The organism is Nanhaiella sioensis (genome assembly GCF_046557775.1).
GTDB classification, from domain to species: domain Bacteria; phylum Bacillota; class Bacilli; order Bacillales; family SM2101; genus Nanhaiella; species Nanhaiella sioensis.
Genome location: NZ_JBKAEG010000001.1, coordinates 1730145 through 1845487, shown reverse-complemented (window position 1 = coordinate 1845487; position 115343 = coordinate 1730145). Strand labels below are relative to the sequence as shown.

The 115343-nt window shown below is 37.0% G+C and carries 99 protein-coding genes, 14 tRNA genes, 6 rRNA genes, 3 riboswitches and 1 other annotated feature (2 of these 123 cut by a window edge); of the genes, 97 read left to right on the top strand and 22 right to left on the bottom strand.

Annotated features, from left to right (window positions below):
• Both V1503_RS08530 and V1503_RS08525 read right to left on the bottom strand, forming a co-directional pair.
• A protein-coding gene (locus tag V1503_RS08530) for a DUF58 domain-containing protein (protein WP_410626262.1) crosses the window boundary here: on the bottom strand, positions 1–1137 show its 5' portion. It extends 81 nt beyond the left edge of the window; only the first 1137 of its 1218 coding nucleotides appear in the window; it begins with the start codon at positions 1135–1137; its stop codon lies off the left edge, out of view.
• On the bottom strand, positions 1137–2069 hold the full coding sequence (locus V1503_RS08525; RefSeq protein ID WP_410629415.1) for an AAA family ATPase: 933 nt from the start codon (positions 2067–2069) through the stop codon (positions 1137–1139). The genes V1503_RS08530 and V1503_RS08525 overlap by 1 nt, the downstream gene beginning before the upstream one ends.
• A gap of 660 nt (positions 2070–2729) precedes the next feature.
• Here V1503_RS08525 and V1503_RS08520 point away from each other — a divergent pair.
• The 6 genes from V1503_RS08520 (at position 2730) to V1503_RS08495 (ending at position 9836) form a co-directional block, all read left to right on the top strand.
• Positions 2730–3821, top strand: coding sequence for a D-alanine--D-alanine ligase (locus V1503_RS08520; protein WP_410626260.1), 1092 nt, complete (start codon positions 2730–2732; stop codon positions 3819–3821).
• A gap of 18 nt (positions 3822–3839) precedes the next feature.
• A complete protein-coding gene (locus tag V1503_RS08515) occupies positions 3840–5213 on the top strand; it encodes a UDP-N-acetylmuramoyl-tripeptide--D-alanyl-D-alanine ligase (protein ID WP_410626258.1) in 1374 nt (457 codons plus the stop codon).
• The gene (locus V1503_RS08510) at positions 5207–5893 is read left to right on the top strand and encodes an alpha/beta hydrolase (protein ID WP_410626256.1); all 687 of its coding nucleotides are present in this window, start codon (positions 5207–5209) and stop codon (positions 5891–5893) included. Before V1503_RS08515 ends, V1503_RS08510 begins: the two co-directional genes overlap by 7 nt.
• Before the next feature lie 218 nt (positions 5894–6111).
• Positions 6112–7563, top strand: coding sequence for a degradosome RNA helicase CshA (gene cshA / locus V1503_RS08505; protein WP_410629414.1), 1452 nt, complete (start codon positions 6112–6114; stop codon positions 7561–7563).
• A 312-nt stretch (positions 7564–7875) separates the two neighbouring features.
• Positions 7876–8349 carry a PH domain-containing protein gene (locus V1503_RS08500; RefSeq protein WP_410626254.1) on the top strand — a complete coding sequence of 158 codons (474 nt, stop codon included), beginning with the start codon at positions 7876–7878 and terminating at the stop codon, positions 8347–8349.
• Positions 8349–9836, top strand: a complete 1488-nt coding sequence (locus V1503_RS08495) for a PH domain-containing protein (protein WP_410626252.1) — start codon at positions 8349–8351, stop codon at positions 9834–9836. The genes V1503_RS08500 and V1503_RS08495 overlap by 1 nt, the downstream gene beginning before the upstream one ends.
• A gap of 223 nt (positions 9837–10059) precedes the next feature.
• Here the strand turns inward: V1503_RS08495 and V1503_RS08490 are convergent, their stop codons facing one another.
• Positions 10060–10770, bottom strand: a complete 711-nt coding sequence (locus tag V1503_RS08490) for a rhomboid family intramembrane serine protease (protein WP_410626250.1) — start codon at positions 10768–10770, stop codon at positions 10060–10062.
• 80 nt (positions 10771–10850) lie between these two features.
• Between V1503_RS08490 and acpS the strand changes: the two genes are divergently transcribed.
• The 6 genes from acpS to V1503_RS08460 all read left to right on the top strand — a co-directional run bounded on the left by acpS (position 10851) and on the right by V1503_RS08460 (position 16753).
• Positions 10851–11213, top strand: coding sequence for a holo-ACP synthase (gene acpS, locus V1503_RS08485; RefSeq protein WP_214484436.1), 363 nt, complete (start codon positions 10851–10853; stop codon positions 11211–11213).
• Between the two features lie 108 nt (positions 11214–11321).
• On the top strand, positions 11322–12335 hold the full coding sequence (locus tag V1503_RS08480) for a LolA family protein (RefSeq protein ID WP_410626247.1): 1014 nt from the start codon (positions 11322–11324) through the stop codon (positions 12333–12335).
• Between the two features lie 123 nt (positions 12336–12458).
• Entirely contained in the window at positions 12459–13607 is a 1149-nt protein-coding gene (gene alr, locus V1503_RS08475; protein WP_410626245.1) for an alanine racemase, read from the top strand.
• 179 nt (positions 13608–13786) lie between these two features.
• Entirely contained in the window at positions 13787–14068 is a 282-nt protein-coding gene (locus tag V1503_RS08470) for a CopG family ribbon-helix-helix protein (RefSeq protein WP_214484439.1), read from the top strand.
• Between the two features lie 4 nt (positions 14069–14072).
• Positions 14073–14423, top strand: a complete 351-nt coding sequence (gene ndoA, locus V1503_RS08465; RefSeq protein WP_214484440.1) for a type II toxin-antitoxin system endoribonuclease NdoA — start codon at positions 14073–14075, stop codon at positions 14421–14423.
• Positions 14424–14587: 164 nt separating this feature from the next.
• A complete protein-coding gene (locus V1503_RS08460) occupies positions 14588–16753 on the top strand; it encodes a Tex family protein (protein WP_410629413.1) in 2166 nt (721 codons plus the stop codon).
• A gap of 19 nt (positions 16754–16772) precedes the next feature.
• On the opposite strand, the gene cmpA is transcribed toward V1503_RS08460, so the two are convergent.
• Positions 16773–16886, bottom strand: a complete 114-nt coding sequence (cmpA, locus tag V1503_RS08455) for a cortex morphogenetic protein CmpA (protein ID WP_214484441.1) — start codon at positions 16884–16886, stop codon at positions 16773–16775.
• A 295-nt stretch (positions 16887–17181) separates the two neighbouring features.
• On the opposite strand from cmpA, the gene V1503_RS08450 reads away from it, so the two are divergent.
• The 23 genes from V1503_RS08450 (at position 17182) to tsaD (ending at position 28566) form a co-directional block, all read left to right on the top strand.
• Entirely contained in the window at positions 17182–17640 is a 459-nt protein-coding gene (locus V1503_RS08450; RefSeq protein ID WP_320259391.1) for a SprT family protein, read from the top strand.
• 111 nt (positions 17641–17751) lie between these two features.
• Positions 17752–17826, top strand: a tRNA-Asn gene (locus V1503_RS08445).
• Between the two features lie 2 nt (positions 17827–17828).
• Positions 17829–17919: transfer RNA gene (locus tag V1503_RS08440), tRNA-Ser, on the top strand.
• Between the two features lie 17 nt (positions 17920–17936).
• Positions 17937–18008 (top strand) — tRNA-Glu (locus V1503_RS08435).
• 102 nt (positions 18009–18110) lie between these two features.
• Positions 18111–18186 (top strand) — tRNA-Val (locus tag V1503_RS08430).
• Between the two features lie 16 nt (positions 18187–18202).
• Positions 18203–18278, top strand: a tRNA-Asp gene (locus V1503_RS08425).
• A 97-nt stretch (positions 18279–18375) separates the two neighbouring features.
• Positions 18376–18450: transfer RNA gene (locus tag V1503_RS08420), tRNA-Gln, on the top strand.
• A gap of 169 nt (positions 18451–18619) precedes the next feature.
• A tRNA-Lys gene (locus tag V1503_RS08415) sits at positions 18620–18695 on the top strand.
• A gap of 7 nt (positions 18696–18702) precedes the next feature.
• Positions 18703–18788: transfer RNA gene (locus tag V1503_RS08410), tRNA-Leu, on the top strand.
• A 17-nt stretch (positions 18789–18805) separates the two neighbouring features.
• Positions 18806–18891: transfer RNA gene (locus tag V1503_RS08405), tRNA-Leu, on the top strand.
• Positions 18892–18951: 60 nt separating this feature from the next.
• Positions 18952–19028 (top strand) — tRNA-Arg (locus V1503_RS08400).
• A gap of 38 nt (positions 19029–19066) precedes the next feature.
• Positions 19067–19143: transfer RNA gene (locus V1503_RS08395), tRNA-Pro, on the top strand.
• A gap of 18 nt (positions 19144–19161) precedes the next feature.
• Positions 19162–19235: transfer RNA gene (locus V1503_RS08390), tRNA-Gly, on the top strand.
• Between the two features lie 150 nt (positions 19236–19385).
• Positions 19386–20936, top strand: a 16S ribosomal RNA gene (locus tag V1503_RS08385).
• 355 nt (positions 20937–21291) lie between these two features.
• Positions 21292–24222, top strand: a 23S ribosomal RNA gene (locus V1503_RS08380).
• An 83-nt stretch (positions 24223–24305) separates the two neighbouring features.
• Positions 24306–24421, top strand: a 5S ribosomal RNA gene (rrf, locus tag V1503_RS08375).
• The 16S, 23S and 5S rRNA genes sit together here with 14 tRNA genes alongside, the layout of an rRNA operon.
• A gap of 19 nt (positions 24422–24440) precedes the next feature.
• Positions 24441–24517 (top strand) — tRNA-Met (locus V1503_RS08370).
• Positions 24518–24529: 12 nt separating this feature from the next.
• Positions 24530–24605, top strand: a tRNA-Asp gene (locus tag V1503_RS08365).
• Positions 24606–24928: 323 nt separating this feature from the next.
• Entirely contained in the window at positions 24929–25921 is a 993-nt protein-coding gene (gene thiL, locus V1503_RS08360) for a thiamine-phosphate kinase (protein WP_410626241.1), read from the top strand.
• A 12-nt stretch (positions 25922–25933) separates the two neighbouring features.
• Positions 25934–26392 (top strand): tRNA (adenosine(37)-N6)-threonylcarbamoyltransferase complex ATPase subunit type 1 TsaE, encoded by a 459-nt coding sequence (tsaE, locus tag V1503_RS08355; protein ID WP_410626239.1) that lies wholly within the window; start codon positions 25934–25936, stop codon positions 26390–26392.
• Positions 26389–27117, top strand: a complete 729-nt coding sequence (tsaB, locus tag V1503_RS08350) for a tRNA (adenosine(37)-N6)-threonylcarbamoyltransferase complex dimerization subunit type 1 TsaB (RefSeq protein ID WP_410626237.1) — start codon at positions 26389–26391, stop codon at positions 27115–27117. The genes tsaE and tsaB overlap by 4 nt, the downstream gene beginning before the upstream one ends.
• Positions 27095–27544, top strand: coding sequence for a ribosomal protein S18-alanine N-acetyltransferase (rimI, locus tag V1503_RS08345; RefSeq protein WP_410626235.1), 450 nt, complete (start codon positions 27095–27097; stop codon positions 27542–27544). The genes tsaB and rimI overlap by 23 nt, the downstream gene beginning before the upstream one ends.
• Positions 27544–28566: a tRNA (adenosine(37)-N6)-threonylcarbamoyltransferase complex transferase subunit TsaD gene (gene tsaD / locus V1503_RS08340; protein WP_410626233.1), complete on the top strand. Its 1023-nt coding sequence runs from the start codon at positions 27544–27546 to the stop codon at positions 28564–28566. The genes rimI and tsaD overlap by 1 nt, the downstream gene beginning before the upstream one ends.
• Positions 28567–29634: 1068 nt before the next feature.
• Here the strand turns inward: tsaD and V1503_RS08335 are convergent.
• Entirely contained in the window at positions 29635–31566 is a 1932-nt protein-coding gene (locus V1503_RS08335) for an ABC-F family ATP-binding cassette domain-containing protein (RefSeq protein ID WP_410626231.1), read from the bottom strand.
• Between the two features lie 586 nt (positions 31567–32152).
• On the opposite strand from V1503_RS08335, the gene moaC reads away from it, so the two are divergent.
• The 5 genes from moaC (at position 32153) to V1503_RS08310 (ending at position 35262) form a co-directional block, all read left to right on the top strand.
• On the top strand, positions 32153–32638 hold the full coding sequence (gene moaC, locus V1503_RS08330) for a cyclic pyranopterin monophosphate synthase MoaC (RefSeq protein ID WP_214484452.1): 486 nt from the start codon (positions 32153–32155) through the stop codon (positions 32636–32638).
• 32 nt (positions 32639–32670) lie between these two features.
• Complete coding sequence (locus V1503_RS08325) at positions 32671–33309, top strand: redox-sensing transcriptional repressor Rex (protein ID WP_214484453.1); 639 nt, start codon at positions 32671–32673, stop codon at positions 33307–33309.
• Positions 33310–33404: 95 nt separating this feature from the next.
• Positions 33405–33584 carry a twin-arginine translocase TatA/TatE family subunit gene (locus V1503_RS08320; protein WP_214484454.1) on the top strand — a complete coding sequence of 60 codons (180 nt, stop codon included), beginning with the start codon at positions 33405–33407 and terminating at the stop codon, positions 33582–33584.
• A 17-nt stretch (positions 33585–33601) separates the two neighbouring features.
• Complete coding sequence (tatC, locus tag V1503_RS08315; protein ID WP_410626229.1) at positions 33602–34354, top strand: twin-arginine translocase subunit TatC; 753 nt, start codon at positions 33602–33604, stop codon at positions 34352–34354.
• Between the two features lie 173 nt (positions 34355–34527).
• Positions 34528–35262: a DUF2161 domain-containing phosphodiesterase gene (locus V1503_RS08310; protein ID WP_410626227.1), complete on the top strand. Its 735-nt coding sequence runs from the start codon at positions 34528–34530 to the stop codon at positions 35260–35262.
• 156 nt (positions 35263–35418) lie between these two features.
• Here the strand turns inward: V1503_RS08310 and V1503_RS08305 are convergent, their stop codons facing one another.
• Both V1503_RS08305 and V1503_RS08300 read right to left on the bottom strand, forming a co-directional pair.
• A complete protein-coding gene (locus V1503_RS08305; protein ID WP_214484457.1) occupies positions 35419–35613 on the bottom strand; it encodes a YdiK family protein in 195 nt (64 codons plus the stop codon).
• A gap of 3 nt (positions 35614–35616) precedes the next feature.
• Positions 35617–36375: a CPBP family intramembrane glutamic endopeptidase gene (locus V1503_RS08300; protein ID WP_410626224.1), complete on the bottom strand. Its 759-nt coding sequence runs from the start codon at positions 36373–36375 to the stop codon at positions 35617–35619.
• An 808-nt stretch (positions 36376–37183) separates the two neighbouring features.
• Here V1503_RS08300 and groES point away from each other — a divergent pair.
• Positions 37184–37468 (top strand): co-chaperone GroES, encoded by a 285-nt coding sequence (gene groES, locus V1503_RS08295; RefSeq protein WP_320259720.1) that lies wholly within the window; start codon positions 37184–37186, stop codon positions 37466–37468.
• 99 nt (positions 37469–37567) lie between these two features.
• Positions 37568–39208, top strand: coding sequence for a chaperonin GroEL (groL, locus tag V1503_RS08290; RefSeq protein ID WP_410626221.1), 1641 nt, complete (start codon positions 37568–37570; stop codon positions 39206–39208).
• A gap of 394 nt (positions 39209–39602) precedes the next feature.
• Here groL and V1503_RS08285 read toward each other — a convergent pair whose 3' ends face one another.
• Together V1503_RS08285 and V1503_RS08280 are read right to left on the bottom strand one after the other, a co-directional pair.
• On the bottom strand, positions 39603–40274 hold the full coding sequence (locus tag V1503_RS08285; RefSeq protein ID WP_410626219.1) for a hypothetical protein: 672 nt from the start codon (positions 40272–40274) through the stop codon (positions 39603–39605).
• A 343-nt stretch (positions 40275–40617) separates the two neighbouring features.
• Entirely contained in the window at positions 40618–40869 is a 252-nt protein-coding gene (locus tag V1503_RS08280) for a YncE family protein (protein WP_410626217.1), read from the bottom strand.
• Positions 40870–41674: 805 nt separating this feature from the next.
• Between V1503_RS08280 and V1503_RS08275 the strand changes: the two genes are divergently transcribed.
• The 3 genes from V1503_RS08275 (at position 41675) to V1503_RS08265 (ending at position 44120) form a co-directional block, all read left to right on the top strand.
• The gene (locus V1503_RS08275; RefSeq protein ID WP_410626215.1) at positions 41675–42118 is read left to right on the top strand and encodes a hypothetical protein; all 444 of its coding nucleotides are present in this window, start codon (positions 41675–41677) and stop codon (positions 42116–42118) included.
• Between the two features lie 809 nt (positions 42119–42927).
• Positions 42928–43314, top strand: a complete 387-nt coding sequence (locus V1503_RS08270; protein ID WP_320259716.1) for a hypothetical protein — start codon at positions 42928–42930, stop codon at positions 43312–43314.
• A 59-nt stretch (positions 43315–43373) separates the two neighbouring features.
• The gene (locus V1503_RS08265) at positions 43374–44120 is read left to right on the top strand and encodes a DUF4405 domain-containing protein (RefSeq protein WP_410626213.1); all 747 of its coding nucleotides are present in this window, start codon (positions 43374–43376) and stop codon (positions 44118–44120) included.
• Positions 44121–44777: 657 nt separating this feature from the next.
• Here V1503_RS08265 and V1503_RS08260 read toward each other — a convergent pair.
• A complete protein-coding gene (locus tag V1503_RS08260) occupies positions 44778–45668 on the bottom strand; it encodes a manganese catalase family protein (protein ID WP_320259712.1) in 891 nt (296 codons plus the stop codon).
• A 14-nt stretch (positions 45669–45682) separates the two neighbouring features.
• Positions 45683–45901, bottom strand: coding sequence for a YuzF family protein (locus tag V1503_RS08255; protein WP_320211409.1), 219 nt, complete (start codon positions 45899–45901; stop codon positions 45683–45685).
• A 287-nt stretch (positions 45902–46188) separates the two neighbouring features.
• Between V1503_RS08255 and V1503_RS08250 the strand changes: the two genes are divergently transcribed.
• From V1503_RS08250 to rrf (V1503_RS08215), 8 genes are all read left to right on the top strand, one after another.
• On the top strand, positions 46189–47154 hold the full coding sequence (locus V1503_RS08250; RefSeq protein ID WP_214484471.1) for an AAA family ATPase: 966 nt from the start codon (positions 46189–46191) through the stop codon (positions 47152–47154).
• A 2-nt stretch (positions 47155–47156) separates the two neighbouring features.
• Positions 47157–48374, top strand: coding sequence for a DUF58 domain-containing protein (locus V1503_RS08245; protein WP_410626210.1), 1218 nt, complete (start codon positions 47157–47159; stop codon positions 48372–48374).
• A complete protein-coding gene (locus V1503_RS08240; protein WP_410626208.1) occupies positions 48371–50521 on the top strand; it encodes a transglutaminase TgpA family protein in 2151 nt (716 codons plus the stop codon). Before V1503_RS08245 ends, V1503_RS08240 begins: the two co-directional genes overlap by 4 nt.
• 100 nt (positions 50522–50621) lie before the next feature.
• Positions 50622–50723: riboswitch (purine riboswitch) on the top strand.
• Positions 50724–51138: 415 nt separating this feature from the next.
• Entirely contained in the window at positions 51139–52677 is a 1539-nt protein-coding gene (guaA, locus tag V1503_RS08235) for a glutamine-hydrolyzing GMP synthase (protein WP_410626206.1), read from the top strand.
• Between the two features lie 137 nt (positions 52678–52814).
• Positions 52815–52916: riboswitch (purine riboswitch) on the top strand.
• Positions 52917–53115: 199 nt separating this feature from the next.
• Positions 53116–54438, top strand: coding sequence for an NCS2 family permease (locus V1503_RS08230; protein WP_214484475.1), 1323 nt, complete (start codon positions 53116–53118; stop codon positions 54436–54438).
• Between the two features lie 533 nt (positions 54439–54971).
• Positions 54972–56522, top strand: a 16S ribosomal RNA gene (locus V1503_RS08225).
• 355 nt (positions 56523–56877) lie between these two features.
• Positions 56878–59808 (top strand): 23S ribosomal RNA (locus V1503_RS08220).
• An 83-nt stretch (positions 59809–59891) separates the two neighbouring features.
• A 5S ribosomal RNA gene (gene rrf, locus V1503_RS08215) occupies positions 59892–60007 on the top strand.
• Positions 60008–60641: 634 nt separating this feature from the next.
• On the opposite strand, the gene V1503_RS08210 is transcribed toward rrf (V1503_RS08215), so the two are convergent.
• Positions 60642–61091, bottom strand: coding sequence for an Hsp20/alpha crystallin family protein (locus V1503_RS08210; protein ID WP_320259395.1), 450 nt, complete (start codon positions 61089–61091; stop codon positions 60642–60644).
• A 94-nt stretch (positions 61092–61185) separates the two neighbouring features.
• Between V1503_RS08210 and V1503_RS08205 the strand changes: the two genes are divergently transcribed.
• The 13 genes from V1503_RS08205 (at position 61186) to purD (ending at position 74606) form a co-directional block, all read left to right on the top strand.
• On the top strand, positions 61186–61389 hold the full coding sequence (locus V1503_RS08205) for an NETI motif-containing protein (protein ID WP_214484594.1): 204 nt from the start codon (positions 61186–61188) through the stop codon (positions 61387–61389).
• Between the two features lie 83 nt (positions 61390–61472).
• Positions 61473–61574, top strand: a riboswitch (purine riboswitch).
• 132 nt (positions 61575–61706) lie between these two features.
• Positions 61707–62195, top strand: a complete 489-nt coding sequence (gene purE / locus V1503_RS08200; RefSeq protein WP_410626203.1) for a 5-(carboxyamino)imidazole ribonucleotide mutase — start codon at positions 61707–61709, stop codon at positions 62193–62195.
• The gene (purK, locus tag V1503_RS08195) at positions 62191–63327 is read left to right on the top strand and encodes a 5-(carboxyamino)imidazole ribonucleotide synthase (RefSeq protein ID WP_410629412.1); all 1137 of its coding nucleotides are present in this window, start codon (positions 62191–62193) and stop codon (positions 63325–63327) included. Before purE ends, purK begins: the two co-directional genes overlap by 5 nt.
• The gene (gene purB / locus V1503_RS08190) at positions 63324–64616 is read left to right on the top strand and encodes an adenylosuccinate lyase (RefSeq protein WP_320208805.1); all 1293 of its coding nucleotides are present in this window, start codon (positions 63324–63326) and stop codon (positions 64614–64616) included. Before purK ends, purB begins: the two co-directional genes overlap by 4 nt.
• 25 nt (positions 64617–64641) lie before the next feature.
• Positions 64642–65361, top strand: coding sequence for a phosphoribosylaminoimidazolesuccinocarboxamide synthase (gene purC, locus V1503_RS08185; RefSeq protein WP_214484591.1), 720 nt, complete (start codon positions 64642–64644; stop codon positions 65359–65361).
• Entirely contained in the window at positions 65354–65608 is a 255-nt protein-coding gene (gene purS / locus V1503_RS08180) for a phosphoribosylformylglycinamidine synthase subunit PurS (RefSeq protein ID WP_214484590.1), read from the top strand. Before purC ends, purS begins: the two co-directional genes overlap by 8 nt.
• A complete protein-coding gene (gene purQ / locus V1503_RS08175) occupies positions 65605–66291 on the top strand; it encodes a phosphoribosylformylglycinamidine synthase subunit PurQ (protein ID WP_410626200.1) in 687 nt (228 codons plus the stop codon). Before purS ends, purQ begins: the two co-directional genes overlap by 4 nt.
• Positions 66275–68494 carry a phosphoribosylformylglycinamidine synthase subunit PurL gene (purL, locus tag V1503_RS08170; protein WP_320259398.1) on the top strand — a complete coding sequence of 740 codons (2220 nt, stop codon included), beginning with the start codon at positions 66275–66277 and terminating at the stop codon, positions 68492–68494. Before purQ ends, purL begins: the two co-directional genes overlap by 17 nt.
• Complete coding sequence (purF, locus tag V1503_RS08165) at positions 68479–69897, top strand: amidophosphoribosyltransferase (protein WP_410626198.1); 1419 nt, start codon at positions 68479–68481, stop codon at positions 69895–69897. Before purL ends, purF begins: the two co-directional genes overlap by 16 nt.
• Before the next feature lie 34 nt (positions 69898–69931).
• Positions 69932–70972, top strand: coding sequence for a phosphoribosylformylglycinamidine cyclo-ligase (gene purM, locus V1503_RS08160; protein WP_410626196.1), 1041 nt, complete (start codon positions 69932–69934; stop codon positions 70970–70972).
• A complete protein-coding gene (gene purN, locus V1503_RS08155) occupies positions 70969–71553 on the top strand; it encodes a phosphoribosylglycinamide formyltransferase (RefSeq protein WP_410626194.1) in 585 nt (194 codons plus the stop codon). Before purM ends, purN begins: the two co-directional genes overlap by 4 nt.
• 12 nt (positions 71554–71565) lie before the next feature.
• Positions 71566–73098: a bifunctional phosphoribosylaminoimidazolecarboxamide formyltransferase/IMP cyclohydrolase gene (purH, locus tag V1503_RS08150; RefSeq protein ID WP_410626192.1), complete on the top strand. Its 1533-nt coding sequence runs from the start codon at positions 71566–71568 to the stop codon at positions 73096–73098.
• Positions 73099–73322: 224 nt separating this feature from the next.
• On the top strand, positions 73323–74606 hold the full coding sequence (gene purD / locus V1503_RS08145) for a phosphoribosylamine--glycine ligase (protein WP_410626190.1): 1284 nt from the start codon (positions 73323–73325) through the stop codon (positions 74604–74606).
• Here the strand turns inward: purD and V1503_RS08140 are convergent.
• Together V1503_RS08140 and V1503_RS08135 are read right to left on the bottom strand one after the other, a co-directional pair.
• Positions 74569–74649 carry an EYxxD motif small membrane protein gene (locus V1503_RS08140; RefSeq protein WP_352224052.1) on the bottom strand — a complete coding sequence of 27 codons (81 nt, stop codon included), beginning with the start codon at positions 74647–74649 and terminating at the stop codon, positions 74569–74571. The genes purD and V1503_RS08140 overlap by 38 nt on opposite strands.
• 276 nt (positions 74650–74925) lie before the next feature.
• On the bottom strand, positions 74926–75183 hold the full coding sequence (locus V1503_RS08135; RefSeq protein WP_214484582.1) for a YgaP family membrane protein: 258 nt from the start codon (positions 75181–75183) through the stop codon (positions 74926–74928).
• Positions 75184–75451: 268 nt separating this feature from the next.
• Here V1503_RS08135 and V1503_RS08130 point away from each other — a divergent pair, with 268 nt between their 5' ends.
• The 9 genes from V1503_RS08130 (at position 75452) to trpS (ending at position 89328) form a co-directional block, all read left to right on the top strand.
• Positions 75452–77194, top strand: a complete 1743-nt coding sequence (locus V1503_RS08130) for an adenine deaminase C-terminal domain-containing protein (RefSeq protein ID WP_410626188.1) — start codon at positions 75452–75454, stop codon at positions 77192–77194.
• Positions 77195–77248: 54 nt separating this feature from the next.
• Positions 77249–78331, top strand: a complete 1083-nt coding sequence (locus tag V1503_RS08125) for a DUF3048 domain-containing protein (protein WP_410626186.1) — start codon at positions 77249–77251, stop codon at positions 78329–78331.
• A 118-nt stretch (positions 78332–78449) separates the two neighbouring features.
• Positions 78450–78749 (top strand): YerC/YecD family TrpR-related protein, encoded by a 300-nt coding sequence (locus V1503_RS08120; protein ID WP_214484579.1) that lies wholly within the window; start codon positions 78450–78452, stop codon positions 78747–78749.
• Positions 78750–79026: 277 nt separating this feature from the next.
• Complete coding sequence (gene pcrB, locus V1503_RS08115) at positions 79027–79713, top strand: heptaprenylglyceryl phosphate synthase (RefSeq protein ID WP_214484578.1); 687 nt, start codon at positions 79027–79029, stop codon at positions 79711–79713.
• Between the two features lie 60 nt (positions 79714–79773).
• Positions 79774–81978 carry a DNA helicase PcrA gene (gene pcrA, locus V1503_RS08110; protein ID WP_410626183.1) on the top strand — a complete coding sequence of 735 codons (2205 nt, stop codon included), beginning with the start codon at positions 79774–79776 and terminating at the stop codon, positions 81976–81978.
• Between the two features lie 152 nt (positions 81979–82130).
• Positions 82131–84137, top strand: coding sequence for an NAD-dependent DNA ligase LigA (gene ligA / locus V1503_RS08105; RefSeq protein ID WP_410626181.1), 2007 nt, complete (start codon positions 82131–82133; stop codon positions 84135–84137).
• A gap of 13 nt (positions 84138–84150) precedes the next feature.
• Complete coding sequence (locus V1503_RS08100; protein WP_410626179.1) at positions 84151–85341, top strand: CamS family sex pheromone protein; 1191 nt, start codon at positions 84151–84153, stop codon at positions 85339–85341.
• A gap of 297 nt (positions 85342–85638) precedes the next feature.
• Positions 85639–87186: an L-glutamate gamma-semialdehyde dehydrogenase gene (gene pruA / locus V1503_RS08095; RefSeq protein WP_214484574.1), complete on the top strand. Its 1548-nt coding sequence runs from the start codon at positions 85639–85641 to the stop codon at positions 87184–87186.
• A 197-nt stretch (positions 87187–87383) separates the two neighbouring features.
• Positions 87384–87646: a binding site (T-box leader), on the top strand.
• Positions 87647–88338: 692 nt separating this feature from the next.
• Positions 88339–89328, top strand: a complete 990-nt coding sequence (gene trpS / locus V1503_RS08090) for a tryptophan--tRNA ligase (protein ID WP_410626176.1) — start codon at positions 88339–88341, stop codon at positions 89326–89328.
• A 386-nt stretch (positions 89329–89714) separates the two neighbouring features.
• On the opposite strand, the gene V1503_RS08085 is transcribed toward trpS, so the two are convergent.
• Positions 89715–90905, bottom strand: a complete 1191-nt coding sequence (locus V1503_RS08085) for a helix-turn-helix domain-containing protein (protein ID WP_410629411.1) — start codon at positions 90903–90905, stop codon at positions 89715–89717.
• A gap of 597 nt (positions 90906–91502) precedes the next feature.
• Between V1503_RS08085 and V1503_RS08080 the strand changes: the two genes are divergently transcribed.
• Positions 91503–91703 (top strand): GNAT family N-acetyltransferase, encoded by a 201-nt coding sequence (locus V1503_RS08080; protein ID WP_410626174.1) that lies wholly within the window; start codon positions 91503–91505, stop codon positions 91701–91703.
• 227 nt (positions 91704–91930) lie between these two features.
• On the opposite strand, the gene V1503_RS08075 is transcribed toward V1503_RS08080, so the two are convergent.
• Entirely contained in the window at positions 91931–92068 is a 138-nt protein-coding gene (locus V1503_RS08075) for a hypothetical protein (RefSeq protein ID WP_214484006.1), read from the bottom strand.
• 366 nt (positions 92069–92434) lie between these two features.
• Positions 92435–92890, bottom strand: coding sequence for a metal-dependent hydrolase (locus V1503_RS08070; protein ID WP_410626171.1), 456 nt, complete (start codon positions 92888–92890; stop codon positions 92435–92437).
• Between the two features lie 241 nt (positions 92891–93131).
• Here V1503_RS08070 and V1503_RS08065 point away from each other — a divergent pair, with 241 nt between their 5' ends.
• The 8 genes from V1503_RS08065 to V1503_RS08030 all read left to right on the top strand — a co-directional run bounded on the left by V1503_RS08065 (position 93132) and on the right by V1503_RS08030 (position 101740).
• Positions 93132–94052, top strand: coding sequence for a phosphotransferase (locus V1503_RS08065; protein WP_410626169.1), 921 nt, complete (start codon positions 93132–93134; stop codon positions 94050–94052).
• 36 nt (positions 94053–94088) lie between these two features.
• Positions 94089–94613, top strand: coding sequence for a cysteine hydrolase family protein (locus V1503_RS08060; protein WP_410626167.1), 525 nt, complete (start codon positions 94089–94091; stop codon positions 94611–94613).
• Positions 94614–94714: 101 nt separating this feature from the next.
• Entirely contained in the window at positions 94715–96247 is a 1533-nt protein-coding gene (locus tag V1503_RS08055; protein WP_410626165.1) for a M1 family metallopeptidase, read from the top strand.
• A 316-nt stretch (positions 96248–96563) separates the two neighbouring features.
• Positions 96564–96854 (top strand): Asp-tRNA(Asn)/Glu-tRNA(Gln) amidotransferase subunit GatC, encoded by a 291-nt coding sequence (gene gatC / locus V1503_RS08050; RefSeq protein ID WP_410626163.1) that lies wholly within the window; start codon positions 96564–96566, stop codon positions 96852–96854.
• A 13-nt stretch (positions 96855–96867) separates the two neighbouring features.
• Complete coding sequence (gene gatA, locus V1503_RS08045; protein WP_410626161.1) at positions 96868–98325, top strand: Asp-tRNA(Asn)/Glu-tRNA(Gln) amidotransferase subunit GatA; 1458 nt, start codon at positions 96868–96870, stop codon at positions 98323–98325.
• 14 nt (positions 98326–98339) lie between these two features.
• The gene (gene gatB, locus V1503_RS08040) at positions 98340–99770 is read left to right on the top strand and encodes an Asp-tRNA(Asn)/Glu-tRNA(Gln) amidotransferase subunit GatB (protein WP_410626159.1); all 1431 of its coding nucleotides are present in this window, start codon (positions 98340–98342) and stop codon (positions 99768–99770) included.
• Between the two features lie 117 nt (positions 99771–99887).
• Entirely contained in the window at positions 99888–100775 is an 888-nt protein-coding gene (locus tag V1503_RS08035) for an aminoglycoside phosphotransferase family protein (protein ID WP_410626157.1), read from the top strand.
• A gap of 467 nt (positions 100776–101242) precedes the next feature.
• Positions 101243–101740, top strand: coding sequence for a DinB family protein (locus V1503_RS08030; protein WP_410626155.1), 498 nt, complete (start codon positions 101243–101245; stop codon positions 101738–101740).
• A 261-nt stretch (positions 101741–102001) separates the two neighbouring features.
• Here V1503_RS08030 and cyoE read toward each other — a convergent pair whose 3' ends face one another.
• Positions 102002–102919, bottom strand: a complete 918-nt coding sequence (gene cyoE / locus V1503_RS08025) for a heme o synthase (RefSeq protein WP_410626153.1) — start codon at positions 102917–102919, stop codon at positions 102002–102004.
• 198 nt (positions 102920–103117) lie between these two features.
• Positions 103118–103450, bottom strand: a complete 333-nt coding sequence (locus V1503_RS08020) for a cupin domain-containing protein (RefSeq protein WP_214483959.1) — start codon at positions 103448–103450, stop codon at positions 103118–103120.
• Between the two features lie 486 nt (positions 103451–103936).
• Between V1503_RS08020 and V1503_RS08015 the strand changes: the two genes are divergently transcribed.
• Positions 103937–104275: a zinc ribbon domain-containing protein YjdM gene (locus V1503_RS08015; RefSeq protein WP_214483960.1), complete on the top strand. Its 339-nt coding sequence runs from the start codon at positions 103937–103939 to the stop codon at positions 104273–104275.
• A 118-nt stretch (positions 104276–104393) separates the two neighbouring features.
• On the opposite strand, the gene V1503_RS08010 is transcribed toward V1503_RS08015, so the two are convergent.
• Together V1503_RS08010 and V1503_RS08005 are read right to left on the bottom strand one after the other, a co-directional pair.
• Positions 104394–105179 (bottom strand): DUF817 domain-containing protein, encoded by a 786-nt coding sequence (locus tag V1503_RS08010; protein ID WP_410626150.1) that lies wholly within the window; start codon positions 105177–105179, stop codon positions 104394–104396.
• Between the two features lie 465 nt (positions 105180–105644).
• Positions 105645–106025 carry a DUF4440 domain-containing protein gene (locus V1503_RS08005; protein ID WP_410626148.1) on the bottom strand — a complete coding sequence of 127 codons (381 nt, stop codon included), beginning with the start codon at positions 106023–106025 and terminating at the stop codon, positions 105645–105647.
• Between the two features lie 334 nt (positions 106026–106359).
• Between V1503_RS08005 and V1503_RS08000 the strand changes: the two genes are divergently transcribed.
• Positions 106360–106827 carry a DinB family protein gene (locus V1503_RS08000; protein WP_410626146.1) on the top strand — a complete coding sequence of 156 codons (468 nt, stop codon included), beginning with the start codon at positions 106360–106362 and terminating at the stop codon, positions 106825–106827.
• 75 nt (positions 106828–106902) lie between these two features.
• Here the strand turns inward: V1503_RS08000 and V1503_RS07995 are convergent, their stop codons facing one another.
• Complete coding sequence (locus V1503_RS07995) at positions 106903–107469, bottom strand: GNAT family N-acetyltransferase (protein WP_410626144.1); 567 nt, start codon at positions 107467–107469, stop codon at positions 106903–106905.
• A 109-nt stretch (positions 107470–107578) separates the two neighbouring features.
• Between V1503_RS07995 and pdxR the strand changes: the two genes are divergently transcribed.
• From pdxR to V1503_RS07940, 11 genes are all read left to right on the top strand, one after another.
• The gene (gene pdxR / locus V1503_RS07990; protein ID WP_410626142.1) at positions 107579–108991 is read left to right on the top strand and encodes a MocR-like pyridoxine biosynthesis transcription factor PdxR; all 1413 of its coding nucleotides are present in this window, start codon (positions 107579–107581) and stop codon (positions 108989–108991) included.
• Between the two features lie 988 nt (positions 108992–109979).
• Positions 109980–110069 (top strand): putative holin-like toxin, encoded by a 90-nt coding sequence (locus V1503_RS07985; protein WP_250886775.1) that lies wholly within the window; start codon positions 109980–109982, stop codon positions 110067–110069.
• A 287-nt stretch (positions 110070–110356) separates the two neighbouring features.
• On the top strand, positions 110357–110875 hold the full coding sequence (locus V1503_RS07980) for a C1q-like domain-containing protein (RefSeq protein WP_410626140.1): 519 nt from the start codon (positions 110357–110359) through the stop codon (positions 110873–110875).
• Positions 110876–111099: 224 nt separating this feature from the next.
• Positions 111100–111648 (top strand): hypothetical protein, encoded by a 549-nt coding sequence (locus V1503_RS07975; RefSeq protein WP_214483967.1) that lies wholly within the window; start codon positions 111100–111102, stop codon positions 111646–111648.
• 345 nt (positions 111649–111993) lie between these two features.
• On the top strand, positions 111994–112215 hold the full coding sequence (locus tag V1503_RS07970; protein ID WP_410626138.1) for a hypothetical protein: 222 nt from the start codon (positions 111994–111996) through the stop codon (positions 112213–112215).
• A complete protein-coding gene (locus V1503_RS07965; protein ID WP_410626136.1) occupies positions 112212–112418 on the top strand; it encodes a hypothetical protein in 207 nt (68 codons plus the stop codon). Before V1503_RS07970 ends, V1503_RS07965 begins: the two co-directional genes overlap by 4 nt.
• Before the next feature lie 292 nt (positions 112419–112710).
• Positions 112711–113139: a hypothetical protein gene (locus V1503_RS07960; protein WP_320259422.1), complete on the top strand. Its 429-nt coding sequence runs from the start codon at positions 112711–112713 to the stop codon at positions 113137–113139.
• A gap of 77 nt (positions 113140–113216) precedes the next feature.
• Positions 113217–113420 (top strand): tautomerase family protein, encoded by a 204-nt coding sequence (locus V1503_RS07955; protein ID WP_214483971.1) that lies wholly within the window; start codon positions 113217–113219, stop codon positions 113418–113420.
• A gap of 459 nt (positions 113421–113879) precedes the next feature.
• A complete protein-coding gene (locus V1503_RS07950) occupies positions 113880–114221 on the top strand; it encodes a PadR family transcriptional regulator (RefSeq protein WP_410626133.1) in 342 nt (113 codons plus the stop codon).
• Positions 114218–114730, top strand: coding sequence for a hypothetical protein (locus tag V1503_RS07945; RefSeq protein ID WP_410626131.1), 513 nt, complete (start codon positions 114218–114220; stop codon positions 114728–114730). The genes V1503_RS07950 and V1503_RS07945 overlap by 4 nt, the downstream gene beginning before the upstream one ends.
• A 4-nt stretch (positions 114731–114734) precedes the next feature.
• Positions 114735–115343 carry the start of a serine hydrolase domain-containing protein gene (locus tag V1503_RS07940; RefSeq protein WP_410626129.1) on the top strand. Its footprint extends 870 nt past the window's final position, so the window shows 609 of its 1479 coding nt (coding positions 1–609); its start codon is at positions 114735–114737; its stop codon lies off the right edge, out of view.

Here is a 115343-nt window from a genome sequence, read left to right as displayed (position 1 = left end):
ACCACCGCGTGACCAGGATGCAAGGTAGTTTGCAATGGTTGATCCATAATCACCGAAATATAGCACGATTGCATCTTCATCAATTCTCCTGTCTAGAGAGTGGAAAAAATGGTTAATATGCTTGATGTAGTTACCTTCATTTATTCTTGCAAGCATTTCGAGTGCAATGGATAGGTGTTTCCCCCCAGTTCCTGGCTCCAAATGAAAGATTGAATCATTGCTGTTTGTAACTACATTTGCGTATATTTCAAAAGGGATATTTTGTTTGTAGGCATATTGACATATAAATGCAACATAGCTTATGTAGTCCTCCATCTCTTCTGACAAATCAAATGACATTTGACGATCTTTTAAAACATTTAATATGATCGTCCATTTATGGTAAACTGTTTTGTCATATTCCTTAGTCATTAGCTGACCGTTCTTTGCGGACAAATTCCAATGTATGCGTGAAAATGGGTCATTGGCAGCATACTCTCTTGCACCTCTAATACGTGATATGTCCTCAAATAAAGAATGTGGGTAAATTTGTTCTCCAGCCCTCATCTTACTAAATGTTTGTATGTTTGCTAACGGTTTTGGTTCTGGATAAACGAGTATTTCTTGTCCGATCCCCCAAGTATTATAGTGTGATACCGTTCCTATATGGAATGGGTCAAATATTCGTAAATTAATCTCTCTTATACGTGTGACCCCTCTTTTATTGGCAACGATGTTTACAGGATATGATTTGGATGACTTGTATTGATATGTAAGAGGTAGTTTATAAGGTGCCCTCTTAGCCATAACATTATCGTACAATTTAGGGATATTTGTACATTTTATTATATTATTGCATGTAAACGTTACGTTTCCTTGAAGTAATGGTAGGATACCTTTATGATGCAACTTCAAATACATTGTAGCTTCATCGTTTGGGAACATTCTTATGGTCGTCTTCTCATCTTCAATGCGAATGTACTTCCCTATATTGTTCAAATATAAATAGATGAAAAAATATAATGAGCACAATACGAAAATACAAAAAAATAAAATATTAGATTTGATAAAGATGAATTCGATAAATAGCAATAAAGAAACCAACCAAATAGATCGAGAAAATATGGTAGGTATGTGTACAGTTTTATACCAATTCATTATAGTGTGGCTCCTGATTCAACCGGTACTTCAACTGAATCTATAATATGCTGTATGATTTCATGAGATTGTGTTTTTAACATACCTTCTGTTGAAAGAACAAGTCGATGACTCAATATGTATGGTGCGAGTTCTTTAACATCTTCAGGGATACAATAATCTCGCTCTTTGAGAAAAGCTCTTGCTTGAATGGCTCTCATGAAAGCTAATGTACCCCGTGGGCTTACGCCTGTTTCAATGAGATCAGATTGTCGTGTTGCATGGATAATAGCGAGAAGATATGTTTCAATATCTTCAGATATTTTGATTTGTTTTATCTCATCTTGGTAGTTTAATAGTAGTGTTGAATCAACAATACTTTGTATATGTTTAAGCGGGTCTTCATTGCGATAGCGTTTAATCATTTCTTTCTCTTCATCAAATGAAGGATAGCCGACAGGAATAACCATAAAAAATCGGTCAAGTTGAGCATCTGGCAATGGAAATGTTCCGTGTGATTCAACAGGGTTTTGGGTGGCGAATACAATGAATGGCTCTGGTAATTTGTATGTACTACCATCAATTGTTACTTGTCGCTCTTCCATTGCCTCAAGTAAGCTGGATTGTGTACGAGGTGTTGCTCGATTAATTTCGTCAGCTAATAAAATATTTGTATTTACTGAACCTAAGCGTAATTGAAAATCCTGTTCTTTAGGATTGAAAAATTGAATACCAGTAACATCGCTTGGAAGTACATCAGGGGTGAATTGTATTCGTTGAAAAGACCCATTAATGAGTGAAGCAAACGTTTTAGCTAGTTTTGTTTTTCCTGTACCAGGAACATCCTCCAGAAGTACATGACCCTTGCTTAGGATGGATACTAACAAAAGCTCGGTCACTTTTTCTTTGCCAATCAACACTTCATTAACCGAATTTTGGAAATTATTTAAAATTGAAGACATAGTTATCACCTTTCTTTGTAAGATTCGTAGTTATTTAATGTATTAGATGGAATTATTAGGATGATTATCATTATATAATAAATTTTTTATATATGAAATAAGAACTACAGACAACTTACCATTAACTGTTGTAGGTTCGCTTTCAGGTTGTGATACAAGCATCATATCACATATAAGTGTATTAACCGAAACGTAAAGTTAGGTGCAACATGATATAATAGAAATCAAGTATAATTCCAAAATGGCTGTTTTCGCATTGACCTACTAAGATATAAAAACGTAAACATCTATCTTCTGTCGTGCCTTTATTACTATAAGATTGTGGGACTTAAATGTCATTTTTAGTAAAAATAGCAACGGAGTTTACGAAAAGAGCATTTTAAATAGATTTATTTCAACTGTATAAGTTTATAATTGTCGAGCTTAAGGTGTCTTGAGGCCATAAGTCAATCTTTCAATAATGTATCAAGTATCTTTTTCGCCAGCTTATTTTAAGCTTGTCACCTATAAGTCGTCGCTTTACACATTTGGAATCCCAGTTTTAGGCGCTCATCGCCTCAAGTTCCTTAGTCCATCATGTGAAATGGTTGCAACTCTTGTAGGGGGTTAACAAGGTGCCTATGTATTACTTAAATTATGGAGGTTTGTTATATGAAAATAAAATTAGGATTGCTGTACGGAGGGAAATCAGCTGAACATCAAGTTTCATTGCAAACAGCACTTGCTGTTATTAAGGCATTAAATAAAGATAAATTTGAAATCCATCCCATTTTTATAACGAGTAATGGGGAGTGGGTCCGTGGTAAGCAAATTACAGATTCAGTTGATAATGTAAGTTCTTTAACATTAGTCTCGGAAGAAAATTCAATTGTCCCTAATACTTTTGCTAATGAGCTTTTCAAATCTTCACAAAGCGCTGATGGTAATCAGGATTCACTTGATGTCATTTTCCCATTACTCCATGGGACAAATGGAGAAGATGGTACTGTGCAAGGGCTACTGGAATTATTGAACCTTCCTTATGTTGGGAACGGAGTATTAGCATCAGCAACGGGAATGGATAAAGTGATTATGAAACAATTGTTTGCCCAAGCGGGGCTAAAACAAGTGAATTACGTAGGCTTCACTCGTAACGAGTGGCATAAGTTAAAGGAAGAAGCATACGAACAAGTAGAGGAGCAGTTGGGTTATCCATGCTTTGTAAAACCTGCAAACCTAGGATCAAGTGTAGGGATTAGTAAATGTAATGGCCGTGATAGCTTGAAGAAGGCTTTCGATGAGGCTTTCACTTATGATCGTAAAATAATTATTGAAGCTGCAGTAGTTGGTCGTGAAATTGAAGTAGGTGTACTTGGTAATGATGAACCGGAGGTTTCGGTTGCGGGAGAAATTGTCCCTAAAGACGATTTTTACGATTATAAGGCAAAATACGAAGACGGAAATACTGCGTTAATCATCCCAGCCGATATAACAACATCAGAGTATGAAAAGATTCATGAAATGGCCATAAAAGCATTTAAGGCAATTGATGGCACAGGTCTAGTCAGAGCTGATTTCTTCTTAACAGAAGATAGTGAAGTTTATATTAATGAAGTGAATACAATGCCAGGTTTTACACCAGTTAGTATGTTTCCATTATTATGGCAACATTCTGGTGTCACATACCCTCAATTAATCGAAAAGCTTGTGCAATTAGCAATAGAACGACATGAAGAGAAACAACAAATTAAATATACATTTTAAGTAAAGGATGATCGATAAATGATTAGACGAACATTACAAGAAATTGTTGAGATGGTTTTAGGAGAAGCAGTGCAATTTCAACATAATGGGCAGTTTATCGAGGGTGTATCTATTAATTCACGAGAAATTCAACATGGGAACTTGTTTATCCCGATCATTGGGGAACGCTTTAATGGACATGACTTTGTTAACGATGCGTTTGAACAAGGAGCCGTAGCTTCTCTATGGCAAAAGGGGCAACCGAATATGCCTAAGGGAAGACCGTTAATTGTTGTTGATGACACGCTTATGGCATTACAAAAGCTTGCTGCACAATATCGACAGCAGCTAAATGTTAAGGTTATAGGTATTACAGGTAGCAATGGAAAAACAACAACCAAAGACTTAATTTCAGAAGTGCTTTCTACTAATTATAAAGTACTGAAAACAGAAGGTAATTTTAACAATCATTATGGGTTGCCTTTGACGCTATTACGTTTGGAAGAAGATACCGATATTGCGGTTCTTGAAATGGGAATGAGTGGTCGTGGCGAAATACAATTATTATCTGAGATTGCTCGCCCTAATGCAGCTGTAATTACAAACATCGGAGAATCCCATTTGCAAGATTTAGGATCACGGGAAGCCATTTGTGAAGCGAAGCTAGAAATAATAGCAGGGTTACAACCTGGTGCTCCCCTTGTGTACAATGGTGATGAGCCGCTGCTATTAGAACGGGTGTCTAATTTGGATGGAGAGTTAATTTCATTTGGTAAAAATGAACGAAATAATTTTAAGGTAACTTCTATTTCACAACAAAGTGACCAAACTCTTTTTTCAATTAATCAATCTCAGAGCATTTCATATATTCTTCCTGTATTAGGGGAGCATAACGTCTATAATGCACTTGCAGCTATTGCAACTGCACGATATTTTCATGTTTCTTGGGATAAAATAAAAGAAGGTCTAGAGAAAGTTAAACTTACGAATATGAGAATGGAACGTATAGTAGCACCTTCGGGTTTAACGATAATTAATGATGCCTACAATGCTAGTCCTACTTCCATGAAGGCTGCAATTCACCTGCTAAATGAACTACCAAACTTTTCGCGTAAGTTTGTTGTTTTTGGAGATATGCTAGAGCTAGGGGAAAACGAAATTGAATTTCATCGTTCCATAGGAAAAATGTTATTACCAGCTAAGGTTGATTACGTATTTACTTTGGGCAGATTAGGAGCAGAAATCGCCCATGAAGCACAAAAAGTATTCCCAGCAGAGAGAACAAGAATTTATAGTGATAAAAAAGAACTTATTAGAGAAGTAAAGGAAATTATACAAGCTAATGATGTAATGTTGGTCAAGGCATCGCGTGGGATGGAGCTTGAAGAAGTTGTTGAAGCATTGAAATGGTAGGTTGTTTATGCATTCATGGATTTACAGGTGGTCCTTACGAAGTTCAACCATTAGTCGACTATTTAACTCAAGAGACTAATTGGGAAATTGTCACACCTGTACTACCTGGTCATGGTGAGCAACTCTCGTTGACCGGTGTGAGTTACACTAAGTGGATTGATTGCGTGGAAGAAGAGCTGAAGAAATTGCTGGACAAATTCGACACCGTATATTTAATTGGATTTTCAATGGGCGGTGTAATTGCTAGTTACTTAGCCGCGAAGTACCCCATTAGCAAACTTGTCTTATTGAGTGCAGCCGTATATTATACGAATCCAAAGCAACTTATTAGTGATGTACATGATTTATTTAAGCTTGGATTGCAAGGAAAAATACACGAAAATGAATTATATGAGAGGTATAAGAAGAAAATAATTGCAACTCCTCTTAGTGCAATAATTCAGTTCCAGCAGCTCGTTCGAATGGTTAGACCAGCTTTAGAGAAAATCTCTGTACCTACATTAATTGTGCAAGGGAAATGTGATGGGATTGTTCCAATGAAAAGTGCAGAGTATATACATCAAACAATCAGTTCTGCAAGGAAGAAACTTATTTATATAGAATCAGCCAAGCATCATGTCTGCTACTGTGATGAGCGTAAGGAGCTTTTTGCTGAGGTATATACCTTTTTAAAGGAGTAGGAGCTTATTTTCATATTTAGAAGTTGTTGGAAAAATAGGAACAACTATTTAGTGATAACATTAATTTAATTTCATTAGAAAATTGCAAATGAATATTATTAGTGATATGATGTTGGTTTGGTACTTCATTATTAAATAAGCTCGAAGTAATGTTCGGATGCAAAGTAACTGTAGTTATTATGAAATAGATGTAAAAAGGAGTTAGAAATCAATTGATCATGTTTAATGAATTAGGTTTAAGTGAGCCTTTATTAAAGGCTATTAACAAGATGGGTTTTGAAGAAGCAACCCCTATTCAAGCTCAAACAATCCCACTCGGTTTGCAGGAAAAAGATGTTATTGGACAAGCGCAAACAGGTACTGGAAAAACTGCTGCGTTTGGTATTCCATTAATTGAGAAAATTAATATAGCTGAAGATAAGACACAAGGTATTGTTATTGCACCGACTCGGGAATTAGCAATTCAAGTGTCAGAGGAGCTATATAAAATTGGATCGTATAAAGGTGTAAGAATCCTTCCTGTTTATGGTGGACAAGATATTGGTCGTCAAATTCGTGGGTTAAAAAAACGTCCTCATTTAATCGTTGGAACGCCTGGACGAATGATTGATCATATTAAACGTAAAACGTTACGTTTAGACAATATTCATACTGTTGTGCTAGACGAAGCAGATGAAATGTTAAATATGGGATTTATCGAAGACATTGAGTCGATTTTATCTCATATTCCAAATGAACGCCAAACATTACTTTTTTCAGCAACAATGCCTGGTCCAATTCAAAGAATTGCTGAACGGTTTATGAATAACCCTGAAGTAGTGAAAGTAAAAGCAAAAGAAGTGACTGTTCCTAATATTGAGCAGTATTACATTGAAATTCATGAAAAGAAAAAATTTGACATTTTAACACGTTTATTAGATATTCAATCTCCTGAGTTAGCAATTATCTTTGGTCGAACAAAACGACGTGTAGATGAGTTATCAGAAGCTCTTTCTCTACGTGGTTATTCAGCTGAAGGTATCCACGGAGATATGACGCAAGCAAAACGTATATCTGTGTTAAGAAAGTTTAAGGCAGGTTCTATAGACGTCCTAGTAGCAACAGATGTAGCTGCGCGTGGTCTAGATATTTCTGGAGTCACTCACGTATATAATTTTGATATTCCACAAGATCCAGAGAGCTATGTTCATCGCATAGGTCGTACAGGTCGAGCTGGTAAGACGGGGGCAGCTATTACATTTGTCACATCAAGAGAAATGAGTCACCTTAAGAATGTAGAACATACGACTAAGAGAAAAATGGAGCGTATGAAGCCACCTACACTCGATGAGGCTCTTGAAGGTCAACAGCATCTCGTTATTGATAAAATTGTAGAAACTGTTGAAAAAGGAAACGTATCCTTTTATAAACGAGCTGCAGAAGAGCTGCTTGAGGATCATGATTCGGTATCAGTAGTTGCAGCAGCAATTAAATTAATGACGAAAGAACCTGATCAAACGCCAGTTAATTTAACATCAGAACCGCCTTTACACATGAAAAAACAACAAAGGTCACAAGGTGGTAATAGTCGAAATCGTCATAAAGGCCATCATTCAAAGTCACGTCAACATTCAAATAGGAATCATCGTGGTAACCCGAAAAGAAGACCAAGAAAACAAGAATCAAGATAAATTAAGAGGTGCAAAGCTCATAAGCTTTGCACCCTTTTTACGTGGAACGAGGCTTACGGATGTCTTGTTGTAGCATTATTCTCTTGAGGACAAACTTTATTAGTTATTTTATATAATATACTGGTTAAACTTACAGGTTTAACAATGAATATGCTAAGTTATAGATCGATTGACTGCATTCAATTACAAAACCCTTTTTATACCAAGGTTAATTTTGTATATAATAATAAATTATAGTATGTGTTTACATTATGCTAAGAATTTGAACATCCTCTTATAGTCACGAAAAGATACAGTAAGGAGGGGGAAATTGTGCGAGATGCACCTATAAATCGAATAAGTACACGTGCATTGCCGGTTTGGCGTATCGGTGGAATAATCGAATTTTTAGTGTCGTTAATTGCTTTTATTGTATTACTTATACTTACAATTATTTATCATTGGTCAATATGGATTATTGTAGTTGGTTCATTGCTCACTTTGGTAATGGGTTATATATTTATTATGCTTATTCCTAAATTAAGGTGGAAGCGATGGAGATATGAGGTGAACGAACATGAAATAGATATTCAACACGGTATATTTATTATTAAACGAACATTGATACCGATGGTCCGTGTTCAGCATGTTGATACAAAACAAGGACCTATATTAAGAAAATATAGTCTTGCTACTGTTACAGTATCAACAGCAGCAACTGTTCATGAAATACCTGCTTTAGACCTTAATGAAGCAGATGAACTAAGAGATAGAATATCTATTTTAGCGAGGGTGGAGGATGATTAATGTTTGAAAAACGTCGTCTTCATCCAATATCAGCACTACTATCTATAATTAGCTTTATTAAAAGTCTCATTATCCCAATTATAGTTTTCTTTTTCATTGGCTCAGGTGATGACGGTATGATCTTATCATATGTGAAGTTTATATCGTTTGGAGTAGGCTTCATTGGTGTGCTAGTTGCAGGATTTCTCTACTGGTACAGCTATACATATAGAGTGGAAGATGGAGAATTACGAATTGAACACGGTGTATTTATTAAAAAGAAACGGTATATCCCTATAGAAAAAATCCAAACCTTTGATATTTCACAAGGGGTGCTGCATCGTTTATTCAAGTTGGTTAAGGTTAGAGTAGAAACTGCTGGTGGTGGTAAAGAGGCAGAAGCAGAGTTAACAGCTATAACCTCTATGGAATCAAGACAGCTTGAAAGAGCGTTGATGGAACAAACGGCCCAACAATTTGAGGCACCAATGGAGGAAGAGCATACTCATTCATTAGCTGAGGAAGGAAAGGAAAAAGTACTATTTAATTATAAAGTTTCTACAAAGGAACTTCTCATTGCTGGATCAACTACTGGTGGTATAGGTGTAGTACTATCAGCTATTATTGCTTTCTTTTCACAATTTGAAGAACTCATACCATATGAAATAATTGTAAATCGATTTGAACAGTATTTAAACCTTGGTCCATTACTCGTAATGATAACTGCTATGTTTGCGATATTTATTGCTTGGGTTATTGCATTCATTAACACGATGTTAAAATACGGGAATTTCACAATTGAAAAATATGAAAATGAATTAGTCATAATTAGAGGAATCATAGAAAAGCGAAAGGTTACTGTCCCATTAGGAAGAATACAAGCAATTAGAATTTCAGAGAATATTATTCGTCAACCGCTAGGTTTTGCTACTGTATTTGTTGAAATTGCTGGGGCATCAACTGATATGGATTCAGGTATGTCAACAATGCTATTCCCTATTATAAAAAAGAAAAAGTTAGCAAAATTAATAAATGAGATATTAGTTGATTATCACATTCCGATATCTAAAACTAAGCTTCCAAAACGTTCATTAATAAGGTACATGTTAAGGGCAATTTATCCTGTAACTATAATTGTAGCGCCAATGGTAATATTTTTACGCCCTTGGGGTTATACATCTATTCTGTTATTTGTAGTTGCTATGGTATTTGGTTATGTGAAGTACAGAGGGGCGCAATGGTCATTAGATGAAAAACAACTGTTCATGCAATTTCGTACTATTGGTAAAACGACAGTGTTAATGCAAAGGAAGAAAATACAAGCTTGTACGATGCAGCAGTCATATTTTCAAAAAAGAAAAAGCTTATGTACTATAACATCCTCCATAAAATCAAGTGCAAGTGGTAAACATTTTAATATGATTGACATGGAGTTTTATGAAGGGCGAGCTATTCATGAATGGTATTCAAATAGAGGAAATAATCGCTTGGAAAATGTAAATAGTTAACATCTGCCTAATGGTATATTGAACATGGGCTAAACGGTATGATATGTGATAGGGGGCTATAAGTATAGTTCCCTTTTTATTATAAATAACTAATATCATTCGATCAAAAAGATAATTAAACTTTATTAAAAAACGTATTCGAAAGTTTAGAATACGTTTTTTTTGAAGGATTATTAGTAACAAAGAAGCGAATGTTCCACAGGTGTCATCGAACGAAACGACATTACCTAGCAAATAAACCTAGTATGACCAGAAAGATGATAATTAGCCAAATGAGATTGTTTTTAGTAAATATATTTGAGTAATTCACAGGACGTCCTTGTGCTGCGACATAAGTATAAGATGATGTATTCTTTGTAATAAGTAAAGGAGCTAATATGGCTCCACCAATTAGCCCGAATAAATGAGCGACAACATTAATATTTGGATTTATAAATGTCATGATTAAACCGATGACTAAAATGGTAATAATGACTTGTGAGTTGGCATGGTCAATGATATCTTTACGGAATTGAACAATATACAAATAAACTCCGAATAAGCCGAATATAGCACCGGATGAACCAACATGCGCATACTGTAATGGCTCAATGAAGTATGTAGCCATATTTGCAATAAAACCAGCACCAATATAAACAACGATGAATTTCCACTTGCCTAGCATTTTTTCTAGAGCAGGGCCAAACAATACGAGTGAAAATGAGTTCAACAGCATATGGCCAAAACCACTATGAATAATAATTGGTGTAAATAGACGCCAGTATTCTCCTTGTGATATAAGAAAGTTTAATCCAACCATTTGTTGGAAAATTATATTTGACATTGATGTAGGAATGGCTAAAATCAACCAAAATAAAATATGAATAGCAATGATAAATGAAATAATAGGATATAAAAACAAAAAGGTGCGAAAGTTTTCGGTTCTCATAAACATAAATTAATTTCTCCTTTACGTATATATCTTTCTATATAGTATTATTAAGTAATTATTATATGCATAGAGAGGGTTTTTATATGATTATCGGGATTGGGATTGATATCGTTGAAATAAAACGTGTAGCCAGTACTCTTGAAAGACAAGGCGAAAGGTTTATAAATAGAATTTTAACACAAAATGAACAAAAAATTTTTAATCAACTCCAAGGGTTGAGACAAATAGAATTTTTTTGTGGTAGATTTGCTGCAAAAGAAGCCTATTCAAAAGCTCTAGGCACGGGAATTGGAAAGGAAATTAGCTTTTTAGATATTGAAATTACATCAAATGAGCAAGGAAGGCCAATTATCGCAGTTTCCGATGAAAATCATATACATCTTTCGATATCTCACAGTCAAGAATATGCTGTAGCTCAAGTAATAATTGAAAGCTCGTCAAGCTAGTCTGCATATTGTGATACTTTGTCTCATATATTTTTATAGCGATAGGTGAGCGGATATGATCATCGCTCTAAGCTACTTAGAAAAGAGGCAAAGGGGCTGAGAAGGAAAATGAGGAAGATAGTATTGCTGTTTTTTGTACTTAGTGTTCTTCTTGCACTTGTAGGTTGTGGGAATAAATCACAAGAAGATGTTGTAAACGCACTAGACTCGAAGGTTGAAGACATGAAAGGTTATAAAACTGAAGCCAAGATGACCATTCAAACTGGAGATGAACCACAAGTTTATGATGTAGAGATTTGGCATCAAAAGCCGGATAATTACCGTGTCAATTTAAGAAATACTGAAAGAGATCAAAGTCAAATGATTCTGCGAAATAATGAAGGTGTATTTGTTCTAACCCCAGCGTTAAATAAAAGTTATCGATTCCAAAGTGACTGGCCAAACAACAGTAGTCAGCCGTACCTTTATGAATCAATCGTCAATGATATTATGCAAGACACAGAAGCGACATTTGAAGCAAAAGATCAATTGTACGTATTTGAGACAAAAACGAACTATCAAAACCATAAAATGCTACCTAGGCAAGAAATCACAATAAATAAAAAAGACTTGTCACCATCAGTTGTAAAAGTGATGGACCCTGATTATAAGCCTTTAATTACTATTGAATTTGGGAAGATGGAATTTAACCCTAGTTTTGATGAAGATGCATTTGATACGAAGAAGAATATGACTGCTGCGAGACTAGATGATTTATCAATTGTTAGTTCGACTGACTTATCCTTGCCGGTATACTATCCGAGTGATCAACTCGTCGGTGTGATACCACAAGAAGAAGTGACGGTTGAAACAGAAAATGGGAAACGAATCATTATGACATACGGTGGAGAGAAATCTTATACATTGATTCAGGAACAAGCATTTGATGTTCCGGCAATGAGTTCTGCAACGATTATGAATGGTGATATTGTCAGCTTAGGGGACTTTACAATTGGAGCTTTAACAAATAATAGTCTGACTTGGACGTATAATGGGGTTGATTTTATGCTCGCTTCTGAAGATTTAACTCAGGAAGAAATGATCATGATTGCGAGTTCTGTTAAGTATCAATCAATTAAATAGGAAAACCCCAAACAGGCTCTACAATACATGCTAGGCCTGTTTTCTTTTACTTGACAAAGGAAGATATACAGCTAATAATCATTTATACTAATGGTAATATAAGCAGAAAGGGTTTTGTTGATTTTGTCAACTTTTCACAGAGATACATGGGTAGAGATAAATTTGGATCATATCCATGATAATGTTCAAGCTATGAGAAATCATATAGCGGATGATGTCCAAATTATAGCAGTCGTAAAAGCAAATGCATACGGCCATGGTTATACTCAAGTTGCACGTACAGCGCTTGAAGCTGGAGCTACCATGTTAGCTGTTGCTTTTATGGATGAAGCGATATTTTTAAGAAAGCAGGGTATTCAAGCCCCGATCTTAGTAATGGGCGCTACAAGACCTGAGGATCTATCAGATGCAGTAAAATTTAATGTTATTATTACTATATTTCAAGCAGAATGGTTACATGAAGCTCTTAAGTTCTATCACGAAGATCAAGCAATACATTTGCATGTGAAGTTAGATACCGGTATGGGAAGGTTAGGGGTTAGAACCGAAGCTGAAATAAAAGCAATCGAAGCCGTGGTAAACAATGATAAACGACTAGTTTTACACGGTGCATATACTCACTTTGCAACTGCTGATGAAATTAACACAACATATCTTGAACAGCAATATCGTATGTTTCAGGAGATGTTAGATTGGTTTGTTGAAAAACCTTCAATGATTCATTGTGCAAACAGCGCCGCAGCACTAAGGTTCCCACATCAACTATTTAATGCAATAAGATTCGGTATATCTATGTACGGGCTAACTCCATCTGTAGATATAAAGCCACAATTACCTTTTCCATTAAAGGAAGCTTTTTCTTTGCATAGTCGTTTATCTCATATAAAGCTAGTCTCGCCTGGCAATAGCATTAGTTATGGTGCCACCTATACGACAAAACAAGAGGAATGGATCGGAACTGTACCAATTGGTTATGCCGATGGCTGGTTACGAAAACTACGTAACAATGAGGTATTAGTTAACGGAGAAAGAATTCCAATTGTTGGTACAATCTGCATGGACCAAATGATGGTAAAGCTAAATAATGAGGTGCCAGTAGGTACTCAAGTAACATTAATTGGTCAACAGCTTAATAACTTTATACAAGTAGATGAGATAGCTGAGCAATTAGATACAATAAATTATGAAATTACTTGCATGATTAATTACCGCGTTCCACGGCTCTATATTAGGAATAACAGTGTTATTGAAGTGGTAAATCACTTGAAGTAGGCTGATGATTTTATAAAAAAATGCTATTGTAATATAAACTTTATGAATAAAAATACCTTTGCCTAGACGATAATAGATAAGAATTTACTTAGTTACGCTTTGCATCTAAGGTGTTTAGTGGTATGATAAATGTTAGAATGGAATGATAATGTGTAGTGTACTGGTGGAGGTGTATGTTTGTGTCTGAATCTAGCGCAACGACAGAAATATTAATCAGGTTACCGAAAAACTTAGTAAATGAGTTAGATGTTCTAGTAAAACAAGAAGAAGGTAATCGAAGTGAGGTTATTTATCAAGCTACAAAAATGTACCTTCGAGAACGCAAGCAGCGTCAAATACGTGAGTCGATGAGACGTGGTTATATGGAAATGGCAAAAATAAATTTAAGCATTGCATCAGAAGCCTTTTTAGCTGAATACGAAGCTGAACATACAGTAGAACGCTTAGTTAGCGGGGGGTAATCGTTTGATTGTTAAACGAGGCGACGTGTATTTTGCTGATTTATCCCCAGTTGTTGGCTCTGAGCAAGGGGGCGTTCGCCCTGTACTTGTCATTCAGAACGATATAGGCAATCGTTTTAGTCCAACTGTCATAGTAGCTGCTATTACCGCTCAAATACAAAAAGCTAAACTGCCTACACATGTTGAAATAGATGCAAAGCGGTATGATTTTGAACGTGACTCTGTAATTTTGTTAGAGCAAGTTCGGACAATCGATAAGCAAAGATTGACTGATAAGATTACACATCTAGATGAAGAGATGATGGATAAAGTGGACGAAGCTTTACAAATCAGTTTAGGACTAATTGATTTTTAGATTTTCATATATGGAAAAAAGCCACACTTTAGTGGCTTTTTTATTTTCTTATCTAGGTATTTATCATATGGATGAGCTCTACTTTATTTTAGATAATAATTTTAGAATATTTTTATAATTTTATAATCATTGTAGGGGGTATTGCATTGACTGTGGAATATACGATGGAAAAGCACTCAATATTAGTGGATTCTATAGCTAGTGAACTAAAGATTTCAACTAAACAAATTAATAATGTTATTTCATTGCTGAATGAAGGTAATACGGTGCCATTTATTGCACGATATCGCAAAGAGCTTACTAATGCTTTGGATGAGGTTCAAATTCGAGCTATTCAAGAAAAATGGACATATTTACAAAATCTCGAGTCGCGTAAAGAGGAAGTTATGCGCTTAATAAGCGAACAGGGGAAACTTAGTGAAGAACTGAAAAGAAAAATAGAAACGACGACAAAGTTGCAACAAGTAGAAGATTTGTATCGTCCATACAAGCAGAAAAGACGCACAAAAGCAACGATTGCTAAAGAAAAAGGTTTAGAGCCTTTCGCGCAGTGGATAATGGATTTTCCGAAAAATGTGAATGTTGAAGACTATGCGCAACAATTCTTATCGAAAGAGAAAGAGCTAGTATCTGTTGAAGAAGTATTACAAGGTGCAAAAGATATAATTGCAGAATGGGTATCAGAGGACGCAACTATTAGGCAATGGATTCGTAAAGAAACATTACAGAAAGGTAGAGTTGAATCGTCTGTAAAAGATGAAGCTGCTGATGAAAAAAATGTATTTGAAATGTATTATGAGTTTGGAGAATTAATTAGTAAAATTGTTCCCCATCGTGTACTCGCTATGAACAGGGGTGAGAAGGAAGAAGTTCTGCGTATTTCAATTAAGCCACCGATAGAACAAATATTAAGTTATATGCTAGGTTCGGTCATAAAGCAATCAGACTCTTCAGTTAACGTATACGTAACTGAAGCGATTGAGGATAGTTACAAAAGGTTAATTCAACCTTCTATTGAAAGGGAAATCCGCAAAGAGCTTACTGATAAAGCAGAAGACCAAGCGATACATATTTTTTCAGAGAATTTAAGGAATCTGCTACTACAACCTCCGTTAAAAGGCAAGGTTGTGTTAGGTGTTGACCCTGCATATCGAACAGGATGTAAATTAACTGTTGTAGATGAGACAGGGAAAGTGTTGCATATTGATGTCATCTATCCTCATCCCCCAGTTAAAAAAATAACTGAAGCAAAGGATAAAGTCATTTCTATTTTAACAAAGTTCGATGTAGAGATGATTGCAATTGGGAACGGTACTGCGTCAAGAGAAACAGAGCAATTTATCGCCGAGACCATAAAGGAAACTAATTCAGACATATACTATTTAATTGTCAACGAGGCCGGAGCTAGTGTTTATTCCGCTTCAGATTTAGCAAGAGAAGAATTTCCAGAATTACAAGTAGAAGAGAGAAGTGCAATTTCAATAGCAAGGCGTTTGCAGGATCCTTTAGCTGAACTCGTAAAAATAGACCCTAAATCAGTAGGTGTAGGCCAATACCAGCATGATGTATCCCAGAAAAAGCTGAACGATTCTTTAACTTTTATTGTAGAAACAGTTGTAAACCAAGTAGGTGTTAATGTAAATACTGCTTCCCCCTCGCTTCTTCAATATGTAGCAGGTTTATCAAAAACTGTTGCAAAGAATATTGTAAAGCAAAGAGAGGGGAGTGGGAAATTTACTAATCGATCTGAGCTGAAGAACATCCCGCGCCTTGGTTCAAAAACGTATGAACAATGTATTGGTTTTCTTCGTATTAATGATGGTGATTCACCTTTGGATCGGACGAGTATTCACCCTGAAAGCTATAAAGTAACAAGGTTGTTACTTGAAAGGCTTGGATTATCAATTGACCAATTAGGGTCAGGTGAATTAATTCAAGCAATGGGTAATGTATCAATAGATGAGATGTCAGTAGAATTAAGTGTTGGTAAATTAACGTTGAAGGATATTGTTGAAGCCCTTAAACGTCCAGAAAGAGATCCTAGAGATGATTTGCCAACGCCATTATTAAAGAAAGACGTATTGCAACTAGAAGATTTAGAAAAAGGTATGGAATTGCAAGGGACAATACGTAATGTAGTAGACTTTGGCGCATTTGTTGATATTGGAGTTAAGCAAGATGGCCTAGTTCATATTTCAAAGCTAAGTAATCGGTTTGTTAAGCATCCGCTGGATGTTGTGGCTGTTGGTGATGTTGTAACAGTTTGGGTTGATGATGTTGATGAGAAAAAAGGAAGAGTTTCCTTAACGATGTTAGGTGCAAATCAATAAATGTATAAAACACTGCTATTTAATTAGTAGTGTTTTTTCTGTAAAAAAACCAGCATTGGTTAAGAAGCCTAATTTGATAGGAGTTTTTTTCATAATAAGCCTTTTGTATTTGGTTTTTAAACCAAGTTGGCATAACTATACCCTCCTTTATTTGATGTTTTCTCCTTATATTAAATGGCAGTTTTCGTATTGATTGTTACTTTTCGTTACTTCGACTTGAGTAACAAAAGTTTATGATATGATTTTTATAGTCTTTAGACGAACGAAAATTATGTTCGTGTTTAGTCTATATTACAAAAAACAACAAGCAAATCGTTTGGATTGTAGATGAAACGAATTTGTATGTGTAGTATTTACTTTATGCAATAATAGCTCGTTAGGTTTCATTTTCTAAGTAATTGGATTGCTGAGAATAAGGAGGACTTGTAATGGATGATCGTCAACTTCAGGAATTAGTAGAAGAAGTATCCCAGTTATCATTTGGTAAACCATTTAGACATAAGGCCGCATTTAATAATAGGCTACGAACTACTGGCGGGAGGTATTTGCTAAAATCCCATAACATTGAATTGAATGTAAAGTATTATCAAGAACATGGGATAAGTGATTTGATCGATGTAATTAAACATGAACTATGCCATTATCATCTTCATATTGAAGGTAAGGGGTATAAGCATAGAGATAGAGATTTCAAACAGCTTCTTACATTAGTTAACGCTCCGAGGTTCTGTAAACCTATTCAGGCTACTACAAAGAATAAGAAATATGAATATAAATATGAATGCATAAAGTGTAAAAAACAATATATGCGAAAAAAAAGAATGGATACGAATAAATATGTTTGTGGTCAATGTAAAGGGAGAATCAGATTGCTTGACTTAAAATAGAAATCGTGATAAATTATAAAAGCGTCGCTGATGCAAGATAATAGATAATAACCTATCATAGTCTTGACAACGATTGTATAGCTGAATATAATATGAAGAGTTGACATTTATTCCACAGTAGCTCAGTGGTAGAGCTATCGGCTGTTAACCGATCGGTCGCAGGTTCGAATCCTGCCTGTGGAGCCAAAGGAGAAGTACTCAAGTGGCTGAAGAGGCGCCCCTGCTAAGGGTGTAGGTCGCGTAAGCGGCGCGAGGGTTCAAATCCCTCCTTCTCCGCCAGTGACCAGATGTGTTTAGGCCCGTTGGTCAAGTGGTTAAGACACCGCCCTTTCACGGCGGTAACACGGGTTCGAATCCCGTACGGGTCATATATTATTTATGGGATGTGAGTACGTTTAATATGCTAAACGCGTATTAAATACTCGCCTCCCATTTCTTAACTCACGATGAGTGAAGTTCCACCATCAGATGGAGGATTAGCTCAGCTGGGAGAGCACTTGCCTTACAAGCAAGGGGTCGGCGGTTCGATCCCGTCATCCTCCACCATTTTTATAAATTATTAGGTCCCGTGGTGTAGCGGTTAACATGCCTGCCTGTCACGCAGGAGATCGCGGGTTCGATTCCCGTCGGGACCGCCAGCTATATACTGTTTTACGTATGTAATATTAAGAATTAAGCATACTATTTATGGAGAACTTGGTTACAAAGTTCCATAAAAATTCACCTAATTATTATTGGGCTATAGCCAAGCGGTAAGGCAACGGACTTTGACTCCGTCATGCGCTGGTTCGAATCCAGCTAGCCCAGCCATTTTTATTTCTTATATTATGAGCTATTAGCTCAGTTGGTAGAGCACGATCGAGTAATCATCGGAGCAATACCACAGCGCACAAATCGATATACATCATGAGTAAACATGTAGAGGTTTGGGTGTCTTGTTTCAATTGAAAAATCTTTTAGTTTTACTTTTTATGTTTTTGAGCCATTAGCTCAGTTGGTAGAGCATCTGACTTTTAATCAGAGGGTCGGAGGTTCGAGTCCTCCATGGCTCACCATTTATACGCGGGTGTGGCGGAATTGGCAGACGCGCTAGACTTAGGATCTAGTGTCCTTGTGACGTGGGGGTTCAAGTCCCTTCACCCGCACCAATCATTATTTTTTTTATGCGGTCGTGGCGGAATGGCAGACGCGCTAGGTTGAGGGCCTAGTGGGGGAGACCCCGTGGAGGTTCGAGTCCTCTCGACCGCACCAAAAAAACACTTGCAATCATATTTGAATGATGTTATTATATAAAAGTTGCTGATTTAATTAGCGCCCGTAGCTCAATTGGATAGAGCGTCTGACTACGGATCAGAAGGTTATGGGTTCGACTCCTTTCGGGCGCGCCAGTTAATTTCAATCGAAATTTGACTCCAATCCCATGATACGGGAAGTAGCTCAGCTTGGTAGAGCACATGGTTTGGGACCATGGGGTCGCAGGTTCAAATCCTGTCTTCCCGACCATTTTAAAATAATATATACGCGGGTGTAGTTTAGTGGTAAAACCTCAGCCTTCCAAGCTGATGTCGTGAGTTCGATTCTCATCACCCGCTCCAAAAAAAACAAAAAAGATATTGACATCAATAAGAACGAGATGTTATATTAGTTAAGTCGCCTCTGAGCGATAACAACAAAAAATGTTCTTTGAAAACTAAACAAAGCAAAAGCGTCAACGTTAATTTTTTGAACAAATGAGCAATCAAACTTTATTGGAGAGTTTGATCCTGGCTCAGGACGAACGCTGGCGGCGTGCCTAATACATGCAAGTCGAGCGAACCAAAGGGAGCTTGCTCCCGGAGGTTAGCGGCGGACGGGTGAGTAACACGTGGGCAACCTACCTGTAAGATTGGGATAACTTCGGGAAACCGGAGCTAATACCGAATAACAATAAGAACCACATGGTTCTTATTTGAAAGATGGCTTCGGCTATCACTTACGGATGGGCCCGCGGCGCATTAGCTAGTTGGTGAGGTAACGGCTCACCAAGGCGACGATGCGTAGCCGACCTGAGAGGGTGATCGGCCACACTGGGACTGAGACACGGCCCAGACTCCTACGGGAGGCAGCAGTAGGGAATCTTCCGCAATGGACGAAAGTCTGACGGAGCAACGCCGCGTGAGTGAAGAAGGTTTTCGGATCGTAAAACTCTGTTGTTAGGGAAGAACAAGTATCGTTCGAATAGGGCGGTACCTTGACGGTACCTAACCAGAAAGCCACGGCTAACTACGTGCCAGCAGCCGCGGTAATACGTAGGTGGCAAGCGTTGTCCGGAATTATTGGGCGTAAAGCGCGCGCAGGCGGTTCCTTAAGTCTGATGTGAAAGCCCACGGCTCAACCGTGGAGGGTCATTGGAAACTGGGGAACTTGAGTGCAGAAGAGGAGAGTGGAATTCCACGTGTAGCGGTGAAATGCGTAGAGATGTGGAGGAACACCAGTGGCGAAGGCGACTCTCTGGTCTGTAACTGACGCTGAGGTGCGAAAGCGTGGGGAGCGAACAGGATTAGATACCCTGGTAGTCCACGCCGTAAACGATGAGTGCTAAGTGTTAGAGGGTTTCCGCCCTTTAGTGCTGCAGCTAACGCATTAAGCACTCCGCCTGGGGAGTACGACCGCAAGGTTGAAACTCAAAGGAATTGACGGGGGCCCGCACAAGCGGTGGAGCATGTGGTTTAATTCGAAGCAACGCGAAGAACCTTACCAGGTCTTGACATCCTCTGCCAACCCTAGAGATAGGGCGTTCCCCTTCGGGGGACAGAGTGACAGGTGGTGCATGGTTGTCGTCAGCTCGTGTCGTGAGATGTTGGGTTAAGTCCCGCAACGAGCGCAACCCTTGATCTTAGTTGCCAGCATTAAGTTGGGCACTCTAAGGTGACTGCCGGTGACAAACCGGAGGAAGGTGGGGATGACGTCAAATCATCATGCCCCTTATGACCTGGGCTACACACGTGCTACAATGGATGGTACAAAGGGCAGCAAAACCGCGAGGTTAAGCGAATCCCATAAAACCATTCTCAGTTCGGATTGCAGGCTGCAACTCGCCTGCATGAAGCCGGAATCGCTAGTAATCGCGGATCAGCATGCCGCGGTGAATACGTTCCCGGGCCTTGTACACACCGCCCGTCACACCACGAGAGTTTGTAACACCCGAAGTCGGTGGGGTAACCGTAAGGAGCCAGCCGCCTAAGGTGGGACAGATGATTGGGGTGAAGTCGTAACAAGGTAGCCGTATCGGAAGGTGCGGCTGGATCACCTCCTTTCTAAGGAAATATGTGAAGCTAGACTTCATATAAAAAGACGCTTTTGTTTTTGTTTAGTTTTGAGAGAACATTCTCTCAAAATGAAGAAGGTAAACAACAAGCTGACGAAGAAATTCGATGGCTATTTTTTACCGATGTTCCTTGAAAACTAGATAATAACGACACATTCATTGAAGAAAGTGAAAATCTTTTTTCATTATTTGATGACGGTTTGACCGTTGGTCAAATAAAAAAAGCAAATTAGCAACGAGAAGGTCGAGGAAGCAAAGTTCTGGAGCAGCGGAGTGTATCTTGCATACATGAGCAGTGGAAGAACGAAGCTGACGATGAGATTCGAAGTTGATCATTTGTTTAAGGTTAAGTTAGAAAGGGCGCACGGTGAATGCCTTGGCACTAGGAGCCGATGAAGGACGGGACTAACACCGAAATGCTTCGGGGAGCTGTAAGTAAGCATCGATCCGGAGATTTCCGAATGGGGAAACCCACTGTTCGTAATGGAGCAGTATCAATATCTGAATACATAGGGTATTGAAGGCAGACCCGGGGAACTGAAACATCTAAGTACCCGGAGGAAGAGAAAGCAAAAGCGATTTCCTGAGTAGCGGCGAGCGAAACGGAATAAGCCCAAACCAAGAGGCTTGCCTCTTGGGGTTGTAGGACACTCTATACGGAGTTACAAAGGAACGGAGTAGACGAAGCGATCTGGAAAGGTCCGTCGAAGAAGGTAACAACCCTGTAGTTGAAACTTCGTTCCCTCCAGAGTGGATCCTGAGTACGGCGGGACACGTGAAATCCCGTCGGAAGCTGGGAGGACCATCTCCCAAGGCTAAATACTCCCTAGTGACCGATAGTGAACCAGTACCGTGAGGGAAAGGTGAAAAGCACCCCGGAAGGGGAGTGAAAGAGATCCTGAAACCGTGTGCCTACAAGTAGTCAGAGCCCGTTAATGGGTGATGGCGTGCCTTTTGTAGAATGAACCGGCGAGTTACGATCCCGTGCAAGGTTAAGTTGAAGAGACGGAGCCGCAGCGAAAGCGAGTCTGAATAGGGCGAAATAGTACGTGGTCGTAGACCCGAAACCAAGTGATCTACCCATGTCCAGGGTGAAGTTCAGGTAACACTGAATGGAGGCCCGAACCCACGCACGTTGAAAAGTGCGGGGATGAGGTGTGGGTAGGGGTGAAATGCCAATCGAACTTGGAGATAGCTGGTTCTCTCCGAAATAGCTTTAGGGCTAGCCTCAAGTGAAGAGTCTTGGAGGTAGAGCACTGATTGGACTAGGGGCCCCCAACGGGTTACCGAATTCAGTCAAACTCCGAATGCCAAAGACTTATACTTGGGAGTCAGACTGCGAGTGATAAGATCCGTAGTCGAAAGGGAAACAGCCCAGACCACCAGCTAAGGTCCCAAAGTATACGTTAAGTGGAAAAGGATGTGGAGTTGCATAGACAACCAGGATGTTGGCTTAGAAGCAGCCACCATTTAAAGAGTGCGTAATAGCTCACTGGTCGAGTGACTCTGCGCCGAAAATGTACCGGGGCTAAACGTATCACCGAAGCTGTGGACTGTCCTTACGGACAGTGGTAGGAGAGCGTTCTAAGTGCAGCGAAGCTAGACCGAGAGGACTGGTGGAGCGCTTAGAAGTGAGAATGCCGGTATGAGTAGCGAAAGAGGGGTGAGAATCCCCTCCACCGAATGCCTAAGGTTTCCTGAGGAAGGCTCGTCCGCTCAGGGTAAGTCGGGACCTAAGCCGAGGCCGAAAGGCGTAGGCGATGGACAACAGGTTGAGATTCCTGTACCACCTCCTCACCATTTGAGCAATGGGGGGACGCAGAAGGATAGGGTAAGCGCACTGTTGGATATGTGCGTCCAAGCAGTTAGGCTGACAAGTAGGTAAATCCGCTTGTCATAAAGGCTGAGCTGTGATGGCGAGGGAAATATAGTACCGAAGTTCCTGATTCCACACTGCCAAGAAAAGCCTCTAGCGAGGTGAGAGGTGCCCGTACCGCAAACCGACACAGGTAGGCGAGGAGAGAATCCTAAGGTGAGCGAGAGAACTCTCGTTAAGGAACTCGGCAAAATGACCCCGTAACTTCGGGAGAAGGGGTGCTTTTTAGGGTGAATAGCCCTGAGAAGCCGCAGTGAAAAGGCCCAGGCGACTGTTTAGCAAAAACACAGGTCTCTGCGAAGCCGCAAGGCGAAGTATAGGGGCTGACACCTGCCCGGTGCTGGAAGGTTAAGAGGAGGGGTTATCCGTAAGGAGAAGCTCTGAATCGAAGCCCCAGTAAACGGCGGCCGTAACTATAACGGTCCTAAGGTAGCGAAATTCCTTGTCGGGTAAGTTCCGACCCGCACGAAAGGTGTAACGATCTGGGCACTGTCTCAACGAGAGACTCGGTGAAATTATAGTACCTGTGAAGATGCAGGTTACCCGCGACAGGACGGAAAGACCCCGTGGAGCTTTACTGTAGCCTGATATTGAATTTTGGTACAGCTTGTACAGGATAGGTAGGAGCCGTAGAAACCGGAGCGCTAGCTTCGGTGGAGGCGTCGGTGGGATACTACCCTGGCTGTATTGAAATTCTAACCTACGGAGCTAATCGCTTCGGGAGACAGTGTCAGGTGGGCAGTTTGACTGGGGCGGTCGCCTCCTAAAAAGTAACGGAGGCGCCCAAAGGTTCCCTCAGAATGGTTGGAAATCATTCGAAGAGTGCAAAGGCATAAGGGAGCTTGACTGCGAGACCTACAAGTCGAGCAGGGACGAAAGTCGGGCTTAGTGATCCGGTGGTTCCGCATGGAAGGGCCATCGCTCAACGGATAAAAGCTACCCCGGGGATAACAGGCTTATCTCCCCCAAGAGTCCACATCGACGGGGAGGTTTGGCACCTCGATGTCGGCTCATCGCATCCTGGGGCTGTAGTCGGTCCCAAGGGTTGGGCTGTTCGCCCATTAAAGCGGTACGCGAGCTGGGTTCAGAACGTCGTGAGACAGTTCGGTCCCTATCCGTCGTGGGCGTAGGAAATTTGAGAGGAGCTGTCCTTAGTACGAGAGGACCGGGATGGACACACCGCTGGTGTACCAGTTGTCCTGCCAAGGGCATAGCTGGGTAGCTATGTGTGGAAGGGATAAGTGCTGAAAGCATCTAAGCATGAAGCCCCCCTCAAGATGAGATTTCCCATAGCGTAAGCTAGTAAGATCCCTCGAAGATGACGAGGTTGATAGGTCTGAGGTGGAAGCGTGGTGACACGTGGAGCTGACAGATACTAATAGATCGAGGACTTAACCAAGTTAGAAATGCAGAGCAAGCTTTGTTCAATGAATGTCTATTATCTAGTTTTGAAGGAATATTAACTTATTCCTATATATTATGTCTGGTGGCGATGGCGAAGAGGTCACACCCGTTCCCATACCGAACACGGAAGTTAAGCTCTTCAGCGCCGATGGTAGTTGGGGGTTTCCCCCTGTGAGAGTAGGACGTTGCCAGGCTTAATTATATTCTTATTATCGCGGGGTGGAGCAGTCTGGTAGCTCGTCGGGCTCATAACCCGAAGGTCGCAGGTTCAAATCCTGTCCCCGCAACCAAAGAAAATATATGGTCCCGTGGTGTAGCGGTTAACATGCCTGCCTGTCACGCAGGAGATCGCGGGTTCGATTCCCGTCGGGACCGCCATATATAAATAACTCAAACGAAACTAGATGTTTCGTTTTTTTGTATTGGTAAACTTGACATTAAATGTGTAGTTCATCTTTAAATATTACATATAAGTATGAAATCCTATAAAACCCCAACTAGCTGTTCTAATTTAGTAATAAAAAAGAAATAATGATTATAAAGAAATATTGTTGTCTTTTCATGTTAAGAAATAAATAAGTATTGACAAGTATTGACTAGAGTTCGTGATATTTTAACAAATAGAGGCTTACGAACAAATATCTAAGTTAACAAATTTATTAAATTAAATTTATTATATAAACATGATGGAGTGGTATTTTATGAGTGTAATTGATGAATTTTCATTAATAAACAAAATTAAACCACAGGTTGTAAACCAATCATCTTTAATAATGGGTATTGGTGATGATGCAGCATTAGTATCACCTCAGGATAAGTTTGATCAAATAATATGTATTGATACGATGGTAGAAGAAGTCCATTTTAAGCGAAGTACCATGAAGCCCTATCATATTGGCTTTAAAGCTTTAGCAGCTAATATAAGTGACGTGGCAGCAATGGGGGGGATCCCTCTCTATTATTTAATATCCATCGCTATACCTAAGCATTGGACTGAAGAAGATATTCTTGTCATTTATGCAGGAATGAACGATTTAGCTAGAAATTATGATATGGATATGATTGGTGGAGATACTGTATCTACAAATGGTCCACTAGTTATATCGGTAACTGTCATTGGTGAAGTTGAAAAAGGAAAAAAACTTTTTAGAAGTAATGCCAAGGATGGTGATATCGTGTTTGTTACAGGAACGTTAGGTGATTCTTCTGCAGGGTTACAGTTGTTATTAGCTAAGGGGATAAAATATTCTTATCAATTAACTGAAAAAAATTTAGTAAACAAACATCAAATGCCTTATCCTCGAGTGGAGATTGGCCGTTTGTTGACATGTTATAATAGGGTAGCGTTAAATGATATTAGTGATGGGTTGGCTAGTGAAGCAAATGAAATTGCCGAAGCTAGTAATGTTTCAATATATCTTGAAGAAGGTCAAATTCCTTTCAGTAAACAAATATATGATGTTTGTAGTAACGAAGCTATAATAAAAGCTCTGTATGGAGGAGAGGATTACGAACTCATAGGTACATTGCCGCAGAGTGACTGGAACCATTTTGAGAAAGAATGTCTTAAACATAATTATAAGGTAACAGCCATTGGGCAAGTGAAATCTGGACCTTCAGAAGTATTACTACAAACAAATGATGGGAAAGTTAAAACGATAGAAAAAAAGGGATATAACCATTTTAACAATTGATAGGTGAAGAAGATGAAAACTTATGAAATTATAACTGATTCTGCTGAACAAACAATGAAAATTGCATACAAGCTAGCTAATCATTTGCACCAGGGTGATGTGATTGTACTAGAAGGTGATTTAGGTGCTGGCAAAACAACATTTACTAAAGGTTTGGCGAAAGGACTAGGGATTACAAGAAATGTAAATAGTCCTACTTTCACAATCATTAAGGAGTATCAAGGTAAAGTACCTCTTTATCATATGGACGTATATCGACTAGAAAATGGGTCTGAAGATCTTGGATTTCAAGAATATTTCGAAGGAAATGGAATCACAGTTGTAGAGTGGGCTCATTTAATTGCTGATCAGTTACCAGCAGAACGGCTAATAGTGAGAATTAATCACATAAGTGAATGTAAACGGAAGCTTATGCTAGAACCTATTGGCGTACATTATGAACAAGTATGTAAGGAGATTATAAGCAAATGACAGTATTAGCAATTGATTCTTCAAATGATGTGATGGGTATTGCTCTTGTAGATGAAAGTAAGGTTATTGGAGAAATAATTACAAATGTAAAAAAGAATCATTCGATTCGTGTCATGCCTGCTATTGAATCATTATTGAAGGACTGTAACATTTCAACAAAGGAACTATCGAAAATAATTGTTGCAAAAGGACCAGGCTCTTATACTGGTGTAAGAATCGGTGTTACAATTGCAAAAACATTGGCATGGTCATTAGAAATTCCACTCTCAGGCGTATCAAGTCTCGAAGTACTCGCATCAAATGGGCGTTTTTTTCCTGGATATATTTCACCACTATTCGATGCAAGGCGGGGACAAATTTATACGGGATTGTATTCATATAAAGCTGATGGATTGCAGCAAGTAAAACAAGATCAAAATGTCCTCTCATCTGACTGGGCTAAATCATTATCATCACTCGATAAACCAATATTATTATTAGGTAATGACCTTGAGCTACATAAAGAAGTAATGATCAGTGAGCTTAAGGACAAAGCAGTGTTTGCAGCTGAGAGTTTAAACAATCCAAGACCAGCTGAATTAGCATGGCTAGGAATGTATAGGGAAAATGAGGATATTCATCAGTTTTCACCGAATTATATTCGCCTTGCTGAGGCAGAAGCAAAGTGGTTAGAAGCACAGAAAAAAGAAAGTGGAGCTGCAAATGGAAACAACAACATTGTTTAGGTTAATGAATGTTGAGGATATTGAAAATGTACTGAAGGTGGAGGAGGCATCTTTTGCTACTCCTTGGAGTAAGGACATCTTTTTAAGTGAAATTAATAATAACAAATACGCCCATTATATCGTAGCGGAAGAAAACGGGCTAGTTATTGGATATTGTGGGGCATGGATTATAATAGACGAAGCTCATATTACGAATGTAGCTTTGTTACCAGAATATCGTGGCAGGAAACTAGGTGAAGCTATGCTAAAACAACTGGTGGACTTTGCAAAAGCACTTGGGGCAAAGACGATGACATTAGAGGTACGGGTAACAAATATAATTGCCCAATCGCTTTATCGCAAATTAGGATTTAATGATGGGGGAATTAGGAAGAATTACTATACAGATAATCAAGAGGATGCATTAATAATGTGGGTGAATATATAATGGAACAATTACAGAATCAAATTATTTTAGCAATCGAAACAAGCTGCGATGAAACAGCGGTAGCGATCATAAAAAATGGATGTGAGATATTAGCGAATGTTGTAGCATCTCAAATTGAAAGTCATCAGCGTTTTGGAGGAGTTGTACCAGAAATAGCCTCTAGACATCATGTAGAGCAAATTACCATTGTGCTTGAAGAAGCACTAAAACAGGCGCAAATTTCTTATAATGAGATCGATGCAATAGCTGTCACTGAAGGCCCAGGGTTGGTCGGTGCCTTGTTAGTTGGTGTCAATGCTGCCAAAGCCATTGCTCTTGCTCACAACATTCCTATCATTGGGGTTCACCATATAGCTGGACATATTTATGCAAATCAACTAGTATCTGAAATGAAATTCCCACTTATTTCGTTGGTTGTTTCAGGTGGGCATACTGAATTAGTATATATGGAAAAACACGGATCATTTAAAGTAATTGGAGAGACACGTGATGATGCTGTAGGTGAAGCTTATGATAAAGTTGCAAGAACATTGGGACTACCATACCCAGGTGGTCCTCACATTGACCGACTAGCTCATGAAGGAGAAGCCACGATTAAGCTCCCTCGAGCTTGGCTTGAAGAAGGATCTTTTGATTTCAGTTTTAGTGGATTGAAATCTGCAGTGATAAATACGTTACATAATGCGAAGCAACGTGGTGAGGATTTAGCAACAAAAGATATCGCAGCAAGCTTTCAAGCAAGCGTAATAGATGTATTAGTCACAAAAACGATGTTAGCTGTTGATAAGTATAATGTCCAACAAGTATTATTAGCTGGTGGTGTAGCTGCCAATCAAGGGCTAAGAGCTGCTCTTAAAGAAAAATTTTCCTCAAAGGATGATATAGAATTAATTATTCCTCCGCTATCTCTATGTACAGATAATGCAGCAATGATTGCAGCAGCAGGTAGTGTTTTATATAAACAAGGAAAGCGTTCGGACATGGCTTTAAATGGGAACCCTGGCCTTGATATTGAGCAATAGTATAATGAATAATAACATAACAATGTTATGAAAGACCGTGATTCTTCCTGAGAATACGGTCTTTTTCCACAACTTTATCCACAGAAAAAATACTATTGTGGAAAATTAGTAACAAAAGCTAGTTTAAAAGCACTTTTGAAGCAAGTGAATAAGTGGATAACTTTGATAAAAACTGTGGATAATGTGTAAAAGTCGGTGTATAACATACACTACAATGAATTGTTTGTGGATAACTATGTGGAAGAGAAAACTACAATTCACATGAAGTGTAAAAGACATCTTTTTTGCAATGATTCTAGCGCTTATTGGGGATGAACATGGCGTTTGCGCTTTTGTTCTGTCTTATAAGCCTCTCGTGTTCACTTCACATTGCATTCCAACGCAAAAAACGCTTTCAAATCCAATGGCTCCAGTGCTTGTTGAGTAAAAGTAGTCGTCTCCGCCTTTCTTCATGTCCAGCTCCAGCGCTTATCCCCTCTAGTCACTTCGCCATTTTCCATGAAGGCAAAAGCACCTTCACAGAAAATGCCTCCAGTGCTTGTCAGGGATGAACAAGGCGCTTGCGCTTTTCTATTGTCCAGCTCCGTCTCCTAGCCTCTCGAGGTCGTTTCACTACAATCCTAAAAGGTAAAAAGCACCTTCTAGGATTGTAGTTCCAACGCTTGTCGAGGCAAAACAGTCGTCTCCACTTTTCTTCATGTCCAGCTCCAGCGCCTATCCCCTCGAGTCACTTCGCCATTTTCCATGAAGGCAAAAAGCACCTTCACAGAAAATGCCTCCAGTGCTTGTCAGGGATGAACAAGGCGCTTGCGCTTTTCTTCATGTCCAGATCCGTCTCCTAGCCTCTCGAGGTCGTTTCACTACAATCCTAAAAGGTAAAAAGCACCTTCTAGGATTGTAGTTCCAACGCTTGTCGAGGCAAAACAGTCGTCTCCGCTTTTCTTCATGTTCAGCTCCAGCGCCTATCCCCTCTAGTCACTTCGCCATTTTCCATGAAGGCAAAAAGCACCTTCACAGAAAATGCCTCCAGTGCTTGTTAGGGATGAACAAGACGCTTGCGCTTTTCTTCTAAACATGGAGTGTTTCCCATTCGGTCATTAATTGTTCTAGTTGCTCCTGGTACTGTGAGTTTTCTTCATTAATCAAGGCCACTTTTTCGTGATCTTGAAAGATAGTTGGGTCACATAATAGAGTTTCATTTTCATCTATTTTTTGTTCGAGTTTTGATATCTCCATTTCTAGTTCTTCAATTTTTCTTTTTCTCTGACGCTGTAATTTCTTCATTTCCTTGTCTTGTTCATAAGTCAGCTTTGTCTGTGTTTTATCTTCCTTGATTGAAGGATTGACCACTTTTTGTTCATTTAACAGCTTGATTTCTTCAATCTCTGCTTTCTTTGATATGAAATAATCATAGTCTCCCAAATATTCAGTAATACCGTTTGGAGCAAGCTCATACACTTTCGTCGCTAGTCGGTTAATAAAATAGCGGTCGTGGGAGACGAATAGAATTGTACCAGGGTAGTCAATCAATGCATTTTCTAGAACTTCTTTACTATCCAAGTCTAAATGGTTGGTAGGCTCGTCCAAAATTAACAGATTAGCTTTTTGTAACATAAGCTTTGCTAACGCAAGTCGTGCCTTTTGGCCGCCACTAAGTGTTGATACCGGCTTTAACACATCATCACCTGAAAATAAAAAGTTGCCTAACACTGTCCTTATATCCTTCTCCGGTTTTGATGGATACTCATCCCACAGCTCATTAAGAACACTTTTATTAGAACTAAGATTTGCTTGTTCTTGGTCATAGTAGCCAACTTTAACATTTGAACCAAAGGAAAATTCTCCTTGTAGGGCTTGTATCTTATTAATCGCTGCCTTGAGTAAGGTTGATTTCCCAATACCATTTGGACCTACCAAAGCTACACTGTCACTTTTCATGATTTGAAAATTGATATGTTGGATAATAGGCTTGTTGTTTTCATATGAAACAGAAATGTCATTGGCTTTCAAAACTTCATTTCCACTTTGACGTTCGATGTCGAAGTGGAACGAAGCTGATTTTTCATCTCCAGCAGGCTTCTCTAGAAATGTCATTTTTTCTAGTTGTTTTCTTCTACTCTGTGCTCGCTTTGTTGTTGAAGCTCGTGCTAAGTTTCGTTGAACGAAATCCTTAAGCTTAGCAATTTCACCTTGCTGCTTTTCATAAAGCTTTAAATCGTGTTCATAATTTTCTGCTTTCTTCTTTAAATAATCACTATAATTACCAATGAATTTTGCTGAATTAGTTCGAGAAATTTCGTATACTTGTGTAACGACTTTATCAAGGAAATAACGGTCATGAGATACGATGAGAATAGCTCCTGGATAGCCGAGTAAATATTGCTCTAACCAAGTGAGTGTATCAATGTCAAGGTGGTTAGTCGGCTCATCTAGTATTAATAAATTAGGCTTTGATAATAATAGCTTCCCTAAAGCAAGCCTCGTTTTTTGACCACCACTTAATGATGATATAGGTGTCGAATAATTGAAGCTTGAAAACTGGAGTCCATGTAGAACAGCTCGTACATCAGCTTCATATTGATAGCCACCTTGTTCTTTATATTGAATTTGTAAATGATCATACTCTTTTAATAGTTTGTCGTAATCTGCCTTGTTTGACATTAGGCTTTGATTGGACATTTTCTCTTCCAGTTCACGTAAGTCTATCTCCATTTTTTTTAACGGTTCAAACACGGTTAACATTTCTTCCCAAATAGATAAGTCTGAATCTAAGCCACTATGTTGTGCTAAATATCCAATAGAAATGTCTTTCGGTTTCATGACGCTTCCGCTATCATGAGACATATAACCTGCTATTATTTTCAATAAAGTTGATTTTCCAGCGCCGTTACGGCCAACGACAGCAATCCTATCTTTCAATTGTACTTCTAGCTTTATATTCGATAAAATAAGGTCAGATCCAAAATATTTTGTGAGCTGATTCACTTGTAACACTATCATGTTAGTTCACCTCTGTTATAATAGTTTTAGTGTATCTTAAAATGTATGAAATGAGCAATATTCTTTCACTGGATTCCAATGTTTACTTATCAAAGGCTTGTGAAATGCATATTTTTAATAATAGTTTAGCTTATTTTGTATGCGCTTTCTTACGGAAGTCATATTAAACTTAGGTTGTAGACGTTATAGGCTCTTTTCGTAAACTTTGTTGCTATTGTGAATAATTTAGGACAGCATAAAATGAACTTATGCAATTGACCTCATTTATAATGAGAAAAGGTGCCTACAACCGCTAAGTTTATACGTATTTATTTCTTAGAACGAAAATCAACAATTAATGCGAAAACAGCAGCCATGTATTGAGACACAAATACGAATTATTATATCGTTTGTTGCAGCTTCTCATCATTAAAACTATGACAATGGGCTAAATTATTCGTTACAATTCACCATTTATGAAAAAAGCCATGTACTCAAAAGGTGATAGAAATGGCCTTGGATGTACATATAGTTTTCACGCCTTGTTAAAGTAACGACAGGATTGTAAAAATAGTGTAGTATAGTCATATTGAGAGGTGAAAAGCAAGTGTCTTCATTTACACATTTTAATGATCAAGGTAGAGCAAAGATGGTTGATATTTCTGAAAAGGGCGAAACATTTAGAACTGCTATAGCGAGATCAAGTATCTCAGTTAATCAAGAAATTTATGAACAGATTATTCATTCAAAAATAAAAAAAGGGGATGTGTTAGCTGTAGCTCAAGTGGCTGGTATTATGGCTGCAAAAAAAACAGCAGATATTATCCCAATGTGTCACCCAATTAGTTTAAAGGGTGTCGATATCACGTTTACATGGGAAGAAAAAAAGCAATTATACAAGCTTATTATTATCGTAGAAGTTAAAACTAAAGGTAGTACAGGTGTTGAAATGGAAGCTCTAACTGCTGCTAGTACGTGTGCCCTAACTGTTTATGATATGTGTAAAGCAGTTGATAAAGGTATGGTTATTGGTCCAACTTATTTATTAGAGAAGACTGGTGGAAAGAACGGAGACTTTATTAGAGAGCAGTGAATGAATAGCTGTTTGAATGTGGGGGAATAGAAGTGAATAACGAACAAACAAAAATTCCACAAGCTACTGCAAAGCGTTTACCATTGTATTATCGTTTCATCAAAAATCTTCATGCTGCAGGTAAGCAGCGCGTATCATCTGCTGAATTAAGCGAGGCTGTAAAAGTAGATTCTGCAACAATACGTAGAGATTTTTCGTATTTTGGTGCTTTAGGTAAAAAAGGATATGGTTATAATGTTAATTACTTATTAACGTTTTTTCGACAAACACTTGATCAAGATGAACTAACAAAAGTGGTGTTAATCGGGGTTGGGAATTTAGGTACTGCATTTTTAAATTACAACTTTATTAAAAATAATAATATGAAAATTGAACTTGCATTTGATGTTGATGAGCAAAAAATTGGCACTACAGTTGGAGATGTTCCTATTTATCATATGGATGACTTAGAAAAATATATTACCAAGGATGTAAGTGTCGCCATCTTAACTGTACCTGCACCAGTTGCGCAAGGGATGACTGACCGTTTAGTAGAAACAGGTATTAAGGGTATTTTGAATTTTACGCCAGCTCGAATTAATGTACCTGACCATATTAGGATTCATCACATTGATTTAGCAGTTGAATTACAATCTTTAGTTTATTTCCTTAAAAACTACCCAACTGAATAGTAGCTATATTGGCATTATGGTCGTTTACATGATCACCGAGTTATAAAAACAATATATGCTTTATAATGATAGATCAGGAAAATTATTTGTAATTTATGATGGAGGTGAGACCAATTAACATAGGAATTGGAAGTCTTATATTAATTTTAGTGATCGCACTCGTTATCTTTGGTCCAAATAAGCTTCCTCAATTAGGAAAAGCTGCTGGAGAAACACTTAGAGAATTTAAGAGAGCGGCACAAGACATTGCAAATGAAAATAATAAAAAGAAGTAACATTAGGATGAGAAAGTATGAATGATAGTAAAGAAATGTCTGTATACGATCATATAGGAGAGCTAAGGAAGCGTCTAATTATCGCAGCCGTTTTCTTTGTTGTGGCTACAATTGGAAGCTTTTTTTTGGCTGAGCCAATCATTGTCTATTTACAACAGGCTGATGAAGCAAAAGAGCTGACGATGAATGCATTTTCCTTAACTGATCCAATAAAAATTTATATGCAATTTGCTTTTATTATAGCTTTTGTAATTACTGCACCAGTTATTTTATACCAGCTTTGGGCGTTTATTAGCCCAGGCCTATATGAAAAAGAGCGGAAAATCACTTTAAGTTATATACCAATATCAGTGTTACTATTTTTAGGTGGGGTTTCGTTTTCCTATTTTATTCTATTTCCATTTGTTATTGAGTTTATGACGAGGATATCTGAACGCCTAACGGTTAATCAAGTTATTGGGATAAATGAATATTTCCAATTTCTATTCAAAATCACTATTCCATTTGGAATATTGTTTCAGCTTCCTGTCGTTGTGATGTTTTTAACTAGACTTGGCATAGTCTCGCCTATGTTTTTAGCGAAAATAAGAAAGTACGCATATTTTGTTTTACTAGTTATAGCAGCATTTATTACGCCACCAGAGCTCATTTCACATCTGATGGTGACGATACCTTTATTTATTCTATATGAAATAAGTATCTTTATCTCAAAAATAACCTTTCGCAAAGTGGAAAAACTAGAACAGGAACTCATGGCTGAAAATGAGTAACAACCATACCATAAATCATAATAAAGGTAATCAAAGTGAGTTTTTACAAATTGTAGAGGCTCACTTTTTTTATATAGTAAATCTAGCAGGTGTTATGTGAATTTATTAAATATAAAGGTCGTATGATTAACTAATATTTAAGCATTGAATAAATGAAGAAAGTAATGATGTTAATGAGCAATAAAACAACAAAATTGTATGAGGTTGATTTATATAAACCTATTCAAGAGCATTTTACAGAACAGGGCTATGAAGTATATGGAGAAGTCAATCATTGTGATATAGCAGCTATAAAAGACGATGAGCTAGTTATCGTGGAGCTTAAGCTTAATATAAGTATAAAGCTGTTAATACAAGCTACTAAAAGGCAGCGTTTATCCGATCAGGTGTTCATTGCTATCCCGAGACCTACATATTCTTTGCGTTCTAAAAAATGGCAGGATATTTGTTATTTGGTCAGAAGGTTAGAATTAGGCCTTATGATTGTAACTTTCAAAAATGGTATTGCACAGGTAGATATTATTATAGCTCCAGCTGACTTTGATCGGAAAAAAAGTATGCAAAGAAGCAAGAAAAAAAGAGATTTACTTTTAACTGAAATGCAAGGAAGGCATCGTAACCATAATGTTGGTGGGAGCAAGAATCAAAAAATTATGACGGCGTACAAAGAAAACTGTATTCATATTGCCTGTTGTCTCGAATGTTTCGGCCAGTTATCAACAAGTGATCTTCGCGAGATGGGAACGGGTGACAAAACTGTATCCATTCTTAATAAAAATTATTACGGCTGGTTTGAAAGGGTTCGAAGAGGAACTTATACACTTAGTGATAAAGGCAAGAATGAGCTAATTTCATATCCACAACTTGTTCACTATTACGATGAATTAATAGCACATAAGCTTGGTTAATACAGAGAAAGGTATTTTGAATAACTGATATGTATATAGAGAAGAAAAGGTCTCCCAAACATATTCGTGTTTGCTCTTATTACGAAAAGCAACAAATAATGTGATAACAGCCATAGAATAAAACAACCTTCCCATTAACTAGGAAGGTTGTTTTAACTATTTTATTTTTTTCAGTTTGTTATGAAAGATAAACATACGAATAGCCACTCCAAAATCAAGAGTGGCTACAAAAGACAATATGAGAGTGGGGAAATTCCAAATTGTTTCTTGAGCTGATTGAATTGCGAGATATGTGAAAACGATCCCTATAAAACTATATATAAATCCAAAAAATAAAGGTGAGCGGCGCATATGTTAAAGTCCTCCAATAATCGACTGCATTTGTTCCAGTTGTTGTCGCATTTGTTCAATGTCATCCTTGTAGATAGTTTGTATTAAGACCACAAATGTATTCATTGAAACGTGTGCAATAATAGGTACGAGTATTCTTTTTGTTTTCACATAAAGAAAGGCAAAAGTAAATCCCATTGAACTGTATATGAGAATATGCTCTGGTTCGCCATGAACTAGGGCAAATATGACAGAACTAATAAGTGCTGATATCCAAAAATTATACTTCTTATACAACGAGCCAAATATGATCTTTCTAAAAATGATTTCCTCTAATATTGGTGCAATGATTGAAGTGACAATAATGAATAACGGGACTAATTCAAAAATTCCGATAAGCACTTCAGTATTTTCTGAGCCCGGATTAATTCCAAGTAACATTTCAATATTTGCTGCTAAAGATTGTGCAAATAACGCAAGGAAAATACCTGCGATTGACCAGAAAATGGCTTTACCAGTAGAGGGATAATCTTCAGGAATCACTCTATTAATCATATCTTTTTTCATAATGAAGAGAATTATCATTAATCCGAGGATAAAGCTAATTACGGCCCAATAACCAACCCTAATGACTATTGCAATATCATTTGATTGTGCTTTTTCGCCTACACCTAAAATTTCTAATAATGGCACACCTAAAGTCGCTGAAAATTGGACAATAATATACGCGATAATTACATACCAATAATGTCTTTCGAACGGTGGAAATATTTTTTTAATCAATAAAATAATCTCCTTTAAATGTTTGTTCATGCTGCTTTGATCTCTAATAGTATTTTGTTATTTGGGAATGTTTTGTTCCCCTTCGTAGCTTTTAGAGGTCACCATGTCATTTTATCAGAAAGAAAAATCCCTATTCAAATGATTTATCTTAATGATTTGACATTGTTAGCTTTTACAACTATTTTCATCATAGTTGTCCGATTAAAATATGCATTAATAATGTATGTCCAATACGTACAGGTTAGTACAATACTTACCGTATTTTATCACAGTATTCTAATTTACTCATGTATATTATGTTTTTTATGTTTATTCCTCCGTATTTGTGACATAATTTTAAGGGGTCAGATGATAAGGATATTTACATATGAAGTTATCCATTTTATTTCAAGCATGCAAAACCTACTTAACGTTCCAATAGACCAATAGTAGTAATATTAATTCTACAAGGTCCTAGACATAGGGCGCTGTTGATATAAATGATGTTTTTTATCCTAAGATTTTGCCAAGTACTTAACTAGAGTGACAACCGAACAAAACACTTTCTATGGTTTTATGCTGGTCACAATAACAATAAAGTTTACGAAGAGAGCCTTATAAAAGTAGGACGAATGTTGTGGTTATACAAGGGAGAACTTGTCTATTTATGGGGTATATATGAAATTAGGAATTTTTTTCTGCTTTAGACTTGCAAAAACATGTGAGATTCATTAATATAATAGTTGTGTTAGCACTCAAGTATAGCGAGTGCTAATAGAAGAATATTGAAAAATAATACCATTTAAATTATTTGAGGAGGTTGTTTCACTTGTTAAAGCCATTAGGTGATCGTGTTGTTATTCAAATTGAAGAAACAGAAGAAAAGACTGCAAGTGGTATCGTATTACCGGATACTGCAAAGGAAAAGCCTCAAGAAGGAAAAGTTGTAGCTGTTGGTTCTGGTCGAGTATTAGACAGCGGTGAGCGTGTAGCTCTTGAAGTAGCTGTAGGTGATAGTATCATCTTCTCAAAATATGCTGGTACTGAAGTAAAATCTGACGGTAACGAATACTTAATCGTACGTGAAAGCGATATTTTAGCTGTACTTAGCTAAATTTATCCACCTTTGTACTTAACATAATGTGTGATGTTCAACAGCATACGGATTGAACATTATTTAATAGATTAGGAAAATTTGAGGAGGTAAAACAATATGGCAAAAGATATTAAATTTAGCGAAGAAGCACGCCGTTCTATGCTAAGTGGAGTAGATGCACTAGCTAATGCTGTAAAAGTTACATTAGGACCTAAAGGACGTAATGTAGTATTAGAGAAAAAATTTGGTTCTCCATTAATTACAAATGATGGTGTTACAATTGCAAAAGAAATCGAATTAGAAGATGCATTTGAAAACATGGGTGCAAAGCTAGTTGCTGAAGTAGCTAGTAAAACAAATGATGTAGCTGGTGACGGTACTACTACAGCAACTGTTTTAGCACAAGCAATGATTACTGAAGGTCTTAAAAACGTAACTGCTGGTGCAAACCCTATGGGCGTTCGTAAAGGAATTGAGAAAGCTACTAAAGTTGCAGTTGAAGAGCTTAAAGCAATCTCAAAACAGATTGAGGGTAAAGAATCAATTTCTCAAGTAGCTGCAATTTCTTCATCTGATGAAGAAGTAGGTCAATTAATTGCAGAAGCTATGGAACGCGTTGGTAATGATGGTGTTATCACTATTGAAGAATCAAAAGGCTTCGCAACTGAATTAGAAGTTGTTGAAGGTATGCAATTTGACCGTGGATATGCTTCTCCATACATGGTTACTGATTCAGATAAAATGGAAGCTGTATTAGAAAATCCATATATTTTAATCACTGATAAGAAAATTGCTAATATCCAAGAAGTGTTACCTGTATTAGAGCAAGTTGTTCAACAAGGTAAACCACTTTTAATGATTGCTGAAGATGTAGAAGGCGAAGCTTTAGCTACACTAGTAGTAAACAAACTTCGTGGTACATTTAATGCAGTAGCTGTTAAAGCTCCTGGATTTGGTGACCGTCGTAAAGCAATGCTAGAAGATATCTCTATCCTAACTGGTGCTGAAGTAATCACTGAAGACTTAGGATTAGACTTGAAAGCTACTACTGTTGCTCAATTAGGTCGTGCTTCAAAAGTTGTTGTAACAAAAGAAAATACAACAATTGTTGAAGGTACTGGAGCATCTGATAAAATTGCAGCTCGCGTAAACCAAATTCGTACACAATTAGAAGAAACAACTTCTGAATTTGATAAAGAAAAATTACAAGAGCGCTTAGCTAAATTAGCTGGTGGCGTAGCTGTAATCAAAGTTGGTGCAGCTACAGAAACTGAATTAAAAGAACGTAAGCTACGTATCGAAGATGCTTTAAATGCAACGCGCGCAGCTGTTGAAGAAGGTATTGTTTCTGGTGGTGGTACTGCACTAGTAAATGTATACAGCAAAGTATCAGCAATTGAAGCTGACGGAGATACAGCTACTGGTGTAAATATCGTCTTACGTGCACTTGAAGAGCCAATTAGACAAATCGCTCACAACGCTGGCTTAGAAGGATCTGTCGTTGTAGATCGTCTAAAACGTGAAGAAGTTGGCGTAGGCTTCAACGCAGCAACTGGCGAGTGGGTTAACATGATCGACACTGGTATCGTAGACCCAACAAAAGTTACTCGTTCAGCATTACAAAATGCAGCATCTGTTGCAGCAATGTTCTTAACAACTGAAGCTGTAGTAGCTGACCAACCTGAAGAAGGTGGCGCACCTGCAATGCCTGATATGGGCGGAATGGGTGGCATGGGCGGAATGGGCGGCATGATGTAATCTGCCCCTCAAACCCTTGATATAATTGGGTTAGTATTGATTGTCAGCGTGAACAGTCACGAAACAGTCACATTGATCCCTGAAAAATTAGAGGTTTTCCATTAGTTGAGCAAACTTTTGGGAAGCCTCTTTTTTCATAGACTTAGTAATATGTGTATTAACATGTTTTGGTGTGTCATCATCTTTATGCTAAGAAGTTCCATAGTTTAAAGTCAATTCACTCCAATCTCTGCAAGTATTAAATGTATGAGTATGTCTCAACGAGTGTGGAGTTAAATCGGTATTTAGCCCTGAAATTATTAATAATCTCCTCATTCAGTTTCCATATCTAACCTGTGAATAGTTTAAATTGAGAAGGTAAGTTAAAAAATAGGTTTATATAGTGAAACTTACATCATAAGGACTTGATGGAGGGTAAATATTTAAGTAATTCTTGTTCTATTTGGCGAAGAGTTTTCCCATCTGTCTCAATCCTATTTTCTTCTGCCATCCTTAGTGTCCATTTGTAATCTTCAGCAGTATAATACTCATCATATATTTCAAATGTACCTTTTTTTCGTATATCCATTATTTCTGCTAACAACTGATCTGATGATTTGTCTTCAAAGTTAATTCCTAATTTATGTGCTTCCCTATATAGATTAATTTGTGATTTCCCTTCCATGATTTCTTGGTTAATTTCCACTTGAGTCTTTCCAGCTTTATCTACACGAAAAGCGCTTATTCTTCGTTTTACCATTTCTTCTTCAGGTAAATGATCATCTCCTTCATATCCTATGATACTAAAACCCTGTTTTCCGAGTATACGGTAGTAGTTATCCTTATTTATTTGATTTCCTTGTGAATCTATAATTCCACTTTCACCATCAAATTTTATTACTAACTTGCCATCAAACGTTTTTAAGCCCTCATAATCATACATCCAAAGAGATTCATCTTTAGAAAATTGATTAGGTTCACCTTGCAATCGATCAAAAAAATTGTTCTTATAAGCCAAAGTAACTACTGTTACACTTCCAAATGCAATAGTAGAAGCAACCACTGTTGCTACAATGATTTTCTTCATAATTAAGACTCCTTTTATATCTTGTAGTTTTGATTTTGATTTGTATTGTAATATTCAATTCTTAATATTATGGGTAGATATTTCTTAAGATTATCTTAATAAAGGAAGCACGACAGTTAAAATGAGCTGTAAAGTATATCATTTTTTAGAGAGGAATTTTTTATAGAAACACAGTCAACTAGAATGGGAATAGTCTAGGATGCTTTTTAGTAATGACCTTCAGTTACCTCGAGGGATATAGGAGTTAGTCAAGACCTTGTGGATTATCCTGTGGATAATTTTAGCTTATAAATCCTATGTTATATTGTGGTTACTAAAGTGGAGGAGAATTGTTGATTTTTGATTAAGAGGACACTTCAACCACATAAGCAAACTTCCCATCCGGGGTAAAAATAACATTAGATGGCGGGAAAAGCAGTTGGATAGTAGCGGTAACGGAATGAGTTTTTATCTTAATGATGGTAACTGTATCAGAATCTGAATTTGTAACAAAAGCAACTTTTCCATCAGGAGTAAAAGTTGCATTAGAGTTTAATCCTACCGGGAGAGTAGCGATCACACTATGAGTTTTCGGATCATTTACAGCAGTTGTCAAAAAATTCAACCTTTAAAAGTAATAGTTATTTCTATGGTATGAGTGTTTCACTTGTATGATATCGAACAGTGGAATTTAGACTGACTATAATCGAAAGCTATTGAGGGTTTTAGAAAACTCCTGAGTAATTATGTTTGGTAAATTATAAAGGTCCTTGTTGTTAACTTTGTTGCTCTTGTTACCAAATCAGCACCTTAAACAGTGAGTTTAAAGTCATGGTTGTACAGAAGAAAAGATGCCATGAACGCTAGTTGAAACGTGGTTGTTTCTTAAATGAAAAACAGCCATTTTTAAAACACCTCGTAAGCCAATTTAAGGTGTTTTTAATTGAAGGAGTTATTTATTATTCATTATTTTTGGATTCCTTGATCCCGTTAATAATAGCTAATTTTATTATCCAATAAAGAACGAAAAATTTAACAAACGAAAAAAAAAATTGGTAAATTAACCCTTTGGTGAAATATGAGTTGACCAACAAATTTCTTATATTTTCAATGATTTCCAACATAATTACCTCCAGTTAAAACTTGTGTAAAGATAAAGTGTTTTTTGTGTATTATTACCAAAAACATAAAATTTATATTAAACAAAATAAGCAGGGGTAAATTGGGGAGGTATAAGTAAAATGTTATGAAAACTCAAGAGTTATTGTGAAAGACTTGAATCTAAGAAGCATGAATATATAGTCAAATTGAATTTAACTACACATCGATAGTTTTATATTACAACTTTTACAGACATCTCCCCACACAATAATATTTAGACAGCCATATATATAAATAAAATATTTAAGGGAGATGACGGAATGAGTAACCAATTGTGTAGAGGTAATGGCGAAGGCTTTGAGATAGTTGACTTTCAATTTCATATTCCTGCAACAAACGATGTGGACTTAGGGTCTCTTTCAACTGATTCAAATTATCCTACAACAATTGCACTGTTAACACTAAATAACTTAAAACCTGGTGATATTGTATTGCTAAGTTGGACATTTGTATTAAACAACCAAGGTGGTGATGAATTTACTCATCAAGTATGGAGAGGAGATACCAATATTCATAGGTCAATCAGAGGAATTGAAGGTGGCGGAGAAGATATTAGTATAACATCTTCTCAAACGATTGATAAAATTAATAGTTATCAATGTGCTACTTATAGATTAACTGGTTTTGCAAATAACCCAGCCATAAACCTTAATGGACCTGTTAATTTTAGCGCACAGCAATTAAGACCGAAAATCAAATTATGAAAAATGATTATGAAATCTATGAATTTACAAGTGGATTAGGTGTTTTGGTGTATGTTTGATAGGGATGTTCACATAATAAAAGAAGGTGAAGTTTATCGAGCTAACTGTCCAGCATGTACATATACCTTGTTTAACGATAAAGGAATGGTAAAGGTCGAATAAAATTTACTGGCAACAGTAGTTATGATTGCTTACTAAAGATAATGCTTTGAAGAAGAGTTAAGGAGTGAATCGAGTCGCTAAAATGAAAGATATTGATATAAGCCAACAAACTAAGTTAAGTAATTTCATAAGTACAACAATATTAATGATCGAACAAGCAAAGCCACTTAGATGAGGTTAGATCCATCCGGTAAATTCAAAACTCATAATGGGAAAATAGCGGATCGGGAGATTACAAAAGAAAAGAAGAAGCCTATATACCTATCTGGCAGCAGGTGGGCACTAATCATTGCAGCATTTTAGTTGTGTGGTTGGTGTCCTCTTTTAGTTGCTAAAAGAGGATGGTTTGAATGAAGGCTGTGAAAAATGTTTATGTTAAATTCTGTCAAATTCAACCAGAAGTGTGAAACAACGTAAGCAATATAAAAAAGGCTTTCGAGAATGGGAAGAGTTAGTGAAATAAAATAGGAGCCGTTACTGAAAATTCTCGAATTCAAATAAAAGGTTGATAAAATCAGCAAAAATCCCTTTAATGTACCTTTACTATATGGACAGAAATATTTACATATTTCCTTTTTGTTTTTTTGTAGCACAAAAAATGCTATAATGTTTTTAGAATTTTTGTGCCACAAAAAAGGAGTGTTTAAATGAATCAAATAACCTTTTCCTCATACGAAGAATTAGAGCAATTGTTGAAAGAAAAATTCTATAAGAAAGCAAAGTTTATCGGGTTAAGTGATGAAGAAATTCAGCTATCTATCATTTATAAAAAGAAAGCGAAAGATCTGTGGGACAAGCATAATTGTCAACAGGTAATTGAACAGTATGGCACTGTTACGATAGAGGCTTGGATGGATGAAGAAGGAAATAGGAGAACCAAAAGAGGAAGGCCTAGAAAAGAAAAGTCAGAAAAACTTAGTTTTCCATTACACGTTCGATTGGATGAGGAGTCTTTTAAGAAACTTAATAATTATGCAAAGGAACATGATGTAAACTGTTCAACAGCAATTAGAATGATATTAAAAAATTTATAATTAGTGAATTGAAGGACCTTCGTTAATATAATTAATGGTGTTATTCAGGAGGATTGAAAATGAAAAAGAATCGTTTTAAATTTTGTTTTGATTTATTGATTGCAATAACATTTAGCTTATTATTTGCTCCAGCTATCACCAGTGTAGCATTTCATGAAATAGCTAGTATTTTATTGGCGGTAGCATTAATTATTCATTTATTCTTAAACAAAGATTGGATCATTGGGATGAGCAAAAAAATTTTCTCAAAAAGAATAAGAGGAAAAGCTTTACTATCATACTTATTAAATATAACCCTGTTGTTAGATATGTTGTTTATTATGGTAAGTGGATTATTAATTTCCGAGGTTATCTTTCCTAATTTTAGATATTTCACAAGCATAAATTGGCTTGCTCTTCATATTATTTTGTCAATCCTCGGATTACTTATTGTAGGGATTCATTTAGGATTACATTGGCAATGGATCAAACAAATTGGAAGCCAATACCCTAAATTAAAGAAGCTATTTTCTTTTCGTAAACCTTCTCGGATAAAAATTTTACGTATATTGTTGCTTATTGGGACAATTTTCTTGTTCGTCCAAATATTTAAATTGACTGTTGTATCGATGGAGTTAGTTAGTGGTCCGAGTTTAGGTGCTGAAAAAAGTGCGGGAACAGAAGGGCATGAAAATCTATTTTCAGTTAACATATTAGGAATTTTACCAGTCTTCACAATCTATTCATGCCTTTTGGGTTCAATTGCTTTTTATACCAACTTAATAGAAAAAAGGGTCATGAATAAGAAACATACAAGGACGTCCTAATGGCATTTCACTTTTCGAAAATTAATCAAAATAAGTAGCTAATGTTGTTTTTTTTTCTAGTGAGATCAAAGTTTTACAAAGAAACATATGTGAACAACCAAAGCTTAACCTAGAGGAAGAAAGCTGCAACAAGTGACATAACCGTTAATGAAATAGTATTTTTGAATGCTGTAAATGTCTGCAGACCGCATAAAAGGTTATTAAAAAAATATTTTTTCATAATATAAAATACAGTGAGGTATTTAATCGTTTATTAGCTCCCTAACGACACCAAATGGGTAGGGAGTACATAAATTACATTAGTATATATTTAGTCACCTTGTAACATTTAGTACCGCCCTTTATAGGGTGGGCTTTTTTATTAGTATTTAACTATACCTAGTACATAAAAGACAAGATAAAAGTGTTATGGGAAGACTAATCTGGACAAATAATTGAGGAAAAAATATCATTATATCGATGAAGGTGAATATAGTCTTCTTGCTATACTGTCTCCTTTGTTTGTACAAGATTCATGGAAGTGGTCAAACAACAGTGTGTGCCAATCTTAGAATACTTAGGAGTTTTTTTCTTGTTAAAAAAGGCTGAGAGAAAATCATTTTCATTGCTTTTCTCTAAGCCTTGCAAAATCCCCAACTTCTAAATCTCTATAATATGTTACAAATTCTCCATCAACTTCTTAGCAATTCGTTCATAATCATCTCTATCGATTCCTGGCGCAAATTCTTCTGGCATATCATCTAAGTCTGGTATTGGTGCACCTTCAGGTGTACCCTCTATGACTGCTAATTGCTCGCCATTTTCAGGGTTAGTACCTTTCCAAATTTTATTAATATCTTTATAGTCTGTATCACTCCATGTGTATAAGATGTTATTCAATCCCTGTTCTTCATATTTTCTAGCATAATCAAATTTTGAATTGTCTAGATCAGGCACTGGGAGCATTTTCTTGACATCAACTCCTGTTGCAATTTCTAATGCTTTTGCATATGCGAGTGCATGTGTGCCTCCTCGTACTAATAGATAGCCAATCATTTCCCGCGCTGTTGGATGATCCGTCATTTCATATACACGCATTTTATGTGTACGGGCACCTAGTTCTAAGAAGAAATTGTGCAAAAGATCAAGTACGAGGTTTCCGCTATTAAACACGTAATCTCCTGTCCAGGCCTTGCCCATTGAGTCACCTGGTAAGGCTGTTTGCGCTGTAGCAATATATTGGTACGTATTTCGTTTATTTAAGCCGTTTTGAAGGGGTGTTATGTTTGGGTCTCCTGGAAAAGTGATGCCTCTTGACAATAAATTTATTGTGTTGTTCACCAGTTCAACATGCCCAAACTCTTCAGCAGTAATGCTAGCGACAAGATCATAAAAGGGTTTAAACTTAGATTTATTACGAAAGCCGAAGGACTGATACATATAGTTATTCAGCGTTGACATTTCACCGAAGCGACCTCCAAGTAATTCTTGGACTGCAGCAGCAGCGTTGGCATCTCCGTGCTCAGGTATAGTTAGAGCAATTTGCAAACGGTTAAGTCGTTTAAACATGGTAATGCCTCCTTTTAACCTTGAGTGGGCGATATCCAAACAATGTGCTGGGTTCTCACGAAAAATGGTGACTTACTAACTTCAATGACAATATGATCGGGCATAACTGTTTGTAAAATACCTCTTAATGAACCTTGTGTTGTTTGAACTACGACATTTGTTCCGCGGATAGAAGATAAGGCTTGATAAACATATGGATCAAACAAATATAGTGGAGTATTTTGAGGGTTCATTTCCTCAGCTCCTTTTATCAAAATGTATCTAAGATATATATGTTAAGAAAGACAGAAACATTCATTTTATTACGAAAATAACACGGTCGTTAATTACATTATTTAACAAGGAAACTAATTACCAAATGGATATTTCTAGCTAGTAAATAACAACTTCCTTTATAATGGAATTATTGTCATTGTCTTGAACTTAGATAGCTATTTTTATAGAATATGTTAATAGTAGGATTTCATCATCTATTGTCGAATCATAGATATCAAACATTTTATTTTACAGGGGGATAAATATGGAAGTTGCTGCTACGTTTCATCCAGTACTGAATAAAGTTATTGAAAATATTGAAAAAGTAATGATAGGAAAACGGGACATTACCATCTTAAGCTTAACTGCTCTGTTAGCTGAGGGACATGTGTTGCTAGAGGATGTACCTGGTGTGGGTAAAACGATGATGGTACGTTCTCTTGCAAAATCAGTTAATGCAGATTTTAAACGTATTCAATTTACCCCAGATTTATTACCTTCTGATGTAACTGGGGTTTCTATTTATAATCCAAAGGAAATGAAATTTGAATTTCGACCAGGTCCTATTATGGGAGATATTGTTTTAGCAGATGAGATTAATCGAACATCACCAAAAACACAATCAGCCTTATTAGAAGCAATGGAGGAAGGTAGTGTAACCATTGATGGGGTTTCGTGGACATTATCAAAGCCATTTTTCGTTATGGCAACACAAAACCCAATTGAATATGAAGGAACTTATCCACTACCTGAAGCACAACTTGATCGTTTTTTACTAAAAATGAAAATGGGATATCCAACTGTGCAAGAAGAGATCGAAGTGTTGACAAGAGCGGAGAAAAGTAAACCGATAGATGAGTTAACGTCTGTGATAAATTTAGGAGAGCTTAGCCAACTACAAGATGAAGCGAAGGAAGTTTACGTAGATGATCAATTGAAACAGTATATTGTTGACCTTGTTTTAGGGACACGTAATCATACATCTACGTACTTAGGAGTTAGTCCAAGGGGTTCGCTTGCGCTTATGAAAGCTTGTCAGGCATTTGCTCTTATCCATGATAGAGACTACGTCATACCTGATGATGTACAATATTTAGCACAGTTTGTTCTTTCTCACCGCATTATTTTAAAATCGGAAGCAAAGTTCGAAGGTTTAAGTACAGAGGATATCATTGAACAAGTAATTAAAAGAACACGTATACCTATTCAACGTCAAAGATCGCTGAGGTAATTATGAAAAAGGTAAATAATTTTGTACTGTTTTTCGGAAAGTTCTTTTTGGTACTTCTATTATTAGCAGGTATATTTGTATATGCGATGTTTCAGGGTGGTTTCGTTAGTTGGTTTTTATTTTTTAGTTTTTTACCGTTTGTATGTTATTCTCTCATCTTAGCAATATACCCTATCAGATTCTTTGAGGTGGAACGTACTATTAATCAAAGTCAGTTTATCGCAGGAGAAAAACTAACGGGAACAATTACGATAAGACGTAAATATCCACTTCCGCTATTATATATTTTAATAGAAGAGACCTTACCAGCATCATTACTCAATGCTATACAATCAAAAAGATCAAAGATTATTGTTTTTTCATGGTTTAAGAGAAGTTATTCGTATGAATATATTATTGAGTCTATTCCAAGAGGAGAATTTAAACTGTCTAACATAAGAGTTAAAACAGGTGATTTTCTTGGGTTAATTGAAAAAGAGCGAAACTATACTGCTGAACACTCAATATTAGTTTATCCGAAGTGTATTGATATGATCTATTCTCAAGGCGAAAACCAATTTGAACAAGGTATGACGTCTTCACGTTTGAAGGTTCATCGTGAAACAGCTGTTACAACAGGTGTAAGAGAATATAGAAATGGTGATCGCTTTTCATGGATTGATTGGAAATCGACAGCAAGAAAAAATACGATTATGACAAAGGAATTTGAGCAACAGCAAAGTAACGATATTGTCGTTTTTTTCGATCAGTCACGTTCTGTAGCATTTGAACATTCGGTTACATTTGCAGCTTCGGTGACTAATGCAATATTACAAAGAGGATCGCAAATCGGATTTATCTCTATAGGAAAAGAAAACGTAGAGATTCCCTTAGGAAGTGGGGGAATTCAAAAGCAACAAATTCAGCATCATTTAGCAAGAGTCAAGGCCGAAGAGGAAGTGGCATTTACTGCGCAGTTAGAAAGTGAAATAGCAAAATACCATCGATCAGTGTCAATTATGCTTATTTCTACACACCTTAACGAAGAAATGATGCAATTTATGAAACGAATGGCTTTAAGTAACGCTAGCATCATCTTTAATCTTGTTAAAGATAATGATGCTAAACCATCAACAGAGGAGCTTCAATTAATTGAAAGCATTGAAAAGAATCGTATCCTTCCAAAGATTATATATGGTGAACGTTTCACAGATGTGTTTAATGAGGTGGGTAGACCATGATACGTCAAGATGAACTTTTTAACATGAGGAACATCGTTTTATACGCCTTTAGCCTTTTTCTGTTATGGGAGTGGCTCAGACCATTGACTCTCATTACCGATACTGGAAGTATATCATTATTCCTTGTCTTTTTAGTTATATGTCTTCTATTACTATATTTTCGTATTCGTTTTTGGCTATCACTACTTATAACTGGATTAATCATGTTTTATATGCTCCATACGACCTACCAAGATGGGAGCTTCTTTCAAATTGAGTTGATAAATCTCATATATCAAGAGATATCATATAATATATCCATGGCTTTGGACGGTAATTGGACAGAAATGACAGGTTATTTTCGAAGTCTGCTATTTTTCATTTTGCTGTGGATGATGTGCTACTTGATGCATTATTGGATTGTGCACCAAAAACGTATATTTACCTTTTTTGTTTTAACAATTATATATACAACCGTGATTGATACGTTTACACCATATGAAGCAGAACATGCCATTGTACGTATATTGGTTATTGGTTTAATTATGATAAGCTTTTTATATTATGAGCGCACGGTTGATACGGAGTTGTTAAATAACAACAGAAGAGATTTTTTCTTCAAATGGTTGTTACCAACATTTGCTATTGTTGCTGTATCTGCTTTTGTCGGTTTTCTCGTTCCGAAAGCTGAACCTCAATGGCCTGACCCTGTACCCTATTTGAAATCGTATGTACTAGGTAATGATGGAACTGGTAGTGGTGTGAAAAAGGTTGGGTTTTCATCAGATAGTTCACAGTTAGGCGGCCCTTTTATTCCTGATGACGAGGTTGTTTTTACGGTAGAAGCAAGTGAGAAGCATTACTGGAGAATAGAAACTGAGGATGTCTATACCGGAAAGGGCTGGGTTTCATCTGAAAGCTCTGGACGACGGTCATTTGATAGATTAATTGAGGTGTATGGTGATTGGTGGTCTTTCGAGAGTGTAGAACAAACTCCTGTAGAAGCACAAATAAATATGATGAAACAACAACCATTTATCGTATATCCGCTAGGACTGACATCAATCGAGGGCGTACCTCTTGAGTTCAACCAAACGACTGAAAGATTATATGTTGAGCGAGACTCAGAGATTACCAGTTTAACATCTTATAGGACACTCTATAATTTACCTGAGTATTCTGTTGAAGCCTTACAAAATGCGAAACCATATGATGAATCAAATCGTTTTATCTATAAGTACCTACAACTACCAGACACTTTGCCAACAAGAGTACGTGATTTAGCTAAAGAAATTACTGAAGGTAAGGAAACCCAATATGATAAAGTGAAGGCTGTTGAATCGTACTTTGACAGTGTGAATTTTCAATACGAAACAGAGGATGTAGCGCTTCCTGGAGAAGAAGAAGATTATGTTGATCAATTTTTGTTTGAGACGATGAAGGGGTATTGTGATAACTTTTCTACATCGATGGTTGTGCTATTACGATCATTGGATATTCCTGCACGATGGGTAAAGGGTTTTACGAATGGAGAAAAGATTAAACATGACGTTTATGAAGTGACGAACAACAATGCCCATTCTTGGGTTGAGGTGTATTTCGAAGAGATTGGATGGGTTACATTTGAGCCTACAAAAGGTTTTACTAATCCATATGATTTTAGACGAGATATTAATAGAGATGCTGCTGAGGTTCATGTACCTGAAGTTCAAAGTCAACAGCCAGAGCTATTACAAGAAGAGGAAGTAGAAGAAGAGGAAGTAAATAAATATGAAGTGGAAAGTAGCTCTAATATATCAATACCATGGAAGCCTATAGTTATTGTCCTTATTACTGCGACCCTCATGTTCTTCATATTAAGAAAAACTAGATTAAAATGGTATCCGAGTGTTATGATTTTGTTATATAAAAACCGAAGGGATGAAGTTGTTTACTTTAAGGCATATGCAGCACTGCTAAAGCAGTTAGCGGTATATGGGCTTGGGCGCAAAGAGGGACAAACATTAAGAGCCTATGCAAGGTATATCGACTCTTATTTTGGTCATCAACAAATGACAGAGCTAACGAAAAGCTATGAAAGAGCATTATATCGCAAAGATAATGCAAAAGACGAATGGGAAAAGTCGGTAGAATTATGGGAAAATTTAATTAAAAAGACAGCATCTTGACCAAGTAGTAGTAGGTTGATAGAATAGTGTAAATTATAAGATGGAGAATTTTTATTGCTACAACTTTGTTGTTTGGCAGTGAAAAAATCCAGCCAATTAAATACAGCGTATTTTTTTCCTTCATATATCCTTGATAATAAGGTTCGAGAGTCTCTACCGGGTTACCGATAATAACCTGACTATGAAGGCAGTTAATTCTATTTGTACAAAAAAACTAGAATTTCTGCCTTTATATAATAAAGGGTGGATTCTAGTTTTTTTTAGGCTCTTTTCGTAAACTTTGTCACTTATATTTGAGTTACTGATGTGTATTAAAAGATTGTTATAATCTATTGAGAAGAAAATAATCGTTTTTAGCTCTTATTACGAAATGCAACAATAAATGCGAAGATAGCCTTTTTTATGAAGTAAAGATATCATCACCTTAAATAATCATTGTGCTCATTGATCGCATATGATAATTATTTATATGGTGAAGGCTGAATTTTGGAAGATTTATCATAGCTACTGTGTAACGATCTGTATATTTGTCAATATCATAAGGTATATTTTACCTTGATTTTGAAAAACGATAAAGACAACATACTTGATTGAAAAATTCTATTGAGGTGATAAGCTTGCAACATTATGAAGAAATAGTTGTAGTACTTGATTTTGGCAGTCAATATAACCAATTAATTACGCGACGAATTCGTGAATTGGGTGTTTACAGTGAATTACACCCGCATACAATTACAGCTGAAGAAATAAGAAAAATGAACCCAAAAGGGATAATCTTCTCTGGTGGGCCAAACAGCGTATATGATGAAAATGCTTATCATTGTGATGAGGAAATCTTTGAATTAGGCATTCCAGTATTAGGGATTTGTTATGGAATGCAGTTAATGACAAAACATTTCGGTGGAAAAGTTGAAGGAGCAACCCATAGTGAATATGGTAAGGCAACGATTTCTATTCAAAATGATTCAACCCTATTTCAAAATTTGCCGAAAGAGCAAGTAGCTTGGATGAGTCATGGCGACTTAGTTACTCAAACACCTGAAGGGTTTTCAATTGATGTAACTAGTCCGTCGTGTCCTATTGCAGGGATGAGCAATGAGTCTCGTCATTTATATGCAGTACAGTTTCATCCAGAAGTAAGGCATTCTGAATATGGTAATGATGTTTTGAAAAATTTTGTTTTTGAAGTTTGTCATTGTAAAGAGCTATGGTCAATGGAGAACTTCATTGAAATGGAAATTGAGAAAATTCGCAAAACGGTTGGAGATAAAAAAGTATTATGTGCATTAAGCGGTGGAGTGGATTCCTCTGTAGTAGCAGTGTTAATCCATAAAGCAATCGGTGACCAATTAACATGTATTTTTGTCGACCATGGTCTGTTACGCAAAGATGAAGCAGAAGGCGTGATGAAAACATTTAGTGAAGGGTTCCATATGAACGTCATTAAAGTAGATGCGAAACAACGTTTTATGGAGAAGTTACAAGGCGTATCCGACCCAGAGCAGAAAAGAAAAATTATAGGAAACGAATTTATTTACGTCTTTGACGATGAAGCTGCAAAGCTGGAAGGTATTGACTATTTAGCACAAGGGACTTTATATACTGACATTATTGAAAGTGGTACAGCAACGGCTCAAACGATTAAATCTCATCATAATGTAGGTGGACTACCTGAAGATATGCAGTTTGAACTTATTGAACCGTTAAATACACTTTTTAAGGATGAGGTACGAGCACTTGGAACAGAGTTAGGTTTAAAAGATGAAGTTGTATGGCGTCAACCGTTCCCTGGGCCAGGGTTAGGTATTCGAGTTCTTGGAGAAATTTCGGAAGATAAATTAGAAATAGTGAGAGAATCCGACGCTATTTTACGTGATGAAATTAAAAAAGCAGGCTTGGATAGAGATGTTTGGCAATATTTCACTGTACTACCTAATATCAGGAGTGTTGGAGTGATGGGAGATGCACGAACGTATGATTATACGATCGGCATACGGGCTGTAACATCGATTGACGGTATGACTTCTGACTGGGCGCGCATACCTTGGGAGGTTCTTGAAGTGATATCAACAAGAATCGTGAATGAAGTGAATCATGTAAACAGGGTGGTATATGATATTACTAGTAAGCCACCTGCAACAATTGAGTGGGAGTAAATATTTACACTGAATACTTGTTTAGTAAGGTACTTAAAGAGAATTAGTATTAATCACGAACAAACATGAACATTATTTATATAATGTTCGTGTTTTTTATTGACATGCTCAATTGTGATTGTTAGAATAAACGAGGACCGAATTTTGTAAAAATACGTCGTATATTTTTAGTGATATGGGCTAAAAGTTTCTACCTAGCTACCGTAAATGGCTTGACTACGAGGTATAAATTGATGAAATTGTATGGACATAGTAACTTCAAACAATCCAATAATTGAACTTATATTTTGATTTATGCTTATATGTTGTTGGAGTTTGCTATTTGTCTATATTTCCTTTTCTCTCTTTATTCCTATATGTCAACGCCCCCTAGTAGTTAGGGGGCGTATTTTATTACAAATATATGGCGATATCATTCATAAGGGAGAGGTATATATAATGAAAAAATATTTTCAGTTTCAGGAATTAGGTACGAACTATAGAACTGAATTTATTGCTGGGTTAACTACATTTTTATCTATGGCGTACATTTTAGCTGTTAATCCTTTCACGTTGTCATTGGGAGCTATTCCTGATTATCCAGACGAATTACGCATGGATGCAGGTGCTGTATTTACTGCTACTGCTATAGCAGCTGCGATAGGATCATTACTAATGGGGCTTCTTGCAAGATATCCGATTGCATTAGCACCAGGTATGGGATTAAATGCTTTCTTTGCTTTTTCAGTGATCCTTACTTATGAGATACCTTGGCAAACAGCGTTGTCTGGAGTTTTTGTATCAGGGTTAATTTTCATTGTATTAACATTAACGGGTGTGCGTGAAACGATTATTAATGCAATTCCAGCCGAGTTAAAACATGCAGTTGGAGCAGGGATTGGTTTGTTTATCGCATTTATTGGCTTTCAGAATGCTGGAATCATTGTGAATAATGATGCTGTTTTAGTCGGTCTAGGTGACTTAACGAACGGTAAAACATTACTAGCGATTTTTGGTGTTGTTATTACTGTTATGTTCATGGTAAGAAAGATTAATGGTGGCATCTTTTATGGTATGGCTTTGACTGCAATTGCTGGTATGATCTTTGGCTTAATAGATACTCCGGATAAAATTGTTGGGGCAGTACCAAGCTTAGAGCCTACATTCGGAGAAGCAATATTTAATTTAACGAACATAGCTACTGAACAAATGCTATTAGTTATTTTAACTTTCCTTTTTGTAGATTTCTTTGATACTGCTGGAACATTAGTCGCGGTTGCGAATCAAGCGGGACTAATGAAAGAAAACAAGTTGCCTCGTGCAGGTAAAGCTTTATTTGCTGATTCTGCCTCAACAGTAGTAGGGTCAGTTCTTGGAACGTCAACGACAACTTCTTATATTGAATCATCAGCAGGGGTAGCAGCAGGAGGAAGAACAGGATTCGCATCTATCGTTACTGGAGGATTTTTCTTACTTGCGTTATTCTTTTCTCCACTATTAAATGTTGTAACAGCTGAGGTAACTGCGCCTGCATTAATTATTGTTGGTATTTTAATGGTTTCTTCTTTAGGAAAAATTGCTTGGGATCAATTTGAAATTGCTGTACCAGCATTTTTAACACTTGTAGCTATGCCATTAACATACAGTATTGCAACGGGTATCGCAGTTGGATTTATTTTTTACCCAATTACGATGATCATAAAAGGTAGAGCGAAGGAAATACATCCAATTATGTACGGATTATTTATCGTATTTGTACTTTATTTCGTATTTTTAGTTTAATAGTTTCATATTATAGATGTAGATTTTCTAATCAGCAAAGTGATGCATCATGAAATCCGCATCGTATTATATAAAAAGGCTGTTTTCACATTAATTGCTGATTTACGTATTAAGAAATAAACACGTACACAACTAGAAAATATTTATGTGAAAACGGTATTTGATAAGAAGTCCGACCTTCCGTTATATATTGTATATTAGGAATGCTTGCCTAATGGTGTTGCGATATAATACGGATACAAGGTCGGGCTTTTGTTGATCACTAAGGTGTAAGTAGAAATTAAATCTCATAGATTTTAAATTTCTCCGTAAAAAGTGTTGACTGTAAATCGTATAGATGATATATTATTATCTGTTGCTGTTAACAACAACATCGTGTTAAAAAACATTAAAAAAAGTTGTTGACATAAGCAAACAGAAATGTTATATTAGTTAAGTCGCCTCTGAGCGATAGTAACAAAAAAATGTTCTTTGAAAACTAAACAAAGCAAAAGCGTCAACGTTAATTTTTTGAACAAATGAGCAATCAAACTTTATTGGAGAGTTTGATCCTGGCTCAGGACGAACGCTGGCGGCGTGCCTAATACATGCAAGTCGAGCGAACCAAAGGGAGCTTGCTCCCGGAGGTTAGCGGCGGACGGGTGAGTAACACGTGGGCAACCTACCTGTAAGATTGGGATAACTTCGGGAAACCGGAGCTAATACCGAATAACAATAAGAACCACATGGTTCTTATTTGAAAGATGGCTTCGGCTATCACTTACGGATGGGCCCGCGGCGCATTAGCTAGTTGGTGAGGTAACGGCTCACCAAGGCGACGATGCGTAGCCGACCTGAGAGGGTGATCGGCCACACTGGGACTGAGACACGGCCCAGACTCCTACGGGAGGCAGCAGTAGGGAATCTTCCGCAATGGACGAAAGTCTGACGGAGCAACGCCGCGTGAGTGAAGAAGGTTTTCGGATCGTAAAACTCTGTTGTTAGGGAAGAACAAGTATCGTTCGAATAGGGCGGTACCTTGACGGTACCTAACCAGAAAGCCACGGCTAACTACGTGCCAGCAGCCGCGGTAATACGTAGGTGGCAAGCGTTGTCCGGAATTATTGGGCGTAAAGCGCGCGCAGGCGGTTCCTTAAGTCTGATGTGAAAGCCCACGGCTCAACCGTGGAGGGTCATTGGAAACTGGGGAACTTGAGTGCAGAAGAGGAGAGTGGAATTCCACGTGTAGCGGTGAAATGCGTAGAGATGTGGAGGAACACCAGTGGCGAAGGCGACTCTCTGGTCTGTAACTGACGCTGAGGTGCGAAAGCGTGGGGAGCGAACAGGATTAGATACCCTGGTAGTCCACGCCGTAAACGATGAGTGCTAAGTGTTAGAGGGTTTCCGCCCTTTAGTGCTGCAGCTAACGCATTAAGCACTCCGCCTGGGGAGTACGACCGCAAGGTTGAAACTCAAAGGAATTGACGGGGGCCCGCACAAGCGGTGGAGCATGTGGTTTAATTCGAAGCAACGCGAAGAACCTTACCAGGTCTTGACATCCTCTGCCAACCCTAGAGATAGGGCGTTCCCCTTCGGGGGACAGAGTGACAGGTGGTGCATGGTTGTCGTCAGCTCGTGTCGTGAGATGTTGGGTTAAGTCCCGCAACGAGCGCAACCCTTGATCTTAGTTGCCAGCATTAAGTTGGGCACTCTAAGGTGACTGCCGGTGACAAACCGGAGGAAGGTGGGGATGACGTCAAATCATCATGCCCCTTATGACCTGGGCTACACACGTGCTACAATGGATGGTACAAAGGGCAGCAAAACCGCGAGGTTAAGCGAATCCCATAAAACCATTCTCAGTTCGGATTGCAGGCTGCAACTCGCCTGCATGAAGCCGGAATCGCTAGTAATCGCGGATCAGCATGCCGCGGTGAATACGTTCCCGGGCCTTGTACACACCGCCCGTCACACCACGAGAGTTTGTAACACCCGAAGTCGGTGGGGTAACCGTAAGGAGCCAGCCGCCTAAGGTGGGACAGATGATTGGGGTGAAGTCGTAACAAGGTAGCCGTATCGGAAGGTGCGGCTGGATCACCTCCTTTCTAAGGAAATATGTGAAGCTAGACTTCATATAAAAAGACGCTTTTGTTTTTGTTTAGTTTTGAGAGAACATTCTCTCAAAATGAAGAAGGTAAACAACAAGCTGACGAAGAAATTCGATGGCTATTTTTTACCGATGTTCCTTGAAAACTAGATAATAACGACACATTCATTGAAGAAAGTGAAAATCTTTTTTCATTATTTGATGACGGTTTGACCGTTGGTCAAATAAAAAAAGCAAATTAGCAACGAGAAGGTCGAGGAAGCAAAGTTCTGGAGCAGCGGAGTGTATCTTGCATACATGAGCAGTGGAAGAACGAAGCTGACGATGAGATTCGAAGTTGATCATTTGTTTAAGGTTAAGTTAGAAAGGGCGCACGGTGAATGCCTTGGCACTAGGAGCCGATGAAGGACGGGACTAACACCGAAATGCTTCGGGGAGCTGTAAGTAAGCATCGATCCGGAGATATCCGAATGGGGAAACCCACTGTTCGTAATGGAGCAGTATCAATATCTGAATACATAGGGTATTGAAGGCAGACCCGGGGAACTGAAACATCTAAGTACCCGGAGGAAGAGAAAGCAAAAGCGATTTCCTGAGTAGCGGCGAGCGAAACGGAATAAGCCCAAACCAAGAGGCTTGCCTCTTGGGGTTGTAGGACACTCTATACGGAGTTACAAAGGAACGGAGTAGACGAAGCGATCTGGAAAGGTCCGTCGAAGAAGGTAACAACCCTGTAGTTGAAACTTCGTTCCCTCCAGAGTGGATCCTGAGTACGGCGGGACACGTGAAATCCCGTCGGAAGCTGGGAGGACCATCTCCCAAGGCTAAATACTCCCTAGTGACCGATAGTGAACCAGTACCGTGAGGGAAAGGTGAAAAGCACCCCGGAAGGGGAGTGAAAGAGATCCTGAAACCGTGTGCCTACAAGTAGTCAGAGCCCGTTAATGGGTGATGGCGTGCCTTTTGTAGAATGAACCGGCGAGTTACGATCCCGTGCAAGGTTAAGTTGAAGAGACGGAGCCGCAGCGAAAGCGAGTCTGAATAGGGCGAAATAGTACGTGGTCGTAGACCCGAAACCAAGTGATCTACCCATGTCCAGGGTGAAGTTCAGGTAACACTGAATGGAGGCCCGAACCCACGCACGTTGAAAAGTGCGGGGATGAGGTGTGGGTAGGGGTGAAATGCCAATCGAACTTGGAGATAGCTGGTTCTCTCCGAAATAGCTTTAGGGCTAGCCTCAAGTGAAGAGTCTTGGAGGTAGAGCACTGATTGGACTAGGGGCCCCCAACGGGTTACCGAATTCAGTCAAACTCCGAATGCCAAAGACTTATACTTGGGAGTCAGACTGCGAGTGATAAGATCCGTAGTCGAAAGGGAAACAGCCCAGACCACCAGCTAAGGTCCCAAAGTATACGTTAAGTGGAAAAGGATGTGGAGTTGCATAGACAACCAGGATGTTGGCTTAGAAGCAGCCACCATTTAAAGAGTGCGTAATAGCTCACTGGTCGAGTGACTCTGCGCCGAAAATGTACCGGGGCTAAACGTATCACCGAAGCTGTGGACTGTCCTTACGGACAGTGGTAGGAGAGCGTTCTAAGTGCAGCGAAGCTAGACCGAGAGGACTGGTGGAGCGCTTAGAAGTGAGAATGCCGGTATGAGTAGCGAAAGAGGGGTGAGAATCCCCTCCACCGAATGCCTAAGGTTTCCTGAGGAAGGCTCGTCCGCTCAGGGTAAGTCGGGACCTAAGCCGAGGCCGAAAGGCGTAGGCGATGGACAACAGGTTGAGATTCCTGTACCACCTCCTCACCATTTGAGCAATGGGGGGACGCAGAAGGATAGGGTAAGCGCACTGTTGGATATGTGCGTCCAAGCAGTTAGGCTGACAAGTAGGTAAATCCGCTTGTCATAAAGGCTGAGCTGTGATGGCGAGGGAAATATAGTACCGAAGTTCCTGATTCCACACTGCCAAGAAAAGCCTCTAGCGAGGTGAGAGGTGCCCGTACCGCAAACCGACACAGGTAGGCGAGGAGAGAATCCTAAGGTGAGCGAGAGAACTCTCGTTAAGGAACTCGGCAAAATGACCCCGTAACTTCGGGAGAAGGGGTGCTTTTTAGGGTGAATAGCCCTGAGAAGCCGCAGTGAAAAGGCCCAGGCGACTGTTTAGCAAAAACACAGGTCTCTGCGAAGCCGCAAGGCGAAGTATAGGGGCTGACACCTGCCCGGTGCTGGAAGGTTAAGAGGAGGGGTTATCCGTAAGGAGAAGCTCTGAATCGAAGCCCCAGTAAACGGCGGCCGTAACTATAACGGTCCTAAGGTAGCGAAATTCCTTGTCGGGTAAGTTCCGACCCGCACGAAAGGTGTAACGATCTGGGCACTGTCTCAACGAGAGACTCGGTGAAATTATAGTACCTGTGAAGATGCAGGTTACCCGCGACAGGACGGAAAGACCCCGTGGAGCTTTACTGTAGCCTGATATTGAATTTTGGTACAGCTTGTACAGGATAGGTAGGAGCCGTAGAAACCGGAGCGCTAGCTTCGGTGGAGGCGTCGGTGGGATACTACCCTGGCTGTATTGAAATTCTAACCTACGGAGCTAATCGCTTCGGGAGACAGTGTCAGGTGGGCAGTTTGACTGGGGCGGTCGCCTCCTAAAAAGTAACGGAGGCGCCCAAAGGTTCCCTCAGAATGGTTGGAAATCATTCGAAGAGTGCAAAGGCATAAGGGAGCTTGACTGCGAGACCTACAAGTCGAGCAGGGACGAAAGTCGGGCTTAGTGATCCGGTGGTTCCGCATGGAAGGGCCATCGCTCAACGGATAAAAGCTACCCCGGGGATAACAGGCTTATCTCCCCCAAGAGTCCACATCGACGGGGAGGTTTGGCACCTCGATGTCGGCTCATCGCATCCTGGGGCTGTAGTCGGTCCCAAGGGTTGGGCTGTTCGCCCATTAAAGCGGTACGCGAGCTGGGTTCAGAACGTCGTGAGACAGTTCGGTCCCTATCCGTCGTGGGCGTAGGAAATTTGAGAGGAGCTGTCCTTAGTACGAGAGGACCGGGATGGACACACCGCTGGTGTACCAGTTGTCCTGCCAAGGGCATAGCTGGGTAGCTATGTGTGGAAGGGATAAGTGCTGAAAGCATCTAAGCATGAAGCCCCCCTCAAGATGAGATTTCCCATAGCGTAAGCTAGTAAGATCCCTCGAAGATGACGAGGTTGATAGGTCTGAGGTGGAAGCGTGGTGACACGTGGAGCTGACAGATACTAATAGATCGAGGACTTAACCAAGTTAGAAATGCAGAGCAAGCTTTGTTCAATGAATGTCTATTATCTAGTTTTGAAGGAATATTAACTTATTCCTATATATTATGTCTGGTGGCGATGGCGAAGAGGTCACACCCGTTCCCATACCGAACACGGAAGTTAAGCTCTTCAGCGCCGATGGTAGTTGGGGGTTTCCCCCTGTGAGAGTAGGACGTTGCCAGGCAATAAAAAACACAGAGTACTTATACTCTGTGTTTTTTTATGTCTATGTAAACAGCCAAAAGATCTAATAGTCCTTTAGCCCTTTAGCCGTTTTGTTTTTTATCGCTACGCTTTTTTGTGCTTCCATGTTCTTTTATTAATCAGCCCAGGTTTTCCTAGCACCTATCGCCTTGAGTCGTGTTACTATTTCACCCGAAGGTAAAAAACGCTTTCATGTGAAATAGCTCCAACGCTTGTCGAGGCAAAGCAGTCGGCTCCACATTTCTTTCTTGTCCAGCTCCAGCACCAATCCCCTCGAGTCACTTCGCCTACGAAGGCAAAAAGCGCCTTCATAGAAAATGCCTCCAGTGCTTGTCGGGGATGGACAAGGCGCTTGCGCTTTTCTTTCTTGTCTAGTTCTGTCTCCTAACCTCTCGAGTCGTTTCACCTTTGCATCAGAAGACAAAAAGCGTCTTCAGTTGCAAAGGTTCCAACGCTTTTCGAGGTTAAACAGTCGACTCCACTTTTCTTTCTTGTCCAGCTCCAGCACCAATCCCCTCGAGTCACTTCGCCATTTTCTACGAAGGCAAAAAGCGCCTTCATAGAAAATGCCTCCAGTGCTTGTCGGGGATAAACAAGGTGCTTGCGCTTTTAATTTAATCTTCTATTTTATGGACTTTTATTTTTTTCTTTGCATCTTTTGAGATTAACTTGTGTAAATGAATAATTAGAAGTCCATTATGATAGCTTGCGTCAATTCGATCATCTCTCACTGGAAACGGTAATTCAACATTTTTTTCTACATTTCCTTCTTGGATACCCTGTTCTTGTAGATCAAAGCCTTTAAATGTTAAGTTAATGCTGCCTTTTACTTCTAATGTTTGATTATTTTTATTTACATAGAGATCAACATCGCTTTCTTTATCAAGCCCAGGCATACTGACCACGACTAATAACTCATTATGAGATTGATAAATATTTACTGGTGCTTGAGATTGAAAGCCATTAAAAAGTGAATCAAACCCACTTAAAAAGTCCTTTCCGAAAAAATGCCCCCATTGATCTTTGAGGTTGTTAAGGTTTTTAAATTGATCAAAATCTAACATGTAAGACTGGCCTCCTTTACTGCTGTAATATTATATGTTATGGTTCGTTAAACGTGCCTAATAAATAGGAACTAGCATAGAAAGGAAATGTATGATGAATAGTAAAAAGCCGAAGAAAAAAAAGTTTGTTGTTGCTGAAAATGAGACAATAAGTGATTGTTTGGATCGCATGAAAAAGGAAGGATATTCACCAACTAGACGAACGGAAGAACCGGTCTTTAAGGAAGTCGAAAAAGGCGGGGAAGTATCAGTTGTCCCCAGTGGGAGTACAATTGTCTTCGAAGGAAAGTTAATTTAGAAAACACGAACAATATAAAATAAATAAACTTAAATCGTTCGATTTTTCTGTTGACAATCTTTATCGTCCATTGTTAAGATGTCACTAGAGAAAATTATTTGCCTCATATAATAATGGGAATAAGGCCCAAAAGTTTCTACCCAATAACCGTAAATTATTGGACTATGAGGAAAAGTATTAAGCTGTAAATTAACAGCTTGGCCTGTAAAGTGGACACAAGGTGTCTTAGCCCAGGTAGAGTGCTTTTCCTTATTAGGGAGCGTTCTATGCTGGGCTTTTATTATAGGATCAAAGTGAATAATAAGGAGAGGAAAACAATGAAGCCGCTCGTTGGAGTAATCATGGGAAGTACTTCTGATTGGGAAACGATGAAACATGCTTGTGACATACTTGAAGAATTATCAATTCCATTCGAAAAGAAAGTTGTTTCAGCACACCGAACTCCAGATCTAATGTTTGACTATGCAGAATCAGCTAGATTGCGAGGCATTAAGGTTATTATTGCAGGTGCTGGGGGTGCTGCTCACTTACCTGGAATGGTTTCTTCAAAAACTACACTACCAGTTATTGGAGTGCCAGTACAATCTAAAGCTCTTAACGGCTTGGATTCGTTGCTTTCAATCGTTCAAATGCCTGGGGGAGTACCAGTAGCAACTGTCGCAATTGGCAAAGCAGGTGCAACAAATGCTGGGCTGTTAGCAGGTGAAATATTAAGTACACATCTTCCTGAGGTCGCAGCCTCATTAGAACATAGACGTGAGACTATTCGAAATAATGTATTAGAAAGTAGTGATATGCTTGATTAAGGATTGCATATTACCAGGTGAGACGATCGGAATCATTGGTGGTGGACAACTTGGTAGGATGATGGCGATTGCTGCTAAGCAAATGGGATATAATATTGCTGTATTAGATCCTACGCCAAATTCACCTTGTGGTCAAGTCGCTGACATCGAAATCGTTGGTAATTTTGATGATATTGATGCTATTAAAAAGCTAGCACAACATAGTGATGTAGTGACGTATGAATTTGAAAATATAGATTATGATGCTTTAATATGGCTTGAACAGAATGTCCGTTTACCACAAGGTAGTCGTTTATTGGCGATAACACAAGACCGTTCGACAGAAAAAGCTACCATTGTGGATGCCGGAGTTGAGGTTGCTCCATATATATTAGTAGATTCTGAAGAGAAATTAATAGATGCATTAAAGCAAATGGAATTTCCTTGTGTGTTAAAGACATGTCGAGGTGGATACGATGGTAAAGGGCAAGCGGTGATTCGTAATAATGATGATATTAGCAAAGCATTACCACTCTTAGACCATGGTCCTTGTGTTTTAGAGGCTTGGATTTCTTTTGAGAAAGAAATATCAGTCATCGTTTCAAGAAGCCAGGCGGGGGAAGTAAAAGCATTCCCGGTTGCGGAAAATATTCATGTAGATAATATCTTACATCAATCGGTTGTACCTGCTAGAACTACTGATAAAATAGTTAATGAAGCGCATCAAATAGCAATAAATCTAGCAGAAAAATTGCAAATGGTCGGAACATTGGCAGTTGAAATGTTTGTTACAAAAGAAGGCAAAATATTTATTAATGAATTAGCGCCAAGGCCCCATAACTCAGGGCATTATACGATGGAAGCTTGTAAAACCTCACAATTTGAACAGCATATTAGGGCGATATGTAATTTGCCACTAGGAGAAACGGACCTTTTGACACCAGTTGTGATGATGAATATTCTAGGTGAGCATGTCGATGCTGTGATGGACAATATTACAAAATTCACAACGTGTAAGCTCCATCTATATGGGAAAAAAGAAGCGAAAGTAAAAAGAAAAATGGGTCATATTAACATTTTGGCGGATAATAATGAAGAAGCAATCAAGCAAGCAAATGAGCTAAATATTTGGTCGGAGGAGAATGATAAATGATTGAACGTTATACTCGCCCTGAAATGGGAGCAATTTGGACAGAGGAAAATCGCTTTAAAGCATGGTTAGAGGTCGAGATTTTAGCATGTGAAGCATGGGCAGAGCTAGGAGATATTCCAAAAGAGGATGTAAAGCTCATTCGACAAAATGCTTCGTTTGATATTAATCGGATTCATGAAATAGAGGAACAAACTAGACATGATGTTGTAGCCTTCACTCGTGCTGTTTCAGAAACATTAGGTGAAGAGCGTAAATGGGTGCATTATGGCTTAACATCTACTGATGTTGTTGACACAGCACTTTCTTATTTATTGAAACAAGCAAATGACCTTCTTCTAAAAGATATTGAAAACTTTGTTGCCATTTTAAAACAAAAAGCTCAGGAGCATAAATATACGGTTATGATGGGACGTACTCACGGTGTCCATGCTGAGCCAACAACATTTGGTTTAAAGCTTGCATTATGGTATGAGGAAATGAAACGTAATCTTGACCGTTTTAAAAGGGCTGCTGATGGTGTTAGAGTTGGAAAAATATCAGGAGCAGTAGGAACGTATGCTAATATCGATCCATTTGTAGAAAAGTATGTATGTGAAAAGTTAGGCTTAGAGGCAGCTCCTATTTCTACGCAAACATTGCAACGTGATCGCCATGCGGAATATATGGCAGCTCTTGCTTTAATCGCTACGTCAATCGAAAAATTCGCTGTGGAAATTCGTGGTCTTCAAAAAAGCGAAACACGCGAAGTGGAAGAATTCTTTGCCAAAGGGCAAAAGGGATCATCAGCAATGCCGCATAAACGTAATCCTATTGGATCAGAGAATATGACTGGTATGGCAAGGGTCATTCGAGGCTATATGATGACAGCATATGAGAATGTCCCATTATGGCATGAGAGAGATATATCTCATTCTTCAGCAGAAAGAATTATTTTACCAGATGCGACAATAGCTCTAAATTATATGCTTAACCGTTTCGGTAACATTGTTAAAAACCTTACTGTTTTTCCAGAGAATATGAAGAAAAATATGGATCGTACACTAGGTTTAATCTATTCCCAACGAGTTTTATTAGCACTTATTGATACAGGAATGACCCGAGAAGAAGCGTATGATATTGTTCAACCAAAAGCTATGGAAGCTTGGGAAACACAAGTACCTTTCCGTCAGCTGATTGAGTCAACTGATATGATTACTTCACGCTTAACTAATGAGCAAATCAATGAATGCTTTGATTATAACTACCATATAAAAAATGTAGATGCAATCTTTAATCGTTTAAATCTTTAAGGCTTAATAAAGGAGGGCGCATGCAATGGAAAAATTAGCAATGCTATATGAGGGAAAAGCAAAAAAGATATATCGTACAAATGATCCAAACGTTGTGTGGGTAGAGTACAAAGATAGTGCAACCGCTTATAACGGTGAAAAAAAAGCACAGATATTTGGTAAAGGGCGACTAAATAATGAAATTACAAGCTTGCTATTTGAAAAGTTGCATCGCTCAAATATTGAAAATCATTTTATTAAAAAGGTGTCAGAAACTGAACAGCTTGTAAAAAAAGTTACAATTATTCCTCTTGAAGTTGTTGTGCGTAATTTAGTTGCTGGGAGCCTTGCTAAACGCCTAGGAATTGAAGAAGGTACACCTATAAATCAACCTGTTGTTGAATTTTATTACAAAGATGATGATTTAGGTGACCCACTTATTACTGAAGACCATATTGCAATATTGCAAGTTGCAACAGATGAGCAAGTTTTACACTTGAAAAAAGTAGCATTAGAAATTAATAGAATATTAGCAGAACATTTTCATGGATGTGGTGTTCGTTTAGTAGATTTTAAACTTGAATTTGGAATCACTGAAGAAGGTGCGATCATTTTAGCAGATGAAGTTTCTCCAGATACGTGCCGTTTATGGGATATGGAAACGAATGAAAGATTTGATAAAGATGTCTTTCGTAGAGATTTAGGTCAGCTTACAGATGCTTATGAAGAAATACTAAAACGCTTAGGGGGCTCACAATATGTTTAAAGTGAAAGTGTTTGTTACGTTACGAGAGAGTGTATTGGATCCACAAGGAAGTGCGGTGAAAAACTCACTTCATAGCTTGTCATATAAAGAAGTTGAAGATGTCCGTATTGGTAAATATATGGAGTTACAAATCGACAAAACTGATCGAGATATTGATGAGATCGTTCAAGAAATGTGTGAGAAATTATTAGCAAATACTGTTATAGAAGACTACCGCTATGAAGTTGAGGAGGTCATCTCACAGTGAAATTTGCCGTAATTGTATTTCCAGGATCTAACTGTGATGTAGATATGTATCATGCGATCAAAGATAGTCTAGGTGCAGAGGTAGAATATGTATGGCATGATGCTGTTAATATAGCTCATTTTGATGGAATCCTACTTCCAGGTGGATTCTCTTATGGAGATTATCTCCGTAGTGGAGCAATTGCTCGCTTCTCAAAGGTCATGACAGAAATTAAAAAAGCAGCAGATATGGGGAAACCTATTTTAGGAGTTTGTAATGGCTTTCAAATTTTATTAGAGGCAAATCTACTACCTGGAGCAATGAGACATAATAACAGTTTGAAATTTATTTGCCGACCTGTGGAACTTACTGTTGAAAATAGCGAAACGATGTTTACATCTAGCTATGAGCAAGGTGAAGTAATTACCATTCCTATAGCTCACGGAGAGGGAAACTATTATTGTGATAAAGAAACATTGCACAGACTGAAAGAAAACAAGCAAATTGTATTTAAATATAACTCTGAAAACCCTAATGGTAGTTTAGAAGATATAGCGGGCATTATGAATGAGAAGGGGAATGTACTTGGTATGATGCCACACCCTGAGCGAGCTGTTGAAGATTTATTAGGCAGTGCTGATGGCTTAAAGCTGTTTCAATCGATAGTGAAAAATTGGAGGGAAACTCATGTCGTTACTTCTTGAACCAAGTCCACAACAGATAAAAGATGAAAAAATATACAGAGAAATGGGATTAAGTGATGAAGAGTTTGTTACAATAGAAGGCATTTTAAACCGTCTTCCTAACTATACTGAAACGGGTTTATTTTCCGTTATGTGGTCAGAGCATTGTAGTTATAAGAACTCTAAGCCAGTGCTTAGCAAATTTCCAACAAGCGGTGAAAAAGTGCTACAAGGTCCTGGTGAAGGTGCAGGTATTGTTGATATCGGTGACAATCAAGCTGTCGTTTTTAAAATCGAAAGTCATAATCACCCATCCGCTATTGAGCCGTACCAAGGGGCTGCAACAGGTGTAGGTGGAATTATACGAGATGTTTTTTCAATGGGGGCTCGTCCAATTGCTTTATTAAACTCTCTACGTTTTGGTGAATTAGTTACCCCACGTATGAAATATTTGTTTGAAGAAGTAGTTGCAGGAATCGCTGGTTACGGAAACTGTGTAGGCATACCAACAGTAGGTGGAGAAATCCAATTTGAACCATCTTATGACGGGAACCCGCTTGTTAACGCGATGTGTGTCGGCTTAATTGATCATGAGGATATTCAAAAAGGGCAAGCAAAAGGGATTGGAAATACCGTCATGTATGTTGGTGCCAAAACAGGGCGCGATGGGATCCACGGAGCGACATTTGCGTCAGAGGAGTTATCAGAACAATCGGAAGAAAAGCGTCCTGCCGTGCAAGTTGGTGACCCTTTCATGGAGAAGTTATTGCTAGAAGCATGCCTTGAACTTGTAAAATGTGATGCATTAGTAGGTATTCAGGATATGGGAGCTGCAGGCTTAACAAGCTCTTCAGCAGAGATGGCAAGTAAAGCTGGTTCAGGAATTGAAATGAATTTAGATTTAGTTCCTCAACGCGAAACAGGTATGACTGGTTATGAGATGATGCTTTCAGAGTCACAGGAACGGATGTTAATTGTTGTTGAAAAAGGTAGAGAGCAAGAGATACAGCAAATTGTAGAAAAATATGGCCTTGATGCTGTAGCAGTTGGAAAAGTAACCGATGATAAAATGCTCCGTCTTTATCACAAAGGTGATGTTATCGCTGATGTGCCAGTTGATGCTTTGGCTGAAGATGCGCCAGTTTATCATAAGCCTTCTACAGAACCTTCGTATTATCAACAATTTCAGGAGATGGCTGTAGAGGTTCCTAAAGTAAATGACTATAAAGAAACGTTATTGCAGTTACTGTCACAGCCGACAATTGCAAGTAAAGAATGGGTATATGACCAATATGATTATATGGTACGTACGAATACAGCCGTATCCCCAGGGTCAGATGCAGCGGTCGTACGAGTTCGTGGAACAAACAAAGCGTTAGCAATGACAACGGATTGTAATTCTCGCTACCTATATCTAGACCCAGAGGTTGGCGGTAAAATCGCGGTGAGTGAAGCTGCAAGAAACATCGTCTGTTCTGGTGCGGAACCACTTGCAATTACTGACTGCTTAAATTTCGGAAATCCAGAGAAGCCAGAGATTTTCTGGCAGATTGAAAAAGCAGTAGATGGTATGAGTGTAGCTTGTGAAACTTTAAAGACACCAGTCATTGGTGGAAATGTATCTTTATACAATGAGACAAACGGAACGGCGATTTATCCGACTCCAGTTGTAGGAATGGTGGGCTTAATCAAAGATTTAGACCACATAACGACACAGCAATTTAAAGCTGAAGGTGATCTAATTTATGTAATTGGTGATTCGAAAGAGGAATTTGGTGGAAGTGAATTACAAAAATTAATTGAAGGTCGTATTTTTGGTAAGGCACCTGAACTGAATTTAGACGTTGAACAAACTCGTCAAAAACAGTTGTTAACTGCTATTCAAAGTGGAGTAATACAATCAGCACATGACATTGCTGAAGGCGGATTTGCTGTTGCTATTGCTGAATGCTTATTTGGTACTGAAGGTTTAGGGTGTAACGTTAAGATAAGTGGAAGTGCTGTCACTTCATTATTTAGTGAAACACAATCTCGATTTATTGTGACAGTGAAAAAAGAAAATCAACAAGCGTTTGAACAGCTTGTTCAAGCCACTTTAATTGGTGAAGTAAGCGCAGAACCAATGTTAAAAATCGATAACGAGCAAGGTGAAGATTTGATCCATATTTCGGTAGAAGAAGCTGAAAATGCTTGGAAAGGAGCTATTCCATGCTTGCTGAAATAAAAGGCTTGAATGAAGAGTGTGGGTTATTCGGTATTTGGGGTCATAAGGATGCGTCACAAATTACGTATTACGGCTTACACAGTCTTCAACACCGAGGACAAGAAGGAGCTGGGATCGTAGTAAGTGATGGAAAAAAATTAAAAGGTGTCAGAGGTGAGGGCCTTGTAGCAGAAGTTTTCAGCGGTGGGAAATTAACTGAAATTCAAGGCTCTGCTGCAATAGGTCATGTTCGTTATGCCACAGCAGGTGGAAGTGGAATTGAAAATGTACAGCCTCTCTTATTCCATTCGCAAAAAGGGAGCTTGGCTATGGCTCATAACGGTAACCTTGTTAATGCAATTGCTCTTAAGCACCAATTAGAGAGCCAAGGTAGTATTTTTCAAACAACTTCAGATACTGAAGTATTAGCTCATCTTATTAAGAGAAGTGGCTTTTCTACCTTTAAGGAACGAGTGAAAAATGCCTTATCCATGTTAAAGGGTGCTTATGCCTTTTTAATTATGGATGAAACTCAAATGATGGTTGCGCTTGATCCGAATGGCTTACGACCGTTATCAATTGGGAGATTAGGAGATGCTTACGTTGTGGCTTCAGAAACATGTGCATTTGATGTAGTTGGAGCTACCTATGAACGTGATGTAGAGCCTGGGGAGCTAATCATTATTGATGAAACAGGCATTCATTCCGAAAGGTTTACAGTGACAATGAATCGTGCAATTTGTAGTATGGAATATATTTATTTTTCAAGGCCTGATAGTAATATAGATGGAATTAATATTCATACTGCGAGAAAAAGCCTTGGGAAAAAGCTAGCATATGAAGCACCTATTGATGCAGATGTTGTTACAGGGGTTCCGGATTCAAGTATTTCGGCTGCAATTGGCTACGCCGAAGCGTCTGGTATACCTTATGAGTTAGGTTTAATTAAAAATCGCTATGTTGGAAGAACGTTTATTCAGCCATCGCAAGCTTTACGCGAACAAGGTGTCAAAATGAAGCTCTCTCCTGTACGGGGTGTAGTGGAGGGCAAAAGAGTTGTAATGGTTGATGATTCCATCGTTCGTGGAACAACGAGCCGCCGTATCGTGACAATGTTAAGGGATGCGGGTGCAAAAGAGGTTCACGTTAGAATCAGTTCACCTCCAATTAAAAATCCTTGCTTTTATGGTATTGATACATCAACACATGAGGAGTTAATTGCATCCTCACATTCAGTTGAGGAAATACGGAAGATTATAGGGGCAGATTCAATTTCATTTTTAAGTGAAGAAGGGCTTGTATCAGCGATTGGAAGACCGTATGAAGGCGAATATAGAGGTCAGTGTATGGCATGTTTTACTGGGAAATATCCAACAGAAATTTACCCAGATACGGTTCTCCCTCACGAAAAAGTACTAACTTAACAATACCCAACATTTGATTTAGGAGGATAAACATATGGCGAATGCTTACAAACAAGCTGGAGTCGATATTGAAGCTGGCTATGAAGCGGTATCACGAATGAAGAAGCATATATTAAAAACAGGCAGACCTGAGGTGCTAGGTGCAATTGGTGGCTTTGGTGGCATGTTTGATTTATCAAAAATGAATGTAAAAGAGCCAGTGCTTATTTCGGGAACAGACGGTGTAGGAACAAAGCTTATGCTCGCATTTATGATGGATAAGCACGACACGATTGGTATTGATGCTGTGGCAATGTGTGTAAATGATATCGTTGTTCAAGGTGCAGAACCGATGTTTTTCCTAGATTACATCGCTTGCGGTAAATCCTCTCCTGAGAAAATAGAAGCGATTGTGAAGGGTATTGCAGATGGTTGTGAGCAAGCTGGTTGTGCTTTAATCGGTGGCGAAACTGCAGAAATGCCTGGCATGTATGACGAAGAAGAGTATGACTTGGCGGGTTTTACTGTCGGAGTTGCAGAGAAAAATAAGCTTGTTACAGGTGAAGCTATTAAAGAGGGGGATGTCTTAATAGGTCTATCCTCAAACGGCATTCATAGTAATGGTTATTCACTTGTAAGAAAAATATTATTAGAAGAAGCTCAGCTTGATTTAATGAATAAATATGGTGACTGTACTTCAGCACTTGGAGAAGAATTATTACGTCCTACTAAAATATATGTCAAACCAATTTTATCCTTGTTAAAACAAAGTCAAGTAAATGGCATGGCACATATTACTGGCGGGGGGTTTGACGAAAATATTCCCCGCATGCTACCAAAGGGATTAGGTGCAGAGGTAGATTTCGGATCATGGCCAATACCTCCTATATTTGATCTTATTCAAGCAAAAGGAAAGCTAGATAAAAGAGAGATGTTTTCGATTTTTAACATGGGGATCGGTATGGTGTTGACGATGAATGAAGAAAATATGCACGAAGCCATTCAATTGTTAGAAGCAGCTGGTGAAAAAGCATTTCTGATCGGTAGGGTAAAAGCAGGTGAAGGTGTAACGTACGGTGGAGGAGCACTAAAATGAAAAATATAGCTGTTTTTGCCTCAGGGAGTGGCACAAATTTTCAAGCGATTGTCGACGCCGTTTATAACGGACATCTTGAGGCTAATGTAAAACTACTTGTGTGTGACAAACCACATGCGAAAGTCATACAACGTGCACAGCAAGCTAATGTTAATGTTTTTTCTTTTTCACCAAAAGATTATGATAATAAGGAATCATTTGAGAAAGAAATCGTTTTAATACTTAAAGAAAATGATGTGGATTTCATTGTGCTGGCAGGTTATATGCGCTTAGTTGGTAGCACGTTGCTTTCTGCGTACAGTGGTAACATTGTTAACATTCATCCTTCTTTATTACCAGCTTTCCCAGGCAAGGATGCTATTGGTCAAGCATTCAGAGCCGGGGCAGCCAAGACGGGTGTAACGGTTCATTACGTTGATGAAGGAATGGATACAGGCCCTGTTATTGCTCAAGAAGAATTGCACATACATGCAGGCGAGACGATTGAAAGTATTGAGGAACGAATCCATCAAATTGAGCATCAATTTTACCCAAACACTTTACAAAAAATTTTTGCAGAAACGAATAACATGAGTAAATAGGAGGAAGAAACAGTGAGAAGAGCGCTAGTAAGTGTATCAGATAAGGAAGGAATAGTACCATTTGTACAAGGCTTAATTGATTGTGGTATCGAAGTAATTTCAACAGGTGGTACGAAAAAGGTTCTTGAGGACAATGGAATCAAAGTCATTGGTATTTCTGAAATTACTGGCTTTCCAGAAATACTAGATGGACGTGTGAAAACTCTTCATCCGAATATTCATGGTGGTTTATTAGCAGTAAGGGATAACGATGCTCATGTAAAACAAATAACTGAACATAATATCACACCTATTGATGTAGTTGTTGTGAATTTATACCCTTTCCAACAAACAATTGAAAAACCAGATGTAACATTAAAAGACGCAATCGAAAATATTGATATCGGCGGGCCGTCTATGCTTCGTTCAGCAGCAAAAAACTATCAAGATGTAACTGTTGTAGTAGACCCAACAGATTATGAAAAAGTACTTGCAGAAATTAGAGAGAACAACTCTGTAACATTTGAAACAAAGCAAAACCTTGCTGCAAAAGTATTTAGACATACAGCTAGATATGATGCACTTATAGCAGAATATTTGACAGAAGTGACAGGTGAAGAAAGTCCAGAGTCATATACAGTTACGTTTGAAAAGAAACAAGACTTACGATATGGAGAAAATCCTCACCAAAAGGCTACATTTTATAAGAAGCCTTTAGGAACTAATTACTCTATCGCAAACGCTGATAAATTACATGGTAAAGAATTATCTTACAACAATATCAATGATGCAGATGCAGCATTAGAAATCGTTAAAGAATTTAATGAGCCAGCTGCAGTTGCTGTTAAGCATATGAACCCTTGCGGCGTAGGTGTAGGCTCAAACGTACTAGAAGCATATAAAAAAGCATATGAAGCAGATGCTACATCTATCTTCGGTGGAATCGTTGTAGTGAATCGCGAAGTAGATACAGAAACTGCACAGCTTATGCATGAGATATTTCTAGAAATCGTCATCGCTCCATCATTTAGCGAGGAAGCATTAAATATATTGACACAGAAGAAAAATATCCGTTTATTAAAAGTTGATTTTTCTAGCCAACAGCATGATGGCAAACGTCTTACTTCCGTGCAAGGAGGCTTACTTGTACAGGATGAGGATGCTAAGTCACTAACGGATGCATCAATCACAATTCCTACGAAACGTGAACCAACTGATCAAGAATGGGCAGATCTTAAGCTAGCATGGAAAGTTGTGAAGCACGTCAAATCAAATGCAATTGTCATTGCAAAGGATGATATGACAATTGGTGTCGGCGCTGGACAAATGAATCGGGTCGGTGCTGCTAAGATTGCAATCGAACAAGCAGGAGATAAAATTGAAGGATCAGCCCTAGGATCAGATGCATTTTTTCCAATGAGTGATACTGTTGAAGCAGCTGCTAAAGCGGGAGTTACTGCAATCATACAACCAGGCGGTTCAATTCGTGATGAAGATTCAATTAAAAAAGCAGATGAATACGGAATTACAATGGTATTCACGGGCATCCGCCACTTCAAGCATTAAGGAAGAAAAGCGAAGCCGACTGCATTGCCTCGACAAGCGATGGAACTATTTCAAATGAAGGCGCTTTTTGCCTTCGGGTTAAGTAGTGAAACGACCTCGAAAGGCAAGGAGGCGGATCTGGACAAAAAGAAATGCAAGAAGCACTTTTTATCCCAGAGATTATATCAAAGATAAATGTATGAGTTGTAATATAAAATGATAATTAGTAGCTGAGGTGAAATACGATGAATGTATTGGTAGTTGGTAGGGGCGGTCGTGAACATACAATTGCATGGAAAGTAGCTCAAAGTTCAAAGGTTAATAACGTGTTTGTAGCACCGGGTAATATAGGTATGGAGGATGTTGCAACGCTTGTAAATATTGACGAAAATGATCATGAAGCACTACTCGAATTTGCAAAGAGTGAGAAGATAGATTTAACGATTGTTGGTCCAGAGGTACCTTTAATAAATGGCATCGTAAATGCATTCCAAAGTAATAATTTACCCATATTTGGTCCGACAAAGGAAGCTGCTCTTATTGAAGGAAGTAAAACCTTTGCAAAGGATATAATGAAAAAGTATGAGATTCCTACAGGTCAATATGAGTCCTTTACATCTTATGAGGAAGCAAAGAACTATCTATTAAATGTAGGAGCTCCAATCGTCATTAAAGCAGATGGTCTTGCAGCTGGAAAAGGTGTAACTGTTGCAATGACGATGGAAGAAGCACTTGAAAGCCTACATGAAATGATGAATGAGGAGAAGTTTGGTGAAGCTAGTACTCAAGTTGTCATTGAGGAATTCTTAGCGGGTGAAGAATTTTCATTAATGGCATTTGTAAATGGAACAGAAGTTTATCCAATGGTCATTTCCCAAGATCATAAACGTGCGTACGATTTTGACAAGGGTCCAAATACTGGTGGAATGGGTGCATACTCTCCTGTACCACAAATTTCAGACGTTGTAGTTGAACAAGCTATTCAAACGATCTTGAAGCCTACTGCAAAGGCGATGGTAGCTGAAGGTCGTTCCTTTACAGGTGTGTTATATGCAGGCTTAATTAATACTACAGATGGACCAAAAGTGATTGAGTTTAACGCTCGATTTGGTGATCCAGAAACACAAGTTGTTTTGCCAAGACTTGAGAGTGATCTTGTAGAGATATTATTGCAAATTTTGAAAGAGAATCGAGTGACGTTAACTTGGAATGATTCAGCAACTATCGGAGTTGTGTTAGCTTCAAAAGGGTATCCAAATCAATATGATAAAGGTGCTGAAATTGCAGGCTTAAATAATGTGAGCGATAAAACATTAGTTTTTCATGCTGGCACAGCAAAGCAGCATGACAAGGTTGTAACGAATGGCGGCCGTGTCTTAGCTATCGTAACAACTGGGAGCTCATTAAAAGAAGCTCAAAACAAAGTTTATCAAGAAATAGATTATATCCAAAGTGAAGGATTATTTTACCGCAAGGATATTGGTAATAAAGCTATCGAACCCGTTTCTTACGAACATACACAAAAGTAATTGCGATAATACTTCCTATTAATATGGTGAGAACAAATGTCATGTCTGTGAAATATTCTATTAGCATAAAATCAACTCCTTAAAGAGTAGCCTCCTGCGGTAAAAATTGCAGGAGGTTGTTAAAGGTCATTTTGTAAGCCCTTTTTTCAGGTTATATGACTGCACGGTATTTTATAAAATTTTGTGATAAAAAAATAGTAGCTTAATTCTTATTGCAATAAACAACTCGTTGTGCAAAAAAGCTAGAGAAAAAGAAGCTGTAATTTATTTGAATTTTCACCTACCCTACGCATCTTCAAAAATACTCTAGCTGTTGTAATTAAGATGGGTTGATTGAATCCATATCATTATTAAGGTTAATTCCTTGTTCATTTTTAGATGTATATTTTTCTATACAAGCAGTTAATGGACAAAATCGAGTGATTCCTTCTCCAATTTTCATACCAGCAATCATTGCAACAACCAAATATGATTCTCTCCAGGGTCTCTTCACCATCTTTGCAGTAGCCCATGACAGTAGAGTAAAACCACAGGTAATGCGCATTAATGCATTGATTATACTAATGTTTGGTTTCATAGATGATTACACACCTTCCTATATCGATATCATTTGTTCAAATTACTTTCGTACGGTAAAATATAAATAAGCCCATAAATTGTTCTTAGCAGATTTTTAGAAGGACAAATAACAATAATTGTGACAAAAACTAAATAAAATAAAGATGGTCAATATGTTGATGAAAACGCATACATAGACGTATGATTTTTATCTCAACAAGTTGATTTATTCCAGAGCATTTCGGAGCAAAGCTCTTCTTATAATTCTGTTTGAATGGAGGAATTCCATGCCTGACCAACGATATAGGTGGAAGAATAAACACCTACGTGAACATGTAGCTGTTATTGATGGAATCATACCACCAACATTGGTTTTAACCAATGCAATATATTTAAATCAAGCGTTAAATCAGTGGGTTAAAGCAAATATTTGGATTTACTATGAGAGAATTATTTATGTTGGTAAAGAACTACCATCTCATAGTGATAAATGTGAAATCGTTGATTGTAATGGGTACTATTTAGTACCAGGATACATAGAGCCTCATGCGCACCCATTTCAGTTATATAATCCCCATTCATTAGCTGAATATGCATCTCAATATGGCACAACAACGTTAATAAACGATAATATGAGTTTGGTTTTACAATTGTCAACAGAGAAAGCGTTTTCTTTTATTTCTAAATTGAAAGATATACCATCAACTTTATACTGGTGGTGTAGGTTTGATCCGCAAACAGAAATTCAAGATGAAGAATTAATTTTTTCTCATACTACTGTTAAGTCCTGGCTTGAGCATGATGCGGTTCTTCAAGGTGGTGAGCTTACTGGCTGGCCGAAGCTTCTTGCTGGTGATGATATGATGCTTCTTTGGATTCAAGAAGCAAAGCGCTTACGCAAACAAATTGAAGGTCATTTTCCAGGGGCATCTGAAAAAACACTTGCAAAAATGATGTTGTTAGGTGCGACAAGTGACCATGAGGCAATGACTGGTGACGAAGTTTATTCTCGTTTGATGCAAGGCTATACGACTTCACTTAGGTATTCATCTATTCGACCAGACTTACCTATGTTGATAGATGAAATACATGCTCTTGGAATTAACAAATATGATCATTTATTCTATACAACAGATGGGTCTACACCATCATTTTATAAACAAGGCTTTATTGACAACATGATTAACATTGCAATAGACAAAGGTGTTCCACCCATTGACGCATACAATATGGCAACAATCAATGTTGCTAGATACTATCAAATAGAGTATTTACATGGCAATATTGCAACGGGAAGGGTAGCGAATATCAATTTCTTAACCGAGAAAGACAACGCGACTCCTGTATCAGTCCTTGCAAAAGGAATATGGTTAAAAAAAGATGGTCGTAATACAAATAACTTTGGTCATTTTTCTTGGGAAGAGGTAGATTGGCCTCAATTAAATATGAAATGGGATTTAAAATCGGAAGACTTACAGTTCTCTATGCCTTTAGGGTTGAAGATGGAAAATGATGTAATTATGAAGCCGTATTCGGTAAATATTGATGTCTCTGTGGACGAATTATCAACAAGCCATGATGAAAGCTTTTTAATGCTCGTTGACCGAAATGGTAAGTGGCGACTTAACACAATTATAAAAGGGTTTGCCTCAAATTTATTAGGTATGGCAAGTTCATTTTCAAATACAGGGGATTTGATCTTAATTGGTAAAAATAAAGCAGACATGCTAACTGCTTACACACGGATGAAAGAAATAGGTGGTGGAATAGTCATAGCTGAAAACAATTCCATCATCTTTGAAATTCCTTTAAAGCTTAATGGAGTCATGTCTTCGCAGCCAATAGCCGAACTCATTCCACAAGAACAGCAATTTAAATTAGTGTTACGTGAACGTGGCTATCAATATGAAGATCCTGTATACTCATTATTATTTTTACAATCGACACACTTACCATATGTTCGCATCACACAGCAAGGAATTTACGATGTGATGAATAAAACTGTACTCTTTCCAACAATAATACGTTAAAATATAAAAGTATAGATATATTATGATAACATTGATAGATAAGGTTGTGTTTTAATGAGGGTTGGGAAATTAGGTATGGCTGTTCTATTAGGTATTGCTATTACTGGATGTAGTAATGAAGACGAACAGGTTGTTAAAGAAGCAGAAGAAATTACAGAGCAAGTAGAAGAAGAAGTCGATGAAACTTCGACAACTGTAGTTGAAGAAGAACAGTTTGAATACAATTATCCTTTAACAGGGATCGGTACGAATGATGAATCGGTTCATCAACGTGCTGTTGCGGTTATGGTTAATAATCACCCAAATGCTCGTCCTCAAACGGGGTTAAATCAAGCAGACTTAGTGTATGAAATGCTTACTGAAGGAGATATTACTAGACTATTGGCTTTTTACCAGAGTGATATTCCAGCAAAGGTAGGTCCAGTAAGAAGTGCAAGGCATGATTTTATTGAACTTAGTGATGGATATGATGCATTGTATGTTTACCATGGTACTTACACAATACTAGAGCAAAAATTACGAAACGGCCTTATCGACAATATTAGTGGAAGTTACCATGATAATGATGGTACTGTTTTTGAACGTGCAAACTACCGTAAAGCACCTCATAATTCCTATTTATTATTTGATGGTTTAAATGGAGTAGCTACTGATCGTTATAACTACTCAGTTACAAATGAAGCTGGTATTCCACCTCTACCATTTATGAGTGATGACGAGGAGATAAGTGGAGATGACGTTCAATCAGTGATGATTACGTACTCAAATAGTTACTATGCTACTGTCGAGTATGTATACGACCAAATGAAGGAAAAATATACACGCTTTACTGGTGAAGATCAAACAAAGGATTTCGAATCTGATATACCCGTCTTAATAGATAATATTATGATTGTTGAAATGGATCATCAAATCATTGATGAAGTAGGTCGTCGGGATATAAATTTACAATCTGGCGGTAAAGGCTATCTACTTCAAAAAGGTAAACTTCAAGAAATTGATTGGCAAAACGTAGATGGGAGAATCCTTCCATATAAAGATGGACAATATGTAAAATTCCTACCAGGGAAAACATGGATTAATATTATTCCAACATCACCAGGACTGGCTGGCGCTGTATCAACCGGAAATGAATAGATAAATAAGATTATGTTGAGTATCTAAAAACAGGTGGAAGTTATTATTTTACCTAAAAAAATTTCATATTTTGTGTACAAAAAACTATATTAATCAAGAGAAGAAGGATGGGATTGTCATGCAAATAGATAAATTACGTGGCAAGGAGCTAGATCAATTATTTAAAGCTGTTCTCTCTCTACGGGATCTAGAAGAGTGCTATAAATTTTTTGATGACTTATGTACAGTCAATGAAATTCAATCGCTTGCCCAACGATTAGAAGTCGCTAGAATGTTACAGGATGGCTTTACTTATCATAAAATAGAAACAGAAACAGGGGCGAGTACAGCTACTATTTCACGTGTGAAGCGTTGCTTGAACTATGGAAATGATGCATATATAATGGCATTAGATAGAGTAAATGACGAAGATAAATAAAGAACAAAAGCCGTTGCACTTAGCTCCGGCTTTTTTGTAGCAATTTTAAGGCTTGATGTTGAGAATCTAATTTAAGTAATAATCATCAAAAAGAAAAAATGCATATCCAGTACGCATGCGATTTCCTATCCGCACATTCTAGGTAACTTAGCTCATTTATCGGAATGTATAGATCGCCCTTAAAAAGGAGTTTCTGTGCTTGGCGGGAATAGCCTGTGCGCGAGCACTTTTCTGTTATAATAGTTTAATGGATATTTGATTGGAGGAAGCATAGGTAATGTATGATTATAGGGAATGGCGTCATGTTTTTAAGCTTGACCCAAATAAAGAGATTTCAGACGAGCATTTAGAAAGAATATGTGAATCAGGTACCGATGCAGTTCTTGTCGGGGGTAGTGATGGTGTCACACTTGAAAATGTACTACATTTAATGTCAAGAATTCGTCGTTATACAGTTCCTTGTGTACTTGAGATTTCTACAATTGCTTCTGTAACCCCAGGGTTTGATTTTTATTTTATTCCTACTGTATTAAACAGCCAAAATATTCAATGGACCATTGGTATGCACCATCAAGCTATTAAAGAGTATGGAGATATCATGAATTGGGAAGAAATTTTAGTTGAAGGTTACTGCATATTAAATGGTGACAGTAAAGCAGCACAACTAACAGAAGCTAACACTTCCATATCAAATGAAGATGTCATTGCATATGCAAGGATTGCCGAAAATTTATATCACCTGCCAATTTTTTATCTTGAATATAGCGGAATATACGGTGATGTAAATATTGTTAAAGATGTCAAAGACGAGTTATCTCATACGAAGTTATTTTATGGTGGCGGAATTTCATCAAAGGAACATGCCTTGGAGATGGCTAAGTATGCGGATACGATTGTAGTTGGTAATATTATTTATTCAGATATTGATGCTGCTCTTGAAACTGTTCAAGTAGTAAAAGAGTAGTTTGTCAAAATGATATATATACGATAAAATAGAACGTATGTTTGTATAGGCGGTGAGGACATGCAGTATATTAGTGAAAGATTGTTAACAGGATTAAATCCTCAGCAACAAGAGGCAGTAAAGGCAACAGATGGGCCACTTCTGATCATGGCAGGAGCAGGCAGCGGTAAGACTAGGGTATTAACGCATCGGATCGCATATTTGATGACAGAAAAAGAAATTGCTCCGTGGAATATTTTAGCGATTACTTTTACAAACAAAGCAGCAAGAGAAATGAAGGACCGTATTCAATCACTTCTAGGCCCAGCCGCTGAAGAAATTTGGATATCTACGTTTCATTCTATGTGTGTACGTATTTTACGCAAGGATATTGACAGAATTGGTATAAACAGAAATTTCTCAATTCTAGATTCTTCAGATCAGCAATCAGTCATAAAAAACATACTTAAAGAAAAGAATATTGACCCTAAAAAGTTTGACCCTCGAACGATCTTATCAACAATTAGTAGTGCCAAAAATGAATTGATTGACGCTGAAGAATATAGTAAGCAAACGGGTAGCTATTATGAAGAAACAGTAAGTAATGTATATAGTGAATATGAGAGCCGTCTTAGAAAGAATCAAGCGCTAGACTTCGATGATCTCATCATGTCTACTATTCACTTATTTAAACGAGTACCAGAAGTGCTTGAATATTACCAGCGCAAGTTTCAGTATATTCATGTTGATGAGTACCAAGATACGAACCGCGCGCAATATATGCTCGTAAAGATGTTAGCAGAACGACTAGAAAATTTATGTGTCGTAGGTGATTCCGACCAGTCTATTTATCGTTGGCGTGGAGCGGACATTGCAAATATCCTATCCTTTGAAAAAGACTACCCAGATGCAAATGTTATCTTATTAGAACAAAATTATCGATCATCTAAGCGCATCTTGCAAGCAGCAAATAAGGTGATTGAACAAAATATGAACAGAAAGCCTAAAAATCTTTGGACAGATAATCCAGAAGGTAATAAGATTTCATATTATCGTGCAAATAATGAATTTAGTGAAGCTCAGTATGCAGCTGGAAAAATCAATGACCTTGTGGGTAGTGGAAACAAGAAGCTTTCAGATTTTGCAATTTTATATAGAACAAATGCACAATCTAGGGTTGTAGAGGAAGTATTATTAAAATCAAATATCAACTATACAATCGTTGGTGGTATTAAGTTCTATGACCGTAAGGAAATAAAAGATATTCTTGCTTATTTACGTGTGATTGCTAACCCCGATGACGATATCAGTCTAACGAGGGTTATTAATGTACCCAAACGTGGGGTAGGTGCTGCCTCTGTAGATAAAATTGCGAACTATGCGATTGCTAATGAGCTATCATTGTTTCAGGCCCTTGAGGAAATAGACATGATTGGTGTAAGTACGAGAGTTAGAAATGCGCTAACAGATTTTCGTAATATGATTCGCCATTGGACTAGCATGCAAGAGTATTTATCTATAACGGAGTTAGTTGAAGAGGTCCTCGAAAAAAGTGGCTATCGAGAAATGTTAAAAAATGAAAAGACGCTAGAATCACAGAGCAGATTAGAAAATATAGAAGAATTTTTATCCGTTACAACAAATTTTGAAAAGCAAAATGATGATAAAAGTTTAGTTGCATTTCTAACTGATCTTGCTCTGGTTGCAGATATAGACCGTTTAGATGAAGAGGAAGAGCAGGATAAGGAAGCTGTTGTTCTGATGACTTTACATTCAGCAAAAGGACTTGAGTTCCCTGTTGTATTTCTATTAGGCATGGAAGAAGGAGTTTTTCCACATAGTCGCTCACTTGATGAAGAGGCTGAAATGGAGGAAGAACGTCGACTAGCTTATGTTGGAATTACACGTGCAGAAAAAGAACTACATTTGTCCAATGCTGAAATGAGAACCTTGTTTGGACGAACGACAATGAATAGTGAATCGAGGTTTATAGGAGAAATTCCTGAAGAATTACTCGATGTTATCGCAGATAATCAAAAGCAAAATACCCCATTCACATCTAGAAGTTCCGTGTCAAAAACTAGCTTCAAATCTGTAGCAAAATCAACTGGTGGAGATACGATTGAGTGGCAAGTAGGTGACAAAGCTTCACATAAAAAGTGGGGCACCGGGACAGTAGTAAGTGTAAAAGGAGAAGGTGAAGGGAAAGAACTTGATATAGCTTTTCCAAGTCCAACAGGTATAAAGCGCTTGTTAGCTAAATTTGCTCCTATTACTAAATCTTAAAAGTCAAGTATGGAAGCAGGATTTTACAATTGAATGAACTAAAGAGATTTTCATTGTGTAATAGTATGTCATAATAATTATTTAAATCTCTTTGTCCAATAACGATGATATAGCAACTCTAAAAGTGTGTATTTATGAAGGAGGGTAAACAGATGGATCGACAAATAGCGGTAAAACGTGTACAAGAATTGAGTACATTAATAACTAAATACAACTATGAGTATCATGTACTAGACCAACCGACAGTGTCTGATTACGAATATGATCAATTAATGCAAGAATTACTTGCAATTGAAGAACAATTTCCAGATCTTAAATCAGCTGACTCTCCTTCACAGCGTGTTGGAGGGGAAATATTAGATTCATTTTCAAAAGTGGAACATGATGTGCCGATGCTTAGTCTTGGAAACGCATTTAATGAAGTTGATTTATTTGATTTTGATCGACGTGTACGTCAAGAAGTAGGGGACGAAATTAGGTATGTTTGTGAACTGAAAATAGATGGTTTAGCTGTATCACTCAAATACGAAGACGGTGTATTTGTTCGCGGTGCGACAAGAGGAGACGGTACCGTTGGAGAAGAGATCACAGCTAATTTAAAGACCATTCGATCAATTCCATTGCGGTTAAATAAGCCAGTTAGTTTGGAAGTTCGTGGAGAAGCCTATATGCCAAAATCCTCATTTAAGAAATTAAATGAGGACAGAATACAGCTTGGAGAAGAACCATTTGCAAATCCTCGAAATGCAGCAGCAGGGTCGCTTAGACAACTTGACACAAAAATAGCAGCCTCTAGAAATTTGTCTATATTTATATATAATATCGCGGAAATGAGTGCTACAAATATCCAGTCACATAGTGAAGGCTTAGCTTATTTGGAGAATATAGGTTTTAAAGTGAGTAACGAGAAAAAAGTTTGTGGGAATATAGAGGAAGTCATCGAGTATGTTTTAAGCTGGCACGAAAAACGTCCTAACCTTGCTTATGATATAGATGGCATAGTTATTAAGGTTGATTCTTTGGAACAGCAAGAACAGTTAGGCGCTACTGCTAAAAGTCCACGTTGGGCAATTGCATACAAATTCCCAGCTGAAGAAGTTGTTACAAAGCTATTAGAAATTGAGCTCAGTGTTGGACGCACTGGTGTGATTACACCTACAGCTATTTTAGAGCCAGTGCAGGTAGCCGGAACAACTGTACAAAGAGCATCACTGCACAATGAAGATTTGATTCGAGAAAAAGACATTAAAATCGGCGATTACGTTACGATTAAAAAAGCCGGAGACATTATACCAGAAGTTGTCAATGTTATTGCTGAAAAGCGCTCTGGAGATGAGTTAAGCTTTCATATGCCTACACATTGCCCAGAGTGTAATAGTGAGCTTGTTAGGTTAGAGGAAGAAGTTGCCTTAAGGTGTATTAATCCTAAATGTCCTGCACAAATTCGTGAAGGGCTGATTCACTTTGTATCTCGAAATGCGATGAATATAGATGGTCTAGGTGAAAAAGTCATCACACAACTATTTGCGAATCAGTTGATTGTGGATGTTGCTGATTTATATAAGTTAACTAAGGAAGAGCTACTAAATCTGGAACGTATGGGTGAGAAATCGGCTACAAATCTTATTCAAGCCATAAATAATTCGAAGCATAACTCATTAGAACGTTTATTATTTGGTCTAGGGATTCGCCATGTTGGAGCAAAGGCTGCTAAAACATTGGCTATGGAATTTGAGACAATTGAAAAACTTCAAGCAGCAACATTCGAACAGTTAATTAGTATAAATGAAATCGGAGAAAAAATGGCTGAATCGATTGTTACATATTTATCAAGCTCTGAAGTTCAAGCATTGATTGAGGAACTGAACAACTTAGGGGTAAATACAAATTTTACTGGGATAAAAGCCCTATCACCAGAAAACGGTGATTCATTTTTTGCAGGAAAAACAGTTGTATTAACTGGGAAGCTTGAACAGCTTACTAGAAACGATGCAAAAGAAAAGATTGAAGCTTTAGGTGGAAAAGTAACGGGAAGTGTGAGTAAAAGCACCAATTTAGTCATTGCAGGTGAAGCAGCGGGTTCTAAATTAACAAAGGCTGAACAGCTATCAATAGAAGTTTGGGACGAACAACGATTAATTACGGAATTTGAAAAATAAGAGGTGTATGATATTGCGGAAAATTATTGCCTTAACTTTATCAACATTATTACTACTCTCTGCGTGTGCACCGAAGTTTGAGAAACAACAAGAAATTGTTAATGAATCAGAAGATACAACTGAACAAGCAATCATTCCTAAGTATCAAATTTCTGATCAATTTTATCGAACAGTTTTAACTGAGGATAATCAAATCAAACCAAGTGAATCAAGAGGGCTGGTTGTTTCAGGCCTGAATACACGATATGACATAGATGAAGTGGAACGAGGACTTATGCGCATTGCACAAGATACCTTTTCTCCAGATGAATATTTTTTCCAAGAAGGACAATATTTAGATCGCCAGACGGTCCAAAGCTGGTTAAATCGAAAATTGACACCAGAACAGCTTCAAGAAAAACTTAACGAGGATCAAAATTTTGTAGATTTAGGGCTAAACCCTAGTATTGATAAGACTGCTGATGCAACTCTAACAGATTTAAATCAAGAAAGCCCTATCTATCTTGCACACATATTGGAACATAATTATTTAGTAGAGAAAGATGAACAAACTGTTGAATTAGGCGGGATTGTCATAGGTCTTGCATTAAATTCGGTTCATTATTTCAAACAAGAACAAGGATATGATAGAGAAGTTAGCATTGACCGATCTGTGCTTGAGAAAGAGGGTAAGAAGATTGCCGAAGAAGTTGTAAGACGAGTGAAATTAATAGACGGGCTCGGGAATATTCCAATTGTTGTCGCATTATTTGAACAACAAAGCAAATCTTCGATTGTACCCGGAAATTTCTTTACGCAGGGAAATGTTAAAGCAGATAGTTCATCTATTGATAAATGGTCCGATATTAATGAACAATATTATTTATTTCCTTCCGACGAAGCTGAAAACGAACATCGCGAGGATGTCGTTACATTTAATAGGCTTAAAGATAGCATTGCTCAATTTTTTCCAAATTACACAGGCATTATTGGCAAAGGGTTTTACAAAGACGATACCCTTCAACAAATGACGGTAGAAATACCGATGCAATTTTACGGTAAGTCAGAAGTCATTGGCTTTACGCAATACGTTACAAATGAGGCATTGGAAATATTCCCTAACTATATATCCTTGCAGATGTATATATCATCAGTTAGAGGTCAAGAGAGTATTGTTATTCGTGAAGCTGGTGAAGAAGAACCTTTCGTTCATATATTTCAATAATAAGCCTGTTATCACTTCTCAGAAACAAACACGAAAATACAATGAGAGTTTCGTAACATCTTATCTTCTAAAAAACGGTTACATGGACAGCTACCGTCTAAACAGAACGATGATGTTACAAGCTCTCTTATTTTACGTGTAATTTGATTATAACCTTATTAAAAAGAGCATAGTCAAAGTGTACTATTCTTTTTAAAATTCCGACTATTTTCACGATGTTTGATGTAACTGATTTTATCAGTTAGAATGGTAAATGTAATGTGTGTAAACGCTTAAAACAGTGGGGAGGAACGAAAAATGGTATTACCATACAAGCATGAACCATTTGTTGACTTTACTGTAGAGGAAAACAAACAAGCATTTGAAGCAGGGCTTGCAACTGTTGAATCTTATTTAGGTAAAGATTATCCATTAATCATTGGTGGGGAACGAATTACAACTGAGGATAAAATCACTTCAGTAAATCCTGCACAAAAAGATGTACTAATTGGTACTGTATCAAAAGCTAATCAAGAACTTGCTGAAAAAGCAATGCAAGTTGCTGACGAAACATTTAAAACATGGCGTAAATCAAAGCCAGAAATGCGAGCGGACATTTTATTCCGTGCTGCGGCAATCATTCGTCGTCGTAAGCATGAGTTTTCAGCATTACTTGTTAAAGAAGCAGGTAAACCTTGGAGAGAGGCAGATGCTGACACTGCTGAGGCTATTGATTTCTTGGAATATTATGGACGTCAAATGCTATCGTTAAAAGACGGCGTTCCAATTGAAAGTCGCAAAATTGAATATAATCGATACAACTACATACCTCTTGGAGTAGGTGTCATCATATCACCGTGGAATTTCCCGTTTGCAATTATGGCTGGTATGACAACAGCTGCACTTGTATCTGGGAATACCGTTTTATTAAAACCAGCTAGCACAACACCAGTTGTTGCAGCGAAGTTCATGGAAGTACTAGAAGAAGCAGGGCTTCCAGCAGGCGTTGTAAACTACATTCCAGGTAGTGGTGCAGAAGTTGGTGACTATTTGGTGGATCACCCTCGTACACGTTTCATTAGTTTCACGGGTTCTCGTGATGTAGGTGTACGTATTAATGAGCGCGCAGCAAAAGTTCACGATGGACAACTTTGGTTAAAGCGTGTTATTGCTGAAATGGGTGGAAAAGATACGATAGTAGTAGATAAAGAAGCTGACCTAGAATTAGCAGCACAATCAATTGTTGCTTCAGCATTTGGCTTCTCAGGTCAAAAATGTTCAGCTTGCTCTCGTGCTGTTATTCTTGAAGAAGCATATGACCAAGTATTAGATAGAGTTGTAGAGCTTACGAAAGAATTATCAGTTGGGAATCCGGCTGAATATGGTATGTTTATGGGTCCTGTAAATGACCAAGCTGCTTTTGACAAAGTGATGAGCTATGTTGAAATTGCTAAATCAGAAGGTAAGATCGTTGCTGGTGGTGAAGGTGATGACTCAACTGGCTGGTTTATTAAACCTACTGTAGTAGCAGATGTTGCAGAAGATGCTCGTCTTATGAAGGAAGAAATCTTTGGACCAGTCGTTGCATTCTGTAAGGCAAAAGATTTCGATCATGCGATGGATATTGCTAATAATACAGATTATGGTTTAACTGGTGCAGTTATTTCTAATAACCGAGACCATATTGAGCAAGCACGTGAAGATTTCCATGTAGGTAACCTATATTTTAATCGTGGTTGCACAGGTGCAATCGTTGGTTATCAGCCATTTGGTGGATTTAATATGTCAGGTACAGACTCAAAAGCAGGCGGACCTGATTACTTACTACTTCACATGCAAGCAAAAACAACGTCAGAAACGCTATAATTTTTTCTGATAAACATTTTATATGATCGTATACGAAGGTGACTCAAAATCTGAATCTGGGGTTCTAACTGTGGGGTTTTAAAATCAAACTGTAGAGCTGCGATCAGCATTTTTTGAGCCACCTTCTGTTGTTTTTTTCCGTGGCATATGGTAATATTTTTTAACAACAAAAGAAGAATTCAGAATTATGAATTCTCGAAGAAGCAATGAAGAAGAAGAGTAAGTATGACGGAAGTTTTAGAGAGCTGACGGCAGGTGCAAGTCAGTAACGGAAGTTGTACTGAATGGGCTCCTGAGCTCCAAACCGAAAGATTTGCTCAAGTAGGCTTTGGCGACCATGCCTCTGCGTTAAAGAGGCGCATATTCGTACAATACGTTGTACCGATATGTTTGTGAAGTGGGCTTTTTCGTATGTATGAAAAGCTAATGAAGGTGGTACCGCGGGTTTCTCGTCCTTTTATAAGGACAGAGGCCCGCGGTTTTTTAGTTTACAAGAGGGGAGTATCTTCTCGAACCAATTGAGAATAAGGTGTTTGGACAGAAGGCGCCCGCTTTTGGATAGTAAAGTGTCCAAGTTGGACAGAAAGCGCTCGTGTTTGGACAGTAATGTGCCCAAGTTGGGCGGAGAGCGGCTGCGTTAGGACAGAAAGCGCCCGTATTTGGATAGTAAGGGGCGGTATTTGGATAGTAAACGCCCGTGTTTGGATAGTAAAAGTCCAAGTTTGGATAGTAAGTAGCGGTATTTGGATAGAAAGCGGTGGTATTTGGATAGAAAGCGGTGGTATTGGATAGTAAATGCCTGTGTTTGGATAGTAAACGCCCGTGTTTGGATAGTAAAAGTCCAAGTTTGGATAGTAAACGCCCGTATTTGGATAGTAAGTAGCGGTATTTGGATAGTAAATGCCCGTATTTGGACAGTAAACGCTCGTGTTTGGACAGAAAGCGCCCGTATTAGGATAGTAAACCACCCAAATTGGACAGTAAACGCCCACTTTTGGACAGAAAGCGTCCAAAGGACAGTAAACTAAAGCAATTAGCTTGATTAAATTCATCAACACTGAAAGGAGTGATTTTTTATGGAAGATGGTTGGTGGTGTAGGTTAAATGTAATGGCATATAACAACATTCATATTTATCAATGGAGGGATTTTGATGACTAAATTAGTGTCGGGTATACGACCAACGGGAAATATACATGTAGGGAATTATTATGGTGCAATGAAAGGGTTAATCGAACTGCAAAATAAGTATGATGCCCATTATTTTATAGCTGATCTTCACTCATTAACAACTCATCGTCAAGGTGAAAGATTAAGAGAGAATGTCATAAATGCTGCTCGCGATTACTTATCGGCTGGACTTGATCCAACAAAGTGTACGTTGTATGCACAGTCTTCAATTGCTAAACATATATGTGAATTGCACACATACTTTAGCATGGTTATGCCAATGGGAGAATTAATGCGTTGCCCCACATTTAAAGAAAAAGCAAAACGGCATCCAAGTAATGTTAATTATGGTTTAGTTGGTTATCCAGTGCTCATGACAGCAGATATAATGATTCATAAAGGTGAGGTAGTGCCAGTTGGAGAAGATCAGCTTGTCCATTTAGAAATTGCTAGAACGATCGTCCGCAAGTTCAATCATTTATATGGTGAGGTTTTTGTTGAGCCACAGTCTATTATTGACAATGCTGTAAGAATTCCATCCTTATCTGGAAAAGGAAAGATGAGTAAATCTGATTCAGATGATTCATATATTAGTATGACAGATCATCCACAAATCATTCAAAGCAAGGTCAAGAAAGCATACACAGATCCTAATAGAATATACCGTTCAGATCCGGGTAATCCAACTAAGGATGGGTGTAATGTATTTCATTTACATTCATATTTTACAGAAAAACAAATTGTAGAGGACATTCAACAACAGTGTAAAAATGCTGAAATCGGTTGTCTGGAGTGTAAGAACATGCTCTCTCAATCTATTATTAATATTTTAGCTCCCTTTCAAGAACAAAAAGTACAATACTCAGATGTTGATGTAATTGATATTTTAAAAATGGGGCAAAAGAAGGCAGAAAAATCGGCTGAATTGGTTATTGCTGAAGTTCGTAAAGCAATGGGATTTATCATGTATTAGTATAAGGGGCTTTTCGAAATGCTTTTTTCGTAAACTTTGTAGCCATTGAAACTAAATTAGGACAGGAACAAATAAATTTAAGCAATTGACTTTTTTATAGTTTATAAGCATTTATTTTTTAATACGAAAAGTAACAATTATTATGCAAACAGTTTTTCGTAAACTTATATTTAATTAAAACAGTTTAATGAGATTATATGCGCTCTTTCATTTTAAAAGATACTACACACGTTAGTGGGTGTGCATGTTCATTTCTTAATACAGAAAACAACAATCAATTCGAAAACGATCTATTATAAAGAGAGGGAGGTCAACGTTGATCCTCCCTTTTTTTATATAGGTTATAGTAATTAAACGATCTTCTTACATCGAACAGTTTTTCTAACTCATAGCTCCATGCCTTTTTTAACATAATCATTAATCAGATCTTGATCTACAAAAGCAATAATCGGTAATATCTCTGAAATTCCTTTCGTTGAAACAGCATCTAAAGCGAGTTCGTTGATCAACTCCTTGTCAATAAAAGGGCATATAGAGGTTAATGAGCTTATACCATTTTCATTATAGCTGTATTTTGCGATGTCACTTAACGTATCACTACTTAAAAAAGGTGCGATTGATGTTAGAGCTTTAATTCCATTACTACGAAACTCTTTTTTTGCACAATCATTAATAACGTCTTGAGTAATAAAAGGAGCAATAGCTGTAAGACCTTTAATGCCATTGACCTCAAACTCTTTTTTTGCATAATCAACAATTACATCTTGAGTAATAAAAGGAGCAATAGCTGTAAGACCTTTGATACCATTGACCTCAAACTCTTTTTTTGCATAATCAACAATAATATCTTGATTAATAAAAGGTGCAATAGCTGCAAGGCCTTTAATACCATTGACCTCAAATTCTTTTTTAGCACAATCATCAATAACGTCTTGATTAATAAAAGGCGCAATAGCTGTAAGGCCGTTAATACCATTGACCTCAAACTCTTTTTTAGCACAATCATCAATAACGTCTTGATTAATAAAAGGCGCAATAGCTGTAAGACCGTTAATACCATTGACCTCAAATTCTTTTTTAGCACAATCATCAATAACGTCTTGACTAACAAAAGGGGCAATAGCTGTAAGACTGTTAATACCATTGATTTCAAACTCTTTTTTAGCACAATCATCAATAACCTCTTGACTAACAAAAGGCGCAATAGAAGATAACTCTTTATTTGAAAGCTTACCTTTAATGGTATGAAAAACCTCATCAGCCCTATCTGTTTGAATTAAGGGTGCGACATTTGAAAATTCTTCTACAGAAACATCATTTTGTTCTAAATATTCAGCTGTATTATCCTCTATTATATTTTTTATTAATTGTGTTCCGTCTCCGTTGTTAAGAATCTCATCAATTGTCACATCAAAAATTTGAGCAAGTTCAGGGAGTTTAGAAATATCAGGCATCGTTTTACCGCATTCCCAATTACTAATTGCTTGAAAGCTAACTCCCAGTTTATCTGCTAACTCCATCTGTGTAATTCTTTTTGACTTTCTAAATTGTGCAATTTTTCTACCAACCTTATTCATGTCAAACAAAACTATCACCTCTTTGATTTTTGATGCTTTAATTGTATCCGTTTAATTATTTAGTGTACATCAACTGATAGTTGAATAACGTCATTCTATATTTCAAGTAGTAGTTGAAGGATGTTTTTCGTATTAATGTTTAAACACATGGTTACAATAAGAGATTAAATCATTTTAAGTATTGTACAACAATGACAAATAAAACGATTGCTGCCGTATTTATGTAAAATAAAAACAAAGTATATGAATAGCGTTTAATTAAAGGGAATGAAATGAACTATAGATGTTTAATAGAATTACTATCATTTTATTATCAATAAATGGTAAAGTAAAACCATTGAAGGAAAATGGAGGATTATGGTTTAGGAAGATTCTTAAGGCAACAGTAAGTGAGCTTTAAGTGTTAATGGAATTATTTGATTTGTATCGGGTATTCGGTAAGCAAAAGTCTGATGTTGGTGGTGCAAGAAAGTTTTTACAAGAAAGGTTGATTAATTAAGAATCAGTCATATTTATTACTTTTAATGGAGAAGATCCTCTTGGTTTTGTTCAGTATATCCATCATTTCCCTCTATAAATATGAGGAAGACATGGGTGTTGAATGATTTGTATGTGAAAGAAGCTGCGAGAGGTAAAGGGATTGGCGAAAAATTACTAAAGAGAGCGATAACCTTTGCTGAAGATATTGGAGCAAAGGGAGTACTTGAAACAGCAGAAGATAACATAACAGCTCAGAGACTGTATGAGAAAAACAATTTCAAAAGAGAAAGAAATCGTTATTATTTTTATACGATTTGAAGATTAGTATGGTAAATTTAATGAAAGTAGGTAACTAGCTCTTTTCTTTTACTTTGGTTGATTTCGAATTAATTGTTGCTTTTCGTAATAAAGGTAAACAAGATTACATTTTAGGGGGATCTTTTCACATTTAAAGTCTCTAATACACATTAGTGCTAACTTTCAAGTGAAAATTATGAAAATATCCTTTACTTGTTATTACTAAGCTCAAATCGTTAAAGGTATATTTAGATACCACCTCCACCACCATCATAATCACTAGGAAAACGGTGAGGTTTATCATCTTTATTATTGTCTCTTAAGGACAAGTTGACAATAACTAGTAATACTAAAATGATAAAAATAATTAATAAAATCCACCACATATTACTTACCCCCCTATACAATTTACATAATAAAATGTAAAGCTATAAGAATGGATTCTTTGTAGAATATTATATTCATAGTTCAAAAACATAAGACTGTTTTAGCAAAAGTTTGTATCCTTCTTAGGTGAAAGCAGATGAGTGAAGTGAATATAGATGGTGGGCAAATGGTATATGTTGTTATTAAGTGATCATTAATTTGGTTTTTCCTGTTTATTTTAATTAAGTTTATTACTTCAAGAGGTGAGATCTTTCAATGAGGTGGAGTAGAGTTTCCACCTCATTCACCGATGTTCAAGCTATGCTATAATCTAATGTTCAAAAACCACATATAGATGAGATTCCTGTAGTGGGAAAAAGTATAATTTAGGATATAAGCTTGTACGAGATAAAAATAAACGTAAAGAAACAAATTTGTTCGATGCTGCCTCCTGTTTTAAAAGTTAATGGTAAACGAATATAAAGTCCAAATGGATAGAAAAGCTTTACCCCAGCTGGTGTAAGCATATCGCCTAAGATATGTGAAGCTGTTCCAAATATGATTCCTGTCACGAGTGAAGCAGGTAATAAGCCATATAAAAAAGTTAATATTCCTACAAAGAGTAGACTATGAAAAAATGTTCTATGAGTAAAGAACCTTGAAATAATTGATGGTAGGATCGGAACTTTGTTACTTATTTTGCTTTTTGGATGGTCGATGTCTGGTAGGAGAGCGCCAATGGCTAGCCCAAAAAAATATGATGTTGGGTCAGGAACTTGAGCCCAATCCATCATTGATAACCCTACCATTCCTGAAAATGCTAGATGAGTATGATATTGCATTCGATTCCTCCATGTTGATTTATCTATGATGTTTAATGCCTGTGTATTGTTTATACACGAAATAATGTGATATTTCAATGATTCTTTCATAGCATGTCGTTTGTCACGGTAGGAACTGAAGTACTTGTACTTGAGAATTTGAAAAGTTAACAAATATTTAAACAAACGTTTGTTTAAAACTGTTTTATATAGAAATTACCAATCTTGTGTAAAATATTGATATTACTTGGAGGTGTAACGTATGACCAATCCGTGGGATGCTGAACAAGTAGTGTCACCTAAGCTTGCAAAGGATTTAATTGAAACACAATTTCCGGATCTATATCCTGTTACGGTTTCATTAATGGGTAAAGGTTTTGATAATACTGTTTATCTTGTTAATGAAAAGTATGTCTTTCGATTTCCACGAAGAACGATCGCAGTAGATTTATTAAATACAGAAAATAGCTTACTTCCTATTTTATCGTCAGTTCTTCCACAAGCGATATCACATCCTATTTTCTTTGGAAAAAGTGTTACTGGAAAGTATCCGTGGCCTTTTACTGGGTATTATCGTGTTGAAGGTACACCGCCAAATACTTTGTCAAAGCTTGAAAGAATGAACTCTGCAAAAATACTAGCAACTTTTCTCCGCTCTCTCCATGACTTTCCTGAAGAAAAAGCTAGATTGTTAGGTGTACCGTTTGATGAACTAAAACGATTAGATATTAGGAAAAGAAAGCCGGTTGCAGAAAAATATATAGATCAAATAAAAACGCTAAAATTATATGATCAAGTCTCATCATTAATGTTATACATAGAGCAAGTTGATCATATTGATGTTGAGCCAAAAAGCACACTTGTACATGGTGATATTCATATTCGTAATATACTAGTAAATGAGAATAACACAGTTTCAGGGTTCATTGATTGGGGTGACGTTCATATCGGGCACCCTGCTGTTGATTTAAGTATTGTATATAGCTTTTTACCTCCTGAAGGCAGGAGCGTATTTTTTAGCCATTATGGAAAAGTTGATGAAGAAACTTTATTGTTAGCAAAATTTAAAGCTGTATTTACGACAATCATACTTCTTATGTACGGTTATGATCACAATGATAGGAAGTTAATTGAGGCAAGTAAACAAAGTCTTGATCTAATTTTTTGTGAAGAAAATACTTGAACGTTGTCTAGATCTTAAAAAAATGGAGGTTAAAAAATGAACAACTCAGCCTTACTTATTATTGATGTACAAAATGGTATGTTTTCTGAAAAAGACCCAGTTTACAAAGCCTCATGTCTATTAAAAACATTGAAACAACTAATTTTACGAGCTAGATCGATATCTGTACCAATCATTTACATTCAACATAATGGACGTGAAGGACATCCGTTGGAATTAGGAACACAAGGTTGGGAAATCCATTCAGCAATAGAGCCGACGGCTACTGATGAAATCATTCAAAAAACTACACCAGATTCATTCTTTCATACAAGCTTAGCTGAAAAACTAGCGGAAAATAAAATAAATCATCTTGTTATTGCAGGAATCCAATCCGATATTTGTGTAGACACAACTTGTCGACGAGCTTTTAGTAGGGGGTTTGATATTACGTTAGTTTCTGATGGGCATAGTACTTGGGGATCGAATGAGTTAACAGCTCAACAAATTATTGATCATCATAATGGTGTATTACAATGGTTTGCAAAAATAGCAAGTGTAAAAGAGATTCATTTTTCTTAGAACTTAGAAATCATCTAAGTTCTTTTTTCATGCACGTTATAGAATTTGAAGGATTTTACAATTATGTGTCGAATTGTATATAAATTAGGAAGGGGATAAACATGACAAAAAGAAAATTAACCATTTTAGTACCTATTTTTATAGTTATTATTATAGTTATAGCAATAGGAGCATTTTTATATGTTCGAGAAACAACAGAGACAACAATGAATAACGACGAACCTATGAATGAAAATAACATAGAAAGCGAGATAGTAGAAGAAGCTGACACCCAAGATGAGCAAGTAGAAGAAGCTGACAATCAAAATGAGCAGGTTGAAGAAATTGAGGAGCCAACATATAATGTTCTTGCACCTTTGCCGGGTGCTTCAGCTGATTACGACATTTCGTTAACTTTAGATGATCAAGGCGTTTTTCATATATCATCAACAATTGATGTGGAAAATCTTTCAGATGATGTTTGGCACGATGTAGCCTTTTATTTAGTTCCTAATGCCTTTATCGAAGAAAATAAACCAGAATTCATAGAGGGCAAAGCGGAAGTGTCAATCTTGTCAGTGGATCAAAATGGACAAGAGGCTACGTATGACTTACATAATAATAATTTGTTTATTCAACTAAATGAAGAAATAAACTCGGGACTAACTTCAACGATTTCTATAGACTACACACTAGAAATACCTGAAAAGGGCCTTCGCCTCTCTCAAAAAAACGGCAATTATTATTTAGCACATTGGTATCCAATGATAGCTCACTATCAAGAAGGCTGGAATATTGAGAATTATATGGCGAGAGGAGAATCTTATCATACCCCATACGGGAATTACACGATTTCTTATAAGTTACCAAAGGAATACTTCGTTGTAAGCTCTGCACCAGATGGTGAAGCAAAACCTTCTACCTCTGGAACGCTTCATGGAGAAAAAATAAAAGATTTCTATATAGGCATATTAGAGCCTAATGAATGGCTAACAACTTCCATTAAGGTAAATGATACAAATTTACGTTTATTTGTACCTGTTGATGCTGATGACCTCTTACAAGAAGGTATGAAAGAAGCTGAAAAAGGCTTTAATTATTTTGAAAAGAACATTGGTGATTATCCATTTGAAGAATTAGATTTGATTGGTAACGATGGTGGGATGGAATATCCAAATGTAGTGGAAGTGTCTGATGCTCTACGTGAACAATCATTGCATACAATTATTCACGAAATTGCACATCAATGGTTTTATTATCTCGTTTCAAATGATCCATATCATGATGCATGGTTAGATGAAGGAATGACGGAATTTGCAACGACTGTATATTTTTATGAGCAAACAAAAGATGAAGACTTTAGTTTTGAATTTGCAAAACGCGTATCAACTTTAAATGAAACCGAAGAAAAAGTTAATTTAAGTTTAGATGAATTTACTAATAGTTATACGGGAACACTATACGGGAAAGTGCCCCTTGAGTTATGGGCGTTCTTCCAAACAAACGGAGGGCATGAAGAAGCTGTTAAGTTTTTATCAGCATATTATTCGGAGTTCCAATACGAATATGTTACGACTACAAAATTTGTTTCATTTTTTAATGCTTATTTTCAGAAGGATTATAGTGATTTTTTAGCTAACTGGCTAGAATTTTAAGCGGAGCACGGAATCTATATGATGAGATTCCGTGTTTTTTACGGTTGCTTTGGCATTGATTTGTTGCTTTTACTACTAAAATAAACAAATAAACGAAGCATTCGTGGCTTCTTTGCTCATTTAAATGGAGATCAATTGCATAAATTTAGTTGCTGCTGTCCTAAATTAGTCTCAATAGCACAATTTTCTTATTAATTAAGGTAGAGTGAAGTGATTATTTTGACTGGAATTGTATACTTCTATTGCTTTAATGGGCTAAAATTTGATATTATCAGTATATTGTGAACGGTCGAACAACCAATGGAGGTGACTTTATATGTCAAGGATTTCAGTCGATCAAGTGAAGCACGTAGCAAACTTAGCACGATTAGCGATTACAGAAGAGGAAGCAGCGAGGTTTACGAATCAGCTTGATGCAATTATCTCTTTTGCTGAAGAGTTAAATGAACTTGATACAACAAATATTGAACCAACTTCTCACGTGTTAAGCATGACGAATGTTTTACGAGAAGATGTTGCAAAAGAAGGTTTACCTATCGATGAGGTGTTAAAAAATGCGCCTGATCACAAAGGTGGACAAGTACGTGTGCCATCAATTATAGAATAAGGAGGGGCGAGGCATGTCATTATTTGATCATAAAGTATCAGAATTACATAAACTTTTACACAAAAAAGATATTACAGTTACAGATCTTGTTGATGAGTCGTATAAACGAATTAACGAGGTTGAAGATAAAGTCAATTCCTTTTTAACATTAAATGAAGAAAATGCACGTGCATATGCGAAACAATTAGATGAAGCGATTGGGAATAAGGATGAATATGGCCTTTTATTCGGACTTCCAATAGGACTTAAGGATAACATCGTCACAAAAAATCTTCGTACAACATGCGCGAGTAAAATCCTAGAAAACTTTGATCCGATTTATGATGCTACTGTTGTTAAAAAGTTATATGATGCTGAAACAGTTACAATTGGTAAGTTAAATATGGATGAATTTGCGATGGGATCTTCGAATGAGAATTCTGGTTTTCATGTAACAAGAAACCCGTGGAATACTGACCATGTACCTGGAGGTTCAAGTGGTGGCTCAGCAACTGCAGTTGCAGCAGGTGAAGTACTATTTTCACTTGGTTCTGATACGGGAGGATCAATACGTCAGCCAGCAGCATTTTGTGGAGTTGTTGGATTTAAACCGACATATGGTAGGGTGTCTCGCTTTGGCTTAGTAGCTTTCGCATCATCATTGGATCAGATCGGACCAATTACACGTACTGTAGAGGATAACGCTTATTTATTACAAGCAATTGCAGGGCATGATCAAATGGATACTACTTCCGCTAACGTTGAAGTGCCAGATTTTATATCTTCCTTAACTGGAGATGTAAAAGGGTTGAAAATTGCTGTTCCAACTGAATATATTGGTGAAGGTGTATCTGAAGATGTTCGTAAGTCAGTTCTCGAAGCGCTAAAAGTTCTTGAAGGCTTAGGTGCTACATGGGAAGAAGTCTCACTTCCACATTCAAAATACGCATTAGCTACGTATTACTTACTTTCGTCTTCTGAGGCTTCGGCTAATCTTGCACGCTTTGATGGGGTGCGTTATGGTTACAGAACGGATAATGCTGAAAGCTTAATCGACATGTACAAGCAAACTCGTAGCGAAGGCTTTGGCGAAGAAGTAAAGCGACGTATCATGCTTGGTACGTTTGCACTAAGCTCAGGATATTATGACGCATATTATAAAAAAGCGCAGCAAGTTCGGACATTAATTAAAAAAGATTTTGAAGATGTGTTTGAAAAATTTGATGTGATTATAGGCCCTACAACGCCAACACCAGCATTTAAAATAGGCGAAAATATTGAGGATCCATTAACGATGTATGCCAATGATATTCTCACAATTCCAGTGAACCTTGCAGGAGTACCAGGTATTTCAATTCCATGTGGACTCTCAAACGGGCTTCCGCTAGGCTTACAAATAATCGGTAAACACTTTGATGAAGCAACGGTTTATCGTGTTGCACATGCATTTGAACAAGCAACTGACCATCATAAAGCAAAACCAGTATTGTAAGGGGTGAGAAGAAGATGAACTTTGAAACAGTAATAGGGCTTGAAGTCCACGTAGAACTAAAGACAAAATCAAAAATCTTTTCAAGTAGTCCGACTGATTTTGGTGCCCCCCCAAATACGCAAACGAGTGTAATTGACCTTGGTTACCCGGGTGTGCTACCTGTGTTGAATAAGCAGGCAGTCGAATTTGGAATGAAGGCAGCCATGGCACTAAATTGTGAAGTAGCAACACATACTAAATTTGACCGTAAAAATTATTTTTATCCGGATAATCCAAAGGCTTACCAAATCTCTCAATTTGACAAACCAATAGGAGAAAACGGTTGGATTGAAATAGAAGTAAACGGTCAAAAGAAAAAAATTGGCATTACCCGCTTGCATTTAGAAGAAGATGCAGGAAAATTAACACACTCTGGGGGCGGCTATTCATTAGTTGATTTCAACCGTCAAGGAACGCCACTTGTAGAGATTGTTTCAGAACCAGATATTCGTACACCTGAGGAAGCATATGCATATTTAGAAAAACTAAAATCCATTATTCAATTTACTGGAGTGTCAGATTGTAAAATGGAAGAAGGCTCACTGCGCTGTGATGCTAATATTTCATTGAGACCTATTGGGCAGAAAGAATTTGGTACGAAGACAGAACTGAAAAACTTAAACTCATTTGCTTTTGTTCAAAAGGGTCTTGAATTTGAAGAAAGACGCCAAGAAGCAGTGTTACGTTCTGGTGGAATTATTGAGCAAGAAACACGTAGATATGATGAAGCAAGTAAAAAGACGTTGCTCATGCGCGTCAAAGAAGGTTCTGATGACTATCGTTATTTTCCTGAACCAGATTTAGTTGCTTTACATATTGATGACGAATGGAAGGAACGCGTACGTTCTGAAATTCCAGAGCTCCCAGACCAAAGGCAAAAAAGATATGTAGAAGAACTTGGGTTACCTGCCTATGATGCACAAGTACTTACACTAACTAAGGAAATGTCTGACTTTTTCGAAGCTACCGTTAACCACGGCTCGGACGCTAAGCTTGCTTCAAACTGGATGATGGGTGAAATATCCGCTTATTTAAATGCTAATCAGCAAGAAATCACTGATATAGCTATTTCCCCTGAAGGGTTAGCAAGCATGATCAAACTAATAGAAAACGGTACAATTTCATCAAAAATTGCTAAAAAAGTCGTTAAAGAGCTTATCGAAAAGGGTGGAGACGCCGAGAAAATCGTTAAAGAAAAGGGCCTCGTTCAAATCTCTGATCCAGCCCAGCTTACTCCTATTGTTGTTGAAGTGCTTGATGCAAATCCACAATCAGTTGAGGACTTCAAAAGCGGGAAAGAAAAAGCCATTGGCTTCTTAGTTGGACAAATTATGAAAAAAACAAAAGGTCAAGCGAATCCACCAATGGTCAACAAACTGTTGATGGAAGAAATAAAAAAGAAATAAGATATTACAAACACTCTTCAACTAATGCTTGAAGAGTGTTGTTTTGTTATAATAGAATTTATATGGAAAAATATGTATGCAGGATGAGGAGTTTACATTAGTAAGGGGGAGAATCAGTTGAAGTTTAATACGATTCCATTTCTAAAGGATGCTAAAAATGCAAAATTAATTCATGAAGGCTTTTCTGAAGATGAAAAATGGAAAATTGATGAATGTTATTTATTGAGATTCTATCCTAAGAGCAATATAGAAACTTTGACTTGGCAAGCTAATTTAATCGAGCAAGCATATGAGTCTGGTTGTCAGGTTCCAAATGTATATGATTTAGGTGTATGGGAAGAAATACCTTATATGATTGTTGATTATGTAAAAGGTAAAAATGCAGAATTGATGATGGATAAGTTAACAGAAGATGAGCAGTATGAACTTGGTAAGGAAGTGGGGGAGCTGCTTACTAAATTACATGCTGTACCTATTGCTGAGTCTTCAGTATGTTGGGAAGAGCTTTGGACAAAACGTGTTGAACGACTTTCACCACAATATAAAGAGATTTTTCAAAGTTCGTCAAGACACCTTTCAGTTCTGGACTTTATTAAGGACAATCTAGTATTAATGGCTAATCGCCCTGTTGCTATTCAACATTACGATTTACATCCTGCAAATATAATCGTTAAGCACAAAAAGCTTGTTGGTATGATTGATTGGCAGAAAATCACTATTGCTGACCCTTATCATGAATTTTATAAAATGGAGTATTTCACAACACCTATTAGTCAAGCATACGCTCGTGGTATCATCGATGGCTATCATCAGGATGGTGTGCCAACATTATTTTGGCAACTTCATCGTTTATATGCAGCGATACATATTATTTCTGCTGAAGTATGGGGACATCAAGTTGCTTTAGATCAAAAGGATAAACTTATGCGCCATACACTTAGAACGCTAGATGAATGGGACGATTTCAAAAGAGAGATTCCTAGTTGGTATAATAGCAATCATTAAAGAGATTAATAATGATATATTAGGTAGTTTAGTTATATTTTTTTGCATGTTTAATTAACATGAACATCAAAACTAACTTGTTTAATACATTCTCTTCGTAATTACACATATACAAATATCCGTAACTTCTAATTTACGTGTTTAGTACTTTTAAGGAGCGCTGTTTTACATACAGTTGTTTCTTTCCATACTTATAAACTATCTTTCGAGATACCTTGTTAACTTTCTGAATTTAAGAGTCCGGTTACAAAGGCTGTTTTCGCTTGTTTATTGCTTTTCGTTCTTAGATATATGAACGTACATCTAGCGTTTCTTTACTATTTTTACAATTGTTGAAGTTTCATAAAACTCAAACAATAAATTTTACGAAACGACCCTTAATAAAAGTGTCTATGATAAACATGAAATCTGCTTGGAGATAATAAAATGTATTATCAAATAGTCCTTTAAAGGAGGCTACGATTAAATTGGATCAAAAAGAAGTTTTATTAGAACAAATGATAACTTGTCATGAGCAAAAGAATTGGTTTGTACCACTTACTGTTGCCCTTGAAGGGGTTTCAGCGGATCAGGCTATGTGGAAAGAAGGGGACAGCAACTCCATATGGGAAATAGTTAACCATTTAACTTTTTGGAATGAGCGATATTTGAAGTTTTTTAAGGGAGGTCCACTACCTCAAGGTAAAGTCGTTAATGATGATACGTTTGATTTGTCTAAGGTGAATGATTCTAACAAAGAATGGGTAGCTGCCGTATCTCATCTTTGTAACATCATGTCTGAATGGATAGCTGTCGTGAAAGAAAGTGATCAAGATAAACTTTATAGCATAGCGCATATTGAGTCTGGTACATCATGGTCTTCAATGATAGCTAACTTCAATACTCATAATGCATATCATATTGGCCAAATTGTTCAAATACGAAAGATACAAGGGATATGGGATTCATCAGCTGGAGTCAACTAAATTTCTAAAATTAAGCTGTTCTCATTTACACCTTTTGTTAAGGTAGTTGTGTGTTGATGGGGAATATTGTTATTTTTAAGGATGAAAAACAGCTAAACTTTGTGACAGTAGGTCTAAAATCAGTATCTCCATAAAATGGTAAGAGTGCCAAAATGCCGACGCTGATACATAACCACTATCTGCATAAAGAATAGCTGTTTTTATATTGGAACTGGGAATGTAAATTTCTTTGAAAGTTACTAATGCCATCTTCAATATGTTTTACAAGTCAAATAAAATTCCCATGAGAGAATAGATGATTACAGTTGAAAATAAGATAGTCATATGGAAAAGAGAAAATATAAACATTGACTTTGCCCATTTTTCCGAATCCATTCTTTTATAACCATAAATACTTAAAACAAGCCATGAAATACTTAACAGAAGTGCCACGAGCATTAACCCGGTGCTTAAAGATACGAAAAGAAAACTAATTAAAATTAATACAACTAAGTAGACATTTGTTTGTATATATGTTCTTTTAACTCCTTTGATTACTGGAAGCATTGGAACATTTGCAGCTTGATATTCACTGTGTTTCCGAATAGCAATAGCATAGAAGTGAGGCATTTGCCAAATAACTGTAATGACAAAAAGACCGAGAATAGCAGGGTGTGTAACATCTGGATAAATAGCAGCCCAACCTATAAGTGGAGGCATTGCTCCAGAAATACTTCCAATTTCTGTATTGTAAATTGTTCTTCTTTTGCTCCACATCGTATAGGGGACAACATAAAAAAACAAGCCCAAAAACCCGAGAAGTGCTGCTAATGGAGTCGCTAATGATAATATTATTATTCCAATGATGGACATGAAGCTACCTAACCATAGAACGGTCTTAGGCTGTATTTCTCCTGTCACAGTAGGTCTGTTTTTTGTTCTTTCCATTATTGAATCAATATCTCTGTCATACAAGTTATTAAAAGCTCCAGCCGCACCCATTACTAAAATAGAACCGATGGTAGCATAAATTATTTCTGGTACTTTCTCAATGAGACTCAATTGATACGTATATAAAGCCAATGTCAACCCAGCAAACATAGGAAACAGATTGGATTTTATAATCCCAGTCTTAACAGTTTGCGCTAAAATTTCCGATAATGTACGCTTTGACATTGTTAAGTTTTCTTCCTTATTCATGATGACCCTCTTCTCTTTGAACTAGATGATCTGAATGTTTATTACTATACTCGAGAATAACATGATTGATGTTGATCTACAAAATTAAAAGCTTACATTTTACATTTCATATTGAATTTACAAACTAATTGGTATGTTTGTCAAGAGAAGGGAGTTATAACTTATCTATTTGAAAAATGGTTATGTTATGCAATGTTATCATTTTGCAAGAGTGTACTCTGCTGGTGAAAAAATTACGATGACGGTAAGGTCTTTTTTTATGTCATAAAATTGATGTTTCACATTTTTCTCTACAAATACAAAAGATCCGTCCTTAACTGTAAAGTGATTCTCACCGACGAACATTTGTGATTCACCACTTATGATAAAATAAAGCTCATCCTCTGTATGTGGTTGTTGAGTATCAATCTCACCAGCTTTTAGCTCATATATACCTACACTCATTGAAGAGGTATTAAAAAACTCATTATATGAGTGTTCTGAGCCTTTGAATTTATTCATCAGCTCCTGTAGGTTAAATATATTCTCCATTTCGAATCAGCTCCTTATTAATAACTTATTATTCTGAATATTCTATAATATATTAATGAATTTTACAATTACATCTATATTTAAAATGAAAAACGAATATTAGAAGTTAGTTTGTTTTTCGTAATTGTTATTATTTGGGTTGTGAAAGGGGAGAATTCTACGTTTTTGTAAAGGCTGTTTTCTAAATGGTATTAATTTAATAACAACAGCAACAAAGTTAAAAAAGCCTTAGCAATCGATGTTTTCGCATTAATTGTTGTTTGTCGTAAATTGAGCTAAATACGATTTTGATTAACGTTCGTGGCATTTTTTCTATTTTTAAAATCTATGTGCACTCATAAAACTCATCATACTGCCTATTTTAAATTACAATATCAACAAAGTTAAAAAAGCCTTAGTAAATGTAATACAATGTTAACGCGATCGATAAGAAATGATAATATGGTTTCTATCGTTCAACTTATAGGAATGGATGGAGGAAAATAAATGAGCTTGCCAAATTGTCCGAAATGTAATTCACCATATACGTACGAAGATGGGATTCTACTAGTGTGCCCAGAATGTGCTCATGAGTGGAGTTCTGAGGGAGACGTCGAAAATAATGAAGATCAGAAGGTGATTAAAGATTCGAATGGGAATGTCTTGAAAAACGGTGATTCTATAACAGTCATTAAAGACCTTAAAGTTAAAGGTAGCTCATTAGTCGTAAAGATGGGGACCAAAGTAAAGAACATTCGTCTAGTTGAAGGAGATCATGATATTGATTGTAAAATTGATGGCCTTGGGGCTATGAAGTTAAAATCAGAATTTGTTAAAAAGGTATAGTGACACACAGCAGCAATATTGAACATTACATAAACATTCAGGTATATGATGTGGCTGTTAAAATGGAGACAAGTTATTAAAAAAAGAGAAGGAAACTCCAAGTGGAGTTTTCTTCTCTTTAAATGGATATTTCACTTGACGGTTTCCTGTTGTTTTTTACATGTTTAAGCTCAGCAACGATCATGAAGCTGACAATAACAAGTAGGAGCCAAGAGCTGATTTTTCCAATATGCACAATCTCCCATGTCTGTTCTTGATTCGGATACGCCCATGCACCAAAAAAGGTAGCGATATTCTCTGCAATCCAAATAAAAAATCCTATTAGGATAAAAGAAAGTGCTAGAGGCATTTGATAAATTGTTTTGTTAACCGTAAAGGATACGAATGTTTTAAGGAAAACAAAGAGAATTGTAAGCTTTAATACCCAGCGAACATCAAAGATGAAGTGATGTGTGTAAAAATTAAAATAGATTGCAGCTCCTAAAATGATTACAATCCATGAAGGAGGCCAACTGTTCAATTTTAAATCAAATCTCCTCCATGCCTGACACATATAACTAGCTACACTTGCATACATAAACCCGCTATACAGAGGAACACCGTATATTTTTGTAACTGCGTTCTCAGGGTAAGACCATGATCCCATATGAACCTTATATAACTCAAGAGCAAGTCCAATTAAATGGAAAACAAAAATAACTTTAACTTCATCTGCAGTTTCATACTTAAATATTACTAATAAAATTTGAGTTATTACGCAAATGAGCAGTATAAGGTCATATCGAGCAATAAAGGGAATTTCAATAAATTTTGTAAGTGCAAGGGAAAGAAAAATAATAACGGGAAAGACGCAGGACCGTGCCTGTTCAAAACCAAAATAGAAAAAGTTACGTAAATGTTTCATATATAAAGCACCTCATAAAACCCCAGTAATATAGTTGTAAGTATGGGTGGAAATGAAAAAAAAATCTATAGTAATAATTGGTTATATATACTAATACTGGTTATTAATCGTAATAGTATCATAGATGACTGCAAAGTACGATACACTTAGTAACAAGTTAGTGAAGTTAAGTTAATTTCTAGTTAACTATCTATGCAAAAACGACAAGAAACAGCCCCGATTTTTTTCTTTAAAGGCTGTTTTCGTATTGATTGTTGTTTTTCGTACAACAAGAGTTCGTGACAGCTTTTCCTCTGTACAACGAAGACTAACAATAAAGACGACTGTTTATGGTAATGATAACAATAACACCAAAGTTTACGAAAAGAGTCTTATATGGAGCTACGAATCGTTCTATGTAATGGTTATGTCGTAGGTGTGTGATTAAGAATAACGTAAATTGATGCGCAGGGAGTAACTTGTATGTTATTTCTCTATCTCAATGAATTCTCTAAGTAACTTCCAATTGTTTTCTTCTCGTCTCCAAATAAACATGCATTTCGCATATGCAGGTGAACCATTTATTATGCTAACCTTTTTGCCTAAAATGATATGTTCATCTCCATTATTACGTTCTGTAATAGAAAGGGGTTCCAATGTCATTTCAGTATTCTCATCATATTGTTGTAAGGCTGCATTAATATCATAATTGTAGTCATATTGTTCGGGATGATTAAGGTTTGAATTTCCCCAAAACCCTATAAAATTTTTTGACAAATATTTTCTAATGTCATCTCCATTTTTACTTTTAAATCCCTCATTCCAAGACTTATAATATCGGTCCAACACTTCTTGAATGGTATCCATAGCATTCCCTCCTTATAAAATGATACGTATTAAATTTCAATAAAGACACAATTAATCCTTCAATAAATGTTCGACATGATATGTCAAGCTCTACTTTCTCGTGCAACTGATGCTAGCTTTCGTATCCGAGATTACTAGAAAAATGAATGGTCAATAAAAAGGGTTTTATGATCATTTTGTTAATGTGCAGGAATTAAAACATCATGAATCGAAGCATATTTTATAGAGTAATATGCAATTTAATTGTAGGAAAAATAGGATTGGAAGTTGATAGACGTAAATGATCGTGCAATTTCGATTGTAACTAAGCTAAGCAGGTGTTAAGGAGGATAAGATGTGTAAAGATTATATAATTAAGAAAAAATTAATGTTAACTGACTGGAGTCAGTCATTAAATAATATGAGAGAGGAATTATGGCTCAAGCCTATTAAAAAGGGGTCTTGGGCTACAGCTGACATTATCTCTCATTTCAAGTTATGGGATATATTTTTAATAGAGAATAGGCTCTGTTATTTAGTGGGAGGAGAAGCTTTTCCAAAAATAGAAGTTGATGTTGAAGGTATGAATAAAAAAGCTTCTGACTATGCTAGGTCGGGTATTTTAAAGAATGATTTAATAGGTGAATTTATTTCAGTTCGTAAAGAATTGGTTTCTATAATAAATCATATTCCTGTAGAAAAATTTAATCAACCATGTAAAGGTAAAGAGCATTTAACTTTATGTGATTATCTTTCAAGCATGGTAGATCATGATATACATCATAAAAAACAAATTGATGATTTCTTAGCAATGTCGTTGTGAAAAGCCTAGCTATTAGGATGGTTATATAAATCAATCAAATATACTCCGATAAAAGAGTATATTTGATTGATTCTGCTAATCTTTTTTACTTAATCGATATTCATCCTCTAACATACTCATTAAAATAGCATCATGGTATTGATGATCGTAATATAGTCTGTCCCGTTGTATACCCTCTTTTTTAAACCCCAATTTCTCATAAACATGTAATGCTCGTTTGTTAAACGAAAATACCTCCAGTTCGATACGATGAAGGTTTAATAGTCCGAATCCGTATTCCAACATTAAGGAAATCGCTTCACTTCCGTAACCTTTACCTTGATGTTGATCAGCATCTATAGCAATGCGTATGCTAGCACTGCGGTTAATAGTATCAATATCCTGTAAGGCGATGTCACCGATTATGTCATCCGAAGCATTTAGTGCAATTAATAAAATAATTGATGAAGAATCTCCGGATTTGCTCTCAATATAGCTATTAATTTCTTTTCGTGTATAACTCCTCTGTGTACCTGTTAGTCTTCTTGTTTCTGAGTTATATAGCATGCGGAAATATATTTCACTATCCTCTACATCCAATGGGCGTAAATAAACTTTATTTCCAGTTAAGAAGCGAACTGGGGGCTGTTGATTTGATGTCATAGTCTATTCCTCCTTGTTCATTTAGCAAGAGTATATCAGTAAATTGTATATATAAAAATGTGCAGTTTATAATAATTGAAAAGGACAGATGTGGAAGAAGGATGATTAGATGATACTGCTCCCAAAATTAGATGAAAACAGTAACATGCCTCTTTATGTTCAGATATATGAATATATGAAGCAAGAAATTGTCGGTCAAACTATTACAGAAAATACGCGTCTTCCATCTATTAGAAAGATGGCAGATTTACTTGCTATTAGTACGACGCCAGTAGAGCTTGCATATCATCAGCTTATAGATGAAGGTTACATTATTAGTAAACCCAAGAGTGGATATTATGTTAAAAGCCTACCGAATACAATATATGATAATCAAGTTAATCTTTTTGATACTGCAAAAGTAAAAGGTTATACACCAAAACAAGTCTATAAATATGATTTTCATTTATCGAAAAATGATTTTAATGCATTTCCTTTTCAAACGTGGCGTAGACTTTTTAACCAGGTTATGCGCCATGAAAACAAAGATTTACTTTTTTATGGAGATCCACAAGGAGAAGAAGGGCTGAGAAATGAAATTGCAAAATATTTGTATCAATACAGAGGGGTTCAATGTTCTTCAGATCAGGTTGTCATAGCAGCAGACCAATATGCCCTGCTCAATTTTATTAGTCAAATGCTACAAGAATATTCTTTAAATGTTGCAGTTGAAAACCCAGGGTATATTTTATTTCGATCCACTTTTAAGCAGCAAGGCTTTCAAATTTCACCAATTGAATTAGAGAAAGATGGGATTAGCCTTCAGCATTTATATGATAGTAAGTCAAGAATCGTTTGTGTTTCACCTTCACATCAGTATCCACGTGGTATGATCATGCCTGTCTCGAAACGCCTCAAATTGCTAGAATGGGCAAAACAACATGATGGCTATATTATTGAAGATGACTACGATGGTGAGTTTCGTTATCATGGAAGACCAATACCGTCATTACAAGGGTTACTACCCGACACAAATGTTATTTATTTAGGTGGTTTTTCGCAAGTGTTAGCCCCAGCCTTTTGTATTAACTATATGGTGCTGCCAAAAAAACTAGTTTCTACATTTCACTTAATACAGCAGCGGCTATTATTTGAACAATCATCTTCGCCAATTCACCAAAAAACGCTAGAGGTTTTTATAAAGGAAGGCTATTTAGCTAGACATATTGCCAAAATGAGAAATATTTATAGAAAGAAACACGACAAGACAATAATTGCGATTCAAACTCATTTTGGAGAAAAAGCAATTATCTTAGGTGAAGATGCAGGCTTTCATCTCTTAATAAAGGTTCATAGCGCAAAAACGGAAAGAGAGCTTATTGATTTAGCAAAACATGCAAGTATAAATATTGCCTCAGCTACATTCACTTGGTTTCAATCACCAAAAGAAGAACGAAAGGAATTTATTTTAGGTTTTGCTAGCATGGACATAGATGATATTGAACCAGGTATTAAATTGCTCAGTGAAGTTTGGCTGAAGTAAAAAAATAAGGCTCTTTTCGTAAACTTTTTTTACTAAAAACTGACAGTATGATGAGTTTTATAAGAACTCATCTTTTTTATAATAGAAAAGATGACACGACCGCTAGTAGTAGTAGACGTGCTTAGATCTAAATAGAAAAGCAACAATCAATGCAAAAACAGCAAAACTAATATGGAAAATGACACATTGTCGGATACAAAACTTAATCAAAATGAAAATCAGAATACTTTATTTCTTTGCTGTTGTTCCAAGAAAAGTCTAAATTGTACTCATTTCTTGCATGGCTTGAATTATTTATTATGGGTCTGATATTGACCTTTATTCCACTTGTTATGCGTACCCTATTCAGACACTATAGAAAAGAATGATATAAAATAAATTATAGATATAATAGAAATTATGTTGTACTAACTTTCTTACAAAGTGACTCCTCAAATAAAATAGGTCAGCTGTATGGATGCTAGTCCAAGAAGTATATCAAGATTATTAATATAATTTATAATAATTACTATATTTTTTAGGAGAGAAAAGCCATATGGACACCTATTTATATACAATGACTATGATATGTTTTATGTGTATGATGATAGTGATGATAGAAGTAGATACCAGTATATTTGACCCTCGATCTAGTTTTGGTTTAAACTTCACTAGAATAATGGACGTATCTTGAAAGAAAAAAGAACTAATAGTGAATTTAATAAACACAATGATTAGTGAGTCGATTAGTTCCAGTTCTTCAGAAATGAAAAATTGGAACTTTTGTTATTTTACATAATCAGGAATCTACTTTGCGGTATATCGTAGCTTAGCTCCCTTTACATATTTTTCAAAAGCTTGTACATCACTCTATACGAACTTGAGTATTGATACATATAATATGATAAGGGTTGGATTAATCATAACATGGGCACCTATGGTATAATTGGAATACAATGACGAATTTCTAAGGGTGGTCGGCTTCATTCCCTGAAAGGGGGTGAGGCGTATGACGGTATTTGAAGCGTTGATGTTGGCAATTGCATTTTGCGGGCTGATTATTTCGGTACTGTCTTTTAATAAAAACGACAAAAAATAGACCACCCTTAACTCTTTAGCGGGAGCGATTGGGTGGTCTATCTCGATTTATCAGCCGATCCTCTTGGAATCGTCTATTGTATCGACCGTCGGTGTTACAGCACCTTCGGTCTTTCTTATTGTATGCATTTACTGCTTGTCTATGATTAGAATATCATAATTGTTGGAAAATGTACAATTCACATAGACATCTGCACATTTTAGTCACGTTATATATGTTAGTCCAATCTTCTATAGTTAATAACCATAAATATAAAGTGAAAATAATTATAGAAGGTGAAAATAATAATGAAAGATAAAGATTGTAAATATAGAGTTGTCACACCTTCACCACTAGGACTACCAAGGACTCCTAAAATTGTTAGTTTTCGGGCGGAAAATAACGCTTTCCAGACAGTGAATGCTGATGATACAGACGTAATCATGTTTCCATCTGTACTCTATGATTGTGTAACGCCACCAGGTAATTATGACCCAGCGACATCAGCATTCACTGCACCATGTGATGGTATTTACCATTTCACTAGCTCTGCTTTTTTAAGCGCTAGTATAGGAACGAGTGCCTTGATTTTTATAGTGAAGTTAGTGGGTGTAAATCAAATGATTATCGCTTGCGATTCGATTAGATTTACAGGGGATTTAGAATCGGGTTGTGTAAACGTAAGTACTTCAATTAACTTACTTTGTGGTGAACAAGTACAGGTTCAACTAAGTGCAAGTTCAGGTAATGTCACAATTGATCAGAATACTGATGAAAACAGACCAACTTGCTTCACTGGAGAGATTGTCAATGATATGTGCCCATAATTGAAATTGAAGGAAGCTGGCGTAAAAGGTCAGCTTCTTTGTATATCAATGAATACCATATTCAATTCTAGTTTATATAATAGCAACTATAGGAACTTGTTTAAAAATACATAATTAACATAGACTTCAGTACATTTTAGTCACGCTAAGCATGTTAGTCCAACCTTTCTATAGAAAATGACCATAAAATAAAGTAAAAACAATTATAGAAGGTGAAAATAATTATGAAAGGTAAAGATTGTAAATGTAGAGTTGTTCCACCACCACCTCAAGGACCTCAAGGGCCACCAGGGAAACAGGGGGCTCAAGGACCACCAGGGCCACAGGGACCTCCCGGTAATCCTTTATCTTATGGTGTTTTACGTGATGATCAAGACCCATTTTCGGTAGTTGATGGGGATCGAATTATTCCACTAGGCGGATATAATATGCCAGGTCCTTTTAATATGACAACTCTTAATCCTGCTGCGGGTTCGATAACTGTGCAAAATAGCGGAGACTATGAAATTTCATTTACTGTGCAAGCCTTGGACTTTGGCGCTAGTGCATCCCTTGATTTTCAAATTGAAATAACAATAAACAATATCCCACAGGCTGATACAGCAATTGGTGTAACCGATTCTAACCCTGAAACTCTAAATCTTACATTATCAAGGACTACCATTCAATTGCTAAACACTACTGATGTAATTTCTACTGTACTGTCAACCACAACACAAGGGCAATCAGTTACTTTTATACGACCTTCGCTGCAAATAACCCAATTATCTTAGAGAATGAAGATTTCCAGAAGCTGGCGATTGATAACTCCAGCTTCTTGTATATCCATGTATAGAATATTTACATAATAGCAACTATAGGAACCAATACATTTTCACAATCTTTGATATAGCAATGGTTTTTAAGATAAAAAATTTATCAAATATACATAATTTTATACATTGTTGATTTATCAACGTTTTGGTCAGAGGCAATTTAATTATTTCCCGAATTTCTTGCATATTTTTTATGTAAAAATGATGTCCAAATTTGTGTCCTTTTTCGCAATACTGCACTAAAGATTAAAAAACTACTCATTATTATGAGAAAATAGTTTAGTAGTGAAGGGAGATTCAAAATTGAAGGATATCAAGAAGCACGCTCAACTGATAGGTGAGTTGTACAAAAATCTAGCCTATCTAGAATCTATCATAGATAATACAGAGAATACCGAAAAGAATATTCAGCAAGCAGAAAACATACTAGATATGTATCATCAAGATATAGTCAAGCTTGACATCTACATAAAGACAAGAAAGAGAAAGAAGAAAAGGAAGAAGGAAAAAGGAAAAAGGAATTGAGAAAACATGCTGATGCGGTTAATAAGTATATTGAAGAGAATTTTTCAAGTGATGAAATTAAGATACAAAATTTTTCTATGCTGCATTGTGGAAAGCGAATCATTCTTGATGACCAAAGTGAAAAATTTATTTACTTCTGCCCAGTTGACAATAAAGTGAAAATTTCAGTCTTTTTTACATGTCCCAAAAATCATTCATCTTAACTCTACAATCAACCTTCCTAGCTGACTTTAATATTTTCCTCATAACATTTTGGCTAGGGATATAATTTTTATCGTTACATGCTTGACCCATCGTCTTCCTGTTAACTCCTGAATCCAAAGCTAGTTTTACATCATATTAGCACTTTTTTTACTGAAATAAATATATAACACAACCCAATACAATAGAATATCCGCGTATAAAATAGCAAATATTTGGTATTTTATGTTAATCTAGTAATGATTAATACTTAGATTGTCGGTAGTGTAAGAGCATGACGTGAAGGAGGGTAAAATGAAGTTTAACCATGTTTGTAAACTTGTATTAATATTTTCTTTCACACACATGTTACTATTACCAAGCAGCTCTTTTGCAACTGAGTGGGCGTATGAATTTGTCGTATGGAAAGGTTATTCGTATGAAGTGCTTGATGAAGCTGTGACGAATGTAAGTAGGAAAATAGGTAAAGTAACTAGATATTCAGATATGGAATCTTACTCAGGTAATTTTTCGAATGCTTATAAGGAAGGTACGAAATATTACGCTATTCAAGGTATAAGTACAGATGAAGCCATTGCAGTGCAAGTTGAAGATGGGGTTTATAAAAAAGCTGTTAGAAGAGGGGAACATAAGGGTGTTTCATCGCCAGCTTTATTTATTATAGGAGCTTTTGTGCTCCTTATCATTGGTGCATTCTATGTTGAAAAGAAGTTGAAGAAATGAAAAATTGTTATTGAATGATATAAAATTGTCACCTGCTTACATGGGGTGCGGTTAATAGAATTTATGGGGGTGAAGAAATGCCTTATATTAATCTTCAAATAACAAAAGGTGCAAGTCGAGAACAAAAAGAGCAAATCGTTAAAGATTTTACAGAAACTCTCGGTCGTGTATTAGGAAAAAAGCCCGAGCACACTCATATTGTTATACAAGAAATTGAAGATGAAAACTGGGGATTTGCTGGTGTTTTAACGGACGAATATCGCAAAAACACTTCACAGTAATCATTTCAATAGGCTGTTTTCGTATTAATTACTTTTGCTTTTCCTAATTAAAAGCTAATCATGAATATTTAGGGGGATCTTTTCACCTCTAAAGTACATCAATTAATCAAATGTAAGGGAAAAAGAAACAAAATTTACGAAAATAGCCTTTCAATAAAATGTTATAACTTCTTGTCCTTATATCTAGATCCAGTAATAACAAATATAATAAGTTCATTTGCAAAGCTGATCCTGTTACAAAATAGGAGTCAGCTTTTTTATTTGGTTGTTTTATTATTTGATTATTGTTGTTAGTAGGTTTGTTTGACTCGGTAGGAATCGTGTAAGCATTACTTAACGGTGTTATTTTAGTGCAGTTTGTACAAGGTAATATTACTATCTACACCATTATTTCCAAAAAAGTACATTTTTTTATTTTATATACTTGAAAGAAGTATATGTATGTGTTAAATTTATTTCATGAATAGAATAAGTTTAATAAAAGGTCATTTAGAAATGTGTGTACTGTCGATTTTGTCAAAGAAAAAAAGCTATGGGTATGAAATTATGAAGGAGTTAGAACAACACAATTTAAAATTGAAAGGAGTAGGCAGTATTTACCCAATATTGACGAAGTTAAAAGATCAAGAATGGGTAGATACTTATCGTGAAATGACAGATAGTGGTAAAGTTCGTGTGTATTATGAAATTAACGATCAAGGAGAATTGTATCTTCAAAAGAAAATTGATGAATGGTTACAGTTACAGAGTGATATTAAATCTTTACTAAATAGTGGATTAAAGGGAGAGGATTTTGAATGAAAATGGAATTAAGCATTGCAGAACAACAATATGTAAACAAAGTGCTTGATGAGTTAAAAAGGTACCAAATAAGCTCAAAAGAAAGAAGTCGTATTAAAGAGCAGCTTCTGGAACATATACAAGAAGCTCGTGAGCATGGTGATGATGCGATTAGTGAATTAGGAGATCCTGCTACATTTATTACTGATTTTTTGGAAGTCAACGGTATAGATTCAGCTGCTGGACTTAAACAAATACAACAAAGTAAACCAAAGAAAGGTATGTTATTTCCAATAGGAGTGCTTACCCTCATCGTAACCTATCTTTGTACACAGTTCATATTTTCTATGTCATTAACTAGAGCATTTGATCCAACATACTCGAATGATACGTTTAACTATAATATTTTATACCAGATCTCAGATAATACATGGTGGAATGCTATGCTAATGGTTTTTAGTCTTGCAATTTCCTTGTTATTGTCATTACTAGTAGTGGTTTATTTACGTAAAGTAAGATATAAGAGGTGAAGATATGAACGTAAGAAAAAGTATAGGTAAAGTTATACTGGTATCCTTATTACTTCATCTGTTTTTCTTCAATCAACAAGAACCTCGAGCTTTCGCAGAAGAAGACTTGAAGAATACGATCGGAAAATATGTAGAGTCTTACTTAGAGGAGCAACGAATACCAGGTGCTTCAATTGCAATTGTTAAAGATAAAGAACTATTTTTTTCGCAAGGCTGGGGGGTGACTGGAGAATCTGAGGAGGAGGTTACGACTCGAACTCCGTTTACTGTTGGATCAATTAGTAAATCCTTAACGGGCTTAGCGGTTATGAAATTAATTGAAGAAGGTACCGTTCAACTAGACGATCCTATTCAAATGTATCTTCCTTGGTTTTCCCTTAAAGATAAAGAAGCAGCATCTAAAATAACGATCGAGCAATTACTTACTCAAACGAGTGGTATAAGTACATACTCTGGCTTATTATTATCAGACCAAGGTTCTCAAGGTTTCAATGCGATTAAGAACAATGTGGAAAGTCTCTCAGACACTAAGTTAACAGCTACACCAGGAGAAAAACATCAATATAGTAATGCTAACTACTTAATTCTTGGTGCCCTTATAGAGGAAGTAACG

Excerpts from the sequence above, each read along its gene's own strand:
- V1503_RS08520 (WP_410626260.1), top strand. The coding sequence starts at position 2,730 with ATGAAAATAAAATTAGGATTGCTGTACGGAGGGAAATCAGCTGAACAT.
- V1503_RS08515 (WP_410626258.1), top strand. The coding sequence starts at position 3,840 with ATGATTAGACGAACATTACAAGAAATTGTTGAGATGGTTTTAGGAGAA.
- V1503_RS08510 (WP_410626256.1), top strand. The coding sequence starts at position 5,207 with ATGGTAGGTTGTTTATGCATTCATGGATTTACAGGTGGTCCTTACGAA.
- cshA (WP_410629414.1), top strand. The coding sequence starts at position 6,112 with ATGTTTAATGAATTAGGTTTAAGTGAGCCTTTATTAAAGGCTATTAAC.
- V1503_RS08495 (WP_410626252.1), top strand. The coding sequence starts at position 8,349 with ATGTTTGAAAAACGTCGTCTTCATCCAATATCAGCACTACTATCTATA.
- V1503_RS08490 (WP_410626250.1), bottom strand. The coding sequence starts at position 10,770 with ATGTTTATGAGAACCGAAAACTTTCGCACCTTTTTGTTTTTATATCCT.
- acpS (WP_214484436.1), top strand. The coding sequence starts at position 10,851 with ATGATTATCGGGATTGGGATTGATATCGTTGAAATAAAACGTGTAGCC.
- V1503_RS08480 (WP_410626247.1), top strand. The coding sequence starts at position 11,322 with ATGAGGAAGATAGTATTGCTGTTTTTTGTACTTAGTGTTCTTCTTGCA.
- V1503_RS08460 (WP_410629413.1), top strand. The coding sequence starts at position 14,588 with ATGGAAAAGCACTCAATATTAGTGGATTCTATAGCTAGTGAACTAAAG.
- cmpA (WP_214484441.1), bottom strand. The coding sequence starts at position 16,886 with ATGCCAACTTGGTTTAAAAACCAAATACAAAAGGCTTATTATGAAAAA.
- V1503_RS08450 (WP_320259391.1), top strand. The coding sequence starts at position 17,182 with ATGGATGATCGTCAACTTCAGGAATTAGTAGAAGAAGTATCCCAGTTA.
- thiL (WP_410626241.1), top strand. The coding sequence starts at position 24,929 with ATGAGTGTAATTGATGAATTTTCATTAATAAACAAAATTAAACCACAG.
- tsaE (WP_410626239.1), top strand. The coding sequence starts at position 25,934 with ATGAAAACTTATGAAATTATAACTGATTCTGCTGAACAAACAATGAAA.
- tsaB (WP_410626237.1), top strand. The coding sequence starts at position 26,389 with ATGACAGTATTAGCAATTGATTCTTCAAATGATGTGATGGGTATTGCT.
- rimI (WP_410626235.1), top strand. The coding sequence starts at position 27,095 with ATGGAAACAACAACATTGTTTAGGTTAATGAATGTTGAGGATATTGAA.
- tsaD (WP_410626233.1), top strand. The coding sequence starts at position 27,544 with ATGGAACAATTACAGAATCAAATTATTTTAGCAATCGAAACAAGCTGC.
- V1503_RS08335 (WP_410626231.1), bottom strand. The coding sequence starts at position 31,566 with ATGATAGTGTTACAAGTGAATCAGCTCACAAAATATTTTGGATCTGAC.
- V1503_RS08320 (WP_214484454.1), top strand. The coding sequence starts at position 33,405 with ATGATGGAGGTGAGACCAATTAACATAGGAATTGGAAGTCTTATATTA.
- tatC (WP_410626229.1), top strand. The coding sequence starts at position 33,602 with ATGAATGATAGTAAAGAAATGTCTGTATACGATCATATAGGAGAGCTA.
- V1503_RS08310 (WP_410626227.1), top strand. The coding sequence starts at position 34,528 with ATGAGCAATAAAACAACAAAATTGTATGAGGTTGATTTATATAAACCT.
- V1503_RS08305 (WP_214484457.1), bottom strand. The coding sequence starts at position 35,613 with ATGCGCCGCTCACCTTTATTTTTTGGATTTATATATAGTTTTATAGGG.
- groL (WP_410626221.1), top strand. The coding sequence starts at position 37,568 with ATGGCAAAAGATATTAAATTTAGCGAAGAAGCACGCCGTTCTATGCTA.
- V1503_RS08285 (WP_410626219.1), bottom strand. The coding sequence starts at position 40,274 with ATGAAGAAAATCATTGTAGCAACAGTGGTTGCTTCTACTATTGCATTT.
- V1503_RS08275 (WP_410626215.1), top strand. The coding sequence starts at position 41,675 with ATGAGTAACCAATTGTGTAGAGGTAATGGCGAAGGCTTTGAGATAGTT.
- V1503_RS08270 (WP_320259716.1), top strand. The coding sequence starts at position 42,928 with ATGAATCAAATAACCTTTTCCTCATACGAAGAATTAGAGCAATTGTTG.
- V1503_RS08265 (WP_410626213.1), top strand. The coding sequence starts at position 43,374 with ATGAAAAAGAATCGTTTTAAATTTTGTTTTGATTTATTGATTGCAATA.
- V1503_RS08260 (WP_320259712.1), bottom strand. The coding sequence starts at position 45,668 with ATGTTTAAACGACTTAACCGTTTGCAAATTGCTCTAACTATACCTGAG.
- V1503_RS08255 (WP_320211409.1), bottom strand. The coding sequence starts at position 45,901 with ATGAACCCTCAAAATACTCCACTATATTTGTTTGATCCATATGTTTAT.
- V1503_RS08250 (WP_214484471.1), top strand. The coding sequence starts at position 46,189 with ATGGAAGTTGCTGCTACGTTTCATCCAGTACTGAATAAAGTTATTGAA.
- V1503_RS08245 (WP_410626210.1), top strand. The coding sequence starts at position 47,157 with ATGAAAAAGGTAAATAATTTTGTACTGTTTTTCGGAAAGTTCTTTTTG.
- V1503_RS08240 (WP_410626208.1), top strand. The coding sequence starts at position 48,371 with ATGATACGTCAAGATGAACTTTTTAACATGAGGAACATCGTTTTATAC.
- V1503_RS08230 (WP_214484475.1), top strand. The coding sequence starts at position 53,116 with ATGAAAAAATATTTTCAGTTTCAGGAATTAGGTACGAACTATAGAACT.
- V1503_RS08210 (WP_320259395.1), bottom strand. The coding sequence starts at position 61,091 with ATGTTAGATTTTGATCAATTTAAAAACCTTAACAACCTCAAAGATCAA.
- V1503_RS08205 (WP_214484594.1), top strand. The coding sequence starts at position 61,186 with ATGAATAGTAAAAAGCCGAAGAAAAAAAAGTTTGTTGTTGCTGAAAAT.
- purE (WP_410626203.1), top strand. The coding sequence starts at position 61,707 with ATGAAGCCGCTCGTTGGAGTAATCATGGGAAGTACTTCTGATTGGGAA.
- purB (WP_320208805.1), top strand. The coding sequence starts at position 63,324 with ATGATTGAACGTTATACTCGCCCTGAAATGGGAGCAATTTGGACAGAG.
- purC (WP_214484591.1), top strand. The coding sequence starts at position 64,642 with ATGGAAAAATTAGCAATGCTATATGAGGGAAAAGCAAAAAAGATATAT.
- purS (WP_214484590.1), top strand. The coding sequence starts at position 65,354 with ATGTTTAAAGTGAAAGTGTTTGTTACGTTACGAGAGAGTGTATTGGAT.
- purL (WP_320259398.1), top strand. The coding sequence starts at position 66,275 with ATGTCGTTACTTCTTGAACCAAGTCCACAACAGATAAAAGATGAAAAA.
- purF (WP_410626198.1), top strand. The coding sequence starts at position 68,479 with ATGCTTGCTGAAATAAAAGGCTTGAATGAAGAGTGTGGGTTATTCGGT.
- purM (WP_410626196.1), top strand. The coding sequence starts at position 69,932 with ATGGCGAATGCTTACAAACAAGCTGGAGTCGATATTGAAGCTGGCTAT.
- purN (WP_410626194.1), top strand. The coding sequence starts at position 70,969 with ATGAAAAATATAGCTGTTTTTGCCTCAGGGAGTGGCACAAATTTTCAA.
- purD (WP_410626190.1), top strand. The coding sequence starts at position 73,323 with ATGAATGTATTGGTAGTTGGTAGGGGCGGTCGTGAACATACAATTGCA.
- V1503_RS08140 (WP_352224052.1), bottom strand. The coding sequence starts at position 74,649 with ATGACATTTGTTCTCACCATATTAATAGGAAGTATTATCGCAATTACT.
- V1503_RS08135 (WP_214484582.1), bottom strand. The coding sequence starts at position 75,183 with ATGAAACCAAACATTAGTATAATCAATGCATTAATGCGCATTACCTGT.
- V1503_RS08130 (WP_410626188.1), top strand. The coding sequence starts at position 75,452 with ATGCCTGACCAACGATATAGGTGGAAGAATAAACACCTACGTGAACAT.
- V1503_RS08125 (WP_410626186.1), top strand. The coding sequence starts at position 77,249 with ATGAGGGTTGGGAAATTAGGTATGGCTGTTCTATTAGGTATTGCTATT.
- V1503_RS08120 (WP_214484579.1), top strand. The coding sequence starts at position 78,450 with ATGCAAATAGATAAATTACGTGGCAAGGAGCTAGATCAATTATTTAAA.
- pcrB (WP_214484578.1), top strand. The coding sequence starts at position 79,027 with ATGTATGATTATAGGGAATGGCGTCATGTTTTTAAGCTTGACCCAAAT.
- pcrA (WP_410626183.1), top strand. The coding sequence starts at position 79,774 with ATGCAGTATATTAGTGAAAGATTGTTAACAGGATTAAATCCTCAGCAA.
- ligA (WP_410626181.1), top strand. The coding sequence starts at position 82,131 with ATGGATCGACAAATAGCGGTAAAACGTGTACAAGAATTGAGTACATTA.
- pruA (WP_214484574.1), top strand. The coding sequence starts at position 85,639 with ATGGTATTACCATACAAGCATGAACCATTTGTTGACTTTACTGTAGAG.
- trpS (WP_410626176.1), top strand. The coding sequence starts at position 88,339 with ATGACTAAATTAGTGTCGGGTATACGACCAACGGGAAATATACATGTA.
- V1503_RS08085 (WP_410629411.1), bottom strand. The coding sequence starts at position 90,905 with ATGAATAAGGTTGGTAGAAAAATTGCACAATTTAGAAAGTCAAAAAGA.
- V1503_RS08075 (WP_214484006.1), bottom strand. The coding sequence starts at position 92,068 with ATGTGGTGGATTTTATTAATTATTTTTATCATTTTAGTATTACTAGTT.
- V1503_RS08070 (WP_410626171.1), bottom strand. The coding sequence starts at position 92,890 with ATGCAATATCATACTCATCTAGCATTTTCAGGAATGGTAGGGTTATCA.
- V1503_RS08065 (WP_410626169.1), top strand. The coding sequence starts at position 93,132 with ATGACCAATCCGTGGGATGCTGAACAAGTAGTGTCACCTAAGCTTGCA.
- V1503_RS08060 (WP_410626167.1), top strand. The coding sequence starts at position 94,089 with ATGAACAACTCAGCCTTACTTATTATTGATGTACAAAATGGTATGTTT.
- V1503_RS08055 (WP_410626165.1), top strand. The coding sequence starts at position 94,715 with ATGACAAAAAGAAAATTAACCATTTTAGTACCTATTTTTATAGTTATT.
- gatC (WP_410626163.1), top strand. The coding sequence starts at position 96,564 with ATGTCAAGGATTTCAGTCGATCAAGTGAAGCACGTAGCAAACTTAGCA.
- gatA (WP_410626161.1), top strand. The coding sequence starts at position 96,868 with ATGTCATTATTTGATCATAAAGTATCAGAATTACATAAACTTTTACAC.
- gatB (WP_410626159.1), top strand. The coding sequence starts at position 98,340 with ATGAACTTTGAAACAGTAATAGGGCTTGAAGTCCACGTAGAACTAAAG.
- cyoE (WP_410626153.1), bottom strand. The coding sequence starts at position 102,919 with ATGAATAAGGAAGAAAACTTAACAATGTCAAAGCGTACATTATCGGAA.
- V1503_RS08020 (WP_214483959.1), bottom strand. The coding sequence starts at position 103,450 with ATGGAGAATATATTTAACCTACAGGAGCTGATGAATAAATTCAAAGGC.
- V1503_RS08015 (WP_214483960.1), top strand. The coding sequence starts at position 103,937 with ATGAGCTTGCCAAATTGTCCGAAATGTAATTCACCATATACGTACGAA.
- V1503_RS08010 (WP_410626150.1), bottom strand. The coding sequence starts at position 105,179 with ATGAAACATTTACGTAACTTTTTCTATTTTGGTTTTGAACAGGCACGG.
- V1503_RS08005 (WP_410626148.1), bottom strand. The coding sequence starts at position 106,025 with ATGGATACCATTCAAGAAGTGTTGGACCGATATTATAAGTCTTGGAAT.
- V1503_RS08000 (WP_410626146.1), top strand. The coding sequence starts at position 106,360 with ATGTGTAAAGATTATATAATTAAGAAAAAATTAATGTTAACTGACTGG.
- V1503_RS07995 (WP_410626144.1), bottom strand. The coding sequence starts at position 107,469 with ATGACATCAAATCAACAGCCCCCAGTTCGCTTCTTAACTGGAAATAAA.
- pdxR (WP_410626142.1), top strand. The coding sequence starts at position 107,579 with ATGATACTGCTCCCAAAATTAGATGAAAACAGTAACATGCCTCTTTAT.
- V1503_RS07985 (WP_250886775.1), top strand. The coding sequence starts at position 109,980 with ATGACGGTATTTGAAGCGTTGATGTTGGCAATTGCATTTTGCGGGCTG.
- V1503_RS07980 (WP_410626140.1), top strand. The coding sequence starts at position 110,357 with ATGAAAGATAAAGATTGTAAATATAGAGTTGTCACACCTTCACCACTA.
- V1503_RS07975 (WP_214483967.1), top strand. The coding sequence starts at position 111,100 with ATGAAAGGTAAAGATTGTAAATGTAGAGTTGTTCCACCACCACCTCAA.
- V1503_RS07960 (WP_320259422.1), top strand. The coding sequence starts at position 112,711 with ATGAAGTTTAACCATGTTTGTAAACTTGTATTAATATTTTCTTTCACA.
- V1503_RS07955 (WP_214483971.1), top strand. The coding sequence starts at position 113,217 with ATGCCTTATATTAATCTTCAAATAACAAAAGGTGCAAGTCGAGAACAA.
- V1503_RS07950 (WP_410626133.1), top strand. The coding sequence starts at position 113,880 with ATGAATAGAATAAGTTTAATAAAAGGTCATTTAGAAATGTGTGTACTG.
- V1503_RS07945 (WP_410626131.1), top strand. The coding sequence starts at position 114,218 with ATGAAAATGGAATTAAGCATTGCAGAACAACAATATGTAAACAAAGTG.